The following is a 113361-nucleotide window of genomic DNA, read 5'->3' on the forward strand; positions in this document are numbered from 1 at the left end:
GAACCCCGGGCGGGGGGGGCGGTGGGGGCGTCGCCCCCGGGGCGCGGGGCGCGCCCGCCCCACCGGGGGCCCCAGGAGCGCCGGGAGCCGCGGGGGCACCGGGAGGCCCGGGGGGACCGGGAGGACCCGGCGGACCCGGAGGCTGCGGAGGCTGCGGCGCACCGCCGCCCGTGCGGCCCGGGTCGGCCAGCATCGTGGCGGCGTGGTGCATGCCACCCGGCGGCGTCCCGCCCGGAGCGCCCGGAGCACTCGGAGCGCCCGGAGCGCCCGGCGGGGGCGGCGTACCCGGCGCCTGCGGACCGGGCGGCGTACCGGGCGGCGTGCCCGGTGCGGCAGGGGGCTGCGGCGCGCCCGGCGGAGGCGGCGTGCCCGGCGCACCCGGGCCACCCGGCGCACCCGGACCCTCGGGCCCGAGCGAAGACACCAACTGCGTAGGCACATACCCGCCGGCCGGCGTACCCGGCGCCGGAGTCCCCGACGGCGGCGGCGTGGCGCCCGGCCGCCCGCCCGGCACACCCGGGGCACCGGGCGGAGGCGGCGTGGTCGGGCCACCGCCACGGCGCGGCGGAGGCGCCGCCTTGCTGGTCGCGGCGTCGGCGATGTCCCCGGCGTTCGCAGCGAGCGGCTGGGCCGGCGCGGCGGGCGGCGTCGACGGCGCGGGCGGCGGCGTGCCCGGACCGGCGGGCGCGGCCGACGCGTTCGGTTCGTCGAGCGCGGGCGACAGCGCCGTCGGCGGCAGCGAACTGCCGCCCGACATCAGCGCCGTCTTGGCGTCCGGCGTCGCGGGCGGCGGCGCGTCGTCGTCGGCACCGCTCAGCGGCGGCGAGAACACGGTCTGCGGCAGCGGTACGGAACGGTCCTCACCGGCGTCCGCGTTGGTGTCCGTCCCCGCCCAGGGCGTCGCCCCGGCCGGGGCACCCGGCGCACCGGACGCACCCGCGCCCGCCCCGGAGCCATCGTCACCACCGGACGCGGCGGCCGGCCACGCCGCACCGCTGCCCCCAGCAGGGGCCGACGGCACCCCGGCCCGCGTCTCGGGAAGCGGCGCGGCAGGACCGGCCACGGAACCGGAACCGGAAGCGCCGGTGTCCCCGGTGCCGCTGTCCCGATCCCCGCGCCGGCGGTCCGGAATCCCCAGCTTGTCCGCCGCCTCCTGCAGCCACTCCGGCGGACTCAGCAGGAACGACGTCTGGTTCAGGTCGACCCGCGCGGCGGGCGCCGGCTGCGGCTCCTCGGCCTCGTCGGGACGGCCGTACTCCTCCTCGTACCGGCGGATGACCTCACCCACCGGCAGCCCCGGCCACAGCGTGGCCTCCCCGCTGTCCCGGGCGATCACCAGCCGCTGCGCACCGCCGTCCGAACGCGGACCGTCCGCACGGTCCTCGGCCCACACCACGAACCCGAGGTCGAACTCCCGCACCCGCACCTCACGGTGCTGGTACGCCGGCAGCTCGCCGTTGACCCACTCCTCCGCGCGCTCCTGCGCCTGCGCGAACGTCACCATCGTCAGCTCACTCCCCTACGGACGCCGGCGTCGCGGGCACCGCGTGCGCGAATCCGCCGTCCACCATCAGGTTCGCCACCGTCTCCAGCTCCGGCGGGGACCCCGCCAGCCGCGACAGGAACACGTCGAAGTCCTCACCGCAGGGCATCAGCAGCCGCTCCACCCGGTCCGCGGGCGGCATGGAGGGATCCACGTCGCGCACGTCGTCGTAGGCGCAGAACCACACCGAACCGAGCCGGTCGCCCTTGACCTTCACCGCGAGCAGGCCGCCCTGGACGAACGCGACGCCCAGGTAGTCCTTGGTCAGGTGGTCCCGCAGGCACTTGTTGACATAGACCAGGTCGTTGACCGCCGCCTCCTCACGCACCGTGAAGAACGGCTGGTCGACCAGCAGCCCCAGCTCCGCGTCCAGCGCCGTGCCGACCGGCGCGCAGCCGCCCGCCGCCTTCAGGAACGACCGGTACGCGCCCGGCAGCCGGTAGCCGAGGTCCTCCTCGACCCCCTGCACCTGCTGCTCCGACACGGCGACGCCCGACTTCGGCAGCCCGAAGTGCGCCGGACGCGTCTCCTGCAACGGCCTGGTGCCGCGCTTGCCCTGGTCCACGGTGGCCGTCGCGATGCCGCCGTGGTGCCGCAGCAGCGCCTTCACCTCGACCGGCACCAGCTCGATGCGGCGCGAACCGGCCACGTGGTGCCACGTCCAGCCGTGCGGCGTCGCCACCGCGGGCACCGTGTCCCACAGCTCGTGGCCCGACGCGGACAGCGCCGCGTTGGCCGACACGTAGTCCGTCAGGCGCAACTCGTCGACGCCGAACCCCACGGGCGGCTCCGCGATCTCCGCCACCGCGCGGGCGTACGGCGAGAAGACGGGGTAGCCGCCCTCGTCCACCCGTACTCCTCTCGGGTGACGGGCCGCCCGCACCGGATCCGGGAAATGCACGACCTGCCCGGCATAGGCCGCGTTCGGCGGCGCGGCTCGCTGCCCGAGCCGACCTGTAGTCATGGCGGTTGCCCCCTGCGGCGTCTGTCTGATCTGTCTGCACTGTCTGGTCACCGCACGCATTCGCGGTGCCGACAGCCTATGCGGTACGTCGAGAGGGGTCACCGGCGCCGGACCCCGCACCCGACACGCCGACCTCCGCTTCCGTGACCTGCCGTCACCCTCCCGTGACACACCGCCCATACCCGGGCGTGTCGCCAAGCCCCAGCTTCCCCAGCAGCCACGGGATTTGGCACTCTGTGACCTTCCGGGGGATGCTCAGGAGGGGAAGATGATCATGAGTGCGACACAGACGGGACCCGCCACCGGGCGGCCCGACGACCCCCGCGGCGGCGATCCCCGCATCGGCTGGAGCAGCGCCGAAGCCCAGCACGCCCCCGCCCTCCAGCACCGCCGCGACGGCATACTCCCGACCGTCGCCGCCGCCCTCTCCGTGCGCGGCACCACCCTCACCGGCACGGCCACCCGCGCCGACGCGCCGCCCGCTCTGCACCATCTCGTCCAGGACTTCCTCGACACCCTCACCAGCGGCCAACGAGACCGTTACACCGGCCGCTGCGCCGAGACGATCCTCATCTCACGGCACCTGGCCAACGCCGACGCCACCCGCAGCAAACGCGCCGCACGAAAACCCATGACCAACGGCGAAGCCCGCAAAGCACTCAAACACGCCAAACTCACCACCCGCCGCATCCGCGAGGACGGCGACCCCCTCCACGGCAGCTTCGCCGCACCGTGCCGCGCCTGCACCGCCCTCAGCGCACACTTCGGCGTCCGCGTTGTCGACCCCACGACGAGCGAGGACTGACCCGCCGGCCACCGACGCCGAGGACCGAGCCGCCAGAGCCGACCGAAGAGAACCAAGGGCCGATGCAAGCCGACCGCACCTCCACCACCCGCTTCCCCGTCCCCGTCGACGCCGCACTGCGCGACGCCGGCTGGCAACCCGGACGCTGGGACATCAAGCAGGCCGAGATCTGGGCCGACACCCTGCGCGAACACACCTCACCCGCCGGACACCGCCACACCGTCTTCCCCGCCGCCGTCGAGGCGTGGGCCGAGTTCGGCGGCCTCCACCTCGCCCCCACGGGTTCCGGCCGCCAGATCGCCCCCGCCACCCTGCACCTCGACCCGCTGCACGGCCTGCACATGGCCCGCACCCTCGGCGACCTCGGCCGCGCACTCGACACCCAGACCTGCCCCCTCGGCACCGAGACCGACAGCCAGGCCCTCATCGCCATCGACACCGAGGGCCGCGTCTACGCCCTCGACCACACCGGCGACTGGTACCTCGGCCCCGACATCGACACCGCCCTCGCGGCGCTCGTCGCCGGCACCCAGCCGACCCGCCTCACCACCGGCTGACCCCACACCCCAATTACAGCGGCCGCGCGGCTACGACGCCGGAATCACCGCAGACACCCGGAAACCCCCCGCGTCCGTCGGCCCCGACACGAACACGCCCCCGAGCGCGGCCACCCGCTCCTTCATCCCCACCAGCCCATTGCCACCCGACGGCAGCCGCGCCGACGCCGCGGCCTCGGGCGGCGGCTCGTTCTCCACCTGCATCGCGATCTCCGACACCCGGTGAGCCAGCCGCACATACGTCTTCGCACCCGCCGCGTGCTTGTGCACGTTCGTCAGCGCCTCCTGCACCACCCGGAACGCCGTCGCCTCCACCTCCGCGGCGTACACCCGCTCCTCCCCCTCCACGGACAGGTTGACGACCATCCCGGCCGCCTCCGACTGCCCGATCAGCTCGTCCAGCTCGGACAGGCACGGACCGTCCGGCGACGACTCCCCGTCCCCCGCCGCCCGCGACGCCGCCGCGGCCGCCGCCACGCCCACCGCCGCCAACGGCACCGAGGCCCGCTCCGCGCGGGCACCGTCCCCACCGCTGCGCAGCACGCCGAGCATCTCCCGCAGCTCCGTCAGCGCCTGCCGCCCCATGTCCCCCACGAGCGCGGCGTTCTTCACCGCCTTCTCCGGGTCCTTCCGGGCCACCGCCTGCAACGCGGCGGCGTGCACCACCATCAGGCTCACCCGGTGCGCCACCACGTCGTGCATCTCCCGCGCGATCCGGGTCCGCTCCTCGCCCCGCGCCCACTCCGCGCGCTCCTCCGCCCGCTCCGCGAGCAACTGGAGCTCCCGCTCCAGCGAGTCCGCCCGCTCCCGCAGGCTCTCCATCAACCGCCGCCGCTGTCCCACGTACAGGCCGAGCAGCAACGGCGGAGCGGTCAGCCCGAGCGAGGTCGCGATCGACGCGAACGGCAGGAACCAGTCCCCCAGGTCCACCCCGTCCCGCGCCATGTCCTGCCGCAGCCGCACGAACGTCACGATCAACGTCCCCAGCAGCGACATCCCGGCCAGCGACCCGATGATCCGCCGCGGCAACTCCGAGGCCGCCAGCGTGTACAGGCCGACGACGCCCATCAGGAAGCCCATCTCGGCCGGCGTGACGGCGATCGCCACCAGCACCACCGCGATCGGCCACTTGCGCCGCACCACCAGCACCGAGCCGGCCAGCAGCCCGAAGACGACCCCCACCGCCAACGGAATCCCGGCGTCCCGCGCGAACGGGACCCCCTCCGCCGCGCACTCCAACGCGGACACGACACCGAGGCTCACATCGAGCACCGCGCCGCGCCGCCTGTCCCACCACCAAGGCCCACCCCGGGCCGGCACGTGGTCTTCCCCCGTCGTGGTCATGCCTCCAGCCTACGGGCGCGAGCCGCCCCATTTCCGGTGACTTTCGACAAACGATAGGACGCGATATCCCGCGAGCCCGTTCCACCGTCGCACGGAAGGCGTGCCGTACGGCATAGTGTGGGGTGCCGCCTCATCGGCCTGACGGAACGTCCGGTCGGACCGAGGTCGGTCCCCCATGGTGTAACCAGGCAGCACTGAGGGTTTTGGTCCCTTAAGTTCAGGTTCAAATCCTGATGGGGGAGCTGTCACTTCCGGGCCCTGACCACACGGTCAGGGCCCGCACTCATGTCCGCCGCAAACCACCCCGGTATCCTGCGGATGTCCACCCCCACCCCAAAAGCCGAAGGGCATCCCGTGAGCGCCATTCGCCCGGCAGCCGTCGTCGTTCTCGCAGCGGGTGAGGGCACCCGTATGAAGTCGGCCACACCCAAGGTCCTGCACGAGCTGTGCGGCCGGTCCCTCGTGGGGCACGTGCTCGCCGCCTCCGGTGAGCTGGACCCGCAGCACCTGGTCGCCGTCGTCGGGCACGCCCGCGAGAAGGTCACCGCGCACCTCGCCGAGGTCGCCCCCGACGTACGCACCGCCGTGCAGGAGCAGCAGAACGGCACCGGGCACGCGGTGCGGATGGGTCTCGAGGCGCTGGGCGGCGCCGTGGACGGGACCGTGGTCGTGGTCTGCGGCGACACCCCGCTGCTGACCGGCGACACCCTCCGGGCGCTCGCCACCACGCACTCCGCCGACGGGAACGCCGTGACCGTGCTGACGGCCGAGGTGCCGGACGCGACGGGGTACGGCCGGATCGTGCGGGAGGAGGCGACCGGCGCCGTCACCGCGATCGTGGAGCACAAGGACGCGTCCGAGGCGCAGCGGGCCATCCGGGAGATCAACTCCGGTGTCTTCGCGTTCGACGGGCGGCTGCTCGCCGACGCGCTGGGGAAGGTGCGGACGGACAACAGCCAGGGCGAGGAGTACCTGACGGACGTCCTCGGGATCCTGCGCGAGGCCGGTCATCGCGTCGGTGCCTCCGTGGCCGGCGACCACCGGGAGATCGCGGGCATCAACAACCGCGTGCAGCTCGCCGAGGCCCGCCGGATCCTCAACGACCGGCTGCTGACGCGGGCGATGCTGGCCGGCGTGACGGTCGTCGACCCGGCGAGCACGTGGGTCGACGTGACGGTGACGTTCGAACAGGACGTCGTCGTCCACCCGGGTACGCAACTGCACGGTGCGACGCACCTGGCCGAGGGCGCCGAGGTGGGGCCGAACTCGCGGCTCACGGACACCCGGGTCGGGGCGGGGGCGCGGGTGGACAACACCGTCTCCTACAGCGCGGACGTGGGCCCGCAGGCGTCGGTCGGTCCGTTCGCCTATCTGCGGCCGGGGACCCGTCTCGGCCTCAAGTCCAAGGTGGGCACGTACGTCGAGACGAAGAACGCGTCGGTCGGCGAGGGGACGAAGATCCCGCACCTGTCGTACGTGGGCGACGCGACGATCGGCGAGTACACCAACATCGGTGCCGCGAGTGTGTTCGTGAACTACGACGGGCAGGACAAGCACCACACGACCGTCGGCTCCCACTGCCGTACGGGTTCGGACAACATGTTTGTGGCTCCTGTCACGGTCGGGGACGGTTCCTACACCGCCGCCGGCTCGGTGATCACGAAGGACGTGCCGCCCGGTTCGCTGGCCGTGGCCCGCGGCCAGCAGCGGAATATCGAGGGTTGGGTGGCTCGGAAGCGTCCGGGGAGCGCGGCGGCGAAGGCGGCCGAGGCGGTCTCCCGGGAGGCGGGAAGCGAAGACTGACCGGAAACCGGCACGTCGAACACGGCGTACCGTGATAAGTGCACATCCGCACCCCACCAGCTGAGACGCCCCCGCGGCCAGTCGGGAGAGCGCCCGTGACGCTCAGCTGCGAACCTCTGAGGAGACAGTGCTGTGACCGGGATCAAGACGACCGGCGAGAAGAAACTGATGTTCTTCTCCGGCCGCGCCCACCCCGAGCTTGCCGAGGAGATCGCCCACCAGCTGGGTATCGGGGTCGTCCCGACGAAGGCCTTCGACTTCGCCAACGGTGAGATCTATGTGCGTTATCAGGAGTCGGCGCGAGGTGCGGACTGTTTCCTGATCCAGAGCCACACGGCCCCGATCAACAAGTGGGTCATGGAGCAGCTGATCATGATCGACGCGCTGAAGCGCGCGTCGGCCCGCTCCATCACGGTCATCGTGCCGTTCTACGGTTACGCGCGGCAGGACAAGAAGCACCGCGGACGTGAACCGATTTCGGCGCGTCTGATCGCGGACCTGATGAAGACCGCGGGTGCGGACCGGATTCTGGCCGTGGATCTGCACACGGACCAGATCCAGGGGTTCTTCGACGGCCCGGTGGACCACCTGTTCGCGCTGCCGCTGCTCGCGGACTACGTGGGCGCGAAGGTGGACCGTTCGAAGCTGACGGTGGTCTCCCCGGACGCGGGCCGGGTGCGGGTGGCGGACCGCTGGTGCGACCGTCTGGGCGCGCCGCTGGCGATCGTGCACAAGCGGCGCGACAAGGACGTGGCGAACCAGGTCACGGTGCACGAGGTCGTGGGTGACGTGAAGGGCCGCATCTGCGTCCTGGTCGACGACATGATCGACACCGGTGGCACCATCTGCGCCGCCGCGGACGCCCTGTTCGCGCACGGTGCGGAGGACGTCATCGTGACCGCGACGCACGGTGTGCTGTCGGGTCCGGCGGCGGACCGGCTGAAGAACTCGAAGGTGAGCGAGTTCGTGTTCACGGACACGCTGCCCACGCCGAACGAGCTGGAGCTGGACAAGATCACGGTGCTGTCGATCGCGCCGACCATCGCGCGCGCGGTGCGCGAGGTGTTCGAGGACGGCTCGGTGACGAGCCTGTTCGACGAGCAGTGAGCGTCGTGCAGTAACCGTTCTGCAGAGATCGTTTTGGGTGCGGCCTCCCCCTCCGAGTAGACTGCTGAAGTTGCTCGGCGAGGGAGGCCGTACGCGTCTTTTCGAAGGCGTGCGTACGGCGGTCCGTTATCGACGCGCTCTTCGTAGCAGGCCGTTCGTGGCCGGGTGACCACGTCCGTTCCAGCTCTACGAGGAGTGATCATGTCCGAGGTAAAGATCTCCGCCGGCACGCGCACCGAGTTCGGCAAGGGTGCCGCCCGCCGTATCCGTCGTGACGACAAGGTTCCCGGCGTTCTGTACGGCCACGGTTCCGACCCGCTGCACCTGACGCTGCCGGGCCACGAGCTGCTGATGGCGCTGCGTACGCCGAACGTCCTGATCTCGCTGGACATCGACGGCAAGACCAACGAGCTGGCGATCCCGAAGTCCGTGCAGCGTGACCCGATCAAGGGCTTCCTGGAGCACGTCGACCTCCAGCTGGTCAAGCGCGGCGAGACCGTGACCGTGGAGATCCCGGTGCAGGCCGAGGGCGAGCTGGCCCCGGGCAACTTCCTGCTGGAGTACGTCCTGGACGCGCTGCCGGTCGAGGCCGAGGCCACGCACATCCCGGAGCAGGTCACCCTGTCGGTGGAGGGTCTGGAGGCCGGTGCCTCGATCCACGCCAAGGACATCAAGCTGCCGTCCGGTGTGAAGCTGGCCGTCGACGAGGACGCCGTGGTCGTGCAGGTCCTGGCCGCGCAGGCCGAGGAGCCCGCCGCCGAGGGCGAGGGTGAGACCGAGGGCGAAGAGGCCGCCGAGGCCTGATCGTCCCCCGGGTCCTGCCGGGCCTGGGTCATCATGTGGTCGGCCGCTGTTCCCGTGCGGAGCAGCGGCCGACGCGTATGTGCGGACGGGTAGCGAGGAGACATGGACGTGACGACGGACGCGAGTGCGCCCTGGCTGATCGCCGGCCTGGGCAATCCGGGCCCCGAGTACGCCGCGAACCGGCACAACGTCGGCTTCATGGTGGCGGATCTGCTGGCGTACCGGATGGGGGCGCGGTTCAAACGGCACGGCAAGGCGCAGGCCCAGGTGGTCGAGGGGCGGATCGGTCCGCCCGGGCCGGCCAACCGGCGGGTGATCCTGGCGAAGCCGATGTCGTTCATGAACGTGTCGGGCGGCCCGGTGACGGCACTGGCGGACTTCTACAAGGTTCCGCTCGCCAACATCGTGGCGGTGCACGACGAGTTGGACATCGACTACGGCGTGCTGCGGCTCAAGCTGGGCGGCGGGGACAACGGGCACAACGGGCTGAAGTCGATCACGAAGGCGCTGGGCCGGGACTACCACCGGGTGCGGTTCGGGATCGGGCGGCCGCCGGGGCGGATGCAGGTGGCGGACTTCGTGCTGCGCGACTTCGCGTCGGCGGAGCGCAAGGAGCTGGACTACTTCGTGGACCGGGCGGCGGACGCGGCGGAGGCGCTGGTCATCGAGGGGCTGGAGCGGGCGCAGAGCGCGTACAACTCCTGACTTGTCCGCCGATGGCGCGCGGGCGAGTTGACCGACCGCTCAGGTATGGCCAATGATCCCGGCCATGCCTGCCTCCGCCGCCGCCCCTCGTCCCCGTCAGGCCTCGTACGCCCTGCTGCGATTCGGCCGGATCGCGGCGATGGGCACGGTCGCGGCGCTGATCCTGATCGCGGGTGTGTGGGCGTCCTGGGGCACGGCGCAGCACGTGCTGCTGACCAAGGGCCGGGAGCAGGGCACGGTCGAGGTGACGGGGTGCGCCGACGGTTCGTGCAGCGGGCCGTACGCGCCGGTGTCGGCGGGGTCGCGGGAGCGGGAGCGCGTCGTCATCGAGGACTCGGTCGCCGTGGCCAAGGGGCGGACGTACTCGGTGGTGGTGAAGCCGGGGAGCGACGAGGTGGTGCGTTCCGGTCCGGCGGGGGTGCTGTACGCGTGGGTGCCGCTGGGCGGGGCGCTGCTGCTGGCGTCGGTGGTGGTGGCCGGAGGGCTGCGGCGGACGCGGGTGGCGTGGGCGATGGCCGGGGCGGGTGTGGCGCTGCTGACGGCGGCGTTCTTCGCGGTGTGAGTGTCCCGCGTACGGCAGGACGGTGCCCCCGGGCTCTTGGTGAGCGCGGGGGCACCGTCCTGTGTACGGGGCTGCGGTCAGCCGGTGTTGCGCAGGCCCGCCGCCACGCCGTTGACGGTGAGCAGCAGGGCCCGGGCGAGGAGCGGGTCGGGTTCCGTGCCGGCGGCGGCCGCCTCGCGCTGGCGGCCGAGGAGGGCGACCTGGAGGTAGGAGATGGGGTCCAGGTAGGCGTCGCGGATCGTGAACGTCTGCTTGAGGACCGGGTCGGCGTCCAGCAGTTCGGTCTCGCCGGTGACGCGGAGGACCTCGGTGACGGTCAGCTCGTGCTCGGCCTTGATGGCGTCGAAGACGTGCTTCAGCTCGTCCGGGACGAGGGTGTCGACGTAGTGCTGCGCGATCCGCAGGTCGGTCTTGGCGAGGGTCATCTCGACGTTGGAGATGAAGTTGCGGAAGAAGTGCCACCGCTGGTGCATCTCTTCGAGGACGGCGTCGCCCTCCTGGCGCACGCCCGCCTCGCGCAGCGCCTTGAGGCCGGAGCCGACGCCGAACCAGCCGGGGACGATCTGCCGCGACTGGGTCCAGCCGAACACCCACGGGATGGCCCGCAGTCCGTCGAGCGAGACGCCCGAACCGGGGCGGCGCGAGGGCCGCGAGCCCAGGTGAAGGTCGGCGAGCTGGTCGACCGGCGTGGAGGCCAGGAAGTACGCGGGCAGGTCGGGGTCCTCGACGAGTGACCGGTACGCGGTGTGGGCGGCGTCGGAGACGACGTCCATGGCGGCGTCCCAGCGGGCGAGGGCCTCGTCGGACTGGCGGGGCGCGGTGTGCAGGGCGGACGCCTGGAGGGTGGCCGCGACCGTCAGTTCCAGGTTCTCCCTGGCCAGCGACGGGATGAGGTACTTGTCGGAGATGACCTCGCCCTGCTCGGTGACCTTGATCTCGCCTTCCAGGGTGCCCCAGGGCTGGGCGAGGATCGCGTCGTGGGTGGGGCCGCCGCCGCGGCCGACGGTGCCGCCGCGGCCGTGGAAGAGGCGCAGCCGTACGCCGTAGCGGTGGGCGACGTCGCGCAGGCGGCGCTGGGCGCGGTGGATCTCCCACTGCGAGGTGGTGATGCCGCCGAACTTGGAGGAGTCGGAGTAGCCGAGCATGACCTCCTGGACGTCCCCGCGCAGCGCGACCAGGCGCCGGTAGGAGGGGTCGGCGAGCAGGTCCTCCAGGATGGTGTCGGCGGCCTTCAGCTCGTCGGTGGTCTCCAGGAGCGGCACGATGCCGATCTTCGCCCAGCCGGCGTGCAGGTCGATCAGGCCGGCCTCGCGGGCCAGCACGGCGGCGGCGAAGACGTCGTCGGCGCCCTGGCACATCGAGATGATGTAGGACTCGATGACCTCGGGGCCGAAGACCTCCAGGGCGCGCCGGACCGTCTGGAAGACGCCGAGGGTCTTCTCGCCGGGCGCGTCGACGGGCGCCGGGGTGGGTGCCAGCGGACGCCGGGAGCGCAGCTCCTTGGCGAGCAGCTTGGCGCGGTACTCGCGCGGCATGTCGGCGTAGCGCCAGGACTCCTCACCGAGCCGGTCGAAGAGCTGGCCGAGCGCGTGGTGGTGGGCGTCGGCGTGCTCGCGGACGTCCAGGGTGGCCAGCTGGAGGCCGAAGGCGGCCAGGGTGCGGATGGTGCGGGCCAGGCGGCCGTCGGCGAAGAGCCCGCCGCGGTGCTCACGCAGGGAGGCCTGGACCACGCGCAGGTCGTCGAGGAGTTCGGCGGTGCCGAGGTAGTCGCGGCCGTCCTCGTGGGAGGTGCCCTTGGCGAGGCGCTGCTTGGTGTTCTCCAGCTTCTGCCGGATGCAGGTGGCCTTGAGCCGGTAGGGCTCCTCGGCGTTGAGCCGCTTGTAGCGGGGGCTGATCTCGGGGAGCCGGTCGAGGTCGGCCTGGAGGGAGGCGAGGAGTTCCTCGGTGGCGCCGGCGTAGCGGATCGAGTTGGAGAGGAAGCCGCGCAGCTCGTCGATCATCTCCAGGGCGTCGTTGATGCCGTGCTCGTGCTGGAGGATCAGGACGTCCCAGGTGACCTGGGGGGTGACGTTGGGGTTGCCGTCGCGGTCGCCGCCGATCCAGGTGCCGAAGGTGAGCGGGCGGGTGTCGTCGGGGAGCTTGACGCCGGCCCGCTCCAGCTCCGCGGTCAGGTCCTCCAGGACGTCGCCGACGGCGCCCGCGTGCAGCTCGTCCAGGTAGTAGATGGCGTTGCGGGCCTCGTCGGCGGGCTCGGGGCGGACGACGCGGAGTTCGTCGGTCTGCCACACGAGGTCGATGTTCTCGGCGAGGCGGGTGTCCAGGCGGCGCCGGTCGGACTCGATGACCGGGGTGTCCAGGAGGGCGGCGATGCGGCGCAGCTTGTTGAGGACGGAGCGGCGGGCGGCCTCGGTGGGGTGCGCGGTGAAGACGGGGCGCACGTTGAGGTTGCGGACGGTCTCCCGCAGGTGCTCGGGGTCGGCGTCCTTGAGGCGGTCGGCCGTGCGGGCGAGCAGTCCGCCCTCGGCGGCGCGCTTGGCGCCCAGCTCACGGCCTCGGTGCACCTGCTCGGTGACGTTGGCGAGGTGGAAGTAGGTGGAGAAGGCGCGGACCAGCTTGGCCGCGGTCTCCAGTTCGGTGCCGCGCAGCAGTTCCGCGGCGGCCTCGCCGTCCTCTCGGGTGAGTCGGCGCACCTTCTCGACGAGTTCCAGCAGCTCGGGGCCTTCCTGCCTCACGAGGGTCTCTCCGAGGAGGTCGCCCAGCCGGCGGATGTCGGCTCGCAGTTCGCTGCTGGTCGTCGTGGTGGTCTGGTCGTCGGCACTGCTCACAGGTGCGGCTCCTTGCAGTGTTGAAGCTCGTCTGGGAGGGAACCCGGACGGCGTCTCGCGCGGCGGGCGCCGCTTACGGGCCGGACGTCCGGGAAATATTCAGAGCGGACCGCGCTGTCCGACCGACTCCCAGGATAGGTGTCGGCCCGGACGCGCAGGTTCTCGGGCTCTTGCCGCGCGGCAACGCGCTGCCATACTTACGTCGCCGTAGGTTACGGAACCGTAGGAAAACGTGCATGGTTCCCGAGGCCCGGCACCGGACACCACCCTCGACCCCCCAGGGGACGCGCATGACCACGAGTTCCGATGTGATCCCAGACGCTCCGCAGCCCTCCGGCGACGCCGCCGCGTCCTCCGCCACGCTGGGCGGTGAGCAGAAACGGTCGATCGAGCAGATCACCCTGCTGCTGTTCATCGCCGTCCCGTTCCTCGCGCTGGTGGCGGCGGTGCCGCTGGCGTGGGGGTGGGGCGTGAGCTGGCTGGACCTGGGTCTGCTGGTCTTCTTCTACTTCCTCGGCTGCCACGGCATCACGATCGGCTTCCACCGCCACTTCACCCACGGCTCCTTCAAGGCGAAGCGGCCCCTGAAGATCGCGCTGGCGATCGCGGGCTCGATGGCGGTCGAGGGACCGCTGGTCCGCTGGGTGGCCGACCACCGCAAGCACCACAAGTTCTCCGACGACGAGGGCGACCCGCACTCGCCGTGGCGGTACGGGGAGACGGTGCCGGCCCTGATGAAGGGCCTGTGGTGGGCCCACATCGCATGGATGTTCGACGAGGAGCAGACGTCGCAGGAGAAGTACGCGCCGGACCTGATCAAGGACCCGGCGCTGCGTGCGATCTCCCGCCAGTTCGTCCTGTGGACGCTGCTGTCGCTGGCCCTGCCCGCGCTGATCGGCGGGCTGGTCACGATGTCGTGGTGGGGAGCGTTCACCGGGTTCTTCTGGGGTTCACTCGTGCGGGTGGCGCTGCTGCATCACGTGACCTGGTCGATCAACTCGATCTGCCACGCGGTGGGCAAGCGCCCCTTCAAGTCGCGGGACCGCTCGGGCAACGTGTGGTGGCTGGCGGTCCTGTCCTGCGGCGAGTCCTGGCACAACCTGCACCACGCCGACCCGACCTCGGCGCGGCACGGCGTCATGCGCGGTCAGCTCGACTCGTCGGCGCGGCTGATCCGCTGGTTCGAGGCGTTCGGATGGGCGTACGACGTGCGCTGGCCGTCACGCTCGCGTATCGATTCGCGCCGCAACACGGAGCAGGACGGCGCCCGCCGCCGGAAGGAGACCGCGAAGGCGGCATGATTGACGGCGTGGCGACCGACTCCAGCAGCACCCCAAGCAACGAGAAGCCCAGGCGCGCGCGTCGCACCCGGATGACCGGTGCCGAGCGCCGCCAGCAGTTGCTGGAGATCGGCCGCACCCTGTTCGCGGCGAAGGGCTTCGAGGGCACCTCCGTGGAGGAGATCGCGGCGAAGGCCGGGGTCTCCAAGCCGGTGGTGTACGAGCACTTCGGCGGCAAGGAGGGGCTGTACGCGGTGGTGGTGGACCGCGAGATGCGGCGGCTGCTCGACATGGTGACCGGCTCACTGACCGCCGGCCACCCGCGCGAGCTGTGCGAGCAGGCCGCCTTCGCGCTCCTGGACTACATCGAGGAGTACACGGACGGCTTCCGCATCCTGGTCCGCGACTCCCCCATCCCGCAGTCGACGGGCTCCTTCGCCTCGCTCATCTCCGACATCGCCACCCAGGTGGAGGACATCCTGGGCCGCGAGTTCAAGAACCGCGGCTTCGACGCCAAGCTGGCCCCGCTGTACGCGCAGGCGCTGGTCGGCATGGTGGCGCTGACCGGCCAGTGGTGGCTGGACGTGCGCAAGCCGAAGAAGGCCGAGGTGGCGGCGCACCTGGTGAACCTGGCCTGGCACGGCCTGGACGGCCTGGAGCCCAAGCCCCGGCTGATAGGGCACCGCAAGAGCTGATCGCGGCCACCGGTACCGGAGAGAACACAGATGCAGCCGCTGCGCGGAGTCACGGTCGTCTCGCTCGAACAGGCGATCGCCGCACCCTACGCGAGCCGTCAGCTCGCCGACCTCGGCGCCCGGGTGATCAAGGTGGAGCGCCCCGGCACCGGGGACTTCGCCCGCGCGTACGACTCCCGGGTGAAGGGACTCAGCTCGCACTTCGTGTGGGCGAACCGCAGCAAGGAGTCCCTGACCCTGGACATCAAGGACCCCCGCGGCAAGGACGTGCTGCTCCGGCTGATCGCGGGCGCCGACGTGTTCCTCCAGAACCTGGCGCCGGGGGCGGCGGCACGGGCGGGCCTGGGCGCCGAGGAGCTGCGGGCGCTCCACCCGGAGCTGATCGTGTGCGACATCTCGGGCTACGGCGCCCCCGGGCCCTACGAGGAGCGCAAGGCGTACGACCTGCTGGTGCAGTCCGAGGCGGGGCTGCTGTCCGTCACGGGCACGCCGGACGAGATGGCCAAGGTGGGCATCCCGGTGTCGGACATCGCGGCGGGCACGTACGCCTACAGCTCGATCCTGGCGGCGCTGCTGGAACGCGGGCGGACGGGCCGGGGCACGCACCTGGACGTGTCGATGCTGGAGGCCACCGTGGAGTGGATGGGCTTCCCCCTGTACTACGCGTACGACGGGGGAGAGCCCCCGCCCCGCGCGGGTGCCGCGCACGCGACCATCCACCCGTACGGCCCGTACACGGCGGGCGACGGGAAGACCGTCATGATGGCGGTGCAGAACGAGCGGGAATGGCGCGGCTTCTGCACGGTCTTCCTGAACCGCCCGGAGCTGGCCGACCACCCGCACTACGCCACCAACGCGGACCGCAACGCGCACCGCGAGGCGCTCGGCGCGGTCGTCGCGGCCCGTTTCGCGGAGCTGACCAGCGCGGAGGCGATCGAGCTGCTCGGCGCGGTGCCGGTGGCCAACGCGCGGGTCAACACGCTCGCCGAGGTCTGGGAGCACCCGCAGCTCGCCGCGCGCGGCCGCCGGCACGAGGTCGCGACGCCGTCCGGTTTGGTCCCGGCGCTGGCTCCGCCGGGCCCGACCGGGGACGCGCCCCGCATGGACGCCGTACCGGCGCTGGGCGAGCACACCCGCGCCATCCTGGGCGAGCTGGGCCTGTCCGGCGACGCGATCGACGCGCTGGTCGAGGAGGGCGTGGCGTGACTCGGTCGGGCCGCCTGGGGAGCGCGTCCAGTGCGCCCGGCGTCACGGGCGCGGGCGCTCGCCGGGTTCCAGGAACTCCAGGCGGTTACCGACCGGGTCGGCGCAGTAGAAGCGCCGGTGGCCGGGCAGCTCGTCGTCCCAGGTGACGGACGCGCCCCGGGCCTCCAGCCGGGCGGCGTACGCCTCGATCCCGGTGACCCGCAGCCCGGGGTGGGCCTTGCGGGCCGGCCGGAACCCGGGCTCGATCCCCAGGTGGAGCCGGACGGTGCCCGCCTGGAACCAGCAGCCGCCGCGGGCGGCGAGCGCGGGCGGCTTGGGGGTCTCGGCCATGCCGAGGACGCCCGCGTAGAACGCGCGCAGCGACTCCTCGGAGCCGGGCGGCGCGGCGAACTGCACGTGGTCGACCGCGGTGATCACGACTCCTCCGGCTTCCGGGCGACGGCGAAGACGCGGCGGAACGGGAAGGGGGTGCCGTGCGGTCCGGCCGGGTAGGCGGCGCGCAGGACCGTCCGGTACTCCTCGACGAACGTGTCGCGGGCGGCCGGGTCGTCGTCGAGGGCGGCCAGTACGGGGCGCAGTCCCGTTCCCTTCACCCAGTCCAGCACGGCGTCCTCGCCGTCCAGCAGGTGGACGTACGTCGTCTCCCAGACGTCGGCGGTGCAGCCGGTGGCCGTCAGGTGGGCGAGGTAGGCCTCGGGGGTGAGGACGGCGTCGTCGTGGCGCAGGACGCCCGCGAGACGGTCCCGCCAGCGCCGGGAGTGGGCGAGTTCGCGCATCAGGCGGTGGCTGGGGGCGTGGAAGTTGCCGGGCACCTGGAAGGCGAGGGTGCCGCCGGGGGCGAGCCGGTCGATCCAGTCGGGGAAGCGGTCGACGTGGCCGGGGACCCACTGGAGGGTGGCGTTGCTGACGAGGAGGCCGAAGGGCTCGTCGGGGGTCCAGGTGCGGGCGTCGGCGGGGGCGAAGTCGAGGTGGCCGCCGCCAGGGGTGGGGCCGGCGTACTGCTGGGCCCGGTCGAGCATCTGGGGCGAATTGTCGTAGCCGGTGATGCGGGCGGTGGGCCAGCGGTCGGCGAGCAGGGCGGTGGCGTTGCCCGGACCGCAGCCGAGGTCGGCGATGCGGGGCGGGTCGCCCGGGAGTTCCGGGACACGGGCGAGGAGGTCGGCGAAGGGTCGGGCGCGGTGACCGGCGTGGCGCAGATACTGGGCGGGGTCCCAGGCGGGGGCGGTGGCGGGCATGGACTCTCCAGGGGTGGCCGTGCGGGACGGGTACCCAGCGTCGCGGGCAATCTATCTCGACGTCAAGACAATCGACATCAAGAGACTTCACGTCGACACAACCACTACACTGATCGACATGGAGGACGAGGTCGATCGACTGGTCGCAGCGTGGCGCCGGGAGCGCCCGGACCTCGACGTGGAACCGCTGGAGGTACTGAGCCGGGTCAGCAGGCTCGCCCGGCACCTGGACCGCGCCCGCCGACTGGCCTTCTCCGAGCACCAGTTGGAGCCCTGGGAGTTCGACGTGCTCACCGCGCTGCGCCGGGCCGGCACCCCGTACCAGCTCTCACCGGGCCAGCTCCTCACCCAGACCCTGGTCACCTCGGGCACGATGACCAACCGCATCGACCGCCTGGCGAAGAAGGGCCTGGTCGAGCGCCTGCCCGACCCCAGCGACCGGCGCGGCGTACTGGTCCGCCTCACGGACGAGGGCCGCGACCGCGCCGACCAGTCGCTCGCCGGCCTCCTGGCCCAGGAACGGGCCATCCTGGCCGAGCTGTCCCGCGCCCAGCGCAGCGAACTGGCGGCGCTGCTACGCCAGCTGACCGCCCCGTTCGACAACATCCCCGGCTAGGTCGGCGGGCCCGACTCCCGCCCTCCTCGCCAGCGCCACCGCCGCGAGGGTGGAGTGGACGCCCAGCTTGCCCAGCACGTTCTGCATGTGGGTCCGTACGGTGTGCGGGGACAGGTACAGCCGCTCGGCGACGGCCTTGCGCCCGAGCCCGGCCACCATGCACCGCAGCACCTCGCGCTCCCTCGGCGTCAGCGACTCCACCAGGCGCTCGCTCTCGGTGCGGTGCTTGCGGGCGGCGGTCAGTTCGCGCAGGACGCCGGTGAGCAGGGCGGGCGGCAGATGCGTCTCGTCGCGCAGCACCCCGCGGATGACGCTGAGCAGCCGCGACAGGGAGCAGTCCTTGGCGACCCACCCGGAGGCGCCGGCCCCCAGCGCGAGCGCCGCCCGCCGGGGGTCGTCCCGCCCGGCGAGGACGACGATCCGCACCCCCGGCTGCCCCGACCGGACGCCGGCGACCAGCGAGATCCCGTCCACCAGCCCGTCCTCGTTGCCCTCCCGCACGGGCACGGCGGGGCGGGTGCCGGGCACCCGGCCGCCCAGGTCGGCGTCGACGAGCAGCACGTCGAACGGCCGCCCCTCGGACGCGGCCCGCTCCAGGCAGCGCAGTGCGGCCGGACCGCTGCCGGCCGCGGAGACGTCGACGTCGGGCTCGGCGGCCAGGGCGGCGGCGAGCGACTCGGCGAAGATGCGATGGTCGTCGACGACCAGGACTCGGATACGAACCACGAAACCCCCTCCCCCGAGCTCCTCCCGGAGCAGGGGATACCCATCGTCTGTCCATCCTGGGAGGACGACACCGGCACGGGTACGGCGCCCGAAGCCCCGTATCCAGCAGTGCGCTCGGTACTCCGGGAGGGAACGCCACGGCCGCACGGCCGCCGCCGCGCGTACACCGCTGTCCCGCCCCGAGCGCCGTACCCGGCTGTCTCGCCCCCTGAACGGCACCGGCCCCCACCGGTGCTGTTCATCAGAGTACGGGCGGGCGCCGGGAGCGGAAGGTTATTTGCAGAACTGACAGCCCCGCCCGTTTATGGTGAGCCGCATGTTTCGTCTTGTGACAGAAGTCGACAAAGCACGACGCGATCTGCTGCGCACCCGCCTGCGGGAGACGAACACCGCGGCGTCCTCGGTCCTGCGTTCGCTGCGCGGAACCCCTCACGAACGCGAATTCCCGTTGCACGTCTGGCTGCTGGACGCCTCCGGCGGCCTGGCCGGCGGCCTCGTCGGCCACACCTGGGCGACCTGGCTGCACGTGACCTACCTGTGGGTCGACGCCCGCCACCGCGGCACGGGCCTGGGCTCGGCCCTCCTCGACGAGGCGGAACACACGGCCCGCACCGAACGCGGCTGCACCGCCGCCCGCGTGGAGACCTGGGACTTCCAGGCCCCGGACTTCTACACGCGCCACGGCTACGACGTGATGTGCGTGATCCCCGACTACCCGCCGGGGATCACGGAGTACACGCTGGTGAAACGGCTGGAGTGAGACGGCCGGGCGACTGCTGTTCCGGCCGCCTCACTCTGGCTCCAGCCCCATGTCCTTCGCGCTGTAGCGGGGCAGGCCGGTCGTCTCGACGCTCCAGGTGCCGAGCTCGGTGACAAGGGAGACCGACTCGCCGTACGGGTGGTGCAGCCGGTTCTCGTATGCGGGCCGGCCCTCGGTCCTGCCGATGCCCCACTGGTAGGTCCAGGTGCCGTCGCGCGGGTCGAGGATCAGGTAGTGGGGGATGCCCATGGCGGGGTAGTCGCGGGTCTTGTCACGGTAGTCGTTGTCCGGATTGGACGGGGAGACGATTTCGATCGCCAGGACGATCTCGTGGGGGTCGAGGGGGTCGTCGGTCTCCATGGCGTCGTAAGAGCAGACGTGCAGGTCGGGGACCCGAAGTTTGCCAAGCAGCTCGTCGTCGGTGTCAGTGGCTTCGAACACGCCCCAGCCGTCCGGCAGCTGCGGGGTGATCCGGTCCCGTACGCGCGTCGCCGTCAGCTGGTGGCGCGGACGCGGACTCATCATCATGACGATCTTCCCGTCACTGATCTCGGGCCAGGCGAGGCCGGGCGGGGGTGTGAAATGGTCACGCATGTCGCGCAGCCGCCGGTACAGGGTCCGCTCAGTCATGGGTCCTCCCGGCCTCCAGTATGAAGGCGACTGCCTTCCGCTGCGGGCGCGAATCCTCCCGCTCACCCGGAACCGGCCGTATCCGCCGCGGCCCCGACGGCGACCTCGGCCCAGACCGTCAGCCCTTCGCCCGTCCGCTGTGTCCCCCACCTCATGGCCAGCACATCGGTGATCAACAGGCCTCGCCCGCTTTCACACTCCGGCCCGGGTGATCCGGTCGTCGTGGGGACCACCGGCCCGGTACCACTCATGCCGTCGTCGGTCACGCCGACCGTGACCGTATCGGCCGTGAGGGCGCAGGTGATCGTGACGGTACGGCTGTCCGTGTGCTCCAGAGCGTTGGCGACGAGTTCGCCGGCGACGGCCACCAGGTCGTCCGCCTCGCCGGGCGACAGACCCCATGACCGGCAGGTGTCACGGACGTAGTGCCGTGCGGCTCGGGCAGAGGCGAGGTCCCTGCCGGGGAGGCTGAGCAGGCCGTACGCGCGGAGTGCCGGTAAAGTCCCGCCCGCCGGATCTCGCCCTGTTCTCCCCAGGCGGGCACCCCGGGACCCGGCGATGAGCAGGGCATCCGCCAGCGCGTTCGCCAACTGGTCCGTCAAGAGACGGAGTTCTCCAGTCCTCGGACGTGTCGCCGTCAGCAGTTCCCGCGCACGGCCGAGCAGACGCTCCCCCAGACCGAGTTGCACCGCCTCCATGCGGTCGGCGAGCCGGGAGACGGGCCCGTTGCCGTCGGTGAGAAGCAGAGCAGACCGCCCGTGGACGCCGGTCCAGGGTAGGAGCCGTACACGCTCCGTCTCGTCGCTCATGACGCCGCCGCCGGTCGGGCGTGGATGTCACGGGCGTCGAGGTCGACGCCGTAGGTGGCGCACCAGAGGATGTCTCGGCGCAGGCGCTGGATGCGGGCCCTCTCGTCGCGCTCGTACGCGGTGAGGTAGGGGCGGACGAGGGGGGTGGAGGTGCCGTCGATGGGGGTGTGCCAGTGACGGACGGTGGGTGAGGCGCTGAAACGCGGCGATGCCATAGAGCGCTCACCCAGCGAAACACAAGCACGCCGCACCTCTGGCGGGCGGCCTGCCCGATGACGCCCAGAAGGAAGGGCCACCGTCTGCAGCCAACGGATCAGGAACCTTGCGAATCCAACCATCTCTCAACCCCTCGTCGGCTTGAAGAACAGCGCAAGGGAAAACTCTCACGGGAATCCCATGACAGTCTGTCCCGTGAGAGGAGTTCACTGATGTGGGTGACAGAGCTCGAATCCTCGTCCGATGTTCTGGAAGAGCCCCTAGGGTCAGCGCTGTTGACCGGCACAGGTCGGTCTCAGCACTGCGTTCCACAAGCGGGAGGATCTGCAACATGAGCGCCACGCAGACGGGTCCGGCCGGACGCATGCAGATCGCGCGAGGCCTGACCTCGCTACGCGAACGCTGCGGACTCACCCAGACACAGGTGGCGGCACGCGCGGGTGTCAGCACCACGACGGTCAGCCGGTACGAGGCCTGGCAGGACCGCGCCCGCATCCGCTGGGCAACGGTGCGGGCACTGGCGGACGCCTGCGATGCCACACCTCAGGAACGTGAGGCCCTCGTAGCCGTGGCCAAGTCACAGGCCGACGGATGGTGGGTCGGCAACAGCGCGGTGCCGGAGTGGTTGGACCCGCTTGTCTCCTTCGAACAACAAGCGGCCCACGAACACGTTTTCGCGAACACGGTCATTCCGGGTCTGCTGCAGACACGGGAGTATGCCCTCGCCATCCACCAAGCCCGTGAAGTACGCAGCCCGAACGAAAGCATCGAACGAATGGTGGACGCCCGGATACAGCGCCAGGAAATCTTGATGCGCGATCCGGCACTGCACCTGTGGGTGGTACTGGACGAGGCGGTGCTTCGGAGGACGGTCGGTAACGCCGCCATCATGAACAGGCAACTCAAGCACCTTCACGAGACAGCCGAGAGCCCCAACGTCGACATCCAGATCCTGCCGTTCGACGCGGGCGCGCACGCCGCGGGTGCCGGGCACTTCGTGATCCTCGGACGGGACGACGAGCGTGAGCCACTCAATGCCATGGCGGTCGTGTACATCGAGATGCGCCGGCGCGGGGTCTACCTCGATGACGCGGATGACGTCGGTGCCTATAAGTTGACCTTCGACTACCTTCGTTCGCAAGCTGCCGATGCCGCTACCTCGTCGCGGTTGATCACCGAAGTACGACAGGAGCTTCCCTCGTGAACGACATAGCGCCTTCCCCGACTGAGCACCTGACTCTGAACTGGTTCAAGAGCAGCTACAGCGGGGGCGAGGGCAACGAATGTGTCGAGGTCGCCGACTGCGGCCTGCGGGTGGCCGTACGAGACTCGAAAACGCCTCATGAAAGCCTGACCTTCTCCGCCCGCACCTTCGCCGCCTTCGTCGATGGCATACCGAGGGCTCAGCCCGGATGCACCGGCTTGGTTCCGAAGTGATCGTTTCGGGCCCTTGCGGGCGGGTGGTCAGGGCTTCTCAAGTGGTGGGGGACGGTGCGTGCGTCAAGTCGAAGAGCCGGGTGAAGTCGTCGGCCGAGGGCCAGCGTTCGGACAAGTGGAGCGTGAGGCGGCGGCGCGGGGCAGGTTGTGTGCGAGGACGGCCAACGCAAGCCAGGCATCGTGCGCTTGTGCGGCTTCCAGTCGTGAGAAGTAACGACCCAGGACAGCCGCCGTGATCGGGGCGCCAAAGCCTACCCAGTGACGGCTCCCCCGCCGCCCCTGTCGTCTTGCCCGTCCTCGGTGAAACGGATGCTACGTAGAGTGTTGGCCATGAGCGGGGCATAACACTCGGACCAGTGGCTGACGTTCGGGGTGGAGAAGGCGACGAGACACATACGTCCCTTTCCACCTGCGACTCCGGAACCGGGATCACGGCATGGAATTGGGCAGTCAGCACGTCAACGGCCTCCCCACTAGGGGAGAACTCTGGCGAAACCGTATAGCTCTGGCCTCCAGTGAATACAGCCGCCGGACCACAAGGAGCATCAATGACCGAGCCGGCCCACGCCGAACCTCTTGACTCCAGTACGCCCCGCAGAGCTCCACGAGCCGCCGTGGCCGTGTCGCTGCCGTACGGGAAGTCGACCACGGCGACCGCCAGCGAGCCCAGCGATGGCTCGCCCCGGAACAAGTGGAGGCAGTCAGCCGCATACACGACGCCGACCTCCTTGAGGAAGCGCGAAACCTGGTGCAGCGCCCGGGCCATGTGACTTAGCTTCTCCTGATCGAGGTCTTCCGTCCCCGCCAGCCGGACATAGCGTCTGTTCAACTCGGTCCATGCCGTCTCGAAGTCCGTGCCGATAGGGATGTCATCGAAGTCCGTCGGAACGGAGAAATCGACACGGATCATGAGCCATGCCCCCCAGGGCCGTCCTGCTCATCGCCTCTGGCCGGAGGGGGTGGAGCGGGAGGCGGCGGCGGGCCCCACCGCTGGGACCGCTGCTGGTCGAAGCGGGCCGCCTTTCGGCGGTTGCGCTCATACCAGCTCCTCATCCAGCGCGGGATCAGGGCCGCCACGACACCTAGAAGGGCTGCAACCGCCAGCAGGGCAACCGCGCCACCGATCGCCTCGCGCGCCACCCACGCCAGCACCAGGAAGGCAGCGCTGAGAAGGGCCGCGATGACGACCAGACCCCGCGAGCCGTGTGTTTCATATGCAGTCATGTTCTGCCGCGCCGAAGCCGCCTCCATCGGAGCGATCTGCCTGCCTGGGACGGGCGGCATTCCGGCGGGAGCCGACATATGGGAGAACAGGGGGCCACCAGCACGCAGTCGGTCCATCGTGTGCTGGGCGCGTTGGCGGACGTCCGGGGAGTCGTCACGCAGATAGGTCAGGCGCCATTGGCCCCGAGTGACTATGTCCGTCTCGTGGAGTCTGTAGCCCAACTCGTAGGCCACCGCCGCGATTGTTTCGCTCTGTGTAACCTCTCGACCCCTGAGTGTGATCTCTGCGGTGCCGCGCCCATCAAAGTAGGCGAGGATCTGTTCATGCTTCATGAGGGCCTTCACTTCTCCTGTTGCGCGGCACGGTCCTTCTCTCTCCCGGCGTTCCAGGCGTTCTCGAACGCCACGAGAAGGAATCCGCCTCCTCCGGGCATGGCAAGTTCGGCCTTCTGACGGTTGTTCTGCGGCGCGAAGTAGCCCAGGGCTGTCGGATCTGCGATAAAGGCTGCGACGGTGTCCACGAGCCCGAAGTTGGCGGAGGCTTCAGCGGCACGGCTTCCGGCTACGACCGCGGTCACGCCCTTGAACGCGAGCCCGAACGGCAGAGCGCCCAGTGCATCCTGCGCGAGGGGTCGGTTGGAGACCACAGCGTCACCACCTACCGCCCGCGCCGTCCCGTGGAGCGCAAGGGCACCACCGGAGAAACCGCCCGCCACCGCACCCACGGACACGGAAGCCAAGGCAAGGGGCGGGAAGAACACACTGAGACCGAGCATGACGAGCGAGATCGCTCCCAGTGCGGCGCTCACAGTAGCCAGTACGTCACCAAGCGCAGCGATGGTGTATGCGTGTTCCCCGAGCCACTTGACCGCGTCGGCGACGGCCGCGCTGACAGCCTCGGCGACGATGTCATCGAGTTCGCCGAGAGCCTTGCCGATGTCTACGAGGGTGTCACCGATCTTGTCCAGCAGGCCGGGCTCGTTGGGGGCGATGTTCATCGCCTTGTCGAGCCGGCGAGCGACGGATCGGCCTTCCAGGTCGTAGTCGGTGGCCAGCTTGCGTGCCTGGGCACGGATCCGGTCGAGATCTGATTCCGCCGTACTGGCCGCCAGCCGAGCCGCGGCGCGGTCCTTCTCGGTCTTCTCCTGCTGGCGGGCGTCGGCGTCGTCCTTCGGCGGCAGATCGAGCACGGGCTTTGGGGGCAGATCCGAGAGTTTGCCCTTCGCCGCGCGCAGAGCGTCCTTCACGTCCTGCGCCTGCTTCTCCAGGACCTCGGCCTTGCGCTGCCAGGCCGGCATCTCGTCGGCCCAGGTCGTCAGCGCGCTCGCGGCCTTGCCGAAGGATCGTTTCGCCTTGTCGACCTTGGGCCGGAAGTCGTCGTCGAACTGCTCCCGGAACGCATCGGCATGGCGCCCCTTCCAGTCGGCATCGTCGGTGCCATGCAGGGCGTCGGATATCTCGTCCAGCGATTTGGCCGTGCGCTGCACGATGTTCGCGACGTGCTTCGAGGCATGTGGATCGCCTGGGCAGGGGACGAACTCCAGGGCCGGAAACCGATCCTTCAAGGGAGAAGTCTGCGTAGGCGACAGCCAGGAGAACGGATCACTCACGCGCGCTGCTCCCGTGCTTTCCGCAACTCCTTGGCCAGCGTGTCATCGAGGTCCTCGAACGCCTTCTGCATCTTGTCGAGCGTCTTTACCGCGGCTCCGGAGTACTTCTTGATCTGCTTGATGCCGTACGACCACTCGTCACCGAAGTCGTTCATGCGCGAGGCGAGCATGCTCACACCCATGGAGGCGCCGTCGACCTCTTCGTCCCCGTTTCCTTGTTCAGCGGTTGACGGCCTGGATCTCCTGGACGACGACGTCCTGGCCTGCCCCGAACTCGCCGTCGGGCAGGTCGCCGCCGGCGCCGGTCGTGCTCGTCCAGCTGATCTTCCAGGTGACGGTGGCCTGGAGCTGGTACGAACCCTCGCCGGAGGAGCGCAGGTACTTCACCCCGCACGGCGGGGTCTCGTCGGCCTTGCCCTTGGCGTAGGGCGCGCCGATCCGTCCGTCCCGGATCTCGCAGTGTCCGGACGCCGGGTAGGTGACGGCGTCCTCCGTGCCCGGGGTGATCTTCAGCGACACCGGTTCGGCCGTGGTCGTCGCGCTGAGGCCGAGCATCGGGACGGAGGCGGTGACGGAGACGGGCTTGAACTCGGCGGTGTCGAGCCACGCCCAGGTCGGCAGGTTCACCTTCGTGGCACCCTCCGGCGCCAGGTCGACCTCGGTCGAGGGCACGCGGATCTCGGCGTAGGCGAGTTGGGCGAGCGTCTCGGCGGTGATGGCCTGGGGGCGGTCGGGGGGTGGCGCGTCGCCGTCACCGACCCAGAAGGGCAGTTCGTTGCAGTCCTGCGACGCGGGGTCCGCCTCGCGCCCTTCGGTAACGTAGGAGCCCCACCAGTACCCCTCGCCCTCCTTGTCCTTGTTGAAGTCCTTGTAGGGCTGGCCGTTGACGAAGTAGTTCTGGGTCTTCAGGGCCCACTCACGACTGGGCGAACTGGTCCCCCACACCTGCCGCATCCGCGCGTCGAGTTCCTTGGCCGTGTGCTTGGGCGCGTAGTAGCAGGCGGGGGGTGTCCAGGAGGTACTGGACGTGACGGTGCCCGCCGACTTACCACTCCCGTTCTTGGACCGATTGAAGACGATCACACCGGAGACACCGGCGGATACCTTGTCACCGTCGGCCCCGGCCGAGGCGTCGGAGTCGACTTCGGTCACGGATGGGGCGGGCCCCGGGGTCGCCCATGCGGTGCTCGGGATTCCGGCCGGGACCAGAACCAGAAGGGCAACGGTGCCCATCCGGGTCGGCGTGATCAGCCTGCGCACTGCTCGTGCCCCCTCTTGGTGTGCATGCCCGTGGTCACCCACACACCCTCGCCGCTCTTCTCCAAGCGCGTGTTGTACAGGACGTACGGACTGTCACTGGCCGGCGTCTTGTCCACCTTGCCGGTCTTCCGGTCCTTGTTGTACGCCTTGCCGTCGTCCGCGCAGTAGACGATGACAGCCGTCTTCTCGTCGCGCAGCGTCACCCGCGGATCGAAGTAACGGATGGTCCCTGTCCAGGAGATGTTGGCGTCAAGCCACGCCTGCACCCACTTCACTTCGCTGATGAGTGCGTCGTCCTGGTAGTAGAAGGACAGCGCCTTCGACTTCGTGTCCCCCCGGGCGATCGCATCGTCGACCGAGCCGAGCGCCCGCTGGGCGTCGGCCAGTGCGGCGTCTTTGGCGGCATCCCCGGTCTTCCAACCCTCGAAGACGCTCTTCATGTCGCTGGGCACCTTGACGTCGGGCCGGCCGGCGGAATCCGAGGCACCGGTACTCGGCGAAGCCGACGCCGATGCCTCACCGCCCGTGTCCGCGCCCGCGATCTTGTCCTTGCCGTCGGGCTTCTCCTCACCACCGCCCCCGCACGCGGACAGCGTCAGGGCCGCGGCGGCGGCAAACGCGGCGGCTGTGAGGAACGTGGGGCGGCGATTCACGGATGGCTCCCGGTGGGGCGAGGGTTCACACGAGTGGCCCACGCTATCTACTGGGAGTTACGGCAAACCAGTTGGGTTCCCGTCAGAGCACCCGTCGCGCCCCCGCCGACGGCACCGCCTCGAACACCCGGGGAGCCGTGAAGGCGGCTGCCGCGAAGGCCTCTTCGACCGCCTTGGTGATGGCGTCCACGTCGGTGGCCTCGGCCAGGACGATCGCCGAGCCGCCGAAGCCGCCGCCGGTCATCCGGGCGCCGAGGGCGCCGGAGGCGAGGGCGGTGTCGACGACCAGGTCCAGCTCCGGGCAGGAGATGCGGAAGTCGTCGCGCAGCGAGACGTGGCCCTCGACGAGGACGGGGCCGATGGCGCGGGTGTCGCCGGATTCCAGGAGGGACACCACGCGCTCCACGCGCTCGTCCTCCGTGACGACGTGCCGGACGAGACGGCGTACCTCCTCCTCGTCGCCCAGCCGCTCCAGCGCCGCGTCCAGGTCGGCGTACGGCACGTCGCGCAGCGCGTCGACGCCGAGCAGCGCGGCGCCCTTCTCGCAGCCCGCGCGGCGCTTGCCGTACTCGCCCTCGCTGTGGGAGTGCTTGACCCGGGTGTCGACCACGAGCAGGCGCATGCCCTCGGCCGCGAGGTCGAAGGGGATCTGCTGCTGGGAGAGGTCGCGGGTGTCGAGGAAGAGGGCATGGCCCGCTTCGCAGCACGCCGACGCCGTCTGGTCCATGATGCCGACCGGCGCGCCGACGTAGACGTTCTCCGCGCGCTGGCACAGGCGGGCCAGCTGCCAGCCGCGCAGGCCGAGCGCGTAGAGGTCGTTGAGCGCCAGGGCGACGACGACCTCCAGGGCCGCCGAGGAGGAGAGGCCCGCGCCGGACGGGACCGTGGAGGCGAGGTGGACGTCGGCGCCGGTCAGCTCGTGGCCCGCCTCGCGCAGCGCCCAGACGACACCCGAGGGGTACGCCGTCCAGGACTTGTCCGACCCGGGGTCCAGGTCGGCCACGCGCAGCTCGACGGGGTCGCCGGGGACGTCCGCCGAGTGCAGGCGCAGGATGCCGTCGTCGCGCCGGGAGACGGCGGCGACCGCGGTGTGCGGCAGGGCGAACGGCATGACGAAGCCGTCGTTGTAGTCGGTGTGTTCGCCGATCAGGTTGACCCGGCCCGGCGCGGCCCACACCCCTTGCGGTTCCGCCCCGTACAGCTCCCGGAACCGCTCGCCGACGGTCCCTGCGACAGCCTCGCCCATGCCCTGACCCCTCACCGTTCCGGTAACTCCGTAAGTACTAGCCCGCGTGGCGCTGCGCGAACTGCCACGCGTCCGCGACGATCCCCGCGAGATCCGCGCGGGACGGGTTCCAGCCCAGTTTCTCGCGTGCGGTGTCCGCCGACGCCACCAGGACCGCCGGGTCGCCGCCCCGTCGGGGGGCCACGACCTCGGGGATCGGGTGGCCGGTCACGCGGCGGACGGTCTCGACGACCTCGCGGACGGAGAACCCGTTGCCGTTGCCCAGGTTGCAGATGAGGTGCTCGCCGGGGGTGGCCGCCCCCACGGCGAGCAGATGGGCCTCGGCCAGGTCGGCGACGTGGATGTAGTCGCGTACGCAGGTGCCGTCCGGCGTCGGGTAGTCGTCGCCGAAGACGGAGATGGCGTCCCGCCGGCCCTGCGCCACCTGGAGGACGAGCGGGATCAGGTGCGACTCGGGGTCGTGGCGCTCGCCGTGCTCCCCGTAGGCGCCCGCGACGTTGAAGTAGCGCAGCGACACCGCGCCCAGGCCGTGGGCCGCCGCCTCACCGCTGATCATGTGGTCGACGGCGAGCTTGGAGGCGCCGTACGGGTTGGTGGGCTTCGTGGGCGCGGTCTCGACGATCGGGACCTGCTCGGGCTCGCCGTACGTGGCGGCCGTGGAGGAGAAGACGAGCCGCCGCACGCCCGCGCCCCGCATGGCCTCCAGCAGGGCCATGGTCCCGCCGACGTTGTTGTCCCAGTACTTCTCGGGCTTCACGACCGACTCCCCCACCTGGGAGAAGGCGGCGAAGTGCAGCACGCCGTCGAAGGTGGAGTCCAGCCACTTGGCGGCGTCGCGGATGTCCCCCTCGATGAACGAGACCCCCGCGGGCACCCCCTCACGGAAGCCGGTCGAGAGGTTGTCGAGGACGACGACCTCGTGCCCGGCCTCCACCAGATGCTGGGCGACGACGCTGCCGACGTAACCCGCACCGCCCGTCACCAGGTACTTCCCGCTCATGAACTCGCTACCTCTCGCAGTCGCTCGGCCGCGCGCTCCGGGGGCACGTCGTTGATGAACACGTTCATGCCGGACTCGGAGCCCGCGAGGAACTTCAGCTTGCCGGACGTACGGCGGATGGTGAAAAGCTCCAGGTGCAGCGCGAAGTCGTCCCGCGTCACGCCCTCGAACTCCTCCAGCTGCCCGAACGGGGCCTGGTGCCAGGCCGCGATGTACGGCGTCGGAGGCTCGCCCTCACCGAAGATCCGGTCGAAGCGCCTCAACAGTTCCAGATAGACCTGGGGAAACTCTGTGCGCGCCGCCTCGTCGAGCCCGAGCAGGTCGGGCACCCTGCGCTTGGGGTAGAGGTGCACCTCGTACGGCCAGTGCGCCGCGTACGGCACGAAGGCCACCCACTCCTCACTCTCCAGGACGACCCGCTCACCGGCCAGTTCCTCCGCCAGGACGGCGTCGAACAGGTTGTCCCCGCCCGTCGCGTCCTTGTGCGCGGCGAGTGAACGGAGCATCAGGGCGGTGCGGGGCGTGGTGAAGGGGTAGGCGTAGATCTGCCCGTGCGGGTGACCCAGCGTCACGCCGATCTCGGCGCCCCGGTTCTCGAAGCAGAACACCTGTTCAACGGAGGGCAGATGGGACAGCTCGGAGGTGCGGTCGGTCCAGGCGTCGAGCACGAGCCGGGCCTGCTCCTCGCTCAGGCCGGCGAAGGAGGCGTCGTGGTCGGAGGTGAAGCAGACGACCTCGCAGCGCCCGGAGTCGCCCGCCAGCGAGGGGAAGCGGTTCTCGAAGACCACCACGTCGTACGACGAGTCCGGGATCTCGCTCAGCCGCTCCCCGTCCGACGGGCACAGCGGGCACTGGTCGGCCGGCGGGTGGTAGGTGCGGCCCTGGCGGTGCGAGGCGACGGCGATCGAGTCGCCGAGCAGGGGATCGCGGCGGACCTCGGAGGTGGTGACGGTCCGCTCCAGCGGGCGGTGGTCCACCGCGTCGCGCACGGTGTCGTCACGCAGGTCGTAGTAGACCAGCTCACGGCCGTCGGCCAGCCGGGTCGAGGTCTTCTTCACTGCCGCACTCCTCTGCACCCACCAATCACCCAACACAATCAAACATAACACATCACAACCCACCACCCCACGCCGCTCATCACAATCAAACAAAGAACATCACCAGAAGTGTTCAATTACTGAACGCGGAGGCGTAGGTTCCGCTCCGGATCAGTTCGCGAACGAAGCGAGTGCTTAATGCAAACCCCCACATACCTAGCAGCAGAACTTCGGCTCCCCACCAACTGGCTCGACTACACGATCCTCGGGATCTACTTCGTCGTCGTCCTGGGGATCGGCTTCGCCGCCCGCCGTTCGGTCAAGACCAGCCTGGACTTCTTCCTGTCCGGCCGCTCGCTGCCCGCCTGGGTCACCGGCCTCGCCTTCGTCGCGGCCAACCTGGGCGCCACCGAGATCCTGGGCATGGCCGCCAACAGCGCCCAGTACGGCGTCTACACGACCCACTGGTACTGGATCGGCGCCATCCCGGCGATGGTCTTCCTCGGCCTGGTGATGATGCCGTTCTACTACGGCTCGAAGGTCCGGTCGGTCCCGGAGTTCCTCCTCCTCCGCTTCGACAAGGCCTCCCACCTGCTCAGTTCGATCCTGTTCGCGGTGGCGGCCATCCTGATCGCCGGAGTGAACCTCTACGCCCTCGCGATCGTCGTCGAGGCCCTGCTGGGCTGGCCGGAGTGGGTGGCCATCGTGGTGGCCGGCTTCTTCGTCCTGGCGTACATCACCCTGGGCGGTCTGTCCTCGGCCATCTACAACGAGGTCCTCCAGTTCTTCGTGATCCTGGCCGGCCTCATCCCGATCACCGTGCTGGGCCTGAAGAAGGTCGGCGGCTGGGACGGCCTGTCCGACTCCCTCTCGCAGTCACGGGGCGCCGACTTCATGACGTCCTGGGGCGGAACGGGCATCGGAAGCGACAACCCACTGGGCGCCAACTGGCTGACCATCGTCCTCGGCCTCGGCTTCGTCCTGTCCTTCGGCTACTGGACGACGAACTTCGCCGAGGTGCAGCGCGCCCTGTCGGCGAAGAACCTCTCGGCGGCCCAGCGCACGCCGCTCATCGCCGCCTTCCCGAAGATCTTCATCGTCTTCGTGGTGATGATCCCGGGCCTGGTGGCCGCGGTCCTGGTCCCGAAGATCGGCACGCCCGAGTCGGACCTCCAGTACAACGACGCGATCCCGTACCTGATGCAGCAGTTGCTGCCCAACGGCGTCCTCGGCATCGCGGTGACCGGCCTGCTGGCCGCCTTCATGGCCGGCATGGCGGCGAACATCTCCTCCTTCAACACGGTCTTCACGACCGACATCTGGGGGAAGTACGTCGTGAAGGGCCGCGAGGACGCGTACTACGTGCGCTTCGGCCGCCTGATCACCGTGATCGGCGTGCTGGCCTCGATCGGTACGGCGTTCCTGGCCTCGTCCTTCTCCAACATCATGAGCTACCTCCAGACGCTGTTCTCCTTCTTCAACGTGCCGATGTTCGTGGTCTTCATCATCGGCATGTTCTGGAAGCGGGCGTCGATGAAGTCCGGCTTCTGGGGACTGATCGCCGGTACGACCGCCGCGATGGTGAACTACTTCGTCATCTACAAGCAGGGCATCATCGACATCCCCTCCGACCAGGGCGCCAACTTCGTCTCCGCGATCGCGGGCTTCGTGGCCGGTGCGGTGGTCATGGTCGCGGTGTCCCTGTTCACGGCCCCGAAGCCGGTCAGCGAGCTGCAGGGTCTGGTCTACGGCACGACGTCGCCCGGCATGTCCGAGCCACCGGCCAAGGGCGACGACGCGTGGTACCGCAAGCCGGCGCTGCTGGGCTGGGGCGCGGTCATCCTGGCCGCCGCCTGCTACATCCCGTTCTCGTTCTGATCGCGGGAGGATTGAGAGAGCATGTCTGATTCCTACTCCGACAAGAACGTCCAGGACGAGGTCTCCGAGCTGGAGACCAAGTCCGTCACGGCCGCGCGGCTGTTCGACATCCGGCGGATCATCGGCGGGCTGTTCGTGGTCTACGGCGTCATCGTGATGATCGCGGGCTTCGTGGCGTCCGACGACGAGATCGACAAGGCGCAGGGGGTGAACATCAACCTCTGGACCGGGCTGGGGATGCTGATCCTCGGCATCTTCTTCCTGGCCTGGCTAAAACTCCGCCCCACGGCTCCGCCGCCCCCGCCACTGGAGGACGCCCCCAAGGAGTGACACCACCCTGTTGACGCCGGGGTGGTCAGGGCCCCGGCACGGGTGTGAACGCGGGGTAGGTGACGGTGGCACCCGGCGGGGGTGCGGGCCGGGGGTGGGTGACGCGACCCGGCGCTGGCCGGGCGCCGCCGCGCCCACCCGTGCCGCCCCAGGCGGCACATCTGCCCGCGGTTACGCGGGAATGTGCCGCCCCCACCCCGCTCAACCGCCGGAGGTGCTCGCGCGGTCCAGCAACCCCGTCCGCGCCGCCAGCGCCGCCGCCTCCAGTCGTGAGCCCACCCCGAGCTTCATCAGCACCCGCTGGACATGCGTACGTGCCGTGGACGGTGCTATCCCCATCCCCGCCGCGATCAGCCGGGTGTCCTCGCCGTCGGCGACCCGGACCAGGACCTCGACCTCCCTCGGCGTGAGCATCTGCAGCAGCCGTGCCCCCTCGTCGTCGGGCTGTGCCGCCGGATTCAGCAGTTCCCCGAACGCCCCCTGCAACAGCGCCGGCGCCACCGCCGCCTCCCCCGCCCGCGCCTTCATGATCGCCCGCTCCACGCCCTCTATGCGCTCGTCGTGCCGGACGTACCCCGACGCCCCCGCCGCGAACGCCGCCGCGATCCCGCGAGGGCTCGGCACCGGTCCCAGCACCAGCACCGCCACCTGCGGACGCTCCCGCTTGATCCGCACCACCGGATCGAAGATCCCCGCCTCGGCCGGCGCCGCCGTCCCGAGCAGGCACACCTCCGGCGCCCGGCTGATCACCAGCTCCGCCGCCCCCGCGGCCGGCGCCGCCGCGGCCAGCACCCGGTGCCCGCGCAGCTTCAGCGCAGAGGCCAGCGCCTCGGCGAGCAATCGGTGATCGTCGACCACCATGAGCCGTACTCCCATAGAGCAACCCCCCAGTCACCCAGACCCCCGGCATGCCCCCGGAAGCTACACGCTAGCTGGATCTCGCGCTGCCGCTACCGGCGAGAATCGCCCCGGATCACCGAATCCCACCCCAATACGCCCCCGCGCAGCGCCCCGCCCCCACGAGAACGGCCCCGCCCCCGCAGGAAGCGGGAACGGGGCCGAAGGACACTCAAGGGCACCCAAGGGCACCAAGAGGCACCGCGGACTCAGCCGCTCGTGCCGAACCCGATCGCCAGGTACTCCTTCTCGTCCGCACTGGTCGGCTCGCTGGCGTACACCTGCGACATGTACAGGTGCCCCTGCGAGTAGAGGATCTCGGAGTAGTCCGGCGACATGCTGGACTCCACGTCCCGCACCGCGTCGGTCGCCGGGTTCTCCAGCAGCGTGGTCTGCTTGAACGACCCGCCGTCGATGCTGACGATCTGACCGCCCTTGTCGTACGGCGGCCGCTTGTAGGCGATCACGTTGCTGCCGTCCATGCGCAGCGGAGTGATCGTGTAGTCCTCGCCGGCGTCCGCCCGCTGCCCCGTCTGCTTCCCGGTGGCCAGGTCGAAGGCGACGACCTCGTTGGTCCGGCTGTAGGACTCGCCGCTGCCCTCGTGCTCCTCGGTCGGGATGTAGAGCCGGTTCTCACCGACCGCGAGCCCCGTGCAGTTCTCGATCTTGGTGATCGTGTCGCAGCGGGCCGCGAACTGCTCGCCGGGGACCGAGATGCGGGTGCGCAGCTTGCCGGTCTTGTTGTCGATGGAGAAGAAGTCCGAGATGCCGCTGCCGTCACCGGCGGAGTCACCGACGTCGGCGGCCACGACCAGCGGGTCCGTGGAGACGACGCCCGCGTACTCGATGCCCTTGGCCATCTTGTACTCGGAGATCACCTTCCCGCTCTTCGGGTCGATGGTCTGGATGTTCAGCTGCCGCGCGTCGTACGACCCGCACTTGCGCACCGCGACCATCTTGTCGCCGCCGCCGTACCCGGCGTCGTAGCAGGAGTCGGTCGCCTTCGGGGACCAGAGGACGTCGCCCTTGGCGATGTCGAAGCCGACGCCGCCCTCGGTGCTGCCGGCCGCGACGGTGTCGCCGCTGATCGTGACGTTGCTGAAGTTGATCGGCTGGTCACCGGCGGTCTTCGTCCACACCTTCTTCCCGGCGTCCAGGTCCAGGACGGCGACCTGGGTGCAGCCGTGCGAGGGCTCGGCCTTGGTCGGCATGGCGGGCTGGTGGATGACGACCGTCTTGTTGTCGTCGGTGACGTGCTGGCTGGCCGCGCAGACCGGACCGGCGAGCTTGATCGACCACTGCTTGCTGCCCTTGTCGGGGTCGTACCCGACGACCTCGGCGATGCCGCTCTTGGCGTACACCTTGTCGGTGAGCCAGGAGCCGGAGACGACGACGCTGCTGTCGTCCTTGCTCACCGCGGGCGCGGGGACCTGGAAGAGCACCTTGGCGGCGGGGTCGGAGGGGACCTTCTCCGTGCCGGCGGAGGACTCGCCGCCGTCGCCGCCCTTCTCGTCGGTGCCGCCCTTGCCACCGGTGCCCCCGCTGGAACTGGCGGTGTCGTCCTTGCCGCCGTCGTCGGAGGACTTGGCGTACCAGACCCCGCCGCCGATGATCAGCGCGATCGCGACGACGGCCGACACGATGATCGCCAGCTGCGCGTTGATCTTCCGTCCGCCGCCCGGCCCGCCGGGCTGGGGCTGCATCGGCACGGTCGCCTGCGGATAGCCGTACTGCGGCTGCCCGGGCTGACCCGGCTGCCCGTACGCCGGCGTCGGCTGCCCGTACGGCCCCGGCTGCCCGGGCTGCTGACCGGGGTAGCCGTACCCCGGCTGGGGCTGCGGCGGCGTCTGCGGATACCCGTACCCCGGCTGCTGCTGCGGCGGTCCCGCCGGCGGAGTGGGCGGAGTAGCGGGCGCCTGCGGCGGCGTCTGCGGGTAGCCGTACCCCGGCTCGGGAGCCTTCCCGAAGTGGGGCGGACCCCCCGAGGGCGGCGTGGGCGGCTGGTTGGGCGGTGGCGGGGGCGGCGGCTGGCTCATGGCGTGACTACCTCGGGGAAGCGGGGACGACGGGGAAAGAGTCGGAGGGAGCGGCGAAGAAGGTCACTTGCCGTAGGCGAGCATCAACTTCTCCTTCGACTCGTCGTTTCCGGTCAGGCGGGTGGTGGAGATGTAGAACCGCCCGTCGACCCAGTCGATGTCCTTGGAGTAGAAGCTGTTCTCGATGTCCGCGACACCCTGCGGGTTCTGCAGCAGCTTGGCCGGCGCGTGGCCGCTGCCGCCGGTCGGGATGGAGACGACCTGGCCACCCGCGTCGTAGGACGGCTGGACGTACGCGATGAGCTGGTCGCCCTCGACCTTCAGCGGCATCATCGACTCGTCCGCGGGGGACTTCGTCCGCCACTTCTCCTTGCCGGTGGCGAGGTTGATCGCGACGATCTCGTTGGCGCCGCTGGTCGCCTCGGTCGGCAGGTAGAGGGTGTTGTCGGCGACCGCGACGCCGGAGCAGCCCTGGAGGTCGCGTTCGAGGATGGCCCAGCCGCACTCGGGGGCGAAGTCCTCGTCGACGCCGACCTGTTCGAGGACCTTGCCGCCGGAGGTGAAGGTGGCGATGTTCCAGACCTTCTTGTCCTCGTTGGTGGCGTAGACGACCAGCGGGTCGACGGAGTAGGCGCGGGCGACCCGCCAGCCCTTGTCGTACTTGTAGGTCCACAGGACCTTGCCGGTCTTCGGGTCGAGTCCCTGGATCTCGTCGTGCTCGTTGTTGCCGCCGGCGCCGCAGGAGGCGACCTGGACGAGCTTCTTCGCGCTGCCGGCGAACCCGGCGGGGAAGCAGGCGTCGCCGTACCGCTTCTTGTCGTACAGCTTCTTGCCGCTGGTGACGTCGTAGGCGGTGCCGGACTGGGAGCGGCCGACCATCAGCGTCGTGCCGCTGACGGAGAGTTCGACGGAGAGCGTGGAGTCGAACAGCTCGCCGTCGGCGATGTCCTCGGTCCAGCCCTTCGCACCGGTGGCGAGGTCGATCTCCTGGAGCTTGTTGCACTTGGCGCGGTCGCTGGAGCCGCTCATGTAGGCGACGATGATCTTGTCGTTGGCCGTCTTCTCCGGGGTGACCGCGCAGATCTTCTCCGGGAAGGCGATCGGGTCCCAGGTGGGCTTGCCGTCGCCGACGTTGTAGGCGAAGACCTGCTTGTACGCCGCCTTCACCGCGGCCTTGTCGGTGATCCACATGCCGTTGGCGTCGGCGCCGGAACCGGGGGCGTCGGGCGCCTCCTTGTACCAGAGCACCTTGGACTCGCCGGCCTGGCGGCCCTCGTTGAGGTTCTCGGGGTCCTCGCCGCCGTCACCGCTGCCGTCGCCGGGGTTGACCGGGGCGTCGCCGCCGGAGCCGGAGGGCTTCGGGTCGTCGCTCTTGCCGGCCACCGGCTTCTTGTCCTTGTCGTCACCGCTGTTGGCGGTCACCGCCCACACGCTGCCGCCGATGACCAGCAGGGCCGCGACCGCGGCGCCGACGACGAGGGCGGGCTTGCCCTTGAAGGGGTTGCGGGAGCCGGGGCCGCCGGGCGGCGGGGTGCCGGGTCCGCCCGGGTACTGCGGCTGCGGGTAGCCGTAGCCGGGCTGCTGGCCGTACGGTCCCGGCTGCTGGGGCTGGGCGTAGGGGCCGGAGTTGTACGGTCCGGGCTGCCCGTACGGTCCCGACTGTCCGGGCTGCTGCTGCTGCGGGTAGCCGTACCCCGGCTGGGGCGGCGGGCCGGACGGCGGGCCCTGCGGGGGCGGCGGCGTCTGGGGCGGCCCCTGCGGGGGCGGCGGGGTCGGCGCCCCGAAGCCTCCCGGCGGTGGGTCCTGCGGTGCTCCGAAGCCACCCGGCTGCGGTGGCTGGTTGGGCGGCTGGCTCATCAGCGCGTTCCCCCTTATGACTCACTGATTTTTAGCCACGACCCGGGGTACGCGCTGCCCCCGCGGTCGTCTCAGGCGATCGTCCGGACTGTCGCGGACAGTCCTCCGAGACACTCCTCGGACGGCCTTTCTATCACCCGCGGCCGACAGCCCACCGGGCCGCGTCCGCCCCTGTTCCCAAGGGAGAACCGGCCCGTGATGCCACTGTTACGCGCCTTCACGCCCTCTTCACGCCACCCGCGCCCCCTGCGCGCAGGGCTCCGGGGGCCAAGGGCTAGGCGTCCTCGGCCAGTTCCAGCCAGCGCGTCTCCAGGTCCTCGCGCTGCCCGGCCAGTCCGCGCAGCTCGGCGTCCAGTTCGGCCACCTTCGCGAAGTCCGTGGCGTTCTCGGCGATCTGCGCGTGCAGCTTGGTCTCCTTCTCGGAGACCTTGTCGAGCTGCCGCTCGATCTTCTGGAGCTCCTTCTTGGCGGCGCGTGCGTCGGCGGCGCTCTTCTCGGGCACGTCGGCGGCCGGCTTCCGCACCGGGGCGGGAACGGCCGCCGCGGCCGCCTCCTCCATGCGCCGGCGCCGCTCCAGGTACTCGTCGATGCCGCGCGGCAGCATCCGGAGCGCGCCGTCGCCGAGCAGGGCGAAGACCCGGTCGGTGGTCCGCTCGACGAAGAACCGGTCGTGGGAGATGACGATCATCGACCCGGGCCAGCCGTCGAGGACGTCCTCCAGCTGGGTCAGGGTCTCGATGTCGAGGTCGTTGGTGGGCTCGTCGAGGAAGAGGACGTTGGGCTCGTCCATGAGGAGCCGGAGCAGCTGGAGCCGCCGCCGCTCACCGCCGGAGAGGTCGCCGACCGGCGTCCACTGCTTCTCCTTGCCGAAGCCGAACGTCTCGCACAGCTGTCCGGCGGTCATCTCGCGGCCCTTGCCGAGGTCGACGCGCTCGCGGACGCGCTGCACGGCCTCCAGCACCCGCCAGGTGGGGTCGAGCTCGGCGACCTCCTGGGAGAGGTAGGCCAGCTTGACCGTCCGGCCGACGCGGACCCGTCCGCTCACCGGCTGCTCCTCGCCGTCGCTGCGGGCGGCGTCCCTGAGGGCGCGCAGCAGGGAGGTCTTGCCGGCGCCGTTGACGCCGACCAGGCCGATGCGGTCGCCGGGGCCGAGCTGCCAGGTGACGTGCTTGAGCAGCACCTTGGGACCGGCCTGGACGGTCACGTCCTCCAGGTCGAACACGGTCTTGCCGAGCCGGGACGAGGCGAACTTCATCAGCTCGCTGCTGTCCCGGGGCGGCGGCACGTCGGCGATCAGCTCGTTCGCGGCCTCGACGCGGAAGCGCGGCTTGGAGGTACGGGCGGGGGCGCCGCGCCGGAGCCAGGCCAGCTCCTTGCGGACCAGGTTCTGCCGCTTGGTCTCCTCGGTGGCGGCGATGCGCTCGCGCTCGGCGCGGGCGAAGACGTAGTCGGAGTAGCCGCCCTCGTACTCGAAGACGTCGCCGCGCTGCACGTCCCACATGCGGGTGCAGACCTGGTCGAGGAACCACCGGTCGTGCGTCACGCAGACGAGCGCGGACCGGCGCTCGCGCAGGTGCCGGGCGAGCCAGGCGATGCCCTCGACGTCGAGGTGGTTGGTGGGCTCGTCGAGGACGACGAGGTCCTGCTCCTCGATGAGCAGCTTGGCGAGCGCGATCCGGCGCCGCTCGCCACCGGAGAGCGGCCCGATGACGGTGTCGAGCCCCTGCGGGAAGCCCGGCATGTCCAGCCCGCCGAACAGCCCGGTCAGCACGTCCCTGATCTTGGCGTTGCCGGCCCACTCGTGGTCGGCCAGGTCGCCGATGACCTCGTGCCGGACGGTGGCCTCGGGGTCCAGGGAGTCGTGCTGGGTGAGCACGCCGAGCCGCAGCCCGCCGGAGTGGGTGACGCGGCCGGTGTCGGGCTCCTCCAGCCTGGCCAGCATCCGGATCATGGTCGTCTTGCCGTCGCCGTTGCGGCCGACGACGCCGATGCGGTCCCCTTCGGAGACGCCGAGGGACACGCCGTCGAGGAGTGCACGGGTGCCGTACACCTTGCTGACGTTCTCGACATTGACCAGATTGACGGCCATTTCTCTCCTGCCTGGGGGACGATCGACCCTCCAGGGTAGTCCCGGCCGCCGGGTGCCTACGATCCGAGCACCGTCGCCCCCGCCGCCGGCCCCGACGCCGTACGCACGTCACGGCAGGTGCCCGACGCCCGCAGTACCCCGGCGATGTCGGACGCGGAGCCCGCGTCCGGGGCGAGGAAGGCCGTGGTGGGGCCCGAGCCCGAGACGAGGGCCGTCAGGGCGCCCGCCGCGCGGCCCGCCGCGAGGGTGTCGCCCAGTTCCGGGTGGAGGGAGAGCGCGGCGGGCTGGAGGTCGTTCGAGACGGCCACCGCGAGCGCGGTGGGGTCGCCCTTGGTGAGGGCGTCCAGGACCGCCTGGTCGGCGACCGGCTCCGGGATGTCCAGGCCCTCCGTCAGCCGGTCGAACTCGCGGAAGACGGCCGGCGTCGACAGTCCCCGCCCGGCCAGCGCGAACACCCAGTGGAACGCGCCGCCGACCTCCAGCTCGGTCAGCTTCTCGCCCCGCCCGGTGCCCAGCGCCGCCCCGCCGACCAGGCTGAACGGCACGTCGCTGCCCAGCTCGGCGCAGATGGAGAGCAGTTCGTCGCGGGAGGCGCCGGTGCCCCACAGGGCGTCGCAGGCGAGCAGCGCGCCCGCGCCGTCCGCGCTGCCGCCGGCCATGCCGCCGGCGACGGGGATGTCCTTGGCGATGTGCAGGTGCACGTCGGGTTCGCGGTCGTACCGCTCGGCGAGGGCCAGCGCGGCGCGGGCGGCCAGGTTGGTGCGGTCCAGGGGCACCTCGGCGGCGTCGGGGCCCTCACAGGTGACGCGGAGCCCGCCGGCATCCGGGACCGCGGTGACATCGTCGTACAGAGAGACGGCGAGGAAGACGTTGGCGAGGTCGTGGAAGCCGTCGGGGCGGGCGGCGCCGACCGCGAGCTGGACGTTGACCTTGGCGGGGACGCGGACCGTCACGCTCACTTGCTCGTCACTCCTTGTGTTCGGCGATACGCGCGAACTCTTCCACGGTCAGCGCCTCTCCGCGCGCCTGCGGCGACACGCCCGCGGCGACGAGCGCGGCCTCGGCGGCCGCGGCGGACCCCGCCCATCCGGCGAGGGCGGCCCGCAGCGTCTTGCGGCGCTGGGCGAACGCGGCGTCGACGACGGCGAAGACCTCGCGTTTGGAGGCGGTGGTCTTCAGCGGCTCGGTCCGCCGGACGAGTGACACCAGCCCGCTGTCCACGTTCGGCGCGGGCCAGAAGACGCTGCGGCCGATGGCGCCGGCCCGGCGGACCTCGGCGTACCAGTTGGCCTTCACGGACGGCACTCCGTACACCTTGTTGCCGGGCCCGGCGGCGAGGCGGTCGGCGACCTCGGCCTGGACCATGACGAGGGTGCGCTCGATGGTCGGGAAGGTGTCGAGCATGTGGAGGAGGACGGGCACGGCCACGTTGTACGGCAGGTTGGCGACCAGCGCGGTCGGGGCGGGGCCCGGCAGCTCGGTCACCTGCATGGCGTCGGAGTGGACGAGCGCGAACCGGTCGGCGCGCTCCGGCATGCGGGCGGTGACGGTGGCGGGCAGGGCGCCGGCGAGTACGTCGTCGATCTCGACGGCGGTGACCCGGTCGGCGGCCTCCAGCAGGGCCAGGGTGAGCGAGCCGAGACCCGGTCCCACCTCGACCACCACGTCGTCGGGGCGGACCTCGGCGGTGCGGACGATACGGCGGACGGTGTTGGCGTCGATGACGAAGTTCTGGCCGCGCTGCTTGGTGGGGCGCACGCCGAGGGCGGCCGCGAGTTCGCGGACGTCGGCGGGGCCCAGAAGGGCGTCGGGGGTGGGGCTGCTCACCCCGCAAGGGTATCCGGGGGCGACGGCGGCTCCGCCGGGGTCGTGCGGCGGGGCCGGGGGGGGCGGGCCCGTCAGCCCCGCAGCCGGGCCCCGCAGTGCGGCCAGGAACCGGCGCCGGCGCGGACGTACAGCTGCTTCGCCCGGTACGTCTGCTCCGCGGCGGTCGCGTCCTGCGGGCGGCCCTCGCCGCCGACGCTCTGCCAGGTGTGGGTGTCGAACTGGTAGAGGCCCCCGTAGGTGCCCGAGGGGTCGACGGCGTCCGGGCGGCCGCCCGACTCGCAGGCGGCAAGGCCCCGCCAGTTGAGGTGGTCGGCGCCCCGCACGGACGTGGGGCGGGGGCGGGTGCCGACCAGGATGATCTGCGCGCGGGGTTCGCGCACCAGCTCGGTGCGGAGCCGGCGGGGCTTCTGCCGGACGCCGTTGACGGTGCGCAGGGCGTAGGTGGTGCGGCGCAGTCCGGGCTGTCCGGCCTGCTGGACGACCTCCGTGCCCCGGTACAGCGAGGAGTCCTCCGCCCGTCGTACGTCGAAGGGGACCGGGTCCTCGCGGACCTCCTGGGAGCCGGTGATCCGCAGCACGGTGACGGTCTGGCCGTCGCGGGGGAAGCCGGTCGCGGGGACGGAGGTGGTGTCCTCGCCGCGCAGGGTGACCCCGGCCGCCTCGACCGCCTCCCGCACGGTCGCGGCGTTGGTGCGGACGGTGCGGGCCCGGCCGTCCGCCATGACGGTCACCACCCGCTCGGTCCGCACCGTCAGGGCGAGGCCCTCGCGGCCGATGCGCCGGGAGCCCTCGGCGGACAGGTAGGCGCCCTCCGCCCGCACGCCGAGCTGCCGCAGCGCCCCGTCCACCGTCTCCGCGGTCGTCCACACCTGGCGCCGGTGGCCGTCGAGGGTGAGCAGGACGGGCCGCCCGTAGCGGACGGCGACGTCCTCGCCGCTGGTCAGCGGGGTGCCGGGGGCCGGCACGATCACGTCGTGGGCGCCCACCTCGACGCCCTCCTGCGCGAGCAGTTCGGTCACGTCGTCGGCGAAGGTGTGCAGCGTGCGCGGCGTCCCGTCGACGGTCAGCTCGACCGCCTTGTCCTTGGCGACGAAGGCGGTGGTGCCGCCCGCGAGGAAGGCCACGACCAGCGCGCGGGGCAGCAGCCGGCGCAGGGAGCCGTCCACGCGTCCGGCCTCCCGCGCCCGGCGCCGCCGCTCGGCACGCCCGTCGCCCGGCGTGCGGGCCGACGGGAGGACGGCGCCGTACGGCAGGGTCGGCGCGCTGTGCACGTCGTACGGGGCGAGGTACTCGTGTCCCTCGGAGACCTCGGTGGTCTCGAACTGCGTTCTGCTCACGCCGACACGCTCCAGGGGTCCGGATCGGGCCCCCAGAACCTAGCGGAGCGTTCGTCACTCTCCAAAGCGACGCGACTACGCAGCGTGGCGCAACCTGCCGCTGATCAGTAGCCGAAGGCGCGGGCCGTGTTCGCGGCCAGGGCGGTCGCCAGGGTGTCCTCGTCGACGCCCCGCACACCGGCCATCGCCCGCACCGTGACCGGCACCAGGTAGGGGGCGTTCGGGCGGCCCCGGTAGGGCATCGGGGTCAGGAACGGCGCGTCGGTCTCCACCAGGACCAGCTCCAGGGGGGCGACCGCGAGGGCGTCGCGCAGGTTCTGGGCGTTCTTGAAGGTGACGTTGCCGGCGAAGGACATGTAGTACCCGGCGCGGGCGCAGATCCCGGCCATCTCGGCGTCGCCGGAGTAGCAGTGGAAGACGGTGCGCTCGGGGGCGCCCTCCTCCTTGAGGACGCGCAGGACGTCGGCGTGGGCGTCGCGGTCGTGGATGACCAGGGCCTTGCCGTGCCGCTTGGCGATCTCGATGTGGGCGCGGAAGGACCGCTCCTGCGCCTCCTTGCCCTCGGGCCCGGTGCGGAAGTAGTCCAGGCCGGTCTCACCGACGCCCTTGACCTGCGGCAGCGCGGCCAGCCGGTCGATCTCCGCGAGGGCGTCGTCGAGCGCCGCGTCCCCTCCCGGCTGCCGCGCCCCCTGCCTCGACCAGCCGTCGGGGTCTCCATGGACGATGCGCGGCGCCTCGTTGGGGTGCAGCGCGACGGTGGCGTGCACGGCGTCGTGCGCCGCCGCGGTCTCGGCCGCCCAGCGGGAGCCGGCCAGGTCGCAGCCGACCTGCACGACCGTCGTGACACCGGCCGACGCGGCCTTGGCGAGCGCCTCCGCCACGGTGGCGGACTGCATGTCGAGGTGGGTGTGCGAGTCGGCGACCGGCACCCGGAGGGGCTCGGGGAGCGGGGGCGCGTCGTTCTTGTCGGAGCGTCCCGAGGCGTTCGAAGGCATGCCCCGATCCTACGAAAGCCGCCGCCCGTTCCCCGAGGGCGTCAGCTCGCCCGGCGGTGGAGGTGGAGGGCGTGCAGCAGGTCGCCCAGGTGCCAGTGGCGGCGTTCGGCGGAGAGCCCCGCCGCTCCGGGTCCGGGCGCCTCGGGCACCGGCGGCACCTCCAGGGGACCCGCGGCCGGCACCCGGTGCAGGCCGTGGTCGGTGCCGCGGACCGAGGCCACTCGCCCGGGCCGCATGATCCGCACGACGTGGTTGTCGCAGTTGGCGCAGGTCGGCCGGGTCAGCGGGGAGGGCACGACGCGGCCGTCCGCGACGTAGCGCACGTACTCGTTGCCGTCGGCGTCCTTGTGGTGCTCGATCTCGAAGGACTGCTCCCAGCCGTGCCCGCAGCGCATGCAGGCGAAGGAGTACGACTCGTGGACGACGGCCGTGGCCCCGGAGGGTATTCCGGTCCGTGCCGCGCTCTCACTCATGCTCATCCCGGCTCCTTCGGTTCGTTCGCCGTTCCTTCCTCCAGTGGACTCCTCCACCCGCCGGAAAGCACCAGGCAGTGCCGAGTGTTTGAGCTGATTTGGGCTGTCCTTGGCGGAAGGGCCCGCAAGGTCAGGAACGGGTCAAGCGCGGCCGGATCACGCCCCCGCGTTCTTCGCCGCCACCACCGCGTCGAACACCTCCCGCTTGGGCACGCCCACCTGGACGGCGACCGCGGCGATCGCCTCCTTGCGCCGCTCCCCCGCCTCCTCGCGCACCCGCACCCGCCGCACCAGTTCCCCGGCGTCCAGCTCCTCGGGCCCGCGGTCCGGGGCGCCCTCGACGACGACGGTGATCTCGCCGCGCACGCCCTCGGCGGCCCACGCGGCCAGCTCGCCGAGCCCGCCGCGCTTGACCTCCTCGTAGGTCTTGGTCAGCTCCCGGCAGACGGCGGCCCTGCGGTCGGTGCCGAAGGCCTCGGCCATGGCGGCGAGGGTGTCGTCGAGGCGGTGCGGCGCCTCGAAGTAGACGAGGGTCCGGCGCTCCTCGGCGACCTCGCGCAGCCGGGTCAGCCGCTCGCCCGCCTTGCGGGGCAGGAAGCCCTCGAAGCAGAACCGGTCGACCGGCAGCCCGGACAGCGCGAGCGCGGTCAGCACGGCGGACGGGCCGGGTACGGCGGTGACCCGGACGTCCCGCTCGACGGCGGCGGCGACCAGCCGGTAGCCGGGGTCGGACACCGACGGCATCCCGGCGTCGGTCACCAGCAGCACGCGCGCGCCGCCCGCCAGCTCCTCGACCAGCTCGGGTGTGCGGGCGGACTCGTTGCCCTCGAAGTACGACACGACGCGCCCGCGCGGGGTGACGCCGAGCGCCTGGGTGAGCCGGCGCAGCCGCCGGGTGTCCTCGGCGGCGACCACGTCGGCGCCGGCCAGTTCCTCGGCGAGCCGCGGCGGGGCGTCCCGGACGTCGCCGATGGGGGTGCCCGCCAGTACAAGGGTTCCAGTCACGCCCCCATCCTCCCAGGGGCGGACGGGCTTCCTTCCGCGGGACGCATCGGGCGGGTGGGGGCCATGCGCGGGACGCGCACAGCACGGTTCCCTACGATGGCGCGGTGACCAGTACCGCGTCCTCCACGGACACCCGGCAGGACCAGGCACCGCACGACGAGCGGCCCGCCTGGCAGCAGCGGCTGCGCCGCTTCGGCTACCCGGCGGGGCCCGCGGCCGGCGACGTCGGCGACCGGCTGGTGCCGCCGTACACCAGCCCCGGTCCGCGCCTGTGGGCCTTCCTCGGCCTGTCGAAGCCGCTCACCGGCCGGATCCTGCGCTGGTCGGCGTGGGGCGGGCCGCTGCTGGTGGCGCTCTTCGCGGGCGTGCTGCGGTTCTGGAACCTGGGCGGCCCGAAGGCGGTGATATTCGACGAGACGTACTACGCCAAGGACGCGTGGGCGCTGATCCACCGCGGCTTCGAGGTCAACTGGGACAAGAACGCCAACGACCTGATCCTGAACTCGGGCGGCGACGTCCCGATCCCGGCGGACGCGGCGTACGTCGTGCATCCGCCGGTCGGCAAGTACATCATCGGCCTGGGCGAGGTGCTGTTCGGCTTCGACCCGTTCGGCTGGCGTTTCATGACGGCCCTGCTCGGCACGTTGTCGGTGCTGCTGCTGTGCCGGATCGGACGGCGGCTGTTCCGCTCGACCTTCCTCGGCTGCCTGGCAGGCGCGCTGATGGCGGTGGACGGGCTGCACTTCGTGATGAGCCGCACCGCGCTGCTGGACAGCGTGCTGATGTTCTTCGTGCTGGCGGCCTTCGGCTGCCTGGTCGTCGACCGCGACCGGGCCCGCGGGAAACTCGCCGCCGCGCTGCCGGTGGACGAGGACGGCCTGGTCCGGCCGGACGCGGGCATCGCCGAGACGTTCCGCTTCGGGTGGCGGCCGTGGCGGCTGGCGGCGGGGCTGATGCTGGGTCTGGCCGCGGCCACCAAGTGGAACGGCCTGTACATCATGGCCGCCTTCTGTGTGATGGCGGTGCTGTGGGACGTCGGCACCCGCCGGGTCGCGGGCGCCGAACGGCCCCATCTGGCGGTGCTGAGGCGCGACCTGGGCTGGGCGTTCCTGTCCACGGTGCCGGTGGCGCTCGCGACGTACGTGCTGTCCTGGCTGGGCTGGATCCTCTCCCCCACCGACGGCTCCGGCGGCTACTACCGCGACTGGGCGGCGAACGACGGCGCGAACAGCTCCTGGTCCTGGCTGCTGCCCGACTGGTGGCGCAGCCTGTGGCACTACGAGACCCAGGTGCTGGAGTTCCACACCAACCTGACCTCGCCGCACACCTACCAGTCGAACCCCTGGAGCTGGCTGGTCCTCGGCCGCCCGGTCTCCTACTTCTACGAGTCGCCGTCCCCCGGCTCGGACGGCTGCCCGGCCGACGCGGGCGAGAAGTGCGCCCGCGAGGTCCTGGCGCTCGGCACGCCGCTGCTGTGGTGGGTGGGGTGCTTCGCGCTGCTGTACGTCCTGTGGCGCTGGGCCTTCCGCCGCGACTGGCGCGCTGGCGCCATCGCCTGCGGCATCGCCGCCGGCTATCTGCCCTGGTTCCTGTACCAGGAGCGCACGATCTTCCTCTTCTACGCCGTCGTCTTCCTGCCCTTCCTGTGCCTGGCGGTGGCGATGCTGCTGGGGGCGATCATCGGCCGCCCGGGCTGCGGCGACGCCCGCCGCGTCGCGGGCGCGACCGGGGCGGGCGTACTGGTGCTGCTGATCGCGTGGAACTTCATCTACTTCTGGCCCCTCTACACCGGCACCGCGATCCCGATGGACGACTGGCGGTCGCGGATGTGGCTGGACACCTGGGTTTAGCCGGGCGGTCGGCAGGGCGGTCAGGGTGAGGGGTTCCGCCCCTGATCCCGACCGCCCTGCGGGTGGGTGTCGCTCGTACGTCAGTTGCAGAAGTTGAGGATGGGGAGGAGGCCGTTACCGCACTGGAACTCGTCCCCGTCCCCGCCGCCTCCGTAGGCTGGGGCGGCAGTCGTGGCGACGTGTGTGGCGGGCGTCGCGGCCACGGCGGACGTGGCAGTCGCCACCCCCGCCACGCAAGCGATGCCCACGGCGGCACTCACCACGAGTGCTCGGGCTCGGAGGGAAACTGCCTTCTTGGGGTGAGGTGTTGTGTTCATGGACTCACCATGCACACCCTCGCGATCAGTTGCTCACCGAGGGCATCCGAGCGGGTGAGCCACCGTTAGGGGCCTCATCTCCATTCGGCCACCATCCGGAAACATCCGTACCGCCGGTCACGCCCTGCACATAGAGTGCGACCCACAAGTGCTTCTGAACGCGTTCAAGTCGGCGCGCGGAAGGCCGACGGGGAGACGGGGAGGGGACTGCCGATGGGCAGGGGGGTGAAGGTCGCCGTCATAGGCGGCGTGTTCGCGGTGATGGTGGGCGGGGCCGGGTACGGCGCGTACAACGTTGTCTCGGCGCTGGACGGGGACGGGGGGTCCGGCGCCGCCGGGGCGTCGGTCAAGAGCGGGCCGCCGAGCGGGGACGAGGTCGAGGAGACGGCCGGGAAGTTCTTCACGGCGTGGGAGAAGGGCGACGCGGCGACGGCGGCGTCGCACACGAACAACGCCTCGGTCGCCACGACGCTGCTGGCGGCCTACGGTGAGGAGGCGCACATCTCCGGCGTCGAGATCACGCCCTCCGCCGCGGCCGGCGCGTCCGTGCCGTTCACCGTGAAGGCGAAGGTGTCGTACGAGGGCACGACCAAGCCGCTGACGTACAAGAGCACCCTGAAGGTCGTGCGCGGTGAGACCAGCGGGCGGGCGCTGGTGGACTGGCAGCCGTCCGTCGTCCACCCCTCGCTGAAGGACGGGGACACGCTGGTCACGGAGGAGTCGGCGACCCCGCAGATCGAGGCCGTCGGGCGGGACGGCGAGGTGCTGACGAAGGAGAAGTACCCGTCGCTCGGACCGGTCCTCGCCACGCTCCGGGAGCGGTACGGCGCCGACGCGGGCGGCACCCCGGGTGTCGAGCTGGTGGTCCGGCACACCGCCCAGGAGGCCCCCGACTCCCCGTTGCTGACGCTCAGCAAGGGCGAGCCGGGCAAGCTCCGCACGACGCTCAGCGCGGGCGTGCAGGCGGCGGCCGAGAAGGCCGTCAAGCGGTACGGCGAGTCGTCCGTGGTCGCGGTCAAGCCCAGCACGGGCGAGGTGCTGGCCGTGGCCAACAACCGCGCGGACGGCTTCAACGCGGCCTTCCAGGGACGCGTCGCCCCCGGCTCCACCATGAAGATCATCACCGCCGCGATGCTCATCGACAACGGCGTGACCTCGATGAACGAACCCGCCCCCTGCCCCAACACGGCGACCTGGCAGAGCCAGACCTTCAAGAACCTGACCGGCATGAAGCCGAACGAGGGCGCCACGCTCGCCAACACCTTCATGCGGTCCTGCAACACGGGCTTCATCAAGCTCGTCGACGAGGACCCGCTCTCGGACTCCTCGCTGACCCAGGAGGCCCAGGAGCGCTTCGGGCTGGGCGGGGACAACTGGCAGACCGGCATCGTCTCCTTCGACGGCAAGGTCCCCGCGTCCGGCGGCCCGGACCGCGCGGCCAACGCGATCGGCCAGGGCGAGGTCCAGATGAACCCGCTGAACATGGCCTCGGTGACGGCGACCGCCATCACCGGCGAGTTCCGCCAGCCCTACCTCGTCTCCCGCGACCTGGACGACCGCGAGTTCGCCACCGCCAAGGGCCTGCCGCAGAACACCGCCGCCCAGCTCAAGCAGATGATGCGGCTCACCGCCACCCAGGGCACCGGCCAAGAGCCCATGGCCGGCCTCGGCGGCGACATCGGCGCGAAGACCGGGTCGGCCGAGGTCGACGGGCAGACCACGTCCAACAGCTGGTTCACCGGCTTCCGCGACGACGTCGCGGCGGCGGCGATGACCGAGGAGGGCGGCCACGGCGGCGACGCGGCCGGCCCGATTGTCGCGGACGTGCTACGAGCGGGGGGCTGAGACCGATCGGCCGTGCTGAATGCCCCTACTGTGGTCGGGTCGTTGGAAGCATGAGGCAACGAGGGCACCGAGCGGCCCGGGATCCGGGCGCCGAAGAGAACGGAACGCAGTGAGCAGCAGAAGGGGCGCCGGCGAACGGCGCAGGACGACACCCGCCGTGATCGGTGGGGTGGCCGCGGTGGTCGTGGCCGGTGCCGGATTCGGCGCCTACGCGATGTTCGGCGGGGAGTCCGGCGCCGAGGACGACGCCAGGACGAAGTCCGCGGCGGCCGATGAGGTGAAGTCGGGCCCCCTGACGGCGGCCGAGGTCACCTCGACGGCACAGGGCTTCCTGACCGCGTGGCAGAAGGGCGACACGGCCGGCGCCGCCGCCGCGACCGACGACGCGGAGGCCGCGAAGGCCCTGCTCACCGGCTACGCCAAGGACGCCCGGATCAAGGACGTCACCCTCACCGCGGGCACCCCGGCCGGGGAGAAGGTCCCGTTCTCCGTGAAGGCCACGGTCGCCCACGGGAAGACCACCGCGCCCCTGGCGTACGACAGCGCGCTGACCGTCGTGCGCCGGGCCGGCGACGGCGAACCCCGCGTCGACTGGCACGCCGCCGTCGTCCACCCGGAGCTGAAGGACGGCGACAAGCTGGTCACCGGCGAGGCCGGGGACCCGCCGGTGAAGGCACTGGACCGGGACGGCGCCGAGATCACCGCCGCGAAGTACCCCTCGCTCGGCAGCGTCCTGGACGGCCTGCGCGAGAAGTACGGCGACAAGGCCGGCGGCACCCCCGGCATCGAACTGCGCGTGGTCCGCGGCAAGGAGTCGAAGGCGGCGAAGGCCGCCGACAAGACCCTCCTTGAGCTGAGCAAGGGCACCCCGGGCACCCTGAAGACCACTTTGGACCCCGCCCTCCAGGCCGCCGCCGAGAAGCAGGTGGACGGCAAGGAGCGCGCGTCGGTGGTCGCCCTGCGCGCCTCCACCGGCGAGGTCCTCGCGGTCGCCAACGGCGGCCACGGCTTCAACACCGCCTTCCAGGGCTCCCTCGCCCCCGGCTCCACGATGAAGGTCGTCACGGCCTCGATGCTCATCGAGAAGAACCTGGCGTCGATGGACAAGAAGCACCCGTGCCCGAAGTACTTCACCTACGGCGGCTGGAAGTTCCAGAACGACGACAAGTTCGAGATCAAGGACGGCACGTTCAAGGCGAGCTTCGCCCGCTCCTGCAACACCGCCTTCATCAGCCAGGCCCCGAAGCTGAAGGACGACGACCTGACCCGCCAGGCGAAGGAGGTGTTCGGCCTGTCGATGAACAACTGGTCCGTCGGCGTGTCCACCTTCGACGGCTCCGTCCCGGTGCAGAGCGACGCCCAGATGGGCGCCTCCCTGATCGGCCAGGGCGGGGTGCGGATGAACCCGCTGAACATGGCGTCGGTCTCGGCGACCGTGAAGTCGGGCAGCTTCCACCAGCCCTACCTGGTCGCCCCCTCGGTCGACGGACGGGCACTCGCCACCGCCTCCCGCACCATGTCGGCGGGCACGCTGGCGCAGTTGCGCGAGCTGATGTCCTACACGGCGGCGTACGGCACCGCCGCGGAGGCGATGGCCGGGGTGAGCGGTGACGTCGGCGCGAAGACCGGCTCGGCGGAGGTCGACGGCCAGAAGCAGCCCAACGGCTGGTTCACCGCGTACCGGGGCGACGTGGCCGCGGCGGGCGTCGTCCAGCAGGGCGGCCACGGCGGCGAGACCGCGGGTCCGCTGGTGGCGGCACTGCTGAAGGCGAGCGGCTGACCGGCCGGCGCGGTCCGGACCCGCGGCCGGTGGCTCAGTGGGCCACCGGCTGCGCCGCGGCGGTGTAGGTACGGCGCAGGAAGCGGATGAGCGGCTTGGTCTCGAACTGGACCACCGAGCAGCCCTGCGGGGAGTGGAACTCGACGACGGCCTGCACCCGGCCGCACGGCCACACCCGCACCTCGCCGGTCCCGGTGGGCGCGCGCAGGCCCTGTTCCAGCAGGTCGCGGGGGAAGGTCCACACCCGGGAGCCGGGGGCGAGCCCCCGCGCGGGCAGCGCGACACTCACGGATCGCGGGTCGTGGTCGGGGTCGTATCGCAGGACGACGGGTATCGCTCCGCCGTCGTCCTGGCCGGGGAGGTCCGCGTCCGTCAGGATGTGGGCTCGTGCGTACTGCTCGACTACGGACATCGGATGCCCCTTACGCTCTGCCACCTGTGCGAAAGCTGTGCGTCCACCCCCACTCCAATGTCCCATATTTCCCCGTTCACGCCCTCCGGGCCGAATATCACATGTGAGATCAGCCTTTACCTCGCTCTTGCGAATCACTCGCAACTGGTCCCTATCATCGAACCGTGCATGTACCTGACGGATTCATCAACGCCCCGACCTCCGCCGTCACCGGCGTCGTCGCCGCCGGCGCCATCGCGGTCAGCCTGCGCGGCGCGCGCCGTGAGCTGGACGAGCGGACGGCGCCCCTGGCCGGGCTGGTCGCGGCGTTCATCTTCGCGGTGCAGATGCTGAACTTCCCCGTCGCCGCGGGGACCAGCGGACATCTGCTGGGCGGCGCCCTCGCCGCGATCCTCGTGGGCCCCTACACGGGCGTCCTGTGTGTCTCCGTCGTCCTGCTCATGCAGGGCATCCTCTTCGCCGACGGCGGGCTGACCGCGCTCGGCGTGAACATCACGGACATGGCGATCGTCACCACGGTCGTCGCCTACGCCCTCTTCCGGGGCCTGGTGAAGGTCCTGCCGCGCACCCGCCGCTCGGTCACCGTCGCCTCCTTCGTCGCCGCCCTGGTCTCCGTACCGGCCGCCGCCCTCGCCTTCACCTTCCTGTACTGGATCGGCGGCACCACCGACATCGCCATCGGCAAGGTCGCCACCGCGATGGTCGGCGTGCACGTGCTGATCGGCATCGGCGAGGCCGCGATCACCGCGCTGACCGTCGGCGCCGTCATCGCCGTACGCCCGGACCTGGTGTACGGGGCGCGCGGCCTGACCCGGCCGCTGAAACTGCGCGTGAACGGCGAACTCGTCGACGCCCCCGGCGCGGAGCCGGCCCCCGCCCCCGCCGCCGCCCGCTCGCACCGCAAGCTGTGGATCACCGGCCTGGTCACCTCCCTCGTCCTCGCCGGCTTCGTCAGCTTCTACGCCTCCGCCAACCCCGACGGCCTGGAGAAGGTCGCCGCCGACAAGGGCATCGACGAGAAGACCGAGGAGCACGCGAACGCCGACTCCCCGCTCGCCGACTACGGCGTCGAGGACATCGCGAACGCCCGCGTCTCCGGCGGCCTCGCGGGCGTGATCGGCGTCGGTGTCACGGTCGTCGCGGGCAGCGCGGTGTTCTGGGCGGTGCGCAGGCGGCGCAGCGACGACGCCTCGCCGACGAACACGGACACCACCGTCTGACATGGGCGCCGGCCACGCCCATCGGCTCTACCGGCCCGGGGACTCCCCCGTGCACGGCCTGCCCCCGCACACCAAACTCGCCGCCACGTTCGCCTTCGTGATCGTCGTCGTGTCGACGCCCCGCGAGGCGATGTGGGCCTTCGGCCTCTACGCGCTGCTGCTCGCCGCGGTGGCGTACGCGGCCCGCGTCCCGGCGGGCCTCCTGCTCAGACGGCTGCTGATCGAGGTGCCGTTCGTCGCGTTCGCGGTGCTGATGCCGTTCGTGGCGGAGGGCGAGCGGGTCGAGGTGCTCGGCATGTCGCTGAGCGTCAGCGGCCTGTGGGGCGCCTGGAACGTGCTGGCCAAGGGCACCCTGGGCGTCGCCGCCTCCGTACTGCTCGCCTCCACCACCGAGCTGCGCTCCCTGCTGCTCGGCCTCCAGCGGCTGCGGCTCCCCCCGCTGCTGGTGCAGATCGCGACCTTCATGATCCGGTACGGGGACGTGATCGCGGACGAGATGCGGCGGATGCGGATCGCCCGGGAGTCGCGCGGCTTCGAGGCGAGCGGCGTCCGGCACTGGGGCGTGCTCGCCAAGTCGGCCGGCGCGCTCTTCATCCGCTCCTACGAACGCGGCGAGCGCGTCCACCTGGCCATGGTCAGCCGCGGCTACGCCGGTTCCATGCCGGTCATCGACGAGGTGACCGCGTCCCGGGCGCAGTGGTCGTACGCTTCCCTGCTCCCGGGCGCGGCTCTCGTCGTGTGTTTGCTGGGATGGACCCTTTGAATCCTCCCCCTTGGGTCGCAAGGGGGATTCCTGGCTCGCGCTGCTCGATTGCCCAGCGGACGACCGAGACTGACACGCTCAACACCAGCCGGGTTGAGACCAGCCCGGTTGACAGCAATGACACAGAGGTGGTGCAAGCTTGGCTCTCGCATGCACCGGCCTGTTGACAACGATACTCATCCGCAAGCTGGGAGGTGGGCGTTTTGATGACACCCTCGCTGGAAGTTTCCGGCCTCGCCTACGCCTACCCCGACGGGCACCAGGCCCTGTTCGGCGTCGACTTCTCCGTCGCCCGTGGTGAGCGGGTCGCGCTGCTCGGGCCGAACGGTGCGGGCAAGACGACCCTGGTCCTGCACCTCAACGGCATCCTGACCGGCGGTGCCGGCACGGTCACCGTCGCCGGGCTGCCGGTGGACAAGCGGAACATGGCGCGGATCAGGCGCCGGGTCGGTATCGTCTTCCAGGACCCCGACGACCAGCTCTTCATGCCGACCGTGCGCGAGGACGTGGCGTTCGGACCGGCGGCGGCCGGGGTGAAGGGGCCGGAGCTGGAGGCGTGCGTGGACCGGGCGCTGGCGCTGGTCGGCATGGCGGAGTTCAAGGACCGGCCCCCGCACCACCTGTCCTTCGGGCAGCGGCGCCGGGTGGCGGTGGCGACCGTGCTCGCCATGGAGCCGGAGATCCTGGTCCTGGACGAGCCCTCCTCCAACCTCGACCCGGCCTCCCGCCGCGAACTCGCCGACATCCTGCGCTCCCTGGACGTCACGGTCCTGATGGTCACCCACGACCTCCCCTACGCGCTGGAGCTGTGCCCCCGCGCCCTGATCCTCAGCGACGGCGTGATCGCGGCGGACGGCCCGACCGCGGGCCTGCTCTCCGACGAGGCGCTGATGCGCGCCCACCGCCTGGAACTGCCCTTCGGCTTCGACCCGCGGTCGGTGTCGACGGGCGGGTGAGGAATCACCGGCGGCCGGTGGCGGTTGCACCCACTGGCGCGGGCGAGCGGAAGGGACGTACAGAGGTGGGCGTGGACGTGCACGGCACAGTGGCCGAGGGCTTCGAGCCGGTGAGGGACACGTTCGCGGGCAACTTCGCGGCGCTCGGCGACCGGGGCGCGGCGGTCGCCGTCTACCGGGACGGGCGCAAGGTCGTCGACCTGTGGGGTGGCACCAGGAACGTCGACGACACGGCCGGCACCGAACCGTGGCGCCGGGGCACCGCCCAGGTCGTGCGCTCGGCGACCAAGGGCGTCGCCGCCGCCGTACCGCTGCTGCTGCACCAGCGCGGGGAGCTGGACCTGGACGCGCCGGTGGGTGAGTACTGGCCGGAGTTCAAGGCGCACGGCAAGGAGCGGGTGCTGGTCCGGCACGTGCTGAACCACCGGGCCGGGCTGCCGGTCCTGGACCGCCCGCTCACCGCCGAGGAAGCCCTCGACCCGCTGCGCGGCCCCCGGGCCGTCGCCGCCCAGGCGCCCGTCTGGGAGCCGGGCACCGACCACGGCTACCACGCGCTGACCTACGGCTGGCTGCTGGACGAGCTGGTCCGGCGGGTGACGGGCGGGCGGGGCGCCGGGGAGTGGATCGCGGACGAGATCGCCCGGCCGCTGGAGCTGGACCTGTGGGTGGGGCTGCCGGGCGCGGAGGAGGCGGCGGGCCGGACCGGGCGGGTCGGGCGGCTGGAGAACCCCGGCCCGGGGCCGTCCGGGACCGGCCCGCGGCTGCGTCCCAAGCGCGCCGTCACCGAGGCCTACGCGGACCCCGGCTCCCTCACCCGCCGCGCCTTCGCCGCGATCACGCCGTTCCCGGACCAGAACGACCCGGCCTACCGCGCGGCCGCCCTCCCGGCGACCAACGGCATCGCGACCGCCGACGGGCTGGCCCGCTTCTACGCCGCGCTGATCGGCGACGTGGACGGGGTGACCCGGCGCGTGCGGCTGTTCGACCCGGCGACCATGGAGCGGGCCCGGGCCGAGGAGTCCGCCGGGCCGGACCGGGTGCTGGTCGTGGGCACCCGCTTCGGCCTCGGCTACATGCTGCACGGCAGCGCCTCGCCGTTCCTGTCCCCCGGCTCCTTCGGCCACCCGGGCCGCGGCGGCGCCCTCGGCTTCGCCGACCCGGAGGCCGGCGTCGCCTTCGGCTACGTCACCAACGGCTTCCGCAAGACGGTGACGGCGGACCCGCGGGCGCAGGCGCTGGTGCGGGCGGTACGGGAGTCGCTGCGGCGGACCGGCTCAGACGTGGATGGGGTGTGACGTCCGCCCGGACGCAGCGTCGATCTCGTCGTGCGCCTTGGTGAGCAGCTGCATCGCCAGCTCGTTCAATGCGCGTGCCCCCGCGACCTCCTCGCCGACCCGTGGCTGCTGGGAGTCGATCCGGTGCCGGCTGGCGTGGCCGTGCCCGCGGACCTCGGTGCCGTCGGGGAGCCGCACCATCGCGACCGCCCGCGTGTGCTGGTCGTCCTCCATGAACTCCATCTCGACGTGCCATCCCACTGCGGTGTGCATCATGAGGATCACCTCCGGAAGACCTGCTTCCAGGGTGCTCCTACCGGCCGCCGCGCGCACCATGCCGACCGCGCCGGGCTCCTCCTGCGGGACTCACCCCGTGTGCAGCATCAGCCCGATCCCGACGACCAGGAGCCCCGCGGCCGCGATCCGGGGCGCCCCGAACCGCTCCTTGAAGAAGAGGGCCCCGATCGCGGCGCCGACCAGGATCGATGTCATCCCCGGCTCACACAGTGATTGACATGACCCGACCCAAGTTAGGAAGGGCCGCCGTCACACCGGGCGAGCCCGCAGCGATCTACTGCCGCATCTCCCACACCAGGGACGAGGACCAGACCGGCGTCGACCGGCAGGAACGCATCTGCCGGGACATCGCCGAACGCCTCCAGCTCCGCGTCGAGCCCACACACGTCTACGTCGACAACAACCGCTCGGCATGGCAGCGCGACCGGAAGCGCCCCGGTTGGGAAGCAATGCAGGGCGATGGAGGCCGGGGAGATCCGGCACGTCATCGTCTACCACCCCGACCGCCTCATGCGGCAGCCCAAGGATCTCGAAGAGCTACTGTCCATCGCCGACGACAAGCGCGGTCCTGCTCCACGGCGAGGCGAACCGCCGCGATCTCTCCCGCCGCCTCAAGGACGCCCTGCAGGACCATGCCCGCGAAGGCCGGCCACACGTGGGCACCCGACCGTACGGCTACACCCGCGACGGCCGCGCGATCGTCGGGGAAGAGGCAGAGATCGTCCGTGAGGTCTACCGGCGCTACCTGGACGGAGAATCGCCGCTCGGCATAGCTCAGGATCTCGTAGCACGGGGCATCCCCACGTCGAAGGGCAAAGAGTGGAACCCCGAGAACGTGCGGCATCTGTTGTCGTCCCATTCGCGGCCGGGCTGCGATTCCACCTGGGCGAGGAAGTGGCCGTCGGGACGTGGCCCGCGATCATTGACCGCGGGCAGTGGGACGAGGTGCAGCGGCTCAGGGAATATCGGGCCCAGCAGCACCAGGACACAAAGAAGCGCCCGGTTCGAAACTACCTTCTGCGCGGAGTCGCCACGTGCACGTGCGGCGCCCGCATGGGCGGCACGAACAGCGGCCGATATGCCTACTACCGGTGCACCCGCTCCGACAAACCGACCAGCAGAAGTGCAACCGCTCCATCTCGGCCGGGCCGCTCGAAGACTTCGTTCGGGATGTGGCAATCAGCGTCCTGACCAAGCTGGACACCTCCGGCTACGAGCCCGCCACGACCACGCGCCCCGAGGCAGACGTCATCGCTGACGAGAAGGACCGGGAGAAGCTGCGGGAGCTGAAGGAGCTGTGGCTCAACGACGACGACTTCACGACCGCCGACTTCCAGTCGATGCGCGCGCCGATCGTCAAGCGGATGAAGGAACGGCAGCGCAATACTGTGAAGCGCCCTGTGGCCGTCCTGGAGGGCATCGCCGGCCCGGACGCTGAAGCCAGCTGGGAGGGCCTGGAGAAGGCAGAAAACTACGCACGGATGAACGCGATCTACCGCTTCTTGTTCGCGTTCTTGTTCGCGGCAGTGTTCGTTCATCCCCCGACCAGGAAGGGCAGAGTGTTCGACACGGACCGGGTGGACATCAAGCCGAGCCCCCTGGACTGATACTCCAGCAGGACTTTGATGCTTGACCTGGGCAAACGTCTAACCATCGCTCCGCGGACGTAGTCCGGTTCCGCCGCATGCTGACAGCCGCGGGACCGCCCTGCTGAACCATCGTTCGCGTCGTAGACGACCGTCCATACAGATAGGGAAGCACCTGAGCGGCACCTGCTAGTGCTATTGGACCGCTCGTTGGGTCATCGTTCGGCCGGGGTACCTCATTCTTGCTGGGCGAGGCATTTTCTGCTGCAACCTGGATCGTCCTCGTCGTGAGAGCGCGACGCTAGTCCACCGCACGGGAGGCGGATCCGTAGTGGTTGGTCTGGGTGTTGCGGTCTCCCACCTGGACTCCGTGGGCACCGTAGAGGTGTACCGCGTACCGCCCCCGCGATGCGCCGGCGGGATCAGCCGCGTTGAGAACTGCTGCCGCTGCCGCCAGCAGGGCTTCGTCGCGCTGGATATCGGCCTGCTGGAGATACGCCTCAAGTGCCGGCCGCCAGGTGTCGGGATCCGCTGTGTACTCCTCGACCGCGGCCTGGGCTGACCCCCTGCCTGTGAGCCGACGCTTCAACGACTCGCGAAAACCGGTGTACGCGTCCATCACGGCGCTGCTCGCAACTTCGCCACTGCCCTTGCTCACGCCAGCCAGGAGCGCTCCCAGTATCAGCGATATGGGGTCCATTGGTCACGCCTTCCATTGATTCGGTTTACGAGGCCGTTTGCCTCGGCTTTGCATGCTCAGGGAAGTGCGGTAGAAGATCCACGGCCCTATAGGCACCAATCAGCCCATCTAGCTCCGATTGGGTGAAAATGGCACAGTCCTTGCCGCCCAGTTCAAATATCCAGTCGAGGCAGCTGCCGCATGGTGCCCAGCCTTTGGGGGAGACGACAAACAGTGCTACAACCTTCTCGCCACCCCCAGCGACCATGGAACCCAGAGCATTTGTCTCCGCGTGGATGTCGTGACTGCGAAACCGATGCTCCACGTTGCACCCGGTGTAGATCCGACCGCTCTCGTCCATCACGGCACACCCGACTGAAGTAGTGCCGTAAATCAATGCGTGGCGCCGGGAGCGCCATGCATTACTGGCCAATTTATCCTGAATGGCAGCTGTCGGCACGTTTTCCCTTCCGACTAGTTTCGATTGGCAAGATCGACCCATTCTGCTAGGGCAGGCTCCGAAGCCAAGAGGCCGCCTATCGCTGGCACAATTTCAGCCCGCGGCCATCCCTGAGATTCCGTGCGGTTCACCGCGGCGACTACTCTCCCGGCCAGCTCACGTAGATTTGGCTCGGTCAAGCTCACGTCGCAGCGCGCCAGTGTCGTGATGGATTCACGCACTACCCACGGGTGTGGGTCTGTCAGCATGGCGAATACCTGTGTACATTCACCATCGCTTATTCGACCCTTTGGTAGACCAAAGTCGAATTTAGAAGCGACGGCCCAACGGAGCCCTTCATCGAATGAATCGAGTAAATTCAGGACAAGCTCTTCCCGTGTCTTATAGTGGGCGCCGCCGAGCAGGTAAGCAGTGATGTCCTCAATCGTTGAATACCTCCCCTTTGCGCTGCCGATCATCGACGTTTGATCGAGGTCAACTATTGAGGAAGACTTCTGTTTCTGTAGATCCAAGTCAAGATTCAGCAGTTCGAGATTCGTTCTCACCAAACTTGGGTCAGATGTCTGCAGACTGGCCGGTTCAATGCGTTTTATCGTCGAGCCATCGCTCTTCATCGCACTCATAAGACTTGGCTGCAGAAATTCGGAAACATCAAGATGACCTATGGGGTCCATCCAAGAGAGAAAGAGACTCATAAACTGCGTGTCGTCGTCACGCAGGGTCTGCAACAATCGCTTGATATTGTCAGCGTCCGTCAGGTTTCCTTGGGAAAGTCCCAGCAAGCAGGAGCTGACCAGCCTTCTCTTTATCCATGGGTCTTCCCGGTCAAGCGCCGCATCAATGAGTGGTCGCAGCCCGGTATGGGTCATGGACAGGGCGGGGCGCCGACAGTGCTGCCAGAGCACCTGCGGGTGCGGGTATTCATAGATCCCTTTCGCACTGTTGTGCGCCACTTGTGCTGTTGAATCGTTTGCGGTTGAGGCAATAGCCAGCATGACGCTGAAGTTCGCTGATGCGCGGGCGTACTCAGCGAGGTCACTATATAGTCGATCTATTAGCCCACCGCCGTCACCAGCAGAAGAGAGCGTATAACCCAGAGCATGGCTGAATGCCCGTCTCATCTGCCAGTCACCAAGCTTCGCAACGGTCGGCGCCAACCGAAGACACATGAGGAGGTCTTCTATTGGGCTGAACGGACGGAAGGTTCTCCTGTTCATTTCTTCTGTGACCGCATTAAGAACCCCGGCGTTCTTGGACTCGGATGCAAGACGCGCTACCAATGAAAATTGATCCAGCTCTCCGGATTCGGTGCCGTCCATGATCGAGTTGGTCGGCTGCCCGGTCGATGCATTGTAGTAGTGGTTGTGCTGAGTGTTATGGTTGCCGAGTTGCACGAACGTGGGGCGGTTCAATCCATCGTGCATCGAGGACCTAAGGTAGATGGGGCGGGTCAATTTCAGCGACTCTGTTGCGCATTACAGTGCTTCGAGGATCCAGCCGATAAGCTGACGTACGGAATCCGTAGAGACTCGCGCGTTTTGGACGTCTTCCCTGATGCTCAGCCCAGCGCGCGTGTAGACGGACGCTGGCGTGCGCCTCGGCACGCCTGTCAGCACCAAAGTGACTGTATGCGTATCGATGTCAAAATTCCGGGCTCGGTGCAGCACAGTGTTGTCTACTTCGTAAACCGTCCCCGCAAGATGCGAAAGGTGGTCCAGGGTTTCCAGCCGGACCTGTTCATGGAACACGAGGGCACCGGGTGGCAGCGTTGCCCGCCCCCGCACGTAGCGGTAATGATCCATCAGCGGTCCATGACGTGAGACGCCAAACCGCTCTTCGCCCAGACCGCCAAGCAGGACGCGTGACATGAATGGCCACACGTGGTCGTGAATGTTTTCGATCTGCTCTTCTTCATTCTTCCTTCGGCAGGGCTCCCAAACGTGCAGACGCAAGGCGATTTCCGGGCTGCGTTCAAGCACCAATTTAGTGAACCCATTGGCGTGGACAGAACTCCGGTTCGCTACCGAATCCAGTGCCGCATCCTTATTAAGGATTGCTTGCAGATACTCAATAAATTCGTGGCGCCGAAGATCTGCCAGTGCCTGGAACGTGTGGCGTGGGTGGATAGACCCATCGGCTGAGCGGACACGCGAGATGATCTCCAAGTAACCCTCGCATTGATGGCGCGTCGGGCAGGTGGCCATGAGAATACTCGCCGACCTTGCCGTGTGGTAGCCCTCACGAATTTGATACTAGTGTGACCACTGTGGGAATAATTAATCTCTGTGGCTGATGGGAACGAAGGCGTTGAATGAGATCGCCATCGGCGATGCGTGATGGGGGCTCGTCCGTGATCGTGTCAGGCATGTCGCGGTGGCCAATGTGGTGTGCGCGTTCGGCGCGAAGTGGCGCATACGTCGTCGAGTAAGCGCGCGACTTGTTCAGGATGTGACCCCGGTACCCGAGCGTGTGGGCCCAGGTGCGCAGGTGCATGGGCACGTACGCGGGCAGCCCGCCGAGGCGTCAGCAACTCCGCATGATGGCGCGGACATGTCGGCCCAGGTGGTGAGCCTGTGGTCGGTGCCGGCACCTGTCTCGGCCACCCCTTTGGTGACGTACTTGGCAACGTACGCGGCTACGGCGTCATCTTCGGGCCCGTCGCCGTCGGCTCGCAGCTGCCGGACATCGATCTGGGCGCCCCAGCGCAACACCAGCTCACCCACGGCAGGGCTGTGGGGTGTGCGGACCAGGACCCGGCCAGCCGAAACCCGCACGGCATGGGTGAGCCGGTCGGCAGTTCCCCAGGCCGGTGGGTCATCAGCCACTCCGTCCGGGCCGTCGAGCCGGACGACGGCGTGCAGGTGGACGGCCGCCCGCCTCTGATACTCGGTGACGCGGGCGAAGGACAGCCGCGCGTGCTGGGCGAGGCGGGACTGCACGATGCCAGCCGCGGTGGCGAGGCGACGCCGGACGTCGATGACGACCTGGTGGTTGGTCGAGTACCGGTAGTTCTTCGACTGCTCGGCGATGCTGTGGTCGCGGGTGGGGACCAGGGTGCCGTCCACGATCAGCACGGTGTCCTTGCGGAACCGCTTGCGTTGCTGGAGAGCGAGCGCGGGTCCGAGGTGGTCGATGATGCGGTCGGCCGCGGACTTGGGCACCCCGAAGAGCGGCGCCAGCTGGCGCAGGGTCAGGTTCGTCCGCCAGTACGCGGCGACCAGCAGCACGCGGTCCTCCAGCGGCAGACTCCACGGCCGGCCCTTGAGCACCGGATCTGCGCCCTCGCGCCTGAGCGCGTTGATCAGCCTGCCGAACTGACGCGGGATCAGCCCGCTGAACGGGGCTATCCAGGAGAGCTCCGACGCCGTGATCACACCAGTCACTGCTTGATCATTCCACTGCTGCAGACCCTCCCTGCTCGAACGCGATGCGGCAGCGTTCAACCTGCTCGGCCACGTGCTCCATGAACCAGTGCGTGATCTCGTAGGGGATGACGTGCTCGTCGTGGCTGTGGATGTGGACGGTCGGCTCCAGGTCCGGTATCACCGCCACCGGGAAGGCCACTCCAGGCAAATGTGCTTCCGCGTGGGGGATCTCAGCCCTCGTGGCCGGCGCCGGGACGGCCTCGCTCAGCTCCACACACCATGCGTCGTCCGGCAAGGCGTAGTGGAACTGGACGGCATAGTGACGGCCTGCATGAACGCGCAGCTCTGGCATGTTCGAAGGCTGTCACAGCCCCGCGTCGGAGTCTCGTGAGTATCCCGCTCGACACCCGGCGCGGGCTCCAGCCAGCCTTTGCGGGACAGCCTTTAGTCGCGCGATCAATCGGAGTGCGTCACGGGTGACCAACCCGACGCGCGCCGAACACACGCTGACGCTAACCGCCTACGAGTGGGTAAGGCCTGGCAACCACTGTAGGACCTTCGCGATCACCCACCTATCGCGCAGAGTTACGTGCCGCGAAGGTACGAAAGCCTTCGAAGTCCTCTAGGTCCACGAGATCGTCTGCTCCTCCTCGTGAGCCTCACCGGCCTCGGTCCACCGATGTATCACGATCCCCTGAAAGGCGAATCCTAGGCCCGTTGCTGCTACTGGAAAATCAAAGTGCGAGCGAGGGAGGATGCTCGATGCCGTCATGTCTCCGAACGTGATTGGATCCTCCCCTTCCGAAGCAGAGCGAAGCCTCAGCACTACATCTTCCGCGACCGTGTCGCCCAGATTCTGCACGCGGAGGCGTTCTCTCACTGACTTCATTTTCACTCGCCCACGATTATCGGTCACCGGCTCTCGATCGTAGAGATAAGTGGACCGCAAAATCGCTCCCGAAACCGAGGCAGGAGCCTCAGCATCCTCGTAACTCAGATCACTCAAATCGTAGGCGTCACGTTCTAGGCTTCTCCGCACTTTGGTGACGAGGTCATCTGGGGAGACATAAGTTCCCGTCAGACCGTACTCCTGCATTTCCAATCGGAATGCACTCAGCGCTTTCAGCTGATCAGGATCATGGTTGCGCGGAACAGAACCTTCGGAAAAGAAGACATGAACCGCAGCACCACGTTCACGAGCCCGGAGAATCTCCTCTGCTGTACCAGAGGCTGCACGAGCGGTCGCCTTCCCAAGACGACTATTGAATACCGCAACTACAATGTCCGCCACATCGGCAAACTGCTCATTAATCTCCTGCTGAGCATCATTACGCCCCACCATCGGAACAGCGTCCAACTCCCACCGCAACGGCAGCATGTGAACCTTGCGTCGCAGCGTGTGATCGCTGTTCCAACTACGAATTACATCCTCAACGAGGTCACGCTCGGAGGCCGTGTCGCCCGGAGACGCGATCAAAACGCTCAATGTGATCGTTTGCAGAGCCATGAACAACAGAGTAGGGGAACGCACTGACGGCGAAGGGGTGCATCACCGAAAAGGCGAGCAATCGCGCTACCGACCAGGTCACACCGCCGCTGCCACCTGGGGAGAGAGGCCGGCATCCCCAGAGGCACCTTCCGCCACAATTAGGGCATTTATCCGATTCGCCCCACTAATTGCGCCCTCAGCTTGCTGACCCCTTCGTTCGATCTAACTTGCGTCCAAACAGCCGCACCTCACCACGAGTGTGTGCTAAGCCTAATGACATGGCTGACTACGAACTGGCTCACCCCCTATACCTCGACGTGCAGATGATGGTTAGTTTCCTTGCCTACCTTGAGGGAGGAGTGCACCTCTCCAGCGAGCAGACCGTCCAGAAGGAAAAACTTCGGGCGGGAAAGCCAAACCACGAGGGCGAGATGAAGCTACCTTCCTTGGGGGCGCTTCTGGGATTGGAAGCTTCTCTTAGCGCGGAAGGCGGCCACCCTGTTGCCGAGACTGCTGAGACCAGAGTGGCACGTCACCACACCGCAGCCAGCCTTTTCAATGGGCTATATGCTTTTCTTCACCAGGACAATGCGATCCTGGCACTCGAGAACCGAGACCAGTTGGCCGCTGTTACACCCGGCACTTTCGTAAGACTCTCAGGCCGGTACACGGGTAATCCCCTGGAGGAAATGCTGGCCATCCTCACTCAGGCGATGTCGTACATGGGAGACATTTCTCAAAGTGTTGAGGAAAAGCGCTCCCAAAAATCTGCGAACCGCAAGTCAGGGAACCCGCAAAATCGCGAGCAAGCAGGCCAGAACGAAGCACACCCATACGCCGAGATGGCGGAGCAGTTCCGGCAGTTCGAACAGAGTATCGAGATGAGGTTCATGAGGAAGATGAAGGAAGAGTTGGAGTCGTCGCCCATTCATGACGTTGTTCTTGAAACCGCATCAGGAGTTAGGGCGGTTCTGACTGTGTCGTCAGAATACTACGATGCCGCCGTTGCGGAAAAGCTCAGCTCGGGGGACTTCATCGTCTTGGGCAAGGTCACCCGCGTGGTACGTGAGGGCGAGTCTATTAATCTTTCGCGTCGAACTGTCGTGGGGAAAATGGAAGACATGTCAGGCTCTGTGACCGACGCCATGACCAATATCCCGGGATTCAACTTGCAGTCCAACGAACCGTTCGTGAGGTACCCAGCAGTCCAAATTTTGCCGATGGCAATTTTTGTTTGAATTCGTCTAGCCCATCTCAACAGCAAGCGGGGCAGTCGCCGGTAGCGGCGGTGCCGACCTCACCGCCGCTACGGTCAGAGTGTTCTGAGGAACCTCTCCACATCTACCAAGTTAACACCATGGCGATCTTTCGGATGTACCACAATAGTCAATTTCCGAGATACTATCTCCTCGCGCGATGAGGCAACGAATGATAGAGCGATCATTTTAATCAGACTTGTTCGATCCAGCGACCCCACTCGCGCCAACTCTGAGCCTATTACAGGAATGGCTACCGGATCGAGCCCGCCATGGATTCTGACTGAGTTCCAAGCCGCCGTGAGGCTCGCCCAGAGCGCATCCACGGAGCAGCTGACTCGCAAGTCATTCCTCATGTACCCGTAGGCTACGGCATAGAACCGTTTTTCTGAGCGCTCAAGCATAATCGTTGTTCCTATTGGGTACCGACCTCGCTTACCCCTCCGCTTATTCTCGACATCTTCTGACGCGCTCAGTTGAATTCCAGACAACCGTCTACTTAGATCAAAATCAAGATCCCCGGTGGAGCCGGTATAGTATTTTTCTTGAAACTGGCCTTGCACGCTGCGAGGGCTGATTACGATCCCACCCTCAAGGTCGGTATCAAAAGTGTCCGTGAAGCCGACAATCACGTTCTCTGGCTCATTCAGTACATCTCCACATTTTACTTGAATTGCAAAATCCGGATACCTATACCTGTGATCTGTTTCGAATTTTGGCCAGGCATGCCAGACACCCACGACGAGACAACTGCTGGCCAGCAACATCAGAATCCATATGTCATGTTGGGTCAGACTTGGCCATACTGCGAGAGCTACCTGAAATGCCGCACTCAGTAAACCGAATGCAGCCAGCGATGCCGATGCAATAGCACCAACGCCTTGTCGCGTGAGCATGACTTCGCGCGCACCCCGTCGCACACGCACCACCCCCTGCTTTCTCGTTCATCGGAGTTTTCTGCGGTGAGCATCCCCAGGAACGCGGTCTGAGACTCTCACGCTGGACAGACGACGGCCTCACGCACAGCGGGAAGCCCTGGCGGTCAATGGCAGGTGACCCAGAGGCACCGGGACGCGAATGTACGAGGGCGCAGGGTCGCTAAGCCCGGCAGCCGTCATGCCCATAGGCAATACAGCCTGATCGAAACTTGACTGAGGACTCGCGCAGGGCGGCGATCGGCGCGAGTTCGGCGCGCGTCTGCGCCCACAGGACGAGTGCGTAGGCGCCGACGGAGAGCACCGCGCCGGCCAGTCCCAGTCCGGCCCGGGGCCGCAGCAGCGCCCAGGCACCGGCGCGGTGGCGGTAGAGGAAGTGCGCCGGCAGGACCGTCCCCTGTACCGCCATCAGCCAGGCGATGTACCCAAGGGAGGTCCCGGAGGCGCGTACGCCGAGCCCGTCGACCACGGTGTACGCCCGATGCTCACGCCGGTGGCGAGGGCCGCGCCGATCGCCGCCCAGTCGGGCCGGCGTCCGCGCAGCCCTCACAGGGCGACGCCCGTCAGTCCGGCGCAGGCCAGCAGGACCCCGGCGGTCGCCCAGCGGTCCGGAACCTCGTGGACGAAGACGGCGGCGCCCACGGTGACCAGCAGAGGCGCGCTGCCGCGGGCGATCGGAGAGGCCTTGCCGAAGTCGACCAGCCGGAAGGACCGCATCAGCAGGGCGTAGTAGGCGATTTGACATCCTCCCCCTCTTAAGGAAGGGGGATTCCAACCCGATTGGGTTGAGGTTCACGGGCGCTCGAACGGCCGGTGGCCGTTGTCACCCCTCCGGCACCGGCCGACCGCCGGGGGCGGGGGAAGCCGCCCTGTCCTGCCGCGACATTGTTCGCTGCGTTCTCATCGGCGTTGCAGGTGAACCCGCAGGACACACAGACGAAGTCGGCTTGGCTCTTGCGCGACTTCTTCTCGATCCATCCACAGGCACTGCACCGCAGGGACGTAAAGGGTGCGGGAACGTCCTCGACCCGGCCCGGAGCCTTGTCCTGCGTACGCTGCCGCAGCAGGCCCCACCCCTGGGCGAGGACCACCCGGTTCAGCCCGGCCTTCTGCCGGACCCTCGTGCCGGGCTGCTCGACCGTCCCCTTCGCCGAGCGGGTCATGTTCTTGATGTTCAGCTTCTCGAACCGGATCACGCCGTAGGTGCGGGCGAGCATGGTCGAGGTCTTCTCGCACCAGTCCTGACGCCGGTCGGCTTCGCGCGCCTTGACTCTGGCGACCTTGGCGTACTCGGCGGTCCTGGCCTCGCTGCCCTTCGGAGCGCGAGCAGCCCGTCGCTGGCGCTTGCGGATCTGCGCCCGTTCCCTGACGGTGAGCTGCGGACAGTTCAGCTTCCGCCCGTCCGAGAGGGCTGCGGTGATCTTCACGCCACGGTCGATGCCGATGACCTCCTCCGTGCCGTGCACGTCGATCGGCTCGGGGAGAACGGCGAACGCGATGTGCCACTGACCGTTGCGGAAGGTGACACGGAACGTCTTCGCGTCGGGCAGGCGGGCACCTTGGCCCTTGCAAGACAGGCGGAAGCGCACCCACCCGCAGCCGGGCACCCTCACCTGCGCCCACCGCCGGTTCAACCTCTGCACCACGACCAAGCGGCCCATGATCTGCCTGCCCTTGGCGTTCAGCTTCGGCGACCCGTCCGCCTCGAACTCTGCGACCCGGCCGGTGCCGATGACGCGGAAGCCTTCGTGCACGTACTTCTTGCGCCACGACGGCTCACCGAAGCCGGAGGTGAACCTGGCGCTCTTGGCCCTGGCGAAGTCCTTCAGGGCCTGCTGCTGCACATCGGCGTTGCCAGCGCGCAGCCATACGTTCTCCCGCCGGGCCTCGGTGAGCTGACGGCACTGCTCAGCGAAACCGGGCGCGGCCCTGCGGCCCCTGTGCCAGTGCGCGTGCTGCTCGACGGCAAGGTTCCACACGTACCGGGCGTGCGCGCAGTGGTCGAGCATGATGCTCGCCTGCTCGCACGTCGGGTACATCCGGAAGCGTGACATGCCGCGAACCTAGCCCACACGTTCCCCGACCGGGCACGCCATCGATCAACATCACCTGTGTGAGTGACCGCTCCCGGCCACCCACCGGCCACAGGGCCCTCAACTTCCGTCACCACCCCCTGTTCGCGCCCGCCCTCAGCGCCCTGGGCGGCGACGCCGAATCGCCCTGGCGGCGATTCGGCCACCCCTGCCCCGATCCCCCGGGAGCGGGCATTCACCCCGGCCGTCAAGCGCCGGGCACCCTGCCCGAAAGCAAGGTGGAGCACGGCGGAGACCAGGAGGTACGGCCAGGCCGCGGCCTTCGGGACCGCCGTGAACGGCAGCAGCGCGAGACCGATGAGCATCCCGCCGCCGGATATCAGCGCGAAGCCGGTGAGCTTGTCCGTGATCCGGTGGGCGATCGCGTTCCAGCTGGCGTGCGTGACGGCGGCGAGCAGGACGGCGCCGGTGACCAGAGGGGTCACGCGGAGCGCTCGCGCACGTCCGCGAGGGTGGCGCCGGCGGTGGTGACGAGGTCCTTGGGCGCCATCGGGAACACGGCGTAGGGGGTGCCGGCGGCGGCCCAGACGACCTCGTGGGCGAGGAGCGAACGGTCGGCGAGGACGCGGGTCGGGTTGCGGTGCCCGAAGGGCGGGACGCCGCCGATCGCGTATCCGGTGGTCTCCCGTACGACGTCGGCCTTGGCCCGCGTGACCTTCTCGGCGCCGAGTTCCTCCCGGACGCGCTCCAGGTCGACGCGGGAGGCGCCGTCCATGAGGACCAGGACGGGCACGCCGTCGGCGGCGAAGATGAGGGACTTGCAGATCTGGCTCAGCTCGCACCCGATCGCGGCGGCGGCCTCGGTGGCGGTACGCGTGGCCTCGGGGAAGCGCCGGGCCTGGGCGGCCAGGTCGCCGAGGCCGAGTCCGCGCAGGGCCTCGGCGAAACGGGGGTGGGCGGCGGAGGCTGCGGAGGCGTCGTCGGTGGTGGTCATGGACGGCACGGTAGCGGTACGTGTAGCCGACATGCGACCTGGTTCCGCGGCGCCCGGTCGGGCCCCCCGCACGGCCACGGTACGGAGGAAGCCGGTGAGGGCAGCCCCGTCCCCACGGAGCCCTCACCGGCTGGTCTGCTGTCCTCCTGTCAGAGGCGGCGGGTCAGGTGCGCACCAGTTCCCGGTCCTCGTCGGGGCCGGAGCCCCGTTCTTCGGCCGTGCGCAGTCCCTCGCCCTCGACGTCCACGTTGGGCAGGGCGCGGTCCAGCCACTTCGGCAGCCACCAGGCCTTCTTGCCGAGCAGCGCGAGCACCGCCGGGACGAGGGCCATGCGGACGACGAAGGCGTCGAAGAAGACGGCGATCGCCAGGCCGAAGCCGATCATCTTGACCATCGACTCGCTGGAGCCGATGAAGCCCGCGAAGACCGCCATCATGATGACCGCGGCAGCGGTGACGACCCTGGCTCCGTGCTTGAAGCCGGTGACGACCGCCTGGCTGGGCTTCTCCCCGTGGACGTACGCCTCCCGCATGCGGGTGACCAGGAAGACCTCGTAGTCCATGGCCAGGCCGAAGACCACGCCGACCATGAAGATCGGCATCATCGACATGACCGGGCCGGTCTCCTCGACGCCCATCAGGCCGGACAGCCAGCCCCACTGGAAGACCGCGACGACCGCGCCGAGCGCCGCCATGACGGAGAGCAGGAAGCCGAGCGCCGCCTTCAGCGGGACCAGGATCGAGCGGAACACCACGATCAGCAGGAGGAAGGCCAGGCCGACGACGAGGACCAGGTACGGCAGCAGCGCGTCGTTCAGCTTCTCGCTGACGTCGATGTTCATCGCGGTCGAGCCGGTGACCAGGGTCTGCGCGCCGGTCTCGGCCTTGATGTCGCCGCCCGCGTCGCGGATGGCGTGCACCAGGTCCTCGGTCTGCACGGAGGACGGCTTGGAGTCCGGGATCACGCTGATCGTCGCCGTGTCGCCGCCCTTGTTGGGGGCGGGCGGGGTCACCGCCACGACACCGTCGAGGCCCTTGATCTCGTCGGAGACCTGGGTGAAGGCGGCCTTCGGGGCGTCGCTGCCCTTGGCGTCGACCACGACCATCAGGGGGCCGTTGAAGCCCGGTCCGAAGCCCTCGGAGAGCAGGTCGTAGGCGCGGCGCTGGGTCGTGGACGTCGGCTGGGAGCCGTCGTCGGGCAGGCCGAGTTCCAGGTCGGCGGCGGGGATCGCGGCGGCGCCGAGGCCGATCACGCCGAGGAGGAGGACGGCGAGCGGGCGGCGGACCACGAAGCTCGCCCAGCGGGTGCCCAGGTTGGCCTTGGCCGGCTCGGTCTCCTTCTTCGCCTCTGCCTTCTCGCCGCCCCGGCGACGGCCCAGGAGCCTGCCCTTCGCACCGGCCGGCTTGACGCGGCGTCCGGCGTAGCCGAGCAGTGCGGGGATCATCGTCAGGGCGATCAGGACCGCGATGGCGACGGTGCCGGCCGCCGCGACGCCCATCTTGGTGAGCATCGGGATGTTGACGACCGCGAGGCCCACCAGGGCGATGACGACGGTGAGGCCGGCGAAGACGACCGCGGAGCCCGCGGTGCCGACCGCCCGGCCCGCCGCGTCCTCGCGCTCACGCCCCTCGGCGAGTTCGGCGCGGTAGCGGGAGACGATGAACAGGGCGTAGTCGATGCCGACCGCGAGGCCGATCATCATCGCCAGGATGGAGGTGGTCGAGCCCAGTTCCAGCGCACTGGCCAGCGCGGTGATCGAGGAGACGCCGATGCCCACGCCGATCAGGGCGGTGAGCAGGGGCAGCCCGGCCGCGACCAGCGAGCCGAAGGTGATGACCAGGACGACCGCGGCGACCGCGATGCCGATGATCTCGGTGGCGCCGGTCTCCGGTACGGCCTGGAGCGCGTCACCGCCGACCTCGACGGTCAGCCCGGACTCCCGCGCCTGCTCGGCGGCGTCCTCCAGGGCGTGCTTGGTGGACTCCTCCAGCTCCATGCCGGAGACGTCGTAGCGCACCGACGCGTAGGCGACGGTGCCGTCCTTGCTGACGGCGTTGCCGGTGTACGGGTCGGCGACCGAGGCGACCTCGGAGCCGTCCGCCAGCTCGTCGACGGTCTTCTCGACGGCCGCCTTGTTCCCGGCGTCCGTCATCTTCTCGCCGGACGGTGCCTTGAAGACGACGCGTGCCGTCGCCCCGTCGGCGCTCTGGCCGGGGAAGCGCTGTTCCAGCAGGTCGAAGGCCTTCTGGGCCTCGGTTCCGGGGATGGAGAAGGACGTGGTGCCGGCGGGCGGGGCGCTGGCCGCGCCGACGCCGGCGAGCGTCAGCAGGGCCACCCAGATCAGGGCGACGAAGTGTCGTCGGCGGAAGGCGAGCCGGCCGAGTTTGTAGAGGAACGTGGCCACGGGGGCGTACTCCCGGTCAGGTCGTGGGAACTTCGGGGCAGGGGGGAACGGCCCGACGACGTGAGCGGTGACGTCAGATGGGGCTCAGCAGGGGTTCAGCAGGGTTCCGGCCGGGGTTCGGCTACAGGGACGTGTCGGTGGTGGAGACGCCGAGTGCGGGGAGGATCACGGCGTCTATGTAGGAGGCGAGGAAGGCCCGGGTCGGCGGCTGGTCGTCCAGCAGCGTGCGGGTGGCGAAGCCGCCCACCATCATGTGGACGAGGAAGTCCAGAGCCGGACAGTCCGGTCTGATCTCGCCGCGGTCGACGGCGCGTTGCAGCACCCGCCGGAACTCCGCCATCTCGGGTTCGATGAGCTGGTCCCGGAACGCCTGGCGCAGGTCCGGGTTCTGGTGGAGCGCCATGGCGACGCCGCGCATCAGCGCGGAGTTCTGTTCCATGGTGCAGTCGTCCTCGCGGGCCATCAGGGCGTGCAGGTCGCCGCGGAGCGAGCCGGTGTCGATGTCGCCGATCTCGCCGGGCTTGTTGTGCCGGATGGCCTTGACGACCAGCTCGGCCTTGCCGCCCCACTGGCGGTAGAGCGTCGCCTTGCTGGACCGGGTACGGGACGCCACGGCGTCCATGGTCAGGGCGTCGTACCCGACTTCCCGGAGCAGGTCGAGCACGGCCTCGTACAGCTCGGCCTCGCGCTCGGGAGTGATCCGACTGCGACGCGCGGTGGCTGCCCCGGTCATCTCGCTCACCCCTCTCCAGTCCACTCTGTCAGAACGACACCGTTTCGTACACGACGAATGTACCCCAGCCGCTAGCGAAACGAAACGGTTTCGTTCGTGTCCTGGGTCACGGTTGTCGGCTCGCCATAAGTTGCCGGTACCCGGCGCCCGGAAAAGCATGGGGTAGGTGAGTTATCTGCGCCTTCCGCACCTCAGTGGCGACCAGCTCTGCTTCGTGGCAGAGGACGACCTCTGGCTCGCGTCCCTCGACGGTCCGGGCCGCGCCTGGCGGCTCACCGTCGACCGCACCAAGGCCGGCCACCCGCGCTTCTCGCCCGACGGCCGGCACATCGCGTACACCAGCTGGCGCAGCCTGGTGCCGGAGGTCCACCTGGTGCCGGTGGACGGCGGCCCCGGGCGGCAGCTCACCCACTGGGGCGGCTTCGACACCCGGGTCTGCGGCTGGTCGCCGCCCGATCCCGACGGCACCACCGCCGTCCTCGCCGTCGCCTCGCACGGCGAGCCCTTCTCCCACCTCACCTGGGCCTACAAGGTCGGCCCCGACGGCGACCCCGGCCGCAAACTGCCCTGGGGCCCGGTCACCGACATCCAGGCCGCCGACCTCGACGGAGAGCGCCGGACCCTGCTGCTCACCGGCACCCCGCCGCACGAACCCGCCGCCTGGAAGCGCTACCGGGGCGGCGCCACGGGCCGGCTCTGGCTGCACGGGGAGCGGCTCCTGCCCGACCTCGGCGGGCACCTGGCCGCCCCCATGTTCGTCGGCGACCGGATCGCCTTCCTCTCCGACCACGAGGGCGTCGGCAACCTCTACTCCTGCGCCCACGACGGCACCGGCCTGCGCCGCCACACCGACCACGACGCGTTCTACGCCCGCAACGCCGCGAGCGACGGCACCCGGGTGGTGTACCAGTGCGCGGGCGACCTGTGGATCGTGGACGACCTCGCGTCCGACTCGGTGCCGCGCCGGCTCGACGTGCGCCTCAGCGGACCGCGCGCGGGGCGGCGCACGTACCAGGTGCCCGCCGCCCAGAACGTGGGCGGCATCTCCGTCGACGAGACGGGCCGCGCGAGCGCCGTCGTCGTCCGGGGCAGCCTGTACTGGCTCACCCACCGCGACGGCCCCGCCCGCACCCTCGCCGACACCCCGGGCGTACGGGTGCGGCTGCCGGAGATGCTCGGCGAGAGCGGCCGGATCGCGTACGTGACGGACGCGGCGGGCGAGGACGCCGTGGAGATCGCCCACCTGCCCCGGGCCACCGGGGGCCGCGCGGCCCGGCGGGCGGCAACCGGAGGGCTCGGCCGGATCCTGGAGCTGGCCTCGGACCCCGCGGGCGACCGCCTCGCCGTCGCCTCCCACGACGGCCGGCTGCTGCTGCTCGACGTCGCGGAGGAGGACGCCGGGGCCGCGGAGGCGCTGGAGGGGGAGGGTACGGGGAGCCCGGCGGAGGACGCCGAGAGCCCCGGTACGGCCGGAGGCGGCGTCACCGAACTGATCCGGTCCGTCAACGGGCCCGTGACCGACCTCGCCTTCTCCCCCGACGGGACCTGGCTCACCTGGTCCCACCCGGGCATCGGACGCTCGCTGCGGCAGATCAAGATGGCCCGGATCAACGGGCAGAACGGGCACGACCCGCTCGTCGTCGACGTGACCGACGGACGCTTCGAGGACGAGAACCCCGTCTTCACCCGGGACGGCCGCTACCTCGCCTTCCTCTCCTGGCGCGGCTTCGACCCGGTGTACGACGTGCACACCGGCGACCTGTCCTTCCCGCTGGGCTGCCGCCCCTACCTGGTCCCCCTGTCCTCCGCGACCCCCTCCCCCTTCGCCCTCAACCCCGAGGGCCGCCCCGCCGCCGGCGGTCTGGACCCCCTGGAGGACGAACCCGGCGAGGGCGGCGCGGTCACCGTCGAGGTCGAGGGCCTGGAGAGCCGGGTGACCCCCTTCCCGGTCGCCGCCTCCAAGTACTCGGCGCTGCAACCGGTCGCCGGGGGCGGTCTGGTCTGGCTGCGCTGGCCGATCTCGGGCGCGCTCGGCGAGACCTTCGCCAACCCGGCCGACCCCAGCGAGCGGCCCACCCTGGAGCACTTCGGCCTGGCCAAGGCGAAGAAGTCCGAACTGGTCGACCACCTCGACTGGTTCCGGGTCAGCGGCGACGGCACCCGCCTGGTCGTGCTCGACGAGGGCGACCTGCGCGCGGTGCCCGCCACCGAGGCCGGCGACAGCGACTCGACCACCTGGATCGACCTCCGCCGCATCCTGCACGTGGTCGACCCGCCCGCCGAGTGGCGCCAGGCCTACGACGAGGCGGGCCGCCTGATCCGCGCCTACTTCTGGGACCCCGGCATGTGCGGCATCGACTGGGACGCCGTGCTCGACCAGTACCGCCCGCTGGTCGAACGGGTCGCCTCCCCGGACGAGTTCGCCGACCTGCTGCGCGAGGTGCTCGGCGAACTCGGCACCTCCCACGCCTACGTCGCCGCCGCCCGGCGCAACGAGGGCCCGGCGCACTACCAGCGCTGGCAGGGCCTGCTCGGCGCCAACTTCGTCTGCCGGGACGGCCACTGGGTGGTCAAGCGCATCCTGCCCGGCGACTCCTCCGACTCCAAGGCCCGCTCCCCGCTGGCAGGCACGGGCATCCGCGAGGGGGCCGTGCTGACTCACGTGGACGGCCGCCCGGTGGACCCGGCGGCGGGCCCGTATCCGCTGCTGGCGGGGGCGGGCGGTACGACGGTGGAGCTGACCTTCGCACCGGCCGAGGGCACCGCGGGACCGTCCCGGAGGGTCGCCGTCGTGCCGCTGGTCGACGAACGCCCCCTGCGCTACCAGGACTGGGTGGCCAAACGCCGCGAGGTCGTCCGCGAGTTGAGCGGCGGGCGGTGCGGCTATCTGCACATCCCCGACATGGGCGGCTCGGGCTGGGCCCAGTTCAACCGCGACCTGCGCATGGAGGTGTCCCGGCCCGCGCTGATCGTGGACGTGCGCGGCAACGCGGGCGGGCACATCAGCGAACTCGTCGTCGAGAAGCTCACCCGCACCATCCTGGGCTGGGACCTCACCCGCGACGCGCAGCCGGTGTCGTACGCCTCCAACGCGCCGCGCGGCCCGGTCGTCGCGGTCGCCGACGAGGCGACGTCCTCCGACGGCGACATGATCACCGCCGCGTTCAAGCTGCTGCGGCTCGGTCCGGTGGTCGGGCAGCGCACCTGGGGCGGCGTGGTCGGCATGACCGGCCGGCACCGCCTCGGCGACGGCACGGTGATCACGGTGCCGATGAACGCGGCCTGGTTCGACGCGTACGGCTGGTCCGTGGAGAACTACGGCGTCGCCCCCGACGTCGAGGCGCTGCGCACCCCCCTGGACTGGGCCGAGGGCCGCTACCCGGTGCTGGACGAGGCGGTGCGGCTGGCGTTGGAGCTGCTGGAGACCAACCCGCCCGCGACACCGCCCGGTTACGCGGACGTACCGGACCGATCCCGTCCGCCCCTGCCGCCCCGGGAGTGAGTACTGGGGCCCGACCGCCGGGACATGGCCGCCCGGGCATGAGAAAGGGCGCCTCCCGTACGACGGGGGGCGCCCCTTCACTTCAGCGGCGACGGATCAGGCGTTGTCGCGGCGCTCCTCGAAGCGGTCCTCCGCTTCCCGGCGACGCGAGGACGGGTCCATCTCGTCCTCGTCGCGACGGCGGTCGCGGTTCTGGAACTGGTCCTTCGCCTGCTCGGCCCGCTGCTTGCCCTGCTGCTGCATGCGCTCGGCCTTGTCCTGGAACTGGTCCTTCATACCCATGTGGGTTCACTCCTGTGGTGATCGGGCCCGACCGCTTCGGCCGGGCGCTCGATCAGATTCACATGAGCCGTGACCGTGCGCATGTCGATCACTTACGGACCGTAGTCCCGCCTGACCGGCCCTGTTCGTCGGCCGCTCCGCCCGCCCCGACCAGCCCCGTGCGGACCCCGTTCAACCGGTCCCCGAACCGCCGCATCTCGCGCTGCCCGACGGTGCCGACGAGGGCCGGCAGGTAGCCGCGCATGCCCTGCATGCCGCGCAGCCACCACTGCCCGTAGACGTGCGCGGAACGGCGCTCGATGCCCTCCACGAGCCGGTCGACCGCCGGGCCCAGCGGATAGGTCTTGTTCGACGGCCAGGGCAGCCGCTGCCGCAGTTCGCGCATGACGTCGTCCTGGTCGGCGCCGCGCACCATGTCCGTGTCGGTCCACGAGAGGTAGCCGACGCCGACCTTCACGCCGCGGTGCCCGACCTCGCCGCGCAGGCTGTGCGCGTACGCCTCCACACCGGACTTGGACGCGCAGTACGCGGACATCATCGGCGCGGGCGTGATCGCGGCCAGCGAGGCTATCTGGAGCAGGTAGCCACGGCTCTCCAGCAGCGCCGGCAGGAAGGCGCGGCCCGTCACCGCCGACCCGACCAGGTTGACCTCGATCACCCGCCGCCAGGACTCCGGGTCGGAGTCGACGAAGGGCCCGCCGCTGGCCACACCCGCGTTGGCGACGACGATGTCGATCCGCCCGAAGCGCTCCTTCACCTCGGCCGCGACCCGGGCCATCGCCTCGTGGTCGGTCACGTCGGCGTGCCAGTGCTCGCTCTCGCTGTGCAGCCGGGCGGAGACCTGCTTGAGCGCGTCGGGCTCCAGCCCCACCAGCGCCACCTTCACGCCGCGCGCGGACAGCTTGCGGGCCAGCAGTTCTCCGACACCCCGCGCCGCTCCGGTGACGACGGCGACCCGCCCTTCCAGGCTCACCCTGCTCATGCGCTCTCCTCGGCGTGTACGGCACGCTCGCTGCGTGCGCTGGTTATGTGGGCGGCGGCGAGCGCCCGTATCTTCCCGGTGACCAGCTCCGGCGCCTCCACCGGCGTCATGTGGCCGAGCCCTTCCAGCTCCGTCAGGCCCACGCAGTTGGGCAGCGCGGCGGCCAGCGACCGAGCCTGCACGGGCGGGGTCAGCCGGTCGGCGGTACCGACCACGACCTCCACCGGCATCCGCAACTCCCTTACCCCGTGGTCGAGATCGAGCAGGTCGAGCACCTGCGACCAGCCGTGACGGACCCGGCGCGGGCAGGCGTGCACGATGCGGGCACAGGCCTCGATCATGTCCGGGCCCGAACCAGGGCCCATCGTCCCGTACCTGAGGATCCGCCGGGCGAGGGGCGTGACCGGCCCGAGCGGCGCCCGGGAGCCGAGGATCCGCCGGGTCAGCCAGGTGCGCACCCGGCCCTGCCCGAGCGGCACCACGGTGGCGGACGCCACCAGCCGCGAACTGCCCGTGCTGCACAGCAGAACGGCCGCCACGTGCTCGCGCACCGCGGACCTGGTCGCCGCGGCCATCACCGTCATCCCGCCCATCGAGTGCCCGGCGATCACCGCCCGTTCACCCGGTGCGAGCGTCGCCTCCAGGACGGCTTCCAGGTCGTCGGCGAGCGGCTCGGTGCCGTACGCCGGGTTCGCCGGGCTGCGGCCGTGGCCGCGCTGGTCGTAGGCGATGACCCGGTGGTCGGCGGCCAGTTCGCGGACCTGCGCCGCCCAGAAGGCGGTCGAGCAGCACCAGCCGTGCGCCAGCACGACCGCGGGCGCCCCCTCGGGGCCGTGCACCTCCACGTGGATCCGGGCGCCGTCGGCGGCGGTGACGGTCAGTTCACGGGCGGGGACGGGCGGGGCGTACGGCCCGGCGGCGCCCCGCAGCAGGCGGCTCACGCGCTCACCTCGGAGACCGGCTCGGCGTCGGCGGCGGGCCGGGCGGCGGGCGCGCGCAGCACCTCGTACTCCGCGAGGTCCACGCGCCGTGTCGCCCGCCGGAACTCGGCGGTCGTACCGGGCCACACGGTGGTGTTGCGGCCGCTCGCGTCCAGGTACCAGCTGGTGCAGCCGCCGGTGTTCCACACGGTGCGCTTCATCCGCTCCTGCACCCGGTGGTTCCAGTTCCGCACGGCGGCCGGGCGGGCGTCGAGGGCGGTGCGGCCGCCGAGGACGTCGATCTGGCGCAGGTAGTCGGCCATGTAGTTCAGCTGGGACTCGATCATCAGGATCATGGACGAGTTCCCGAGGCCGGTGTTGGGCCCGATGACCGTCATGAAATTGGGGAAGCCCGCCGCCGAGGCACCGCGCAGCGCCTCCATGCCGCCCTTCCAGGTCTCGGCGAGGGTCCGCCCGTCCGCGCCCACGACCCGCTCGGCGATGGGCATGTCGGTCACGTGGAAGCCGGTGCCGAAGACGATCACGTCGGCCTCGGCCTCGGTGCCGTCGGCGCCGACGAGGGTGGAACCGCGCACCTCGCTGAGCCCGGCGGCGACCACGTCGACATTGGGCTGGGCGAGCGCCGGGTAGTAGCTGCTCGACAGCAGGATCCGCTTGCAGCCGATGCGGTAGTCGGGGGTGAGCTTGGCGCGCAGCTCCGGGTCCTTGATCGCGGCACCCATGTTGCGCTTGGCGATCCGCTCGATGAAGCCCAGCTCGTTGGGGTGCTTGGTGAAGGCCTGCACCTGGAGTTCCCGGATGCCCCACAGCAGCCCGCGCCGCGCCTTGGTGGTGGCGGGCACCGCCCGGTGCAGGGCGCGCTCGGCGCCGCTGATCGCCCGGTCCATGCGGGGCATCACCCAGGCCGGGGTGCGCTGGAAGAGGGTGAGGCGGCCGGCCTTCGGCTGGACGGCCGGCACGATCTGGATGGCGGAGGCGCCGGTGCCGATCATGGCGACGCGCTTGCCGGTGAGGTCGTAGTCGTGGTCCCAGCGGGCGGAGTGGAAGACCTTGCCCGGGAAGGAGTCGAGACCCGGGATGTCCGGGACCTTGGGGTCGGACAGCGGCCCGGTCGCGGACACGACGACGTCGGCGGTGAGGGTCCCGCTCGCCGTCTCGATCTCCCACCGCAGCTCCTCGCCGTCCCACGCCATCCGCTTCACCTCCGAGTCGAAGCGGAGGTGGGGGCGGAGCCCGAAGGTGTCGGTGACGTGCTCCAGGTAGGCGCGGATGTGCTCCTGCCCGGAGAAGGTGCGCGGCCACTCGGGGTTGGGCGCGAAGGAGAAGGAGTACAGGTGGGACGGCACGTCGCAGGCGCAGCCGGGATAGCTGTTGTCGCGCCAGGTCCCCCCGACACTCCCCGCCCGCTCCAGTACGACGAAGTCCGTGATCCCTTCGCGCCGCAGCCGCACGGCGGCCCCGAGCCCGCCGAAGCCGGACCCGATCACCGCCACCCGTACGTGTTCCTGAACCTGCTCGTGCTCGGCCATCCCGGAGCCTCCACGCTTAGCCTGGACCGTCTGGAACCATGCCAGTGAACACTGGCGCAATGGGAGCGTAGAACAGCTCCGTACTCATGGGTAGGGGTCGCGCGAAGGAAAGTTACCGGCGGTACGACTTAAGGTCGGTGACGTGACCGAGAAGCGTGAATACCGCATGGAGGAACTGGCCGGGCTGGCCGGCATCACGGTGCGCACCCTGCGCTTCTACCGCGAACGCAAACTGATCCCGCCACCCCGCCGCGAAGGCCGCATAGCCTGGTACGACGACCACCACCTGGCCCGCCTGCGCACCATCGCGGCGCTCCTGGAGCGCGGCCACACCCTGAACGGCATCGCGGAACTCGCCGACGCCTTCGACCACGGCCGCGACGTCGGCGACCTGCTCGGCCTCGGCGAGCCCACCGAGGAGACCCCGGTCCGCCTCACCCCCGAGGAACTCGCCGCCCGCTTCGAGGGCGAGGTCACCCCCGAGAACCTCGCCGCCGCGATGGACCTCGGCTACCTGGGCACCGACGGCGACGAACTCGTCCACATCAGCAACAGCCTGCTGGAGGTCTCCTCCGCCCTGGTCCGCGAGGGCATACCACTCGCCGAGGTCCTCCAGGCCGGCGCCCGCGTCCGCGAACACGCCGACGCCCTCGCCGAACTCTTCACCACCCTGATCCTCCGCCACGCCCCCGAACAGGACCTCCACCGCCTGCGCCCCCTGGCCCGCAGCGTGGTGGAGGCGGAACTGTCCCTGGCCCTGGACCGGCGGACCCGGAAGCGGGCGGGGCCTTCCTGACCCATTCACCCCATCGGGCTACTTATCAGGAAACCGATAACGCAAGTCAGTTCCCGCTCCGACAGTGAGATCGAAAGGCCCCGGCGGCTGTGCGACCAGCCCCGGGGTACGGCCGACACTCCCCAGGAGCGCCGACATGCCCCAGCGTAGCCACGGACCGTCCCCTCGAGGCCCGATCGCCACGTCCACGCCCCAACAGACCAGAGCGCTCGGTGTGCTGCGCATCAGCCAGCTCACGGAAGCGACCACAGCACCAGACCGACAGCGCGCCACGATCCACCGGTGCGCACAGCGGCTCGGCTTGACTCTCGTGGCCGAGACGGCGGACCTCGGCGTATCGGCCCGCAGCAAGTCCCCGTTCGAACGGCCGTCACTGTCGATCTGGCTGCGCCATCCCACGGAGTACGACGCCATCGTCTGGTCACACGTCGACCGAGCCGTACGGTCCTTGGCGCACATGGCCGAACTCCTCGCCTGGGCCCGACAGCACACCCGGACACTCGTATTCGGGGGACAGGATGACGACAGTCCGATCGTCGTCCGACCCCAGACCGACGACGCGGTCATCCAGCGATGCATGGACCTGGCCAAGGTCGCCGAGCAGGAGGCCGAGACTCTTTCCGCCCGACTGACCAGCAGCCACGCCGCGTTGCGCATGATCGGCCGCTACGGGGGCGGTCTCGTTCCGTTCGGCTACCGGAAAGCGCCCCACCCGTCCGGCAGCGGCTGGTGCCTGGCCCCGGATTCCGACTCCGCCGCCGTGGTCCACGCCATCGTGGCGGACGTGGAAACAGGGATGTCCCTCATCGCGATCGCGCGAAGGCTCAACGACGCCGGCGTACCGGTCCCACGAGACCATCATGCTCAGCTCCAGGGCCGTCCTATGGGCGGCCACCGTCACGGTCGCGACTTCGAGCGGTTCCGGTGGACGTCCGGCACGCTGTCCAAGGTGCTGCGCAGCCCGTCCCTCATGGGGCACCGGATCCATCAGGGACAGACCGTGCGGGACGGCGAGGGAGCACCCGTGCTGATCGGTCCGCCACTGCTGACAGAGGACGAGTTCGGCCGCCTGCAGACACTGCTGCGAGCCCGCTCGAGCGGCAACCATCACCGGAGCCCCACGAACGCCATGCTCACTGCGGTCGCCCACTGCTCGGGGTGCGATGGGCGTATGTACTTCGCCGCGCGCAAGGGCTGTCCCCATGGCGACTACGCGTGCCGGGCGACGGCTCGCGGCGACGTGTGTTCCGCGCCCGCTTCGATGCGCTCGGACTGGCTGGAGTCCTACACGGTCGCTCGGTACAAGGAGGCCACCCAGACCGAGGTGCCAGTGACCCGCGAACTGCTCCTCGCAAGCGGCGCCCGCGTCAACGTAGCCAAGGGGCGCTGCGGCGGTGGTCCGGCCAGGCTGGCCGGACCCGATACCTCGCGTCTGTCCTTCACCCTCGGTGGCCCCCCGTCGTGAGGTCCGTCACGACTCGAAGACCACCGTCACCGGTGCGTGGTCCGACCACCGTTCCGCGTGGCTGGCTGCTCGCTCGACAAACCCCTTGACCGCACGGGCGGCCAGTCCCGGGGTAGCGGCGGCGAGGTCGATTCTCCAACCTGAATCATTGTCGAAGGCCCGCCCCCGGTACGACCACCACGAGTACGGCCCCTCGGCGTCCGGGTGCAGTGCGCGCACGACGTCCACGTAGCCGCCCTCCGCCGGGTCGAGGACGCGGCTCAGCCAGTCCCGTTCCTCCGGCAGGAAGCCGGAGTTCTTCCTGTTGGCGCGCCAGTTCTTCAGGTCGGCCTCGCGGTGGGCGATGTTCCAGTCGCCGCAGACGACGACCTCGCGGCCCTCGGCGGCGGCGCGCTCGCGCAGTTCCTTGAGGTAGGCGAGGAACTCGCCCATGAAGCGGACCTTCTCGTCCTGGCGCTCGGTGCCGACCTCGCCGGACGGGAGGTAGAGGGAGGCGACCGTCACACCGGGCAGGTCGGCCTCGACGTAGCGGCCGCTGCCGTCGAACTCGGCCGAGCCGAAGCCGACGCGGACGGCGTCGGGCTCGCGGCGGGTGTAGAGGGAGACGCCGGCCCGGCCCTTGGCGGCGGCCGGCGCGTGCGTGACGTGCCAGCCGTCGGGCGTGCGGACGTGCTCGGGGAGTTGCTGGGGCTCGGCCCGCACCTCCTGGAGGCACAGCACGTCGGCGGCGGTGTCGGCGAGCCACTCCACGAAGCCCTTCTTCGCGGCGGCGCGCAGACCGTTCACATTCACGGAGGTCACGGTGAGCACCAGGGCACGATACCGGCACACTGGACGGTGCCCCGATCCCGGATCTCGCATTAATATACGGTAGGTAGCATGAACATTCGCCGGGTCGCCTTCGACCACCCCGACGCCGTCAAGCTCAACGACGAGGTCCAGGCCGAGTACGACGTCCGCTACGGCGACGGCGGCGACGCCACGCAGCTGGACCCGTCGGACTTCGCGCCGCCGAACGGCCTCTACCTGGTCGCGTACGACGAGAACGGGGTCCCGGTCGCCTCGGGCGGCTGGCGCGGCCAGGACGCCAACGACGAGGGGAACCTCGACGGGGACGCCGAGCTGAAGCGGATGTTCGTCATAGAACAGGTGCGTGGCCGCGGGGTGGCCCGCCGCATCCTGGCCGCCCTGGAGGAGGACGCCCGTGCGGCGGGCCGGACCCGGATGGTGCTGGAGACCGGCACCAAGCAGCCGGAGGCCGTGGCCCTGTACCTGTCCAGCGGCTACGAGCCGTGCACGAAGTTCGGCTACTACCGCTTCCACGAGGAGAGCCTCTGCTACGCGAAGGCTCTCCAGGTCCGGTAGCGCCTCAGCGGACGCCGGCCGCCCTGCGGCGGCGGGCGACGGCGAACAGGACGCAGCCGGCGGCGAGTGCCAGCGCCGCGCCGGCCGAGGCGAGCAGGGCCGGGGAGCCGGTGGAGGCCAGCAGACCGCCGTCACCGCCCTGCGGCGACTGGCCACCGGTCGTACCACCGGTGGTCCCGGAGCCGCCCGTGGTGCCGGTGCCCCCGGCGGAACCGGAGCCGCCGGCCGTACCGGTACCGCCCGTGGAGCCCGAGCCTCCGGTGGTGCCCGTACCGCCCGTGGTGCCGCCGGTGTCGCCCGGCGTCTCCTCGTCGCCCGTGCCGTTCAGCACGATCCAGCCGGTGTCGTTGGACGGGTCGCCCTCCCGGGGGTTGTCCCATTCCGGCAGCGAGATCTTGCCCTTGGCGCCCTCGACGACCTTGTCGATGCGCAGCTTGAAGCGGTAGTCGCGCCGGTCGTCCTCCAGGAACGGGGTGTCGGCCCAGCAGAGGTACTGCGACGGGGTCTCGCCGTTGACGGGGCGGCAGGGGCTGTCCACGACGCTCGCGCCCTCCGGGATCCGCACGGTGAAGCCCAGCGGCTCGCCGCCCGAGCGCAGTGCCCCGATCCAGGCAGGACCGTGGTTGCTCAGGCCGATGTCGACGGTGACGGTCTCCCCCTGGGCACCCGCGACGCGGGCACCGGTGAGGTCGAGGTCGTAGGTGTTCCGGGTGGGCAGGTCGATCTCGGCGTACTTCGCGTAGTCGGCCGCGTCACCGCTCCCGGCCGGCTCGAGGGTGAGCGTCCGGCCGGTGCCCTGCCGGTAGTCGGCGCCGGACCGCAGCGCGCCGGCCTCCTTGGCGCCGACGGCGTCGAAGCCGTAGTGGAAGATGTCGCCGAGCGCGAAGTCCGCGGTCTTCACCCGGACCGGCTCGCTCAGGTCGTAGGCCGTGCCCGGCAGGAACTCGCCCTCGAAGGTGCACAGGGCGACCTTCTGATAGCGGATCAGGTTGTCCTTGTTCTCCTCGGCGTACGAGCAGTTGTCGTACTCGTCGGGGAAGGACAGGCCGCGCGAGCCGCCGAAGCGCAGGACGACGCCGTCGGCGGACATGCTGCCGACGTTGCGGAAGCCGAGCGGGGCCTCGTAGGTGTCGCCGGCCCGGAAGCCCTCGGGTTCGGCGGGCAGCTTCTTCTTGAGCAGTTCGGGTCCGCCGACGAGCACGTCGACGGTGTGCTCGTTGAACGCCAGGCCCGCGCCCTCGCCGGTCACCTTGATCCTGCCGAAGTCGCCGGCCTCGGCGGTGTCCTTGAGGTCGAGGCGGACGGACCAGCTCGGGTTGTACGAGTCGCCGGGGTAGAGGGTGTTCTCCTCGCAGACGGCGACGAGGCCGTCCGCCTCGCACCACTCCGGCAGCCGGACCTTGGCGAAGCCGCCCAGCGCCGTGGCGTCGATGGTGACCTTGTAGCCGTCGTTGGGGACCGGCTCCGGGTCGGTGCCGCTGTCGGGGTCGTACTCCCCGGGGCCGGTGAGCCCCAGCCGGATCTGCGGCTCCCCCGGCTCGCCCTCGGCCCCGTCCAGCGCGAGGTCCACCTTGTCGGGACCGGTGAGGGTGACGGGGAGCGGTGCCTGGTCGTCCGCGGCGTGCGCGACGCCGGCCAGGGCACCCGCGGCGAGCCCGGCGGCGGCCGCCCCGGCCACTGCCGCGCGCGCCCAGAGCGAGTGCGGGGTGCTGAGTCTCATGGTGTTTCTCTTCCGTTCCCCTGACGACAGGAAGGTGCCACTGGTGTGACACCGCGCACAGATGACCCACAGGGGGCGGGGAGGGTTGCGCGGCGGACGATCACGGATCCGTCTCGGGCACGCGCGGGTGGGCCCGGGAACGACGAAGGTCCCGTCCGGTCATGATGACCGGACGGGACCTTCGACAACGTGCGTGGACCTGTGGGGATTTGAACCCCAGACCCCCTCGATGCGAACGAGGTGCGCTACCAGACTGCGCCACAGGCCCTTGCAACGAGTGAAACTTTAGCACCCCGACCGGCCTGCTCAAAAATCGGTTCCGGGGCGCCCCGGACGGGTCTACTCGTTGGCGGCGCGGGGACGGCCGCCGTCCTCGTACTGGTCGAAGAGCGGTGTGCGGCCGCGCTCCCGGGCGCGGCGGGCGGAGGCGGCGCGGCGGGCGTCGCTGCGGGCCGGTGCCTCGGTGCGGTCCTCGGCGGGATCGGCGGGGCGGTCCGGCGCGGGGGCGGACGCCGCGTCCTCCTGTTCGGGGGTGACGGCGCTGGAGCGGGCCGAGCTCCAGGCGTCGGGTGCCGCGAGGTCCACGTCGGGCGTGGCGCGCGGGGCGACCGGTGCGGTGACGTAGGTGGGCAGGGGCACCGGTACCGGGTCCCAGCTGTCGCCCCGCGGGCGGCCGCGGGGTTCGCGCTGCTGGTCGACCCACTCGGCGTGGTCGGTCTGCTCGACCAGTGCCCGCCGGTCCGCGGCGAGCGCGGAGAGACCGGCGTCGGCCTCCGTCTCGGGCCCTTCGTCCGGCTCCTCGGCGTCGGGGTCGCCGACGGCACCGACGGGGTCGGCGGGCGCGCGCCTCCCCGGCGGCCGGGGACCGCGGTCGCGCAGCCGCTGCGCGGCGACCTCGGCCTGGCGGCGGTCCATCTGGAAGGCGAACCGGCGGCGTTCCTGCGCGCGCAGGTAGGCGATGTAGGCGCTGAGCAGCAGTGCGGGCACGCCGGGCGCCCACAGGAAGGCGAGTCCGCCGACCGCCGCGACGACCGAGCCGAGCGTGAAGGCCAGGAACAGCATCACGGTGGTGCGGCGGCGGCGTGCGAGGACCTTGGTGCGCCGGGCGCGGGCCGCGGCCTCCGCGGAGACGGGTGCGCGGCGGGCCTGCGGGACCCGTCCCCGCGCCGGTGCGGCGCCGGAGCCGGCGGTGCGGCCGGACTGTTCCGGGGACGTGCCGGATCTGGGGCCCTGCGCGGGTGCGCCCGGCTCCGGGCGGGCCTTCTCGGGCCGTTCCGCGGTGTGCTGCGGTGGGGTGGGCCGGGTGTGCCGTCGGGTCCGGGACACGGCGAAGGCCCGGACGTCCACCGAGTCGGTGGCGGCGTCCGGGGCGTCGGCGTCGGGCTCCGCCTCGTCGGCGGGGCGCGACCGCAGGTCCTTGGCGTACCGGCGCTCCATGCCCGCCCGTCCGGACAGGAGCCGGATGGCGGTGCTGAAGCGTTCCGTCGGACGGGCCTCGTTCAGCTCGTCCTGCCTACGGAGCCACATCGGCACCAAGTAGGCGGCCCAGGCCCCGACGATGACTGCGTAGATGAGGCCGCTGCTGCTCACGCCTCACACGGTAGAGGGGTTTCCGTGAGGCCATCCGCCAATTGGGCCGGTGTGTCGCACGATCTGGCTGATATTTCGAACTTTTCTTGTGATCGATGCGATCAGCAGACCGCCAGAGACGCATCAGAGACGCAGCAGAGGCGCGAAATTCTCCGCCTCGGACGATCGCCACCCGATCAATTTCGAACGTTTATTCAATTCCCGGTGTTCGGTGCACTCCGGTCCCGTGACCGGTGCCAGCGCCTCAGCAGACCCTCCGGCACCTCTTCCGCGGTGAGCGCGAAGACGAGATGGTCGCGCCACGCGCCGTCGATGTGGAGATAACGCGGCCTGCGGCCCTCCTCGCGGAATCCGAGTTTCTCCACCACCCGGCGGCTGGGCGCGTTCTCGGGGCGAATACAGACCTCGACACGGTGCAGTCCGACGGTGCGGAAACAGTGGTCCACGGCCATCGCGACGGCCGTCGGCATCACGCCGCGCCCGGCCACCGACTCGTCCACCCAGTAGCCGACATGGCCGGAGCACATCGAGCCCCAGGTGATGCCGGCCACGGTCAACTGCCCGGCCAGCCGCCCCTGGTACTCGATGACGAACGGCAGCATCCGCCCCGCGTTCGCCTCCGACCTCAGGTGCCGCACCATCTGCCGGTAGGTCGGCCGGTGCGCGAGCGGGCCGCCGGGTCCGGGCGGCGGGATGGTGGCCTCCCAGGGGCGCAGCCAGTCGCGGTTGCGCCGGTTGACCTCGCGCCAGGCCCGCTGGTCGCGCAGCCTGATCGGCCTCAGGACGATGTCGCCGTCCCTCAGCTCCGCGGGCCAGGATGGGCTGTTCAGCTCGCACCCCCTCCACTGCCGGGTCTGGGGTGGTCGCCGCCCCGGAGCTGGTCGACGGCGTGGATCAGCAGCGGCTCCAGCACGGCGAGGCCGTCCTTCACCCCGCCCGAGGAGCCCGGCAGGTTGACGATCAGCGTGCCGCCCGCCACTCCGGCCAGGCCCCGGGAGAGCGCCGCGGTGGGCACCTTGTCCCGGCCGTACGCCCGGATCGCCTCCGCGATGCCCGGGATCTCGTGGCCGATCACCGCCCGGGTGGCCTCGGGGGTGCGGTCGGTGGGCGAGATGCCGGTGCCGCCGGTGGTGACGATCACGTCGTAGCCGGCCTCGGCGCCCGCGCGCAGGGCGGCCTCGACGGGGTCGCCGTCCGGGACGACCTGCGGGCCGTCCACGGCGAAGCCGAACCGGCGCAGGCCGTCGGCGACCAGGGGGCCGCCCTTGTCCTCGTAGACCCCGGCGGCGGCCCGGTTGGAGGCGGTGACCACCAGGGCGCGGTACGGGGCTCCGAGGGCACCTCCGCTTGACGCGTCCTGTGTCATGACCGGCTCCAGTCGCCCGACTTGCCGCCCGTCTTCTCCTCCACCCGCACGTCCGTGATGACCGCTCCCTTGTCGACCGCCTTGACCATGTCGATCACGGTGAGCGCGGCGACGGTGACCGCGGTGAGCGCCTCCATCTCGACGCCCGTGCGATCCGTCGTCTTGACCGTGGCGGTGATCTCCACGGCGTCGTCCGCGACCGACAGGTCCAGTTTCACACCGGAGACCGACAGCGGATGGCACAACGGGATCAGGTCCGGGGTGCGTTTGGCGCCCATGATGCCCGCGATCCGCGCGGTGGCCAGGGCGTCGCCCTTGGGGACCCCCTCGCCGCGCAGCAGCTCCACCACGCGGGGGGCGACGAGGACGCGCCCGCTGGCGCGCGCGGTGCGTGCGGTGACGTCCTTGCCGGACACGTCGACCATCCGGGCGGCGCCCGCCTCGTCGATGTGCGTCAGCCGGCCTTGCGGGTCCCGTCCGCCGTTCGGGGTTCGGTCCTGCGTACTCATGCTTGTGTGGCGCTCCCGGTCCTGGCCCGGCGCGGTGCGGCGCGTGGGCCTGCTGTGCGCGACACGGTACCGGCAACCGGGCCTGTCGTTCGGATCAGGTCGCGGCGAAGCGACGGAGCCGGGCTGGTGCCGGTGCCGGTGCCGGTGGGCGGGTGCGGCGCGTGCGGCTGCACGGCGGAGGGGAGCCGATGCGGAGCGGTGGGGGTCCGCGGTGGAGCGAGCCCGAGGACGAGGCGGGTGACGACCGCGCGGCAGAGGCGCGGCCACACCCCGCGTCCGCGGCACGATCCAGTCGGCATGCCCTGGGCGTGGTCAGCCGAGCAGGACCACCTCGATGTCGGCGCCGGGCTCGACGGACTCGGTGTCCTCGGGGACGACGATCAGGGCGTCTGCGTGCGCGAGGGCGGCGATCAGATGGGAGCCGGAGCCGCCGACCGGCGTGACCGAGCCGTCGGCGTAGGTGCCGCGCAGGAACTGCCGGCGGCCCTTGGGCGAGGTCAGCGCCTTCTTCGCGGCCAGGGTCGCGGTGACCGTCGGCCGGTGGACGTCGGGCAGGCCCATGAGGGCGCGGATCGCGGGACGGACGAACAGCTCGAAGGAGACGTACGACGACACCGGGTTGCCCGGCAGGGCGAGCAGCGGGGTGTGGTCGGGGCCGATGGAGCCGAAGCCCTGGGGCTTGCCGGGCTGCATGGCGAGCTTGCGGAAGTCCACGCCGCTGCCCGGCTCGTCCTCGTCGGCGACGTGCGCCAGCGCCTCCTTGACCACGTCGTAGGCGCCGACGCTGACGCCGCCGGTGGTGACCATCAGGTCGGCCCGCACGAGCTGGTCCTCGATCGTGGCCCGCAGGGTCTCGGCGTCGTCGGCGACGGCGCCCACCCGGTAGGCGATGGCGCCGGCGTCCCGGGCGGCCGCGGTGAGGGCGAAGCTGTTGGAATCGTAGATCTGACCGGAGGCCAGCTGCTCGTCGGGCTGGACGAGTTCGCTGCCGGTGGAGAGCACCACCACGCGCGGGCGCGGGCGGACCCGGACCTTGCCCCGGCCGATCGCGGCGAGCAGGCCGATCTGCGGCGGGCCCAGGACGGTGCCCGCCTCCAGGGCGCGGTCGCCGGAGCGGACGTCGCTGCCCTTGGCGCGGACGTGGGCGCGTGGATCGGCCGGCCGGTAGACGTGCACCTGTCCCTCGGCGCCCTCGGGGGCCAGGCTGCGGGCCCGCATGCCGGAGACCGGGCCCTCGCCGAGCCCGCCGTCGGTCCACTCCACGGGGACGACGGCCTCGGCGCCGGGCGGGAGCGGGGCGCCGGTCATGATGCGGGCCGCCTGGCCGGGGCCGACGGAGGGCGGGTCGGCCTGGCCGGCGGCGACGTCCCCGACGACCTCCAGGACGGCGGGGAACTCCTCGCTGGCGCCCGCGACGTCGGTGACCCGCACCGCGTACCCGTCCATGGAGCTGTTGTCGAAGGGCGGCAGGGACAGCGGCACCGTGACGTCGTCGACCAGGACGCAGCCCTGGGCGTCGAGCAGGTTCAGCTCGATGGGTTCCAGGGGGCGGACGGTGGCGAGGACGTCGTCCAGGTGGTCCTGCACCGACCACAGCCGGTCCGGACCGGCGTCCGCGATGGCGTGGTCGTGTCCGGTGTCACGGGGCGCGCTGCTCAACGTCGTTACATCTCCTCGGCTACGTAACTGCGAAGCCAGGTCCGGAAGTCCGGGCCCAGGTCTTCACGTTCGCACGCGAGTCTGACAATGGCACGCAGATAGTCGCCCCGGTCACCGGTGTCGTAGCGGCGGCCCTTGAAGACGACGCCGTGCACGGGACCGCCCACGGTCTCGTCCTCGGCGAGCTGCTGGAGGGCGTCCGTCAGCTGGATCTCGCCGCCCCGGCCGGGCTCGGTCGTGCGGAGTATGTCGAAGATGTGCGGGTCGAGGACGTAGCGGCCGATGATGGCGTAGTTGGACGGGGCGTCGGCCGGGTCCGGCTTCTCGACCAGTCCGCCGACCTTGACGACGTCGCTGTCCTGGGTGCTCTCCACCGCCGCGCAGCCGTAGAGGTGGATCTGCTCGGGCGCGACCTCCATGAGGGCGATCACGCTGCCGCCGTACTGCTCCTGGACGTCGATCATGCGCTGGAGGAGCGGGTCGCGCGGGTCGATCAGGTCGTCGCCGAGCAGGACCGCGAAGGGCTCGTGGCCGACGTGCGGGGCGGCGCACAGTACGGCGTGGCCGAGGCCCTTGGGGTCGCCCTGGCGGACGTAGTGCATCATCGCGAGGTCGCTGGACTCCTGGACCTTGGCCAGCCGGCCCGCGTCGCCCTTCTTCTGGAGGGCGGACTCCAGTTCGTAGTTGCGGTCGAAATGGTCCTCCAGGGGGCGCTTGTTGCGGCCCGTGACCATGAGGACATCGCCGAGGCCCGCGGACACGGCCTCTTCGACCACGTACTGGATCGCCGGCTTGTCGACGACCGGCAGCATCTCCTTGGGAGTGGATTTCGTGGCCGGCAGGAACCGGGTACCGAGCCCGGCTGCGGGGATGACAGCCTTGCTGATCCTGGGGTGGGACTGAGTCATGCGCGCCACCATATCCGGTGACTATGGGGAGAAACTGTGCCCCGGAACCACCGGCGCTCGTATGAGCGCATTAGAGCGAATACGGGAGTGAGCATTGCCACACACCGGCTCCGCGGGAGGACCCGACAAGCGGACCTTGCGGCGGGAGATCCTCGCAGTGAGGAACGGGTTGACGGCGGATGACGTGCGGGAATCGGGGGACGCGCTGGCGGCGCGGGCGCTCGGGATGCCGGAGGTCGCGGGGGCGCGCGCCGTGGCGGCGTACGTCTCCGTGGGCGCCGAGCCGGGCACCCTCGCGCTGCTGGACGCGCTGCGCGCGCTGGGCGTGCGCGTCCTGCTGCCCGCCCTGCTGCCGGACAACGACCTGGACTGGGGCGAGTACACCGGAACGGACTCCCTCGCGCGCGTGCGGCACGGCGGGCGGATGGACCTGTACGAGCCCGCCGGTGTCCGCCTGGGGCCGGACGCGGTGACGGAGGCCGACGTGGTGCTGCTGCCGGGGGTGGCGGTGGACGGCCGGGGCCTCAGGCTGGGGCGCGGCGGCGGATCGTACGACCGGGTGCTCGCCCGCCTGGAGCGGTCGGGCGCGCGTCCCGCGCTGCTGGTGCTGCTGTACGACCGGGAGGTCGTCGCACACGTCCCGGCCGAGCCGCACGACCGGCCGGTGGACGCGGTGGTGACGCCGTCGGGGGTGCGCAGGTTCCGCTGACGCCCGCGCGGGCCGTTTCCCGCGCGGGCGGTGCCGTTACGGCTTGAGCACCAGGGTGTCGCTCGTGCTCTCGTCGACCGCCTTCTTGGAGAAGGCCCACGGCAGCAGTTCACCGTCGGCCCACTTGTCCGTCTGGTCGGTGTAGTGGGCGCTGTAGGCGTGTCCGGAGGCTCCGGTGAGGTTGATCCACCGGGACTTGTCGAGGTCGCCGAGGTTGACCACCATCCGCATGGACGGCACCCACACCACCCCGTAGCCGCCGGCCGCGTTCCAGCCGGCGGCGTTGACCGCGGCCTCGCCGCCGCTGAGCTTCCACGGGCCGCGGTTGAGGGCGTACTTCACGAAGCCGGGGCCCTCGGTGCCCAGGGTCTGGTTGTTCAGGAACAGGCGGTGCAGCCGGCCCCAGTTCCAGGTGTCGATGTCCTTGCCGAGCTTGGCGGTCAGCTCCCAGCGGGCGTCGATCATGGCCCGCTTGAACAGGTCGTCCCGGTTGTTCTCGGCGCCGTCGCGGGCGCCGGAGTCGGGCGTGGTCCACCAGTCGCTCTTGGGGTTCTGCATCTGGGTGCGGACCACCTCGAACCAGCGGTCGCCGCCGTCCGGCTGGGCCTGGTCGGCGTCGCGCCGGCCGCACTCGCGGACCTTGTCGACCTCGTCCGCGGGCCCGGTGGTGTTGACCGGGTCGACCCACAGGCACTGGCCCTTGACCCGCAGCTCCTTGGGGAGCTTGTTGCCGAAGGCCAGCTTGAGGATGTTGCGCCAGACGGCGTTGAAGTACGCGGCGGCGGCCGAGTCGGCGTCCTGGGTGTAGTCCCAGCCCTCCAGCAGCTTCTGCGCCTCGCGGACGTCCTTGTCGCCGACGTCGATCTTCAGCAGCTGGGGCACGAGCAGCTTGGCCATCTCGCTGCTGTTGTCCAGCTGCATCTGGCGCATGTCGTCGGTGGAGATCTTGCCGCCGTCCTTGATCTTCTGCTCGATCAGGGAGGTGATGCGCTGGCTGCGGGTGCCGTAGCCCCAGTCCGTGGTCAGCGTGTACGGATAGTCCTCGCCGACGACGGCCTGGTTGGCGGTCACGATGTAGCCGCGCTCCGGGTCGTACTCGTAGGGCAGCTCGTCCTGGTCGATGTACTCGCCGGTCCAGCGGTACTTGGAGGTCCAGCCCGGCGCCGGGACCGAGCCGTCGTGGCCCTTGGCGCGCACGGGGATCTTGCCGGGCAGGGTGTAGCCGACGTGCTCGCTGTCGGCGTAGACCAGGTTCTGCGAGGGCACGTCGAAGAGGGTGGCGGCCTCGCGGAAGTCGTTCCAGTCCTTGGCCCGGTCGATCGCGAAGACTGAGTCCATCGTGTTGCCCGCGTCGAGCGCGGTCCAGCGCAGCGCGACGCCGTAGCCGTCGCCGCGGTCGGGGGCGGCGGTGTCGACGGTGGCCTTCTTGCCGGTCTGCACCAGTTCGCTGTCGCGGTCGGACAGGAGCGGGCCGTTGTTGGTCTCGCGCACGACGATGGTCTTGGACTCACCGCCGGCGACCTTGATGGTCTCCCGCCGCGTCTGGAAGGGCACCACCTTGCCGTCGTACTGGTAGCCCTCGCCGGTGATCTTCTCCAGGTAGAGGTCGGTGACGTCGACGCCGGAGTTGGTCAGGCCCCAGGCGATCTGCTGGTTGTGGCCGATGACGACGCCGGGCATGCCCGCGAAGGTGTAGCCGGACACGTCGTACTGGCACTTCGCGGAGACGGTCCGGCAGTGCAGGCCCATCTGGTACCAGACGGACGGCAGCGACGGGGACAGGTGCGGGTCGTTGGCCAGCAGCGGCTGTCCGGTGATGGTGTGCTTGCCGGACACCACCCAGGAGTTGGAGCCGATGCCGTTGCCGTTCACGCCGACGGCGGTGGGGAGGTCGTCCAGGACGTCCTGGAGGCCGGACAGCTGGCCTTCGAGGGCGTTGCCCGTACCGGTCCCGGTGCCTGTCCCCGTGCCGGTGCCTGTTCCGGAGCCGGACGAGGAGCCGTCGCCGCCGCCGGACGGGCCGCCGCCGTCGAACGTCCGGGTCAGTTCGTCGTACTGGCCCTCCTGGACGATCGCCTTGTTCCGGTCGTACGGGTACGCCGGGTACAGGTCGGCGATCTGCTTGGGGCCGAGGCGGCTGGTCATCAGGGCGCGGTCGACCTCGTCCTGCATGTTGCCGCGCAGGTCCCAGGCCATCGCCTTGAGCCAGGCCACCGAGTCGACCGGGGTCCACTCCTGCGGCTTGTAGTCGTTGGTGAAGCCGAGGGCGGCGTACTCCAGGGAGATGTCCTTGCCGTCCTTGCCCTTCAGGTAGGCGTTGACTCCCTTGGCGTACGCCTGGAGGTACTTCTTCGTGGAGTCCGACAGCTCCTCGTCGTACTCCTTCTTCGCCACCCGGTGCCAGCCCAGGGTGCGCAGGAACTCGTCGTTGTCGACCTGGCTCTCGCCGAACATCTCCGACAGCCGCCCGCCGGTCATGTGCCGGCGCACGTCCATCTCGTAGAACCGGTCCTGCGCCTGGACGTAGCCCTGCGCCATGAACAGGTCCTCGTCGGTGGAGGCGTAGATCTGCGGGATGCCGTAACCGTCGCGCTTGACGTCGACCGGACCCGACAGGCCGTCCAGCGTGATCGAGCCCTTGGTCTGCGGGAAGGACGCGCGGACGGTGCTGATGGACCAGTACGCCCCGTAGGCGAGGCCGCCGATGATGGCCAGCACCAGCACGAGGACGAGCAGGCGCCCTTTGCGCCCCTTCTTCCTGCCGGACGTGCCGGGCTGCTGACCCGTGGAGGCGGTGGTGTTGGGGGGCATCGCTGTCCTTGCTGTCCTAACACGAGCGGCAGGGGCGGGCTGTGCTTTGTACTGAGCGCTGGAGCAACTGTAGGCGCAGGCCCGGTTCGCCCTTGACGCGGAGTCGGGTACCGCGGCGCACGGGCGTTCGATCTTGCCAAGCCGAGCGTCAAGAAAGCGTCAAGAGTTAGGTAAGGTAACGAAGTAGTTGACCGCAGAGCATGGCGGCTTCGTGTGCCATGGGGGTACGCATCGCGTGCCGAGCGGGCGCACTCGCCCGCGCTGTGATTCCGTGCTGTGCGCCAGGGAAGGGAACGGCCGCTGACTGTCCACCACCTCAACCAGCTCCTGCTCGTCTGCTCGCTCGTCCTCCTCATCGCCGTGGCGGCGGTCCGGATCTCCTCGCGCAGCGGGCTCCCCAGCCTGCTCGTCTACCTGGCCATCGGCGTCGCCATGGGCCAGGACGGCATCGGCGACATCCAGTTCGACAACGCCGAACTGACCCAGGTCATCGGGTACGCGGCCCTGGTCGTGATCCTGGCCGAGGGTGGTCTGGGCACGAAGTGGAAGGAGATCAAACCGGTCCTGCCCGCGGCCTCCGCACTGGCCCTGGCCGGTGTCGCGGTGAGTGTCGGTGTGACCGCGGCGGGCGCGCACTACCTGACCGGGCTGGAGTGGCGGCAGGCACTGATCGTCGGCGCGGTGGTGTCCTCCACGGACGCGGCCGCCGTCTTCTCCGTGCTGCGCAGGATCCCGTTGCCCTCGCGCATAACGGGCACCCTGGAGGCCGAGTCGGGCTTCAACGACGCCCCGGTGGTCATCCTGGTGGTCGCCTTCTCCATGGCCGGACCGATCGAGCACTGGTACGTGCTGCTCGGCGAGATCGCCCTGGAGCTGGCCATCGGCGCCGCCATCGGACTCGCGGTCGGCTGGCTGGGGTCGTGGGGACTGCGGCACGTGGCGCTGCCCGCCTCGGGCCTCTACCCCATCGCCGTCCTCTCCATCGCCGTCGCGGCCTACGCGGCCGGCGCCATGGCGCACGGCAGCGGCTTCCTGGCCGTCTACCTCGCCTCGATGGTGATGGGCAACGCCCGGCTGCCGCACTGGCCCGCCACCCGCGGGTTCGCCGACGGGCTCGGCTGGCTCGCCCAGATCGGCATGTTCGTGCTGCTCGGCCTGCTGGTCACCCCGCACGAGCTGGGGGACGACATCCTGCCCGCCCTGCTCATCGGGCTGGTGCTGACCTTCGTGGCGCGCCCGCTGAGCGTCGTGCTGTGCCTGCTGCCCTTCCGGGTGCCGTGGCGGGAGAAGGCCCTGATGTCGTGGGCGGGGCTGCGCGGCGCCGTGCCCATCATCCTGGCGACGATCCCCATGGTGGAGGGCGTCGACGGCAGCCGCCGGATCTTCAACATGGTCTTCGTCCTGGTCGTCGTCTACACCCTGGTCCAGGGGCCGACGCTGCCCTGGCTGGCCCGCAAGCTGCGCCTGGGCAAGAGCGACGAGGCCGCCGACCTCGGCATCGAGTCGGCGCCCCTGGAGCGGCTGCGCGGACACCTGCTGTCCGTGACGATCCCCGAGGGCTCGAGGATGCACGGCGTCGAGGTCAGCGAGCTGCGGCTGCCGCCCGGCTCCGCGGTCACGCTGGTCGTGCGCGAGGAGAAGTCGTTCGTGCCGCTGCCCACGACGGGACTGCGGCGCGGGGACGAACTCCTCGTGGTCGCCACGGACCCCGTCCGCGACGCGGCCGAGGCACGGCTGCGCGCGGTCGGCCACGGCGGCAAGCTGGCCGGCTGGCTGGGCACGGGGGACAACGGCGGCCGGCACCGGTGAGCGGGTGAGGGGTGCTCGCTTTCACACGGTTGTGCCCCTCTTGATCCCTGTACGATGAGTGCGGCACCTGATCGAACCAACTCTGTCTGATGCAGAGCTGGCGCGACCGTATGGCGGCCGGCACGCCCCCTCATCCGCACGGGCTCCGGCATCTACCGCAGTCCGCGCAAGAGGACAGCTCTCGGCGCTCCCGCACGGCGACAGCCGCGAGGCGGACCGCGCTACCAGGCGGCAGAAAGGCACGGGCCGTGGCATCCACGGTCACCCCGTCGAAGAAGTCGCCGGAGGCAGCGCCGCACACCGCGTCCGCCTCCGTCCGCCCCGGATACGGACAGCTGCTGCGCACCCGCGGCGCCTGGACGTTCCTGCTCCCCGGTTTCGCGGCACGCCAGCCGTTCGCCATGCTGACGATCTCCATCGTGCTGCTCGTGCAGCACACCACGGGCTCCTACGGCGTCGCCGGCGCCGTCGCGGCCGTCACCGGCGTCTCCATGGCCGTGTTCGCCCCCTACAGCGGACGGCTCGCCGACCGCTGCGGACAGCGCGCCGTCCTGCTGCCCGGTGTACTCGTGCACGCGGCGTCCGGCCTGACCTTGACCGTCCTCGCGCTCGCGGACGCACCGCTGTGGGCGCTGTTCGCGGCGGCCGTCCCCGCCGGTGCGTCGGTGCCGCAGGTCGGGCCCATGGTGCGGGCCCGCTGGGGCGTCAAGCTCAAGGGCTCCCCCCTGATGAGCACCGCCGCCGCCTTCGAGTCCGTCACCGACGAGCTGACCTTCGTCCTCGGCCCGCTGGTGGCGACCGCCCTGTGCACGGGCATCGGCCCGGCCGCGGGCCTGGTCACCGAGGCCGCGCTCACCCTGGTGGGCGGTCTGCTGTTCGCCGCGCAGAAGAGCACGCAGCCCGAGGTCGGCGGGGCCGACGGCGCGCACGCGCGCGGGGAGCACGTTTCCGCGCTGCGCGTCCCCGGGGTGCGCGTTCTGATCGTCGCCTTCCTGGGCGTCGGCTCCGTCTTCGGCGGCATGCAGGTGTCGCTGGCCGCGTTCACCGAGTCGATCGGCGAGCCCGGCCTGAACGGCGTCCTCTACGGCGTCTTCGCCGCCGGAAACATGCTCTCCGGCCTGGCCTGCGGCGCCATCGCCTGGAAGGTCGCCCCGCAGCGGCGCCTCCTGATCGGTTACGCCGCCCTCGCGCTGACCGCCTCCGGCCTGTGGGCGGCGCAGTCGGTGCTCGTGCTGGCCGGCCTCGGTCTGCTGGTCGGCATCTGCGTCGCGCCCGCCATCGTCACCGGCTACACCCTGGTGGAGGGCCTGGTCCCGGCCGGCGCCCGCACCGAGGCCTTCACCTGGCTGACCGGCGCCGTCGCCCTCGGCCAGGCGCTGGCGGTGACCGTCGCCGGACAGCTGGAGGACGGGTTCCGGGACGGGGCCGGATTCCTGGTGCCGATGGGCGGCACCGTGCTCGCGCTGGCGGTCCTGGTGGCACTGCGCTCACGGCTGGCGTCCCGCCCCCAGGGGCGCACGGTCGCACGTGGCGTCGGTCACCGCGAGCCCGTCGCAGTGGACTGATCCCGAGGAATACGTCACTATGGACCGTCGTTAGCACTCATCGAGTGAGAGTGCCAGGAGGAAGACAGTGCCGACGTACCAGTACCAGTGCACCGAGTGCGGCGAGGGCCTCGAGGCGGTGCAGAAGTTCACCGACGACGCCCTCACCGAGTGCCCGAACTGCCAGGGCCGCCTGAAGAAGGTGTTCTCGGCGGTCGGCATCGTCTTCAAGGGTTCCGGCTTCTACCGCAACGACAGCCGCGGCAGCTCCTCGAGCAGCTCGCCGGCGTCGTCGAAGTCCGGGGCCTCGGCCTCCTCGTCCTCGGACTCGGGTTCGTCGTCGGGTTCGGGTTCGGGTTCGGCCTCGTCGTCGTCCTCCGGCTCGGGTTCGTCCTCGGGCTCCGGCAGCTCCTCCTCCAGCACCACCGCCGCCTAGGGCCCACCGGCCGGGCGACAGCCTCGGCCGCACCAGGTTCTTACGGGACCCTGTCGTCGTACGACGACGGGGTCCTCGGCGTTTCACGGGCCGGTTAGGGTGCGGACATGGCGAACAAGGTGAATGCCGAGATGAATGCCGAGATCGGCGTGATCGGCGGCTCCGGTCTCTACTCGTTCCTCGACGACGTGACCGAGGTCGAGGTGGACACCCCGTACGGGCCGCCCAGCGACTCGCTCTTCCTCGGCGAGGTCGCCGGCCGGCGGGTCGCCTTCCTCCCCCGGCACGGTCGCGGCCACCATCTGCCGCCGCACCGGATCAACTACCGGGCCAACCTGTGGGCGCTGCGCTCGGTCGGCGCGCGCCAGGTCCTCGGCCCGTGCGCGGTCGGCGGCCTGCGTCCCGAGTACGGGCCGGGCACGCTGCTGGTGCCGGACCAGTTCGTCGACCGGACCAGGTCCCGCCCGTCGACGTACTTCGACGGACTGCCGCTGCCCGACGGCACGGTGCCCAACGTGGTGCACGTGTCGCTGGCCGACCCGTACTGCCCCACCGGGCGGGCCGCCGCGCTGAAGGCGGCGCGGGGAAGGGACTGGGAAGCCGTGGACGGCGGCACCCTGGTCGTGGTCGAGGGGCCCCGTTTCGGCACCCGGGCGGAGTCGCTGTGGCACCGGGCGCAGGGCTGGTCCGTGGTGGGCATGACCGGTCACCCGGAGTCGGCGCTCGCCCGTGAACTGGAGCTCTGCTACACCTCGCTGACCCTCGTCACCGACCTCGACGCCGGCGCCGAGAGCGGCGAGGGCGTCTCGCACGAGGAGGTGCTGCGGGTGTTCGCGGCCAACGTGGACCGGCTGCGGGGCGTCCTGTTCGACGCGGTGGCCGCGCTGCCGGCGACCGGGGAGCGGGACTGCCCGTGCGGGGCGGCGCTGGGCGGGATGGATCCGGGGATCGTGCTGCCGTAGGGCGGGACGGGGGCCGGGACGGGGACGGGGGCCGGGACGGGGACGGGGGCGGCTTCGGTTCAGGCGGAACGTCCCCTTCGGGTGACGGAGTTGTCCACAAGCGGGCGGTGGTCCACGGGGCCTCGGCGGGGTCCGGCGAAAAGCCTCATCGTGGGAGCGCAAGCCGGTCCCTCGTCGCAGGTGGTGGTCACCGTGTCCCGTTCCGTCCTTCCCTCGTCCGGTCCGTTCCCGCTCGGCACCGACGCGCCACCCACCGGCGAGGTGCCGCACTTCGCCCCGGTGCGGGTGCGCGGCGGACGGCACCGGCTGCACCGGCTCGTCCGGCACCGGCGGCGCGTCGTGGCCGCCGGGCTCGCCGTCACCGCGGCGGCGCTGGTAGCTGCGGGCCCGCAGCCGGGGGCCGGTGGGCCGGACCCGAGGCGGGCACGCGGACATCCGGTGGCCGACCAGGTGCGGGAGCGGCCCGGCCCGCGGCTCGTGGCGGCGCCGGTACGGATCGCCGACGCGGAGACGGTACGGCTGCTCGGTCCCGGCGACCGCGTCGACGTGGTCGCGACCGGGGATGCCGGCGACGCCTCCGTGGTCGCGCGCGGGGTGCGGGTGACGAAGGTGCCGGAGCCTGTGGACGGGGCGGCGGCGGGCGGGGCGCTGCTCGTGGTGTCGGTGCCGCGCGACACCGCTCACCGGCTGGTCGGCGCGGGTACCACGGGGCGGTTGGCGGTGACCCTGTGCTGAGGCCGTCGAGTCGCCCGTTCGAGGGACCGGATTGGACAGGACGGCCCAACGCTGACGTAGGTTGCGGAGCGCTCCATTCCAACACCTGTTCAAGCGAGGAGAACGTCCACCGTGAGCGAGAAGAGCGACCCGAGCCTCTGGCAAGGCTTCAAGGCCTTCCTGATGCGCGGAAACGTCATCGACCTGGCGGTGGCGGTCGTCATCGGCGCCGCCTTCACCAACATCGTCAACTCGGTGGTGAAGGGGGTCATCAACCCGCTGATCGGGGCGTTGGGCACGCAGAGCCTGGACAGTTACAGCTCCTGCCTGAAGGGCCCGTGCACCGGGACCGGCGACACCGCGACGGGCGTGCGGATCCTGTGGGGCTCGGTGCTGGGCGCCACGCTCTCGTTCCTGATCACCGCGGCCGTCGTCTACTTCCTGATGGTCCTGCCCATGGCGAAGTACCTGGCCCGGCAGGAGGCCCGCCGGAGGGCCAAGGAGAGCGCCGAGGAGATCATCGAGGTCACCGAGCTGGAGGTGCTCAAGGAGATCCGGGACGCGCTGGTCGCGCAGCGCGGTTCGGGGCACGACCGCTCCTAGCCGAAGCCTCAGCGGCCGGGCGGCGGGCGGGTGCCCGCGCGGTTCACAGGTGGTGCGGCGGCTTCTCGTCGAGGAAGCGCTTCAGGTCGGCCGCGCTGTCGCCCTCGGGCCGCTCGCCCCAGCCGCGGTCGGTGTCGTCCGACGTCTGCTGGTCCAGCGGGTCGTCGAAGACCAGCGCCGGCCTGGGCGCGCGCGGCTCGGGTTCGGGGGCGGTACTCATGGGTCCAGGGTACGGCCCCGCTCCACAAGCGGACCGGCGTCGTCTCTGCTGTGCTGGGAGCCATGACGTCCAGTCCCCAGCCCGCGGGCGCGCCCTCGGGCCCGCCCGGCGCCCGCCCGCCGGTCCGCAGACTGAAGGCCCGCGGCAGGCAGGAGCCGCACCGCGTCGCCACGCCGCTGGAGCTCTTCTTCGACCTGTGCTTCGTCGTCGCCATCGCCCAGGCGGGCCTGCAGCTGGTGCACTCGGTCGCCGAGGGCCATGCCGGCGAGGGCGTTCTCGACTACGCGATGATCTTCTTCGCCATCTGGTGGGCGTGGATGAACTTCACGTGGTTCGCCTCGGCCTACGACAACGACGACGTGCTCTACCGGATCGTCACCCTGGTGCAGATGGCCGGTGTGCTGGTGCTGGCGGCGGGCGTCTCCCGGGCCTTCGAGGAGCACGACTACGTGGCCGTCGTGCTCGGCTACGTGATCATGCGGGTCGCCATGTCCGTGCAGTGGCTCAGGGCGGCGCGCACGGCCGGGGCGCCGGAGCGTGCCATGGCCCTGAGATACGCGGGAGGCGTGCTGGTCTGCCAGGTCGGCTGGCTGGGACTGCTGGTCCTGCCGGAGGGCGGCCGCGGCTGGCTGTACCTGGCGATGGTGGTGCTGGAGCTGTGCGTGCCGGTGTTCGCCGAGCGCCGGCACATGTCGTCCTGGCATCCGCACCACATCTCCGAGCGGTACGGGCTGCTCACGATCATCGTGCTCGGCGAGACCATCGCGGCGGCCACGGTGGCGGTGAAGTCGGGCATCGAGGAGAACGACGCGCTGGGCGAGGTGCTGCCGATCGCGGCGGGCGGACTGCTCCTCGTCTTCTCCGCCTGGTGGATCTACTTCGTGGTCCCCGTCCACAGCCGACTGCGGACCAGCAGGCAGTCGTTCGTGTGGGGTTACGGCCACTACGTGGTGTTCGCCTCGGCGGCCGCGATCGGGGCGGGGCTGGAGGTGGCGGTGGAGCAGACCGTGGGGAAGGCGCACATCTCGACGCTCGCGGCGTCCGCGGCGGTGACCCTGCCGACGGCGCTGTTCCTGATCACGGTCTGGGCGCTGCACGCACGGCACTTCAAGGTGGGCATCGCCGAGCAGTTGGTGCTGCCGACCGCCGCGCTGCTGGTGATCTGCTGCACCTTCCTCGGGGACATGGCGGTGCTGGTGGCCGGAGTCGTCCTGGCGCTGGCCGTGGCGGCCGGCGTGACGCTGACCGCGCGGCGCACCGGGCGGACGCGGGGCGGCGCGACGCCGCCCGCCGCCTGACCGGGCGCGGCCCGCCCCGGGCCGTCGGTGTGGACGAGACTGGCGGCATGACAGTTGACGCATTGACGGACGTCGCCGGTCTGCTGGTGGGGCACGCGACGCGGCGCGGCGACGGATGGCTCACGGGGACGACGGTGGTACTCGCTCCGGAGGACGGAGCGGTGGCGGCCGTGGACGTGCGCGGCGGGGGCCCCGGCACCAAGGAGACCGACGCGCTCGATCCGCGCAACCTGGTGCAGCGGGTGCAGGCGGTGGTGCTGACCGGCGGCAGCGCGTACGGGCTCGACGCGGCGTCGGGGGTGATGGCCTGGCTGGAGGAGCGGGGACGCGGGGTGCGCGTCGGGCCGGACCCCGCGCACGTGGTGCCGGTGGTGCCCGCGGCCTGCGTCTTCGACCTGGGGCGCGGCGGCGACTTCCGGGCCAGGCCGGACGCCGCCACCGGACGGGCGGCCGTCGAGGCGGCGCAGGCGAGCGCGGACTCCCCCGGCGCCGGGGTGCCGCAGGGATGCGTCGGGGCGGGCACGGGGGCCGTGGTCGGCACGCTGAAGGGCGGGGTCGGCACCGCGAGCACAGTGCTGGACTCGGGCATCACGGTGGCGGCGCTGGTGGTGGCCAACGCGGCGGGATCGGTGACGGACCCGGAGACGGGGGTGCTGTACGGGGAGTTGTTCGGCGGCGGGCGGGTGCCGTACCCGGCGCCGGAGGTGCACGCGGCGGCGGGTCGGCGCCTGGCGGAGGTCGCGGCGAGGAACGCGCCGCCGCCGTTGAACACCACGCTCGCCGTGGTCGCCACCGACGCCGACCTGTCGAAGGCGCAGGCGCAGAAGCTGGCCGGCACGGCGCACGACGGCATCGCGCGCGCGGTGCGGCCGGTGCACCTGCTCAGTGACGGGGACACGGTGTTCACGCTGGCGACCGGGGCGCGTCCGCTCGCCGAGGGGCAGCCGCTCGCGCTGAACGAGGTGCTGGCGGCGGGCGCGGACATGGTGACGCGCGCGATCGTCCGCGCGGTCCGGGCCGCCGGGCCGGTGGACGGACCGGGCGGGGCCTGGCCGTCGTACGGGGAGCTGTACGGCGGGTGACGGGGGAACGGCCGGGCGGTGTGGAAAAGTTGCGGCGGATGTCGTCCGAACCGCCTTTGAGCAGCGGATTTTGACGGAAGGTCGGGTCGCGCGGGAACTTTTTGCGCGGCCCGCGGGTTTTTCGTGCGTACGTTTTCTCGGTTCCCGGACATGATGTCCGACCGAGGGGCTACGGTATGCACCCACTAGGTGACATGCAGCAACGCCGGGAGAAACCTTGAGCGTTCCGTACGAGACGGCAGCGTACGAACCACCCGAGTCGCCCGAGTCTCCGGAGGAGCACCTCATGCGGCTGCTGGGTCGCGCCCTGAACTCGTTCGAACTGCCCGACGAGACGATACGGCGCCTGGACTGCGCGCTGGCGCACGACGGTTCCCTGCACTCCGCGCACCACAGCGCGGGGCTGCACCGTGAGACGTACCGGCACACCTGGCTGCTCGCCGACGGTTCGGCGCTGACGCTCTGGGAGCTGGTCCACAACACCGTTCCGGGCGGTGAACCGCAGCACGAGGTGTACCTGGACGACGAGGAGCTGCGCACCGCGACCTCCCGGCTGGCGCTGCCGCCGGAGACGCCGGACTTCGAAGTGCCGGTGCAGGTGCACCATTACCCGGTCCCGGCCCCCCGGCACACCTACGTCTCCGACGCCTCGGCGGACCACGCCCGTCGGCTGCTGCGCCGCGCGGAGAACGCGGACCGGCCGGGGTCCGAGCTGGCCGAGCTGCTGGCGACGGCGTCCGCGCACCAGATCATCCAGGCCTTCGGCGGTCCCGGCCGTGCGGGCCGCGCCCGGGCCGGGTTCTCGCTCTACGAGCACGCGTTCCTGCTCCGGGACGGCGCCGAGGTCTCCCTCTGGGAGGTCGAGCACACGGCCACGCCCGACGGTCGGCACATGTGCGAGGTCTACGACAGCGAGGACGCGGCCCGCCGCGCGATGGAGCGACGGGCCGCGCAGCTCTCCTCCTGAGCGAAGGGCCGTGAGCGGTGAGCGGTGACGGCGGGAGTGTCCGGCCGCGCCGGCTCTACGCGGCCACCGGCTGCTTCGCGCCGGGTGCCGGGGCCGACGGATCGGCGCCGCCGGGCCCCTGGGCCGTCGCTCCCGGCGCCGGTTTGCGCAGACCCTTGAGGACGATCACCAGGGCCGTGGTGACGCAGACGCCGGCCGCGATGGCGACCAGGTAGAGCAGCGGGTTGCCGATCAGCGGGACCACGAAGATGCCGCCGTGCGGGGCCCGCAGCGTGGCCCCGAAGGTCATCGACAGGGCGCCGGTGACCGCGCCGCCCACCATCGAGGACGGGATGACCCGCAGCGGGTCGGCCGCGGCGAACGGGATCGCGCCCTCGGTGATGAAGGAGGCGCCCAGCACCCAGGCGGCCTTGCCGTTCTCGCGCTCGGCAGCGTTGAAGAGCCGGCCGCGCACGGTGGTGGCCAGGGCCATCGCCAGCGGCGGGACCATGCCGGCCGCCATCACCGCCGCCATGATCTTCATCGCCGAGTCGCTGGGACTGGCGACCGCGATGCCCGCGGTGGCGAAGGTGTAGGCGACCTTGTTGACCGGGCCGCCGAGGTCGAAGCACATCATCAGGCCGAGGAGCGCGCCGAGCAGGATCGCGTTGGCGCCGGACAGGCCGTTCAGCCAGTCGGTCATCGCCGACTGCGCGGACGCGATGGGTTTGCCGATCACCACGAACATCAGGAACCCGACGATCGCCGCCGAGATCAGCGGGATCACCACCACCGGCATGATGCCGCGCAACGCCTTCGGGATGCGCACCCGTTGGATGGCCAGCACCACGGCACCCGAGATCAGACCGGCCGCCAGACCGCCGAGGAAACCGGCGTTGACGGTCAGCGCGATCGAGCCGCCGACGAAGCCGGGGACCAGGCCCGGCCGGTCGGCCATGCCGTAGGCGATGTAGCCGGCCAGCACCGGGACGAGGAAGGCGAAGGCCACGCCGCCGATCTGGAACAGCAGGGCCGCCCAGCTGTCCGCCTGGGTCCACACGAAGTGGTCCATCACGGACGGCGCCTTGTTGATCTCGTAGCCGCCGATCGCGAAGCCCAGGGCGATCAGCAGACCGCCGGCGGCGACGAACGGGACCATATAACTGACGCCGGACATCAGCCACTTGCGGAGCTTCGTCCCGTACCCCTCGCCGGACTCGCCGCCCCGCTCGACGGGGGTCGCACCGGCGGAACCGGACGAAGCCGTCGCCCCGGCCGCCGTGACCTCGCCGCGGGCCGCCTTCCCGCGGACCTCGCCGATCAGCTCGCCCGGCCGGTTGATGGCGGCCTTGACGCCGGTGTCGACGGTGGGCTTCCCGGCGAAGCGGTCCTTCTCGCGCACCGGCACGTCGTGGGCGAAGATCACGCCGTCCGCCGCCGCGATCACCGCGGGGTCCAGCCGGTCGAACCCGGCCGAGCCCTGCGTCTCGACGGCGACCTCGACGCCTTCCTCGCGGCCCGCGTTCTCCAGCGACTCGGCGGCCATGTAGGTGTGCGCGATGCCGGTGGGGCAGGAGGTGACGGCGACGATCCGGAAGGGGCGCTCGGGCGGTCCGGGATCCTCCCGCTCGCCGGTGCCGACCGTGGCGGCCCCGGCGGAGGCCGCCGCCGGGGCCGCCACGGAGTCCTCGCCGCCGGCGGCGGCCGCGGGCTCCTCGCCGCGGATCAGCGCCGCCGCGTCGGCCGGGTCGCCCACCGCGCGCAGCGCGTCCGTGAACTCGGCGTTCATCAGCTGCCGGGCCAGGGAGGAGAGGATCGTCAGGTGGGCGTCGTCGGCGCCCGCCGGTGCGGCGATCAGGAAGACCAGGTCGGCCGGGCCGTCCGCCGCCCCGAAGTCGATGCCCCGCGCACTGCGCCCGAAGGCCAGCGTGGGCTCGGTGACGTGCTCGCTGCGGCAGTGCGGGATGCCGATGCCGCCGTCGAGGCCGGTCGGCATCTGCGCCTCACGGGCGGCCACGTCGGCGAGGAAGCCCTCCAGGTCGGTCACCCGGCCCCGGGCCACCATCCGCTCGGCGAGGGCGCGCGCCGCCGCTTCCTTGGTGTCGGCGGACAGGTCGAGGTCGACCAGATCCGCACTGATCATGTCGCTCATCGCGGGCTCCTTAGCTCGCGTATCGCCCGGAACACGGGGTGAGGGGCGGGGGCGGGGAGGGGGACGCTTCGGTGCAGGCCGGGGATGTGGTCGGGGGTCATGACGTCGGCTCCCGCAGCAGGCGGTCCGTCGGCACCTCAGCCGTGACCGTCACGGCGGACGGATCCAGGTCGTTCGGCGTCGGCATCACGCTGCCCGGCAGCCGGACGGCGGCGGCGCCGTGCGCGACGGCGGAGGCGAGGGCGCCGGGCCCCGCTCCCCCCGCGATCAGGAAGCCGGCGAGGGAGGAGTCGCCGGCGCCCACGTTGCTGCGTACGGCGTCCACGCGGGCGGTGCCGAACCAGGTGCCCTCCTCGGCGACGAGCAGTTGCCCGTCGGCGCCCAGGCTGGCGAGCACGGACCGGGCGCCCAGCTCCCGCAGTTCCCCGGCGGCCTTCACGGCGTCGCCGACCGTGGCGAGCGGGCGTCCGACGGCCTCGGCGAGTTCCTCGGCGTTCGGCTTGACCACGTCGGGCCGCTCGCGCAGGGCCTGGAGCAGGGCGGGGCCCGAGGTGTCCAGGGCGATGCGGGCACCGGCGGCGTGTGCCCGGGCGACCAGCTCCGCGTACCAGGAGGGGGCGAGGCCGCGGGGCAGGCTGCCGCAGCAGGCGATCCAGTCGGCGCCGGGCGACTGGCTCCGCACGGTCTCCAGGAGCAGTTCCCGTTCGGCCGCGGACAGTTCGGGGCCCGGTGCGTTGATCTTCGTCAGGACGCCGTCGGCCTCGGCGAGCGCGATGTTGGAGCGGGTGGCCCCGGCGATCGGCACCGGCGCGACCTCGATGCCCTGGGCGTCCAGCAGATCGGCGACCAGTGCTCCCGGCGCCCCGCCGAGCGGCAGGACCGCCACGGTGCGCTGTCCGGCCGCCGTCACCGCCCGCGAGACGTTCACGCCCTTGCCGCCCGGGTCCACGCGCTCGCCCGTGGCGCGGACGACCTCGCCGCGGTCGAGCGAGGGGACCTCGTAGGTGCGGTCCAGGGACGGGTTGGGGGTGACGGTGAGGATCATGCGCGTACTACTTCCGTGCCGGCGCGCTCGACGTCGCCCGCGTCTTCGGGGCTCAGCCCGCTGTCGGTGATCAGCAGGTCCACGTCGTGCAGGGCGCCGAAGCGGGCGAAGTGCTCCTGGCCGTACTTCGAGGAGTCGGCGACCAGCACCACGCGTCGGGCGGCGGCCACGGCGGCCCGCTTGACGGCGGCCTCGGCGAGGTCGGGGGTGGTCAGGCCGTACTCGACGGAGAAGCCGTTGGCCGCCACCACCGTGACGTCGGCGCGGATCTCGCCGTACGCGCGCAGCGCCCAGGCGTCCACGGCGGCGCGGGTACGGTGCCGGACCCGGCCGCCGACCAGGTGGAGCTGGATGCCGGGGTGGTCGGCGAGGCGGGCGGCGATGGGCAGGCTGTGGGTGACGACGGTCAGCGACGACTCCGCCGGGATCGCCGCCGCCATGCGGGCCACCGTCGAGCCGGCGTCGAGGATCAGCGTGCCCTCGGTGGGCAGTTCGGCCAGGGCCGCCTTGGCGATCCGGTCCTTCTCGTCGGCGGCGGTGGACTCGCGCTCGGCGAGGTCGGGCTCGAAGTCGAGCCGCCCGGCGGGGATCGCGCCGCCGTGCACCCGGCGGAGCAGCCCGGCGCGGTCGAGCGCCGTGAGGTCGCGGCGGATGGTCTCCGCCGTCACCTGAAACTCCTCGGCGAGCGACACCACGTCCACCCGGCCACTGTCCCGGGCGAGCCGGAGGATCTCCTGCTGCCGCTCCGGTGCGTACATGACCGTTCACCTCCGAACTGTGCCCGAACCTGTGGTTTCTCTGGAGGCTACGCCCGGTATTCCGGATTGTAAACAGGGAAACACAAGCAGTCGGACACACTCGGGTATGAACGGGCATCTGTGGCGGAGGTACGGACAGCTGGGCTCAGAGCAGCACGGGCTCCTTCTCCTTCACCGGCTCCTCCGCCTCGGCCCCTTCCACGTGCTGCGCGGGCCGCTTGGGCAGCGCGAACATCAGCAGGAAGATGACGGTCAGCACCCCGGCCACCCAGCCCAGCGCGTTCTGGAAGGCGTCCGCGTAGGCCGGACCCAGGCGGGCGGGGGCGAGGTGGTCGCTCATCGTGCCGAAGAAGACCACCGACACCAGGCCGAGGCCGAGCGCGTTGCCCATCTGCTGCACGGTGTTGATGAGCCCGGACGCGGCCCCGGCGTGCCCACGCGGCACCTGGGACAGCACCGCGTCGGTCAGCGGCGCGACGATCAGGCCCATGCCGACGCCCATCACGGTGAGCGGCAGCGCCATCTGCCAGGACGCGATGCCGAGGCCGTAGCGCTCGGACTCCCAGATGTAGAGCAGCACTCCGGCCGCCATCACCAGCGCGCCCGCCTGGAGCACCTTGCGCCCGAAGCGCGGGACCAGCATCTGCACCGACACCCCGGCCGCCACCGAGACGGCGATCGAGAACGGCACTCCGGTCAGCCCGGCCCGCAGCGCGGTCCAGCCGAGTCCCACCTGCATGTACAGCGTCCACACCAGGAAGAAGACGCCGAGCGCGATGCCGAAGACGGTCTGCACGGCGATACCGGTCGCGAAGCTCTTCACCTTGAACAGCGACAGCTCGACCAGCGGCGAACCGTCCCGCGCGCTCTTGCGCCGCTCGTACGCCACCAGCACCGCGAGGACCACGAGCGAGCCGGCCATCGACAGGTACCCCCACAGCGGCCAGCCCAGCTCCTCGCCGCGGGTGAGCGGGTAGACCAGCATCAGCATGCCGAGGGTGACCAGGGCGACCCCGACCAGGTCGAGCCGCAGGGCGCGCGGTGCCTTGGACTCCGTGATGAAGCGGCTGCCGAGGACGAGTCCCGCGATGCCGACCGGCAGGTTGATGAGGAAGATGGGCCGCCATTCGAGGCCGAAGAGGTTCCACTCGGTGAGCAGGGCGCCCAGCAGCGGGCCGGATACGGCGCCGAGTCCGACGATCGCGCCGAACAGCCCGAAGACCTTGCCGCGTTCGTGCGCGGGGAAGGTGGCGTGCACGATCGACAGCACCTGCGGCACCATCAGCGCCGCCATGGCGCCCTGGAGGATGCGGGAGGCGACCAGCATCTCCGGGTTCGCCGCCAGACCGCACAGCGCGGACGCCAGGGTGAACCCGGCGATGCCGATGAGGAACACCCGCTTGCGGCCGTGGATGTCGCCGAGCCGTCCGCCGGTGATCAGACCGGCGGCGAAGGCGAGGGCGTAGCCGGCCGTTATCCACTGGATCTGGCTGACGGAGGCGCCCTCGTCCCGCTGGATCGACGGGATCGCGATGTTGACGATGGTGACGTCGACCAGGTCCATGAAGGCCGCGGTCATCACGATCGCAAGGGCGAACCAGCGGCGGCGGTCGCCCGCGGGCGGGGCGGGTGAAGCGGGCGGGGCGGGTGGCGTGTCCGGGGTCTGCGTGAAGGTCATGCGAGGAAGTTAGGACGGCAGTAGGACGGATCGCGTCCTAGATGTACGGCATCCTCGGTTCCATGACGACGGACACTCCGGCCCGGCTGCTGACGCTCCTCTCCCTCCTCCAGACGCCCCGCGAATGGCCCGGCGGCGAGCTGGCCGACCGGCTCGGGGTCTCCCGCCGCACGGTCCGGCGCGACATCGACCGGCTGCGCGAGCTGGGCTACCCCGTGCAGGCCACCATGGGCGCGGACGGCGGTTACCGGCTGGTGGCCGGCAAGGCGATGCCGCCGCTCGTCCTCGACGACGAGGAGGCGGTGGCCATCGCGGTCGGGCTGCGCGCCGGCGCCGGGCACGCGGTCGAGGGCCTGGACGAGGCGTCGGTGCGGGCGCTGGCCAAGCTGGAGCAGGTGCTGCCGTCCCGGCTGCGGCACCGGGTGACCACGCTGCAGGCCGCGACCACACCGCTGACCAGCGGGGACGGCCCGAGCATCGCGCCCGGCACACTGACCGTCATGGCCTCGACCGTGGCCGGACACGAGCGGCTGCGGTTCGCCTACCGCGCGGGCGACGGCACCGAGTCGCGGCGCGTGACGGAGCCGTACCGGCTGGTCTCCACGGGACGCCGCTGGTATCTGATCGCCTACGACCTCGACCGCGACGACTGGCGGACCTTCCGGGTCGACCGGGTCAGCGAGCCCTTCGCCACCGGCGCCCGGTTCACACCCCGGGAGCTGCCGGCCGGGGACGCGGCCGAATACCTGCGGCGATCCATGCAGCGGCGCAACGACTCGTACGGGATCGAGGTCCTCTTCCTCGAACCGCCCGAGACCGTCGCGGCACGGCTGCCGCAGTGGCTCGGGGCGCCGGAGGCGGTGGACGGGGGCACGTCGTGCGTCCTGCGGGCGACGGTGTCCGACGCGCCCGAGTGGATGGCGGTGCGGCTGGCGATGACGGGACTGGAGTTCCGGGTCCGGCAGCCGACGGAACTGATGGACCGGGTGCGGGAGTTGGGGGCGCGGCTGGGCCGGGCGGCGGAGTCGGGCGCCGGGTGACGCCGCAGCTCAGTCCCGCCCGGACGGTTCGTCCTCCCACGTGAAGCCGCGGAGGTCCGCCAGGTTCCGCAGGGCCTGGTCCAGGGGGCTGCGGGCCCTCTCGTCGGACGTCGCCCAGTGCTCCGCCGCGACGCGCACGGCGGCGCCCGCCACGGCGCCCGCGAAGTGGAGGCGGGGCGAGGCCGCGAGGCGTGCGGCAACGTTGTCGTCGCCGCCGGACATCCGCGCGGCCAGCGCCTCCACGAGCCCGCGTTCCGTGCTGTGGCAGACCTCCGCCCACACCTTGCGCAGCGCCGGGCTGCTCGCGGCCAGGCGGATCAGGGTGCGGGCCCACTCCCAGGAGGCGGCCGAGACTCCGGCGCCCGGGGTCAGGGTGTGCCGGACGGCGTGTTCCAGCGCCTCGGGCGGGGACAGCTCGGCCGGGGCGTCGCGGACCGCCCGCACCCAGCGCTCGGCGCCGAGGGCGTACAGCGGGGCGACGGCCTCCTCCTTGGCCGCGAAGTAGCGGTAGAAGGTGCGCGGGGCGATTCCGGCGGCGCGGGCGATGTCCTCGGCCCGGGTGGCTCTGAGGCCCTGGCCGACGAAGAGGCGGGCCGCCGCGCGGGCGATCTCCATACGGGTCTCGGCCTTGCGCCGTTCGGTCAGGGAGACCGGTCCCGACCCGGGGTCGGGGAATGCGGGGATGGTGCTGCTCACTTCGGCAGGCTATGCCGCTGTGGCAGAATCTGCCATTCGGCGGGCCACCCCGGGGTTCAGGTTCGGGGTGTCCCGCCGGCCCGCTCCGCTCTCCGGCAAGGAGAGAGCCGGGCTGCGGCACCCCGGGGGGAGGGGCGCCGAGCCCGGCTCGGGAAAGTCCCGGCACCGGGGGGAGTGCGTCGGGACGTGGTCCAAAGGGGGCGGCGGACCGGTGGTTCCGGGCCCCTGCGGGCGGGCCCGGAGTTCTTTTTCCCGGGCCCCCGCCGGTTGAAGCAGCGTTGTACGGCCATGTTTGCGCGGGGTTCGGCCACCGGCGTGCGCCCCACGCGTCACGTCACGCCCCCGCGTCACGCGCCGGCGCTACGCCGCCGCCTCGAAGCCGGTCGAGCGGGCCAGCTTCTTCAGCTCGAGCAGCGCGTGCTTCTCGATCTGCCGGATGCGCTCACGGGTGAGCCCGTGCTCCTTGCCGACCTCGGTCAGGGTGCGCTCGCGGCCGTCGACGATGCCGTACCGCATCTTGATGATGGAGGCGGTGCGCGGGTCGAGGCGGCCGATGAGGTCGTCCAGCTCCTCACTGCGCAGCAGGGTCAGCACCGACTGCTCGGGCGACACGGCGGAGGTGTCCTCCAGCAGGTCGCCGAACTGGGTCTCGCCCTCGTCGTCCACCGACATGTTCAGCGAGACCGGGTCGCGGGCCCAGTCGAGCACGTCGGTGACGCGCTCCGGGGTCGAGCCCAGCTCGGCCGCGATCTCGGCGGGCTCCGGCTCACGGCCGTGCTCGCGGTTGAACTCGCGCTGCACGCGCCGGATCCGGCCCAGCTCCTCCACCAGGTGGACGGGCAGGCGGATGGTGCGCGACTGGTCGGCGATGGACCGGGTGATGGCCTGACGGATCCACCAGGTCGCGTACGTCGAGAACTTGAAGCCCTTGCGGTAGTCGAACTTCTCGACCGCGCGGACCAGGCCGGCGTTGCCCTCCTGGATCAGGTCGAGCAGCGGCAGTCCGCTGCGCGGGTAGCGGCGGGCGACCGCGACGACCAGGCGGAGGTTGGACCGGATGAAGACGTCCTTCGCCCGCTCGCTCTCGTCGATCAGGGCCTGGAGTTCCTCACGGGTGGCATCCGCCCCGGTCTCCTCGTAGCCTTCGAGGACCTGCCGCGCGAAGACACCCGCCTCGATGGTCTGGGACAGCTCGACCTCCTTGGCGGCGTCGAGCAGCGGCGTACGCGCGATCTCGTCGAGGTACATGCCGACCAGATCGCGGTCGGCGAGCTCTCCGCCGTTGGCGCGGACGCTGGTTGCCGCGCCGGAGGTCTCGCCGGTGGCGGACTTACGACGGGCGACGGCACGGGTTGCCATGCGTGCTCCCTTGCGATGGTGGTTCAGCGGGTCCGGTGGACGCTCAGCACTGTGGGGGACTCTCCTCGGGTGCCCTGCATCCGATGGAAACAACGACTGGAATCCGGACAGAATTCCCAACCCGCCCCTCGATTTTTCTGATCATGCAGTACCCTGTGCCGCCACAGGAGGTGGCGAGATGCCGACGGCACGTACGGATGTCCAGGTCAGACCGGGAGTCGAGGACGACCTCAAGGCACTCACCGACCTCTACAACCACTACGTGTGTGAGACGCCCATCACGTTCGACACCGAGCCCTTCACGGCGGAGGAGCGCCGCCCTTGGCTGCTCTCCCACCCTGAAGACGGCCCGTACCGGCTGAGGGTTGCCACGGACGCGGACTCACAGGAGATTCTGGGGTACGCCACCTCCAGCCCCTACCGCGCGAAGCCCGCCTACGGGACCTCGGTGGAGACCACCGTCTACGTCGCCCCGGGCGCCGGCGGCCGGGGCGTGGGCACGCTGCTCTACACGTCCCTCTTCGAGGCGCTGGCCGGTGAGGACCTGCACCGCGCCTACGCGGGCATCGCCCAGCCCAACGAGGCGTCGGCCCGGCTGCACGAGCGGTTCGGCTTCCGGTACGTCGGCACCTACCGCGAGGTGGGCCGCAAGTTCGGCCGCTACTGGGACGTGGCCTGGTACGAGAAGCCGCTGTAGCCCCGCCCGGCCGGCGCTCAGCCGAACTGCACGGACCGCTTGGCCAGCCCCATCCAGAACCCGTCGATCACCGACCGCCGCAGGTCCAGTTCACCGGCCGCGTCCGCGGCCCCCATGGTCACGAACAGGGGCGCGAAGTGCTCGGTGCGCGGGTGGG

105 protein-coding genes, 1 tRNA gene and 6 pseudogenes (1 of these 112 only partly in view) are annotated in these 113361 nt (G+C 70.7%); 43 read left to right on the top strand and 69 right to left on the bottom strand.

The window, feature by feature from the left end; translation table 11 throughout:
- Together ACFC1X_RS23610 and ACFC1X_RS23615 are read right to left on the bottom strand one after the other, a co-directional pair.
- A pseudogene (locus tag ACFC1X_RS23610) lies at positions 1–1504 on the bottom strand (hypothetical protein); the annotation flags it as partial.
- A gap of 7 nt (positions 1505–1511) precedes the next feature.
- On the bottom strand, positions 1512–2507 hold the full coding sequence (locus ACFC1X_RS23615) for an SMI1/KNR4 family protein (RefSeq protein ID WP_376356646.1): 996 nt from the start codon (positions 2505–2507) through the stop codon (positions 1512–1514).
- Positions 2508–2781: 274 nt separating this feature from the next.
- Between ACFC1X_RS23615 and ACFC1X_RS23620 the strand changes: the two genes are divergently transcribed.
- Together ACFC1X_RS23620 and ACFC1X_RS23625 are read left to right on the top strand one after the other, a co-directional pair.
- Positions 2782–3312: a YwqJ-related putative deaminase gene (locus tag ACFC1X_RS23620; protein ID WP_376356647.1), complete on the top strand. Its 531-nt coding sequence runs from the start codon at positions 2782–2784 to the stop codon at positions 3310–3312.
- A gap of 62 nt (positions 3313–3374) precedes the next feature.
- Complete coding sequence (locus ACFC1X_RS23625; protein ID WP_376356649.1) at positions 3375–3869, top strand: SUKH-3 domain-containing protein; 495 nt, start codon at positions 3375–3377, stop codon at positions 3867–3869.
- Positions 3870–3899: 30 nt separating this feature from the next.
- On the opposite strand, the gene ACFC1X_RS23630 is transcribed toward ACFC1X_RS23625, so the two are convergent.
- Positions 3900–5213, bottom strand: coding sequence for a sensor histidine kinase (locus tag ACFC1X_RS23630; RefSeq protein WP_376356651.1), 1314 nt, complete (start codon positions 5211–5213; stop codon positions 3900–3902).
- A gap of 354 nt (positions 5214–5567) precedes the next feature.
- Between ACFC1X_RS23630 and glmU the strand changes: the two genes are divergently transcribed.
- The 5 genes from glmU to ACFC1X_RS23655 all read left to right on the top strand — a co-directional run bounded on the left by glmU (position 5568) and on the right by ACFC1X_RS23655 (position 10194).
- Positions 5568–7016: a bifunctional UDP-N-acetylglucosamine diphosphorylase/glucosamine-1-phosphate N-acetyltransferase GlmU gene (glmU, locus tag ACFC1X_RS23635; RefSeq protein WP_376356653.1), complete on the top strand. Its 1449-nt coding sequence runs from the start codon at positions 5568–5570 to the stop codon at positions 7014–7016.
- Positions 7017–7148: 132 nt separating this feature from the next.
- Positions 7149–8123, top strand: a complete 975-nt coding sequence (locus tag ACFC1X_RS23640; protein WP_125494724.1) for a ribose-phosphate diphosphokinase — start codon at positions 7149–7151, stop codon at positions 8121–8123.
- Positions 8124–8324: 201 nt separating this feature from the next.
- The gene (locus ACFC1X_RS23645; RefSeq protein ID WP_376356655.1) at positions 8325–8927 is read left to right on the top strand and encodes a 50S ribosomal protein L25/general stress protein Ctc; all 603 of its coding nucleotides are present in this window, start codon (positions 8325–8327) and stop codon (positions 8925–8927) included.
- Positions 8928–9029: 102 nt separating this feature from the next.
- A complete protein-coding gene (gene pth, locus ACFC1X_RS23650; RefSeq protein WP_376356656.1) occupies positions 9030–9632 on the top strand; it encodes an aminoacyl-tRNA hydrolase in 603 nt (200 codons plus the stop codon).
- Between the two features lie 52 nt (positions 9633–9684).
- Complete coding sequence (locus tag ACFC1X_RS23655; protein WP_376356658.1) at positions 9685–10194, top strand: hypothetical protein; 510 nt, start codon at positions 9685–9687, stop codon at positions 10192–10194.
- Positions 10195–10271: 77 nt separating this feature from the next.
- On the opposite strand, the gene ppc is transcribed toward ACFC1X_RS23655, so the two are convergent.
- Positions 10272–13019: a phosphoenolpyruvate carboxylase gene (gene ppc, locus ACFC1X_RS23660; protein WP_376356660.1), complete on the bottom strand. Its 2748-nt coding sequence runs from the start codon at positions 13017–13019 to the stop codon at positions 10272–10274.
- Positions 13020–13309: 290 nt separating this feature from the next.
- Here ppc and ACFC1X_RS23665 point away from each other — a divergent pair, with 290 nt between their 5' ends.
- Genes ACFC1X_RS23665 through ACFC1X_RS23675 form a run of 3 tightly spaced genes read left to right on the top strand, consistent with a single transcriptional unit; the run spans position 13310 to position 16200 of the window.
- Complete coding sequence (locus ACFC1X_RS23665) at positions 13310–14320, top strand: acyl-CoA desaturase (protein WP_376356662.1); 1011 nt, start codon at positions 13310–13312, stop codon at positions 14318–14320.
- A complete protein-coding gene (locus ACFC1X_RS23670) occupies positions 14317–14994 on the top strand; it encodes a TetR family transcriptional regulator (RefSeq protein ID WP_376356664.1) in 678 nt (225 codons plus the stop codon). The genes ACFC1X_RS23665 and ACFC1X_RS23670 overlap by 4 nt, the downstream gene beginning before the upstream one ends.
- A gap of 30 nt (positions 14995–15024) precedes the next feature.
- A complete protein-coding gene (locus ACFC1X_RS23675; RefSeq protein ID WP_376356666.1) occupies positions 15025–16200 on the top strand; it encodes a CaiB/BaiF CoA transferase family protein in 1176 nt (391 codons plus the stop codon).
- A 42-nt stretch (positions 16201–16242) separates the two neighbouring features.
- Here the strand turns inward: ACFC1X_RS23675 and ACFC1X_RS23680 are convergent, their stop codons facing one another.
- Positions 16243–16617 carry a VOC family protein gene (locus tag ACFC1X_RS23680; protein WP_376356668.1) on the bottom strand — a complete coding sequence of 125 codons (375 nt, stop codon included), beginning with the start codon at positions 16615–16617 and terminating at the stop codon, positions 16243–16245.
- On the bottom strand, positions 16614–17435 hold the full coding sequence (locus ACFC1X_RS23685; protein ID WP_376356670.1) for a trans-aconitate 2-methyltransferase: 822 nt from the start codon (positions 17433–17435) through the stop codon (positions 16614–16616). Before ACFC1X_RS23685 ends, ACFC1X_RS23680 begins: the two co-directional genes overlap by 4 nt.
- A gap of 118 nt (positions 17436–17553) precedes the next feature.
- On the opposite strand from ACFC1X_RS23685, the gene tamR reads away from it, so the two are divergent.
- On the top strand, positions 17554–18051 hold the full coding sequence (gene tamR / locus ACFC1X_RS23690; RefSeq protein WP_122616995.1) for a MarR family transcriptional regulator TamR: 498 nt from the start codon (positions 17554–17556) through the stop codon (positions 18049–18051).
- Here the strand turns inward: tamR and ACFC1X_RS23695 are convergent.
- Positions 18010–18777, bottom strand: coding sequence for a response regulator transcription factor (locus ACFC1X_RS23695; RefSeq protein ID WP_307012830.1), 768 nt, complete (start codon positions 18775–18777; stop codon positions 18010–18012). The two genes, tamR and ACFC1X_RS23695, sit on opposite strands and share 42 nt — an antisense overlap.
- A gap of 304 nt (positions 18778–19081) precedes the next feature.
- On the opposite strand from ACFC1X_RS23695, the gene ACFC1X_RS23700 reads away from it, so the two are divergent.
- Positions 19082–19537: a GNAT family N-acetyltransferase gene (locus ACFC1X_RS23700; protein WP_376356673.1), complete on the top strand. Its 456-nt coding sequence runs from the start codon at positions 19082–19084 to the stop codon at positions 19535–19537.
- A 30-nt stretch (positions 19538–19567) separates the two neighbouring features.
- Here ACFC1X_RS23700 and ACFC1X_RS23705 read toward each other — a convergent pair whose 3' ends face one another.
- The 3 genes from ACFC1X_RS23705 to ACFC1X_RS23715 all read right to left on the bottom strand — a co-directional run bounded on the left by ACFC1X_RS23705 (position 19568) and on the right by ACFC1X_RS23715 (position 21191).
- Complete coding sequence (locus tag ACFC1X_RS23705) at positions 19568–20167, bottom strand: Uma2 family endonuclease (RefSeq protein WP_376356675.1); 600 nt, start codon at positions 20165–20167, stop codon at positions 19568–19570.
- Positions 20168–20229: 62 nt separating this feature from the next.
- Positions 20230–20976, bottom strand: coding sequence for an ATP-binding protein (locus ACFC1X_RS23710; RefSeq protein WP_376356677.1), 747 nt, complete (start codon positions 20974–20976; stop codon positions 20230–20232).
- Complete coding sequence (locus ACFC1X_RS23715; protein WP_376356679.1) at positions 20973–21191, bottom strand: hypothetical protein; 219 nt, start codon at positions 21189–21191, stop codon at positions 20973–20975. The genes ACFC1X_RS23710 and ACFC1X_RS23715 overlap by 4 nt, the downstream gene beginning before the upstream one ends.
- Positions 21192–21523: 332 nt before the next feature.
- Between ACFC1X_RS23715 and ACFC1X_RS23720 the strand changes: the two genes are divergently transcribed.
- Both ACFC1X_RS23720 and ACFC1X_RS23725 read left to right on the top strand, forming a co-directional pair.
- Positions 21524–22396, top strand: coding sequence for a helix-turn-helix domain-containing protein (locus ACFC1X_RS23720; RefSeq protein ID WP_376356681.1), 873 nt, complete (start codon positions 21524–21526; stop codon positions 22394–22396).
- Positions 22393–22629 (top strand): DUF397 domain-containing protein, encoded by a 237-nt coding sequence (locus tag ACFC1X_RS23725; RefSeq protein ID WP_376356683.1) that lies wholly within the window; start codon positions 22393–22395, stop codon positions 22627–22629. The genes ACFC1X_RS23720 and ACFC1X_RS23725 overlap by 4 nt, the downstream gene beginning before the upstream one ends.
- Positions 22630–23535: 906 nt before the next feature.
- Here the strand turns inward: ACFC1X_RS23725 and ACFC1X_RS23730 are convergent.
- The 8 genes from ACFC1X_RS23730 to galT all read right to left on the bottom strand — a co-directional run bounded on the left by ACFC1X_RS23730 (position 23536) and on the right by galT (position 30680).
- The gene (locus ACFC1X_RS23730) at positions 23536–24186 is read right to left on the bottom strand and encodes a hypothetical protein (protein ID WP_376356685.1); all 651 of its coding nucleotides are present in this window, start codon (positions 24184–24186) and stop codon (positions 23536–23538) included.
- A gap of 8 nt (positions 24187–24194) precedes the next feature.
- Positions 24195–25463, bottom strand: a complete 1269-nt coding sequence (locus ACFC1X_RS23735) for a putative T7SS-secreted protein (protein WP_376356686.1) — start codon at positions 25461–25463, stop codon at positions 24195–24197.
- Positions 25460–25645: a hypothetical protein gene (locus tag ACFC1X_RS23740; protein ID WP_376356688.1), complete on the bottom strand. Its 186-nt coding sequence runs from the start codon at positions 25643–25645 to the stop codon at positions 25460–25462. The genes ACFC1X_RS23735 and ACFC1X_RS23740 overlap by 4 nt, the downstream gene beginning before the upstream one ends.
- A 37-nt stretch (positions 25646–25682) precedes the next feature.
- Positions 25683–26696 carry a hypothetical protein gene (locus ACFC1X_RS23745; RefSeq protein ID WP_376356872.1) on the bottom strand — a complete coding sequence of 338 codons (1014 nt, stop codon included), beginning with the start codon at positions 26694–26696 and terminating at the stop codon, positions 25683–25685.
- 14 nt (positions 26697–26710) lie between these two features.
- Positions 26711–27376 carry a hypothetical protein gene (locus ACFC1X_RS23750; protein ID WP_376356690.1) on the bottom strand — a complete coding sequence of 222 codons (666 nt, stop codon included), beginning with the start codon at positions 27374–27376 and terminating at the stop codon, positions 26711–26713.
- A gap of 82 nt (positions 27377–27458) precedes the next feature.
- Positions 27459–28622, bottom strand: coding sequence for a galactokinase (gene galK / locus ACFC1X_RS23755; protein WP_376356691.1), 1164 nt, complete (start codon positions 28620–28622; stop codon positions 27459–27461).
- A 37-nt stretch (positions 28623–28659) separates the two neighbouring features.
- A complete protein-coding gene (galE, locus tag ACFC1X_RS23760) occupies positions 28660–29622 on the bottom strand; it encodes a UDP-glucose 4-epimerase GalE (protein ID WP_376356693.1) in 963 nt (320 codons plus the stop codon).
- Positions 29619–30680: a galactose-1-phosphate uridylyltransferase gene (gene galT / locus ACFC1X_RS23765; protein WP_376356695.1), complete on the bottom strand. Its 1062-nt coding sequence runs from the start codon at positions 30678–30680 to the stop codon at positions 29619–29621. The genes galE and galT overlap by 4 nt, the downstream gene beginning before the upstream one ends.
- A gap of 177 nt (positions 30681–30857) precedes the next feature.
- On the opposite strand from galT, the gene ACFC1X_RS23770 reads away from it, so the two are divergent.
- Entirely contained in the window at positions 30858–32537 is a 1680-nt protein-coding gene (locus tag ACFC1X_RS23770; protein WP_376356697.1) for a sodium:solute symporter family protein, read from the top strand.
- Between the two features lie 21 nt (positions 32538–32558).
- Positions 32559–32867 (top strand): hypothetical protein, encoded by a 309-nt coding sequence (locus ACFC1X_RS23775; RefSeq protein WP_376356698.1) that lies wholly within the window; start codon positions 32559–32561, stop codon positions 32865–32867.
- Positions 32868–33068: 201 nt separating this feature from the next.
- Here the strand turns inward: ACFC1X_RS23775 and ACFC1X_RS23780 are convergent, their stop codons facing one another.
- The 10 genes from ACFC1X_RS23780 to rsmI form a co-directional block, all read right to left on the bottom strand.
- Positions 33069–33743, bottom strand: coding sequence for a LuxR C-terminal-related transcriptional regulator (locus ACFC1X_RS23780; RefSeq protein WP_376356700.1), 675 nt, complete (start codon positions 33741–33743; stop codon positions 33069–33071).
- A 230-nt stretch (positions 33744–33973) separates the two neighbouring features.
- Positions 33974–35800 carry a PQQ-binding-like beta-propeller repeat protein gene (locus ACFC1X_RS23785; RefSeq protein ID WP_376356702.1) on the bottom strand — a complete coding sequence of 609 codons (1827 nt, stop codon included), beginning with the start codon at positions 35798–35800 and terminating at the stop codon, positions 33974–33976.
- Positions 35801–35863: 63 nt separating this feature from the next.
- Positions 35864–37657 (bottom strand): PQQ-binding-like beta-propeller repeat protein, encoded by a 1794-nt coding sequence (locus ACFC1X_RS23790; RefSeq protein ID WP_376356704.1) that lies wholly within the window; start codon positions 37655–37657, stop codon positions 35864–35866.
- 274 nt (positions 37658–37931) lie between these two features.
- Positions 37932–39746: an ABC-F family ATP-binding cassette domain-containing protein gene (locus ACFC1X_RS23795; RefSeq protein ID WP_376356706.1), complete on the bottom strand. Its 1815-nt coding sequence runs from the start codon at positions 39744–39746 to the stop codon at positions 37932–37934.
- Positions 39747–39802: 56 nt separating this feature from the next.
- Positions 39803–40705, bottom strand: coding sequence for a 4-(cytidine 5'-diphospho)-2-C-methyl-D-erythritol kinase (locus ACFC1X_RS23800; RefSeq protein ID WP_376356708.1), 903 nt, complete (start codon positions 40703–40705; stop codon positions 39803–39805).
- A 7-nt stretch (positions 40706–40712) separates the two neighbouring features.
- On the bottom strand, positions 40713–41573 hold the full coding sequence (gene rsmA, locus ACFC1X_RS23805; RefSeq protein WP_376356710.1) for a 16S rRNA (adenine(1518)-N(6)/adenine(1519)-N(6))-dimethyltransferase RsmA: 861 nt from the start codon (positions 41571–41573) through the stop codon (positions 40713–40715).
- Between the two features lie 71 nt (positions 41574–41644).
- Positions 41645–42910 (bottom strand): ubiquitin-like domain-containing protein, encoded by a 1266-nt coding sequence (locus ACFC1X_RS23810; protein WP_376356712.1) that lies wholly within the window; start codon positions 42908–42910, stop codon positions 41645–41647.
- Between the two features lie 104 nt (positions 42911–43014).
- Positions 43015–43905, bottom strand: coding sequence for a TatD family hydrolase (locus ACFC1X_RS23815; protein ID WP_376356714.1), 891 nt, complete (start codon positions 43903–43905; stop codon positions 43015–43017).
- Positions 43906–43946: 41 nt separating this feature from the next.
- Positions 43947–44384, bottom strand: a complete 438-nt coding sequence (locus ACFC1X_RS23820) for a hypothetical protein (RefSeq protein ID WP_376356716.1) — start codon at positions 44382–44384, stop codon at positions 43947–43949.
- A gap of 150 nt (positions 44385–44534) precedes the next feature.
- Positions 44535–45383 carry a 16S rRNA (cytidine(1402)-2'-O)-methyltransferase gene (gene rsmI / locus ACFC1X_RS23825; protein WP_376356718.1) on the bottom strand — a complete coding sequence of 283 codons (849 nt, stop codon included), beginning with the start codon at positions 45381–45383 and terminating at the stop codon, positions 44535–44537.
- A 104-nt stretch (positions 45384–45487) separates the two neighbouring features.
- On the opposite strand from rsmI, the gene ACFC1X_RS23830 reads away from it, so the two are divergent.
- From ACFC1X_RS23830 to ACFC1X_RS23840, 3 genes are all read left to right on the top strand, one after another.
- Positions 45488–47233 (top strand): dolichyl-phosphate-mannose--protein mannosyltransferase, encoded by a 1746-nt coding sequence (locus tag ACFC1X_RS23830; protein WP_376356720.1) that lies wholly within the window; start codon positions 45488–45490, stop codon positions 47231–47233.
- 530 nt (positions 47234–47763) lie between these two features.
- On the top strand, positions 47764–49395 hold the full coding sequence (locus ACFC1X_RS23835) for a penicillin-binding transpeptidase domain-containing protein (RefSeq protein ID WP_376356722.1): 1632 nt from the start codon (positions 47764–47766) through the stop codon (positions 49393–49395).
- A gap of 109 nt (positions 49396–49504) precedes the next feature.
- Positions 49505–51175 (top strand): penicillin-binding transpeptidase domain-containing protein, encoded by a 1671-nt coding sequence (locus tag ACFC1X_RS23840; protein WP_376356724.1) that lies wholly within the window; start codon positions 49505–49507, stop codon positions 51173–51175.
- Between the two features lie 34 nt (positions 51176–51209).
- Here the strand turns inward: ACFC1X_RS23840 and ACFC1X_RS23845 are convergent, their stop codons facing one another.
- On the bottom strand, positions 51210–51587 hold the full coding sequence (locus tag ACFC1X_RS23845; RefSeq protein ID WP_376356726.1) for an SsgA family sporulation/cell division regulator: 378 nt from the start codon (positions 51585–51587) through the stop codon (positions 51210–51212).
- 164 nt (positions 51588–51751) lie between these two features.
- On the opposite strand from ACFC1X_RS23845, the gene ACFC1X_RS23850 reads away from it, so the two are divergent.
- The 4 genes from ACFC1X_RS23850 to ACFC1X_RS23865 all read left to right on the top strand — a co-directional run bounded on the left by ACFC1X_RS23850 (position 51752) and on the right by ACFC1X_RS23865 (position 55821).
- Complete coding sequence (locus ACFC1X_RS23850; protein WP_376356728.1) at positions 51752–52807, top strand: energy-coupling factor ABC transporter permease; 1056 nt, start codon at positions 51752–51754, stop codon at positions 52805–52807.
- A 1-nt stretch (position 52808) separates the two neighbouring features.
- Complete coding sequence (gene cbiQ, locus ACFC1X_RS23855; RefSeq protein WP_376356730.1) at positions 52809–53570, top strand: cobalt ECF transporter T component CbiQ; 762 nt, start codon at positions 52809–52811, stop codon at positions 53568–53570.
- A gap of 206 nt (positions 53571–53776) precedes the next feature.
- Entirely contained in the window at positions 53777–54526 is a 750-nt protein-coding gene (locus tag ACFC1X_RS23860; protein ID WP_376356732.1) for an energy-coupling factor ABC transporter ATP-binding protein, read from the top strand.
- Positions 54527–54597: 71 nt separating this feature from the next.
- Positions 54598–55821: a serine hydrolase domain-containing protein gene (locus ACFC1X_RS23865; RefSeq protein WP_376356734.1), complete on the top strand. Its 1224-nt coding sequence runs from the start codon at positions 54598–54600 to the stop codon at positions 55819–55821.
- On the opposite strand, the gene ACFC1X_RS23870 is transcribed toward ACFC1X_RS23865, so the two are convergent.
- Positions 55801–56076: a DUF1876 domain-containing protein gene (locus tag ACFC1X_RS23870; RefSeq protein ID WP_376356736.1), complete on the bottom strand. Its 276-nt coding sequence runs from the start codon at positions 56074–56076 to the stop codon at positions 55801–55803. The genes ACFC1X_RS23865 and ACFC1X_RS23870 overlap by 21 nt on opposite strands.
- A 90-nt stretch (positions 56077–56166) precedes the next feature.
- A pseudogene (locus tag ACFC1X_RS23875) lies at positions 56167–56289 on the bottom strand (EamA family transporter); the annotation flags it as partial.
- A 220-nt stretch (positions 56290–56509) separates the two neighbouring features.
- Here ACFC1X_RS23875 and ACFC1X_RS23880 point away from each other — a divergent pair.
- From ACFC1X_RS23880 to ACFC1X_RS23890, 3 genes and pseudogenes are all read left to right on the top strand, one after another.
- Positions 56510–56893: pseudogene (locus ACFC1X_RS23880) on the top strand (hypothetical protein); the annotation flags it as partial.
- A gap of 257 nt (positions 56894–57150) precedes the next feature.
- Positions 57151–57288: a hypothetical protein gene (locus ACFC1X_RS23885; RefSeq protein WP_376356874.1), complete on the top strand. Its 138-nt coding sequence runs from the start codon at positions 57151–57153 to the stop codon at positions 57286–57288.
- The gene (locus ACFC1X_RS23890) at positions 57270–57704 is read left to right on the top strand and encodes a hypothetical protein (protein WP_376356738.1); all 435 of its coding nucleotides are present in this window, start codon (positions 57270–57272) and stop codon (positions 57702–57704) included. The genes ACFC1X_RS23885 and ACFC1X_RS23890 overlap by 19 nt, the downstream gene beginning before the upstream one ends.
- Positions 57705–57984: 280 nt before the next feature.
- Here the strand turns inward: ACFC1X_RS23890 and ACFC1X_RS23895 are convergent, their stop codons facing one another.
- From ACFC1X_RS23895 to ACFC1X_RS23935, 9 genes and pseudogenes are all read right to left on the bottom strand, one after another.
- Positions 57985–58383 (bottom strand): hypothetical protein, encoded by a 399-nt coding sequence (locus ACFC1X_RS23895; protein WP_376356740.1) that lies wholly within the window; start codon positions 58381–58383, stop codon positions 57985–57987.
- Between the two features lie 25 nt (positions 58384–58408).
- Positions 58409–58864, bottom strand: coding sequence for a cytidine deaminase (locus ACFC1X_RS23900; RefSeq protein ID WP_376356742.1), 456 nt, complete (start codon positions 58862–58864; stop codon positions 58409–58411).
- Entirely contained in the window at positions 58837–60246 is a 1410-nt protein-coding gene (locus tag ACFC1X_RS23905; RefSeq protein ID WP_376356743.1) for a hypothetical protein, read from the bottom strand. The genes ACFC1X_RS23900 and ACFC1X_RS23905 overlap by 28 nt, the downstream gene beginning before the upstream one ends.
- A gap of 51 nt (positions 60247–60297) precedes the next feature.
- Positions 60298–60987 (bottom strand): hypothetical protein, encoded by a 690-nt coding sequence (locus tag ACFC1X_RS23910; RefSeq protein ID WP_376356745.1) that lies wholly within the window; start codon positions 60985–60987, stop codon positions 60298–60300.
- Between the two features lie 73 nt (positions 60988–61060).
- Complete coding sequence (locus ACFC1X_RS23915; protein ID WP_376356747.1) at positions 61061–61315, bottom strand: replication initiator; 255 nt, start codon at positions 61313–61315, stop codon at positions 61061–61063.
- A complete protein-coding gene (locus tag ACFC1X_RS23920; protein ID WP_376356876.1) occupies positions 61264–61761 on the bottom strand; it encodes a replication initiator in 498 nt (165 codons plus the stop codon). The genes ACFC1X_RS23915 and ACFC1X_RS23920 overlap by 52 nt, the downstream gene beginning before the upstream one ends.
- 3 nt (positions 61762–61764) lie before the next feature.
- Positions 61765–62205: pseudogene (locus tag ACFC1X_RS23925) on the bottom strand (transposase family protein); the annotation flags it as partial.
- Positions 62206–62212: 7 nt separating this feature from the next.
- Positions 62213–62539, bottom strand: a complete 327-nt coding sequence (locus tag ACFC1X_RS23930; protein ID WP_376356749.1) for a hypothetical protein — start codon at positions 62537–62539, stop codon at positions 62213–62215.
- Between the two features lie 270 nt (positions 62540–62809).
- Positions 62810–63694, bottom strand: coding sequence for a hypothetical protein (locus tag ACFC1X_RS23935; RefSeq protein ID WP_376356751.1), 885 nt, complete (start codon positions 63692–63694; stop codon positions 62810–62812).
- 260 nt (positions 63695–63954) lie between these two features.
- Between ACFC1X_RS23935 and ACFC1X_RS23940 the strand changes: the two genes are divergently transcribed.
- Positions 63955–64914 (top strand): hypothetical protein, encoded by a 960-nt coding sequence (locus ACFC1X_RS23940; RefSeq protein ID WP_376356753.1) that lies wholly within the window; start codon positions 63955–63957, stop codon positions 64912–64914.
- A gap of 74 nt (positions 64915–64988) precedes the next feature.
- Here the strand turns inward: ACFC1X_RS23940 and ACFC1X_RS23945 are convergent, their stop codons facing one another.
- The 7 genes and pseudogenes from ACFC1X_RS23945 to ACFC1X_RS23975 all read right to left on the bottom strand — a co-directional run bounded on the left by ACFC1X_RS23945 (position 64989) and on the right by ACFC1X_RS23975 (position 72031).
- On the bottom strand, positions 64989–65828 hold the full coding sequence (locus ACFC1X_RS23945) for a macro domain-containing protein (protein ID WP_376356755.1): 840 nt from the start codon (positions 65826–65828) through the stop codon (positions 64989–64991).
- 202 nt (positions 65829–66030) lie between these two features.
- Positions 66031–66608 (bottom strand): annotated as a pseudogene (locus ACFC1X_RS23950) (EamA family transporter); the annotation flags it as partial.
- Between the two features lie 14 nt (positions 66609–66622).
- Positions 66623–67876, bottom strand: a complete 1254-nt coding sequence (locus tag ACFC1X_RS23955) for an RNA-guided endonuclease InsQ/TnpB family protein (protein ID WP_376356757.1) — start codon at positions 67874–67876, stop codon at positions 66623–66625.
- 293 nt (positions 67877–68169) lie between these two features.
- Positions 68170–68385, bottom strand: a pseudogene (locus tag ACFC1X_RS23960) (EamA family transporter); the annotation flags it as partial.
- A complete protein-coding gene (locus ACFC1X_RS23965) occupies positions 68382–68894 on the bottom strand; it encodes a YbaK/EbsC family protein (protein WP_376356759.1) in 513 nt (170 codons plus the stop codon). The pseudogene ACFC1X_RS23960 and the gene ACFC1X_RS23965, both read right to left, overlap by 4 nt.
- 163 nt (positions 68895–69057) lie before the next feature.
- Complete coding sequence (locus ACFC1X_RS23970; protein WP_376356761.1) at positions 69058–71298, bottom strand: MMPL family transporter; 2241 nt, start codon at positions 71296–71298, stop codon at positions 69058–69060.
- A gap of 121 nt (positions 71299–71419) precedes the next feature.
- Positions 71420–72031, bottom strand: coding sequence for a TetR/AcrR family transcriptional regulator (locus ACFC1X_RS23975; RefSeq protein WP_376356763.1), 612 nt, complete (start codon positions 72029–72031; stop codon positions 71420–71422).
- Between the two features lie 166 nt (positions 72032–72197).
- On the opposite strand from ACFC1X_RS23975, the gene ACFC1X_RS23980 reads away from it, so the two are divergent.
- Positions 72198–75533: a S41 family peptidase gene (locus ACFC1X_RS23980; RefSeq protein ID WP_376356765.1), complete on the top strand. Its 3336-nt coding sequence runs from the start codon at positions 72198–72200 to the stop codon at positions 75531–75533.
- 96 nt (positions 75534–75629) lie between these two features.
- On the opposite strand, the gene ACFC1X_RS23985 is transcribed toward ACFC1X_RS23980, so the two are convergent.
- The 4 genes from ACFC1X_RS23985 to ACFC1X_RS24000 form a co-directional block, all read right to left on the bottom strand.
- Entirely contained in the window at positions 75630–75815 is a 186-nt protein-coding gene (locus ACFC1X_RS23985; protein WP_376356767.1) for a hypothetical protein, read from the bottom strand.
- Positions 75816–75903: 88 nt separating this feature from the next.
- On the bottom strand, positions 75904–76797 hold the full coding sequence (locus tag ACFC1X_RS23990; protein WP_376356768.1) for an SDR family oxidoreductase: 894 nt from the start codon (positions 76795–76797) through the stop codon (positions 75904–75906).
- Positions 76794–77738 (bottom strand): alpha/beta fold hydrolase, encoded by a 945-nt coding sequence (locus ACFC1X_RS23995; protein WP_376356770.1) that lies wholly within the window; start codon positions 77736–77738, stop codon positions 76794–76796. Before ACFC1X_RS23995 ends, ACFC1X_RS23990 begins: the two co-directional genes overlap by 4 nt.
- Complete coding sequence (locus tag ACFC1X_RS24000) at positions 77735–79267, bottom strand: flavin-containing monooxygenase (protein WP_376356772.1); 1533 nt, start codon at positions 79265–79267, stop codon at positions 77735–77737. The genes ACFC1X_RS23995 and ACFC1X_RS24000 overlap by 4 nt, the downstream gene beginning before the upstream one ends.
- Before the next feature lie 142 nt (positions 79268–79409).
- On the opposite strand from ACFC1X_RS24000, the gene ACFC1X_RS24005 reads away from it, so the two are divergent.
- Together ACFC1X_RS24005 and ACFC1X_RS24010 are read left to right on the top strand one after the other, a co-directional pair.
- Complete coding sequence (locus ACFC1X_RS24005; protein WP_376356774.1) at positions 79410–80063, top strand: MerR family transcriptional regulator; 654 nt, start codon at positions 79410–79412, stop codon at positions 80061–80063.
- Positions 80064–80199: 136 nt separating this feature from the next.
- The gene (locus tag ACFC1X_RS24010; RefSeq protein WP_376356776.1) at positions 80200–81528 is read left to right on the top strand and encodes a recombinase family protein; all 1329 of its coding nucleotides are present in this window, start codon (positions 80200–80202) and stop codon (positions 81526–81528) included.
- Between the two features lie 6 nt (positions 81529–81534).
- Here the strand turns inward: ACFC1X_RS24010 and ACFC1X_RS24015 are convergent, their stop codons facing one another.
- On the bottom strand, positions 81535–82338 hold the full coding sequence (locus tag ACFC1X_RS24015; protein WP_376356778.1) for an exodeoxyribonuclease III: 804 nt from the start codon (positions 82336–82338) through the stop codon (positions 81535–81537).
- 69 nt (positions 82339–82407) lie between these two features.
- Between ACFC1X_RS24015 and ACFC1X_RS24020 the strand changes: the two genes are divergently transcribed.
- A complete protein-coding gene (locus tag ACFC1X_RS24020; RefSeq protein ID WP_376356780.1) occupies positions 82408–82893 on the top strand; it encodes a GNAT family N-acetyltransferase in 486 nt (161 codons plus the stop codon).
- Positions 82894–82897: 4 nt separating this feature from the next.
- Here the strand turns inward: ACFC1X_RS24020 and ACFC1X_RS24025 are convergent, their stop codons facing one another.
- From ACFC1X_RS24025 to galU, 8 genes are all read right to left on the bottom strand, one after another.
- The gene (locus ACFC1X_RS24025; RefSeq protein ID WP_376356782.1) at positions 82898–84613 is read right to left on the bottom strand and encodes a hypothetical protein; all 1716 of its coding nucleotides are present in this window, start codon (positions 84611–84613) and stop codon (positions 82898–82900) included.
- Between the two features lie 194 nt (positions 84614–84807).
- Positions 84808–84881: transfer RNA gene (locus ACFC1X_RS24030), tRNA-Ala, on the bottom strand.
- Between the two features lie 71 nt (positions 84882–84952).
- Entirely contained in the window at positions 84953–86203 is a 1251-nt protein-coding gene (gene glpR / locus ACFC1X_RS24035) for a gephyrin-like molybdotransferase receptor GlpR (protein WP_376356784.1), read from the bottom strand.
- Between the two features lie 194 nt (positions 86204–86397).
- Positions 86398–87033, bottom strand: coding sequence for a GNAT family N-acetyltransferase (locus tag ACFC1X_RS24040; protein ID WP_185832196.1), 636 nt, complete (start codon positions 87031–87033; stop codon positions 86398–86400).
- Positions 87030–87569, bottom strand: coding sequence for a molybdenum cofactor biosynthesis protein B (locus tag ACFC1X_RS24045; RefSeq protein ID WP_376356786.1), 540 nt, complete (start codon positions 87567–87569; stop codon positions 87030–87032). The genes ACFC1X_RS24040 and ACFC1X_RS24045 overlap by 4 nt, the downstream gene beginning before the upstream one ends.
- A complete protein-coding gene (gene moaC, locus ACFC1X_RS24050) occupies positions 87566–88078 on the bottom strand; it encodes a cyclic pyranopterin monophosphate synthase MoaC (protein ID WP_161332004.1) in 513 nt (170 codons plus the stop codon). The genes ACFC1X_RS24045 and moaC overlap by 4 nt, the downstream gene beginning before the upstream one ends.
- A gap of 312 nt (positions 88079–88390) precedes the next feature.
- Positions 88391–89737, bottom strand: coding sequence for a gephyrin-like molybdotransferase Glp (gene glp, locus ACFC1X_RS24055; RefSeq protein ID WP_376356788.1), 1347 nt, complete (start codon positions 89735–89737; stop codon positions 88391–88393).
- 5 nt (positions 89738–89742) lie between these two features.
- Positions 89743–90645: a UTP--glucose-1-phosphate uridylyltransferase GalU gene (gene galU / locus ACFC1X_RS24060; RefSeq protein WP_376356790.1), complete on the bottom strand. Its 903-nt coding sequence runs from the start codon at positions 90643–90645 to the stop codon at positions 89743–89745.
- Positions 90646–90739: 94 nt separating this feature from the next.
- Here galU and ACFC1X_RS24065 point away from each other — a divergent pair, with 94 nt between their 5' ends.
- Complete coding sequence (locus ACFC1X_RS24065; protein ID WP_376356792.1) at positions 90740–91354, top strand: 5-formyltetrahydrofolate cyclo-ligase; 615 nt, start codon at positions 90740–90742, stop codon at positions 91352–91354.
- Positions 91355–91390: 36 nt separating this feature from the next.
- Here ACFC1X_RS24065 and ACFC1X_RS24070 read toward each other — a convergent pair whose 3' ends face one another.
- Positions 91391–94165, bottom strand: a complete 2775-nt coding sequence (locus ACFC1X_RS24070; protein WP_376356794.1) for a penicillin acylase family protein — start codon at positions 94163–94165, stop codon at positions 91391–91393.
- Between the two features lie 276 nt (positions 94166–94441).
- Here ACFC1X_RS24070 and ACFC1X_RS24075 point away from each other — a divergent pair, with 276 nt between their 5' ends.
- The 6 genes from ACFC1X_RS24075 (at position 94442) to mscL (ending at position 100233) form a co-directional block, all read left to right on the top strand.
- Positions 94442–95974 (top strand): potassium/proton antiporter, encoded by a 1533-nt coding sequence (locus ACFC1X_RS24075; protein ID WP_376356796.1) that lies wholly within the window; start codon positions 94442–94444, stop codon positions 95972–95974.
- A 248-nt stretch (positions 95975–96222) separates the two neighbouring features.
- Positions 96223–97539, top strand: a complete 1317-nt coding sequence (locus tag ACFC1X_RS24080) for an MFS transporter (protein WP_376356798.1) — start codon at positions 96223–96225, stop codon at positions 97537–97539.
- Between the two features lie 67 nt (positions 97540–97606).
- Complete coding sequence (locus ACFC1X_RS24085; protein ID WP_376356800.1) at positions 97607–97954, top strand: FmdB family zinc ribbon protein; 348 nt, start codon at positions 97607–97609, stop codon at positions 97952–97954.
- Positions 97955–98061: 107 nt separating this feature from the next.
- A complete protein-coding gene (locus tag ACFC1X_RS24090) occupies positions 98062–98916 on the top strand; it encodes an S-methyl-5'-thioadenosine phosphorylase (RefSeq protein ID WP_376356802.1) in 855 nt (284 codons plus the stop codon).
- A gap of 261 nt (positions 98917–99177) precedes the next feature.
- Entirely contained in the window at positions 99178–99651 is a 474-nt protein-coding gene (locus tag ACFC1X_RS24095) for a hypothetical protein (protein WP_376356878.1), read from the top strand.
- Between the two features lie 111 nt (positions 99652–99762).
- Positions 99763–100233 (top strand): large conductance mechanosensitive channel protein MscL, encoded by a 471-nt coding sequence (mscL, locus tag ACFC1X_RS24100; protein WP_376356804.1) that lies wholly within the window; start codon positions 99763–99765, stop codon positions 100231–100233.
- A 43-nt stretch (positions 100234–100276) separates the two neighbouring features.
- Here mscL and ACFC1X_RS24105 read toward each other — a convergent pair whose 3' ends face one another.
- Positions 100277–100453 carry a hypothetical protein gene (locus tag ACFC1X_RS24105; protein ID WP_122617522.1) on the bottom strand — a complete coding sequence of 59 codons (177 nt, stop codon included), beginning with the start codon at positions 100451–100453 and terminating at the stop codon, positions 100277–100279.
- A gap of 62 nt (positions 100454–100515) precedes the next feature.
- On the opposite strand from ACFC1X_RS24105, the gene ACFC1X_RS24110 reads away from it, so the two are divergent.
- The 3 genes from ACFC1X_RS24110 (at position 100516) to ACFC1X_RS24120 (ending at position 103800) form a co-directional block, all read left to right on the top strand.
- Complete coding sequence (locus ACFC1X_RS24110) at positions 100516–101751, top strand: low temperature requirement protein A (RefSeq protein ID WP_376356806.1); 1236 nt, start codon at positions 100516–100518, stop codon at positions 101749–101751.
- Between the two features lie 47 nt (positions 101752–101798).
- Positions 101799–102833, top strand: coding sequence for a P1 family peptidase (locus ACFC1X_RS24115; RefSeq protein WP_376356808.1), 1035 nt, complete (start codon positions 101799–101801; stop codon positions 102831–102833).
- Positions 102834–103050: 217 nt separating this feature from the next.
- The gene (locus tag ACFC1X_RS24120) at positions 103051–103800 is read left to right on the top strand and encodes a DUF6227 family protein (RefSeq protein ID WP_376356810.1); all 750 of its coding nucleotides are present in this window, start codon (positions 103051–103053) and stop codon (positions 103798–103800) included.
- Between the two features lie 55 nt (positions 103801–103855).
- Here the strand turns inward: ACFC1X_RS24120 and ACFC1X_RS24125 are convergent, their stop codons facing one another.
- From ACFC1X_RS24125 to ACFC1X_RS24140, 4 genes are all read right to left on the bottom strand, one after another.
- On the bottom strand, positions 103856–105931 hold the full coding sequence (locus ACFC1X_RS24125) for a fructose-specific PTS transporter subunit EIIC (protein ID WP_376356812.1): 2076 nt from the start codon (positions 105929–105931) through the stop codon (positions 103856–103858).
- Positions 105932–106028: 97 nt separating this feature from the next.
- Positions 106029–106976, bottom strand: a complete 948-nt coding sequence (gene pfkB / locus ACFC1X_RS24130; RefSeq protein ID WP_376356814.1) for a 1-phosphofructokinase — start codon at positions 106974–106976, stop codon at positions 106029–106031.
- A complete protein-coding gene (locus ACFC1X_RS24135) occupies positions 106973–107734 on the bottom strand; it encodes a DeoR/GlpR family DNA-binding transcription regulator (RefSeq protein WP_376356815.1) in 762 nt (253 codons plus the stop codon). The genes pfkB and ACFC1X_RS24135 overlap by 4 nt, the downstream gene beginning before the upstream one ends.
- Before the next feature lie 145 nt (positions 107735–107879).
- Entirely contained in the window at positions 107880–109412 is a 1533-nt protein-coding gene (locus tag ACFC1X_RS24140) for an MFS transporter (RefSeq protein WP_376356817.1), read from the bottom strand.
- Positions 109413–109474: 62 nt separating this feature from the next.
- Between ACFC1X_RS24140 and ACFC1X_RS24145 the strand changes: the two genes are divergently transcribed.
- On the top strand, positions 109475–110452 hold the full coding sequence (locus tag ACFC1X_RS24145; RefSeq protein ID WP_376356819.1) for a helix-turn-helix transcriptional regulator: 978 nt from the start codon (positions 109475–109477) through the stop codon (positions 110450–110452).
- 9 nt (positions 110453–110461) lie between these two features.
- On the opposite strand, the gene ACFC1X_RS24150 is transcribed toward ACFC1X_RS24145, so the two are convergent.
- Together ACFC1X_RS24150 and ACFC1X_RS24155 are read right to left on the bottom strand one after the other, a co-directional pair.
- Positions 110462–111148 carry a TetR/AcrR family transcriptional regulator gene (locus tag ACFC1X_RS24150; protein WP_376356821.1) on the bottom strand — a complete coding sequence of 229 codons (687 nt, stop codon included), beginning with the start codon at positions 111146–111148 and terminating at the stop codon, positions 110462–110464.
- Positions 111149–111508: 360 nt separating this feature from the next.
- Positions 111509–112507: an RNA polymerase sigma factor RpoD/SigA gene (locus tag ACFC1X_RS24155; protein WP_161326716.1), complete on the bottom strand. Its 999-nt coding sequence runs from the start codon at positions 112505–112507 to the stop codon at positions 111509–111511.
- A gap of 178 nt (positions 112508–112685) precedes the next feature.
- Here ACFC1X_RS24155 and ACFC1X_RS24160 point away from each other — a divergent pair, with 178 nt between their 5' ends.
- On the top strand, positions 112686–113204 hold the full coding sequence (locus ACFC1X_RS24160; RefSeq protein WP_376356823.1) for a GNAT family N-acetyltransferase: 519 nt from the start codon (positions 112686–112688) through the stop codon (positions 113202–113204).
- Positions 113205–113221: 17 nt separating this feature from the next.
- Here the strand turns inward: ACFC1X_RS24160 and ACFC1X_RS24165 are convergent, their stop codons facing one another.
- Positions 113222–113361: the final stretch of a dioxygenase gene (locus tag ACFC1X_RS24165; RefSeq protein WP_376356825.1), read on the bottom strand. Its footprint extends 646 nt past the window's final position; 140 of the gene's 786 nt are visible here — the last part of the coding sequence; its start codon lies beyond the right edge, outside the window; it ends in the stop codon at positions 113222–113224.

The sequence above is a fragment of the Streptomyces sp. NPDC056128 genome, from assembly GCF_042263835.1.
GTDB lineage: Bacteria > Actinomycetota > Actinomycetes > Streptomycetales > Streptomycetaceae > Streptomyces.

Bases quoted from the DNA above. Each gene is read 5' to 3' on its own strand.
- ACFC1X_RS23615 (WP_376356646.1), bottom strand. From the start codon at position 2,507: ATGACTACAGGTCGGCTCGGGCAGCGAGCCGCGCCGCCGAACGCGGCC.
- ACFC1X_RS23620 (WP_376356647.1), top strand. From the start codon at position 2,782: ATGAGTGCGACACAGACGGGACCCGCCACCGGGCGGCCCGACGACCCC.
- ACFC1X_RS23625 (WP_376356649.1), top strand. From the start codon at position 3,375: ATGCAAGCCGACCGCACCTCCACCACCCGCTTCCCCGTCCCCGTCGAC.
- ACFC1X_RS23630 (WP_376356651.1), bottom strand. From the start codon at position 5,213: ATGACCACGACGGGGGAAGACCACGTGCCGGCCCGGGGTGGGCCTTGG.
- ACFC1X_RS23645 (WP_376356655.1), top strand. From the start codon at position 8,325: ATGTCCGAGGTAAAGATCTCCGCCGGCACGCGCACCGAGTTCGGCAAG.
- pth (WP_376356656.1), top strand. From the start codon at position 9,030: ATGGACGTGACGACGGACGCGAGTGCGCCCTGGCTGATCGCCGGCCTG.
- ACFC1X_RS23655 (WP_376356658.1), top strand. From the start codon at position 9,685: ATGATCCCGGCCATGCCTGCCTCCGCCGCCGCCCCTCGTCCCCGTCAG.
- ACFC1X_RS23665 (WP_376356662.1), top strand. From the start codon at position 13,310: ATGACCACGAGTTCCGATGTGATCCCAGACGCTCCGCAGCCCTCCGGC.
- ACFC1X_RS23670 (WP_376356664.1), top strand. From the start codon at position 14,317: ATGATTGACGGCGTGGCGACCGACTCCAGCAGCACCCCAAGCAACGAG.
- ACFC1X_RS23675 (WP_376356666.1), top strand. From the start codon at position 15,025: ATGCAGCCGCTGCGCGGAGTCACGGTCGTCTCGCTCGAACAGGCGATC.
- ACFC1X_RS23685 (WP_376356670.1), bottom strand. From the start codon at position 17,435: ATGCCCGCCACCGCCCCCGCCTGGGACCCCGCCCAGTATCTGCGCCAC.
- tamR (WP_122616995.1), top strand. From the start codon at position 17,554: ATGGAGGACGAGGTCGATCGACTGGTCGCAGCGTGGCGCCGGGAGCGC.
- ACFC1X_RS23700 (WP_376356673.1), top strand. From the start codon at position 19,082: ATGGTGAGCCGCATGTTTCGTCTTGTGACAGAAGTCGACAAAGCACGA.
- ACFC1X_RS23705 (WP_376356675.1), bottom strand. From the start codon at position 20,167: ATGACTGAGCGGACCCTGTACCGGCGGCTGCGCGACATGCGTGACCAT.
- ACFC1X_RS23710 (WP_376356677.1), bottom strand. From the start codon at position 20,976: ATGAGCGACGAGACGGAGCGTGTACGGCTCCTACCCTGGACCGGCGTC.
- ACFC1X_RS23715 (WP_376356679.1), bottom strand. From the start codon at position 21,191: ATGGCATCGCCGCGTTTCAGCGCCTCACCCACCGTCCGTCACTGGCAC.
- ACFC1X_RS23720 (WP_376356681.1), top strand. From the start codon at position 21,524: ATGAGCGCCACGCAGACGGGTCCGGCCGGACGCATGCAGATCGCGCGA.
- ACFC1X_RS23730 (WP_376356685.1), bottom strand. From the start codon at position 24,186: ATGAAGCATGAACAGATCCTCGCCTACTTTGATGGGCGCGGCACCGCA.
- ACFC1X_RS23740 (WP_376356688.1), bottom strand. From the start codon at position 25,645: ATGGGTGTGAGCATGCTCGCCTCGCGCATGAACGACTTCGGTGACGAG.
- ACFC1X_RS23745 (WP_376356872.1), bottom strand. From the start codon at position 26,696: ATGGGCACCGTTGCCCTTCTGGTTCTGGTCCCGGCCGGAATCCCGAGC.
- galK (WP_376356691.1), bottom strand. From the start codon at position 28,622: ATGGGCGAGGCTGTCGCAGGGACCGTCGGCGAGCGGTTCCGGGAGCTG.
- galE (WP_376356693.1), bottom strand. From the start codon at position 29,622: ATGAGCGGGAAGTACCTGGTGACGGGCGGTGCGGGTTACGTCGGCAGC.
- ACFC1X_RS23770 (WP_376356697.1), top strand. From the start codon at position 30,858: ATGCAAACCCCCACATACCTAGCAGCAGAACTTCGGCTCCCCACCAAC.
- ACFC1X_RS23775 (WP_376356698.1), top strand. From the start codon at position 32,559: ATGTCTGATTCCTACTCCGACAAGAACGTCCAGGACGAGGTCTCCGAG.
- ACFC1X_RS23780 (WP_376356700.1), bottom strand. From the start codon at position 33,743: ATGGGAGTACGGCTCATGGTGGTCGACGATCACCGATTGCTCGCCGAG.
- ACFC1X_RS23785 (WP_376356702.1), bottom strand. From the start codon at position 35,800: ATGAGCCAGCCGCCGCCCCCGCCACCGCCCAACCAGCCGCCCACGCCG.
- ACFC1X_RS23790 (WP_376356704.1), bottom strand. From the start codon at position 37,657: ATGAGCCAGCCGCCCAACCAGCCACCGCAGCCGGGTGGCTTCGGAGCA.
- ACFC1X_RS23795 (WP_376356706.1), bottom strand. From the start codon at position 39,746: ATGGCCGTCAATCTGGTCAATGTCGAGAACGTCAGCAAGGTGTACGGC.
- ACFC1X_RS23815 (WP_376356714.1), bottom strand. From the start codon at position 43,905: ATGCCTTCGAACGCCTCGGGACGCTCCGACAAGAACGACGCGCCCCCG.
- ACFC1X_RS23820 (WP_376356716.1), bottom strand. From the start codon at position 44,384: ATGAGCATGAGTGAGAGCGCGGCACGGACCGGAATACCCTCCGGGGCC.
- ACFC1X_RS23835 (WP_376356722.1), top strand. From the start codon at position 47,764: ATGGGCAGGGGGGTGAAGGTCGCCGTCATAGGCGGCGTGTTCGCGGTG.
- ACFC1X_RS23845 (WP_376356726.1), bottom strand. From the start codon at position 51,587: ATGTCCGTAGTCGAGCAGTACGCACGAGCCCACATCCTGACGGACGCG.
- cbiQ (WP_376356730.1), top strand. From the start codon at position 52,809: ATGGGCGCCGGCCACGCCCATCGGCTCTACCGGCCCGGGGACTCCCCC.
- ACFC1X_RS23860 (WP_376356732.1), top strand. From the start codon at position 53,777: ATGACACCCTCGCTGGAAGTTTCCGGCCTCGCCTACGCCTACCCCGAC.
- ACFC1X_RS23870 (WP_376356736.1), bottom strand. From the start codon at position 56,076: ATGATGCACACCGCAGTGGGATGGCACGTCGAGATGGAGTTCATGGAG.
- ACFC1X_RS23885 (WP_376356874.1), top strand. From the start codon at position 57,151: ATGGGCGGCACGAACAGCGGCCGATATGCCTACTACCGGTGCACCCGC.
- ACFC1X_RS23895 (WP_376356740.1), bottom strand. From the start codon at position 58,383: ATGGACCCCATATCGCTGATACTGGGAGCGCTCCTGGCTGGCGTGAGC.
- ACFC1X_RS23900 (WP_376356742.1), bottom strand. From the start codon at position 58,864: ATGGGTCGATCTTGCCAATCGAAACTAGTCGGAAGGGAAAACGTGCCG.
- ACFC1X_RS23905 (WP_376356743.1), bottom strand. From the start codon at position 60,246: ATGCACGATGGATTGAACCGCCCCACGTTCGTGCAACTCGGCAACCAT.
- ACFC1X_RS23915 (WP_376356747.1), bottom strand. From the start codon at position 61,315: ATGCACCTGCGCACCTGGGCCCACACGCTCGGGTACCGGGGTCACATC.
- ACFC1X_RS23930 (WP_376356749.1), bottom strand. From the start codon at position 62,539: ATGCCAGAGCTGCGCGTTCATGCAGGCCGTCACTATGCCGTCCAGTTC.
- ACFC1X_RS23935 (WP_376356751.1), bottom strand. From the start codon at position 63,694: ATGGCTCTGCAAACGATCACATTGAGCGTTTTGATCGCGTCTCCGGGC.
- ACFC1X_RS23940 (WP_376356753.1), top strand. From the start codon at position 63,955: ATGGCTGACTACGAACTGGCTCACCCCCTATACCTCGACGTGCAGATG.
- ACFC1X_RS23945 (WP_376356755.1), bottom strand. From the start codon at position 65,828: ATGCTCACGCGACAAGGCGTTGGTGCTATTGCATCGGCATCGCTGGCT.
- ACFC1X_RS23955 (WP_376356757.1), bottom strand. From the start codon at position 67,876: ATGCTCGACCACTGCGCGCACGCCCGGTACGTGTGGAACCTTGCCGTC.
- ACFC1X_RS23965 (WP_376356759.1), bottom strand. From the start codon at position 68,894: ATGACCACCACCGACGACGCCTCCGCAGCCTCCGCCGCCCACCCCCGT.
- ACFC1X_RS23975 (WP_376356763.1), bottom strand. From the start codon at position 72,031: ATGACCGGGGCAGCCACCGCGCGTCGCAGTCGGATCACTCCCGAGCGC.
- ACFC1X_RS23985 (WP_376356767.1), bottom strand. From the start codon at position 75,815: ATGGGTATGAAGGACCAGTTCCAGGACAAGGCCGAGCGCATGCAGCAG.
- ACFC1X_RS23990 (WP_376356768.1), bottom strand. From the start codon at position 76,797: ATGAGCAGGGTGAGCCTGGAAGGGCGGGTCGCCGTCGTCACCGGAGCG.
- ACFC1X_RS24000 (WP_376356772.1), bottom strand. From the start codon at position 79,267: ATGGCCGAGCACGAGCAGGTTCAGGAACACGTACGGGTGGCGGTGATC.
- ACFC1X_RS24010 (WP_376356776.1), top strand. From the start codon at position 80,200: ATGCCCCAGCGTAGCCACGGACCGTCCCCTCGAGGCCCGATCGCCACG.
- ACFC1X_RS24020 (WP_376356780.1), top strand. From the start codon at position 82,408: ATGAACATTCGCCGGGTCGCCTTCGACCACCCCGACGCCGTCAAGCTC.
- ACFC1X_RS24025 (WP_376356782.1), bottom strand. From the start codon at position 84,613: ATGAGACTCAGCACCCCGCACTCGCTCTGGGCGCGCGCGGCAGTGGCC.
- ACFC1X_RS24045 (WP_376356786.1), bottom strand. From the start codon at position 87,569: ATGACACAGGACGCGTCAAGCGGAGGTGCCCTCGGAGCCCCGTACCGC.
- moaC (WP_161332004.1), bottom strand. From the start codon at position 88,078: ATGAGTACGCAGGACCGAACCCCGAACGGCGGACGGGACCCGCAAGGC.
- galU (WP_376356790.1), bottom strand. From the start codon at position 90,645: ATGACTCAGTCCCACCCCAGGATCAGCAAGGCTGTCATCCCCGCAGCC.
- ACFC1X_RS24070 (WP_376356794.1), bottom strand. From the start codon at position 94,165: ATGCCCCCCAACACCACCGCCTCCACGGGTCAGCAGCCCGGCACGTCC.
- ACFC1X_RS24090 (WP_376356802.1), top strand. From the start codon at position 98,062: ATGGCGAACAAGGTGAATGCCGAGATGAATGCCGAGATCGGCGTGATC.
- ACFC1X_RS24105 (WP_122617522.1), bottom strand. From the start codon at position 100,453: ATGAGTACCGCCCCCGAACCCGAGCCGCGCGCGCCCAGGCCGGCGCTG.
- ACFC1X_RS24110 (WP_376356806.1), top strand. From the start codon at position 100,516: ATGACGTCCAGTCCCCAGCCCGCGGGCGCGCCCTCGGGCCCGCCCGGC.
- ACFC1X_RS24115 (WP_376356808.1), top strand. From the start codon at position 101,799: ATGACAGTTGACGCATTGACGGACGTCGCCGGTCTGCTGGTGGGGCAC.
- ACFC1X_RS24125 (WP_376356812.1), bottom strand. From the start codon at position 105,931: ATGAGCGACATGATCAGTGCGGATCTGGTCGACCTCGACCTGTCCGCC.
- pfkB (WP_376356814.1), bottom strand. From the start codon at position 106,976: ATGATCCTCACCGTCACCCCCAACCCGTCCCTGGACCGCACCTACGAG.
- ACFC1X_RS24135 (WP_376356815.1), bottom strand. From the start codon at position 107,734: ATGTACGCACCGGAGCGGCAGCAGGAGATCCTCCGGCTCGCCCGGGAC.
- ACFC1X_RS24140 (WP_376356817.1), bottom strand. From the start codon at position 109,412: ATGACCTTCACGCAGACCCCGGACACGCCACCCGCCCCGCCCGCTTCA.
- ACFC1X_RS24145 (WP_376356819.1), top strand. From the start codon at position 109,475: ATGACGACGGACACTCCGGCCCGGCTGCTGACGCTCCTCTCCCTCCTC.
- ACFC1X_RS24155 (WP_161326716.1), bottom strand. From the start codon at position 112,507: ATGGCAACCCGTGCCGTCGCCCGTCGTAAGTCCGCCACCGGCGAGACC.
- ACFC1X_RS24160 (WP_376356823.1), top strand. From the start codon at position 112,686: ATGCCGACGGCACGTACGGATGTCCAGGTCAGACCGGGAGTCGAGGAC.